This window comes from Streptomyces alboniger, from assembly GCF_008704395.1.
Lineage (GTDB): Bacteria > Actinomycetota > Actinomycetes > Streptomycetales > Streptomycetaceae > Streptomyces > Streptomyces alboniger.
Genome location: NZ_CP023695.1, coordinates 7,079,563 through 7,192,928 on the forward strand (window position 1 = coordinate 7,079,563; position 113,366 = coordinate 7,192,928).

107 protein-coding genes, 2 tRNA genes and 1 pseudogene (2 of these 110 only partly in view) are annotated in these 113,366 nt (G+C 71.7%); 73 read left to right on the forward strand and 37 right to left on the reverse strand.

Going from position 1 to position 113,366, the window contains the following annotated elements:
* A protein-coding gene (locus CP975_RS31095) for an ABC-F family ATP-binding cassette domain-containing protein (protein ID WP_055529343.1) crosses the window boundary here: on the forward strand, positions 1-1,423 show its 3' portion. Its footprint begins 230 nt before the window's first position; 1,423 of the gene's 1,653 nt are visible here — the last part of the coding sequence; its start codon lies beyond the left edge, outside the window; the stop codon is at positions 1,421-1,423.
* A gap of 21 nt (positions 1,424-1,444) precedes the next feature.
* Here the strand turns inward: CP975_RS31095 and CP975_RS31100 are convergent, their stop codons facing one another.
* From CP975_RS31100 to CP975_RS31105, 3 genes and pseudogenes are all read right to left on the reverse strand, one after another.
* Complete coding sequence (locus CP975_RS31100) at positions 1,445-3,856, reverse strand: Tex family protein (protein ID WP_246201690.1); 2,412 nt, start codon at positions 3,854-3,856, stop codon at positions 1,445-1,447.
* Between the two features lie 111 nt (positions 3,857-3,967).
* Positions 3,968-4,099 (reverse strand): annotated as a pseudogene (locus tag CP975_RS35195) (LPFR motif small protein); the annotation flags it as partial.
* 104 nt (positions 4,100-4,203) lie between these two features.
* A complete protein-coding gene (locus CP975_RS31105; RefSeq protein WP_055529315.1) occupies positions 4,204-5,094 on the reverse strand; it encodes an SCO6745 family protein in 891 nt (296 codons plus the stop codon).
* Positions 5,095-5,251: 157 nt separating this feature from the next.
* Between CP975_RS31105 and CP975_RS31110 the strand changes: the two genes are divergently transcribed.
* Entirely contained in the window at positions 5,252-6,259 is a 1,008-nt protein-coding gene (locus CP975_RS31110) for a GlxA family transcriptional regulator (RefSeq protein ID WP_055529313.1), read from the forward strand.
* A 43-nt stretch (positions 6,260-6,302) separates the two neighbouring features.
* A complete protein-coding gene (locus CP975_RS31115; RefSeq protein ID WP_055529311.1) occupies positions 6,303-6,935 on the forward strand; it encodes a DJ-1/PfpI family protein in 633 nt (210 codons plus the stop codon).
* A 47-nt stretch (positions 6,936-6,982) separates the two neighbouring features.
* Here CP975_RS31115 and CP975_RS31120 read toward each other — a convergent pair whose 3' ends face one another.
* Entirely contained in the window at positions 6,983-7,735 is a 753-nt protein-coding gene (locus CP975_RS31120; RefSeq protein ID WP_055529309.1) for an enoyl-CoA hydratase/isomerase family protein, read from the reverse strand.
* A gap of 110 nt (positions 7,736-7,845) precedes the next feature.
* On the opposite strand from CP975_RS31120, the gene CP975_RS31125 reads away from it, so the two are divergent.
* Together CP975_RS31125 and CP975_RS31130 are read left to right on the forward strand one after the other, a co-directional pair.
* Positions 7,846-8,493 (forward strand): HdeD family acid-resistance protein, encoded by a 648-nt coding sequence (locus tag CP975_RS31125; protein WP_055529307.1) that lies wholly within the window; start codon positions 7,846-7,848, stop codon positions 8,491-8,493.
* Between the two features lie 129 nt (positions 8,494-8,622).
* Complete coding sequence (locus CP975_RS31130) at positions 8,623-9,099, forward strand: ATP-binding protein (RefSeq protein ID WP_051819456.1); 477 nt, start codon at positions 8,623-8,625, stop codon at positions 9,097-9,099.
* A 62-nt stretch (positions 9,100-9,161) separates the two neighbouring features.
* Here CP975_RS31130 and CP975_RS31135 read toward each other — a convergent pair whose 3' ends face one another.
* From CP975_RS31135 to galE, 5 genes are all read right to left on the reverse strand, one after another.
* Entirely contained in the window at positions 9,162-9,770 is a 609-nt protein-coding gene (locus CP975_RS31135) for a hypothetical protein (RefSeq protein WP_055529305.1), read from the reverse strand.
* 175 nt (positions 9,771-9,945) lie between these two features.
* Positions 9,946-10,539: an isopentenyl-diphosphate Delta-isomerase gene (gene idi, locus CP975_RS31140; RefSeq protein WP_055529303.1), complete on the reverse strand. Its 594-nt coding sequence runs from the start codon at positions 10,537-10,539 to the stop codon at positions 9,946-9,948.
* Positions 10,540-10,682: 143 nt separating this feature from the next.
* Positions 10,683-11,945: a bifunctional class I SAM-dependent methyltransferase/N-acetyltransferase gene (locus CP975_RS31145; RefSeq protein WP_055529301.1), complete on the reverse strand. Its 1,263-nt coding sequence runs from the start codon at positions 11,943-11,945 to the stop codon at positions 10,683-10,685.
* A gap of 164 nt (positions 11,946-12,109) precedes the next feature.
* On the reverse strand, positions 12,110-13,048 hold the full coding sequence (locus CP975_RS31150; RefSeq protein ID WP_055529299.1) for a cation diffusion facilitator family transporter: 939 nt from the start codon (positions 13,046-13,048) through the stop codon (positions 12,110-12,112).
* A 179-nt stretch (positions 13,049-13,227) separates the two neighbouring features.
* Positions 13,228-14,211, reverse strand: a complete 984-nt coding sequence (galE, locus tag CP975_RS31155) for a UDP-glucose 4-epimerase GalE (RefSeq protein WP_055529297.1) — start codon at positions 14,209-14,211, stop codon at positions 13,228-13,230.
* Positions 14,212-14,510: 299 nt separating this feature from the next.
* Between galE and CP975_RS31160 the strand changes: the two genes are divergently transcribed.
* From CP975_RS31160 to CP975_RS31245, 18 genes are all read left to right on the forward strand, one after another.
* A complete protein-coding gene (locus CP975_RS31160) occupies positions 14,511-16,316 on the forward strand; it encodes a DUF5941 domain-containing protein (RefSeq protein WP_055529295.1) in 1,806 nt (601 codons plus the stop codon).
* Positions 16,313-17,050: a phosphocholine cytidylyltransferase family protein gene (locus CP975_RS31165; RefSeq protein ID WP_055529293.1), complete on the forward strand. Its 738-nt coding sequence runs from the start codon at positions 16,313-16,315 to the stop codon at positions 17,048-17,050. The genes CP975_RS31160 and CP975_RS31165 overlap by 4 nt, the downstream gene beginning before the upstream one ends.
* Positions 17,038-18,102, forward strand: a complete 1,065-nt coding sequence (locus tag CP975_RS31170) for an iron-containing alcohol dehydrogenase family protein (protein ID WP_055529291.1) — start codon at positions 17,038-17,040, stop codon at positions 18,100-18,102. Before CP975_RS31165 ends, CP975_RS31170 begins: the two co-directional genes overlap by 13 nt.
* Entirely contained in the window at positions 18,080-18,859 is a 780-nt protein-coding gene (locus CP975_RS31175) for a CDP-alcohol phosphatidyltransferase family protein (RefSeq protein ID WP_150477597.1), read from the forward strand. Before CP975_RS31170 ends, CP975_RS31175 begins: the two co-directional genes overlap by 23 nt.
* A gap of 26 nt (positions 18,860-18,885) precedes the next feature.
* A complete protein-coding gene (locus CP975_RS31180) occupies positions 18,886-19,758 on the forward strand; it encodes a glycosyltransferase family 2 protein (RefSeq protein WP_055529341.1) in 873 nt (290 codons plus the stop codon).
* A gap of 95 nt (positions 19,759-19,853) precedes the next feature.
* Positions 19,854-20,792 carry an ABC transporter permease gene (locus CP975_RS31185; RefSeq protein WP_055529287.1) on the forward strand — a complete coding sequence of 313 codons (939 nt, stop codon included), beginning with the start codon at positions 19,854-19,856 and terminating at the stop codon, positions 20,790-20,792.
* Positions 20,785-21,597, forward strand: a complete 813-nt coding sequence (locus CP975_RS31190; protein ID WP_425474293.1) for an ABC transporter ATP-binding protein — start codon at positions 20,785-20,787, stop codon at positions 21,595-21,597. The genes CP975_RS31185 and CP975_RS31190 overlap by 8 nt, the downstream gene beginning before the upstream one ends.
* Before the next feature lie 347 nt (positions 21,598-21,944).
* Positions 21,945-22,847 (forward strand): squalene synthase HpnC, encoded by a 903-nt coding sequence (gene hpnC, locus CP975_RS31195; RefSeq protein WP_055529285.1) that lies wholly within the window; start codon positions 21,945-21,947, stop codon positions 22,845-22,847.
* Positions 22,844-23,794, forward strand: a complete 951-nt coding sequence (hpnD, locus tag CP975_RS31200; RefSeq protein ID WP_055529283.1) for a presqualene diphosphate synthase HpnD — start codon at positions 22,844-22,846, stop codon at positions 23,792-23,794. Before hpnC ends, hpnD begins: the two co-directional genes overlap by 4 nt.
* A 124-nt stretch (positions 23,795-23,918) precedes the next feature.
* The gene (gene hpnE, locus CP975_RS31205; RefSeq protein ID WP_055529339.1) at positions 23,919-25,328 is read left to right on the forward strand and encodes a hydroxysqualene dehydroxylase HpnE; all 1,410 of its coding nucleotides are present in this window, start codon (positions 23,919-23,921) and stop codon (positions 25,326-25,328) included.
* Positions 25,325-26,455 (forward strand): polyprenyl synthetase family protein, encoded by a 1,131-nt coding sequence (locus CP975_RS31210; protein ID WP_150477598.1) that lies wholly within the window; start codon positions 25,325-25,327, stop codon positions 26,453-26,455. The genes hpnE and CP975_RS31210 overlap by 4 nt, the downstream gene beginning before the upstream one ends.
* A gap of 101 nt (positions 26,456-26,556) precedes the next feature.
* The gene (shc, locus tag CP975_RS31215; protein ID WP_055529279.1) at positions 26,557-28,560 is read left to right on the forward strand and encodes a squalene--hopene cyclase; all 2,004 of its coding nucleotides are present in this window, start codon (positions 26,557-26,559) and stop codon (positions 28,558-28,560) included.
* Positions 28,560-29,213, forward strand: coding sequence for a phosphorylase family protein (locus CP975_RS31220; protein ID WP_055529277.1), 654 nt, complete (start codon positions 28,560-28,562; stop codon positions 29,211-29,213). Before shc ends, CP975_RS31220 begins: the two co-directional genes overlap by 1 nt.
* A gap of 5 nt (positions 29,214-29,218) precedes the next feature.
* The gene (hpnH, locus tag CP975_RS31225) at positions 29,219-30,241 is read left to right on the forward strand and encodes an adenosyl-hopene transferase HpnH (RefSeq protein ID WP_055529275.1); all 1,023 of its coding nucleotides are present in this window, start codon (positions 29,219-29,221) and stop codon (positions 30,239-30,241) included.
* 26 nt (positions 30,242-30,267) lie between these two features.
* Complete coding sequence (dxs, locus tag CP975_RS31230; protein ID WP_055529273.1) at positions 30,268-32,193, forward strand: 1-deoxy-D-xylulose-5-phosphate synthase; 1,926 nt, start codon at positions 30,268-30,270, stop codon at positions 32,191-32,193.
* Entirely contained in the window at positions 32,190-33,575 is a 1,386-nt protein-coding gene (locus CP975_RS31235; RefSeq protein WP_055529271.1) for an aspartate aminotransferase family protein, read from the forward strand. Before dxs ends, CP975_RS31235 begins: the two co-directional genes overlap by 4 nt.
* A 78-nt stretch (positions 33,576-33,653) precedes the next feature.
* On the forward strand, positions 33,654-34,289 hold the full coding sequence (locus CP975_RS31240) for a helix-turn-helix domain-containing protein (RefSeq protein ID WP_055529269.1): 636 nt from the start codon (positions 33,654-33,656) through the stop codon (positions 34,287-34,289).
* Between the two features lie 53 nt (positions 34,290-34,342).
* Positions 34,343-34,459, forward strand: coding sequence for a DUF6126 family protein (locus CP975_RS31245; RefSeq protein WP_037896943.1), 117 nt, complete (start codon positions 34,343-34,345; stop codon positions 34,457-34,459).
* 30 nt (positions 34,460-34,489) lie between these two features.
* Here the strand turns inward: CP975_RS31245 and CP975_RS31250 are convergent, their stop codons facing one another.
* Complete coding sequence (locus CP975_RS31250; protein ID WP_055529267.1) at positions 34,490-35,287, reverse strand: tyrosine-protein phosphatase; 798 nt, start codon at positions 35,285-35,287, stop codon at positions 34,490-34,492.
* 270 nt (positions 35,288-35,557) lie between these two features.
* On the opposite strand from CP975_RS31250, the gene CP975_RS31255 reads away from it, so the two are divergent.
* Positions 35,558-36,364, forward strand: coding sequence for an SGNH/GDSL hydrolase family protein (locus CP975_RS31255; RefSeq protein ID WP_106976990.1), 807 nt, complete (start codon positions 35,558-35,560; stop codon positions 36,362-36,364).
* A 22-nt stretch (positions 36,365-36,386) separates the two neighbouring features.
* Here CP975_RS31255 and CP975_RS31260 read toward each other — a convergent pair whose 3' ends face one another.
* On the reverse strand, positions 36,387-37,001 hold the full coding sequence (locus CP975_RS31260; protein WP_246201691.1) for a TetR/AcrR family transcriptional regulator: 615 nt from the start codon (positions 36,999-37,001) through the stop codon (positions 36,387-36,389).
* A gap of 102 nt (positions 37,002-37,103) precedes the next feature.
* Here CP975_RS31260 and CP975_RS31265 point away from each other — a divergent pair, with 102 nt between their 5' ends.
* From CP975_RS31265 to CP975_RS31290, 6 genes are all read left to right on the forward strand, one after another.
* Positions 37,104-38,333 carry an MBL fold metallo-hydrolase gene (locus CP975_RS31265; protein ID WP_055529263.1) on the forward strand — a complete coding sequence of 410 codons (1,230 nt, stop codon included), beginning with the start codon at positions 37,104-37,106 and terminating at the stop codon, positions 38,331-38,333.
* A gap of 416 nt (positions 38,334-38,749) precedes the next feature.
* Positions 38,750-40,558 (forward strand): sensor histidine kinase, encoded by a 1,809-nt coding sequence (locus CP975_RS31270; protein WP_055529261.1) that lies wholly within the window; start codon positions 38,750-38,752, stop codon positions 40,556-40,558.
* A 102-nt stretch (positions 40,559-40,660) separates the two neighbouring features.
* The gene (locus tag CP975_RS31275; protein ID WP_055529259.1) at positions 40,661-41,095 is read left to right on the forward strand and encodes a roadblock/LC7 domain-containing protein; all 435 of its coding nucleotides are present in this window, start codon (positions 40,661-40,663) and stop codon (positions 41,093-41,095) included.
* Between the two features lie 2 nt (positions 41,096-41,097).
* Positions 41,098-41,469: a DUF742 domain-containing protein gene (locus CP975_RS31280; protein ID WP_055529257.1), complete on the forward strand. Its 372-nt coding sequence runs from the start codon at positions 41,098-41,100 to the stop codon at positions 41,467-41,469.
* On the forward strand, positions 41,447-42,040 hold the full coding sequence (locus tag CP975_RS31285) for a GTP-binding protein (protein ID WP_055529255.1): 594 nt from the start codon (positions 41,447-41,449) through the stop codon (positions 42,038-42,040). Before CP975_RS31280 ends, CP975_RS31285 begins: the two co-directional genes overlap by 23 nt.
* Positions 42,037-42,564, forward strand: a complete 528-nt coding sequence (locus CP975_RS31290) for a GAF domain-containing protein (protein ID WP_055529254.1) — start codon at positions 42,037-42,039, stop codon at positions 42,562-42,564. Before CP975_RS31285 ends, CP975_RS31290 begins: the two co-directional genes overlap by 4 nt.
* 6 nt (positions 42,565-42,570) lie before the next feature.
* On the opposite strand, the gene CP975_RS31295 is transcribed toward CP975_RS31290, so the two are convergent.
* Together CP975_RS31295 and CP975_RS31300 are read right to left on the reverse strand one after the other, a co-directional pair.
* Positions 42,571-44,454, reverse strand: a complete 1,884-nt coding sequence (locus CP975_RS31295) for a DUF2264 domain-containing protein (protein ID WP_055529252.1) — start codon at positions 44,452-44,454, stop codon at positions 42,571-42,573.
* A gap of 119 nt (positions 44,455-44,573) precedes the next feature.
* Complete coding sequence (locus CP975_RS31300) at positions 44,574-47,096, reverse strand: polysaccharide lyase 8 family protein (protein WP_055529250.1); 2,523 nt, start codon at positions 47,094-47,096, stop codon at positions 44,574-44,576.
* A gap of 323 nt (positions 47,097-47,419) precedes the next feature.
* Between CP975_RS31300 and tdh the strand changes: the two genes are divergently transcribed.
* Both tdh and CP975_RS31310 read left to right on the forward strand, forming a co-directional pair.
* On the forward strand, positions 47,420-48,448 hold the full coding sequence (gene tdh / locus CP975_RS31305; RefSeq protein WP_055529242.1) for an L-threonine 3-dehydrogenase: 1,029 nt from the start codon (positions 47,420-47,422) through the stop codon (positions 48,446-48,448).
* Between the two features lie 88 nt (positions 48,449-48,536).
* Entirely contained in the window at positions 48,537-49,781 is a 1,245-nt protein-coding gene (locus CP975_RS31310; RefSeq protein WP_055529240.1) for a glycine C-acetyltransferase, read from the forward strand.
* 31 nt (positions 49,782-49,812) lie between these two features.
* On the opposite strand, the gene CP975_RS31315 is transcribed toward CP975_RS31310, so the two are convergent.
* Positions 49,813-50,742 (reverse strand): aminoglycoside phosphotransferase family protein, encoded by a 930-nt coding sequence (locus CP975_RS31315; protein WP_055529239.1) that lies wholly within the window; start codon positions 50,740-50,742, stop codon positions 49,813-49,815.
* Positions 50,743-51,000: 258 nt separating this feature from the next.
* On the opposite strand from CP975_RS31315, the gene CP975_RS31320 reads away from it, so the two are divergent.
* The 7 genes from CP975_RS31320 (at position 51,001) to CP975_RS31350 (ending at position 55,896) form a co-directional block, all read left to right on the forward strand.
* Positions 51,001-51,900, forward strand: coding sequence for a LysR family transcriptional regulator (locus CP975_RS31320; protein ID WP_055529238.1), 900 nt, complete (start codon positions 51,001-51,003; stop codon positions 51,898-51,900).
* A gap of 85 nt (positions 51,901-51,985) precedes the next feature.
* Complete coding sequence (locus tag CP975_RS31325; protein ID WP_425474294.1) at positions 51,986-52,549, forward strand: helix-turn-helix domain-containing protein; 564 nt, start codon at positions 51,986-51,988, stop codon at positions 52,547-52,549.
* A 46-nt stretch (positions 52,550-52,595) separates the two neighbouring features.
* Positions 52,596-52,733 carry a GNAT family N-acetyltransferase gene (locus CP975_RS31330; protein ID WP_199782934.1) on the forward strand — a complete coding sequence of 46 codons (138 nt, stop codon included), beginning with the start codon at positions 52,596-52,598 and terminating at the stop codon, positions 52,731-52,733.
* A 115-nt stretch (positions 52,734-52,848) separates the two neighbouring features.
* Entirely contained in the window at positions 52,849-53,826 is a 978-nt protein-coding gene (locus CP975_RS31335; protein WP_055529235.1) for an alpha/beta fold hydrolase, read from the forward strand.
* Positions 53,827-53,900: 74 nt separating this feature from the next.
* Positions 53,901-54,281: an MmcQ/YjbR family DNA-binding protein gene (locus tag CP975_RS31340; protein ID WP_150477599.1), complete on the forward strand. Its 381-nt coding sequence runs from the start codon at positions 53,901-53,903 to the stop codon at positions 54,279-54,281.
* A gap of 108 nt (positions 54,282-54,389) precedes the next feature.
* Positions 54,390-54,463 (forward strand) — tRNA-Pro (locus tag CP975_RS31345).
* A 266-nt stretch (positions 54,464-54,729) separates the two neighbouring features.
* The gene (locus CP975_RS31350) at positions 54,730-55,896 is read left to right on the forward strand and encodes an alkaline phosphatase PhoX (RefSeq protein ID WP_150477600.1); all 1,167 of its coding nucleotides are present in this window, start codon (positions 54,730-54,732) and stop codon (positions 55,894-55,896) included.
* Positions 55,897-55,913: 17 nt separating this feature from the next.
* Here the strand turns inward: CP975_RS31350 and CP975_RS31355 are convergent, their stop codons facing one another.
* On the reverse strand, positions 55,914-56,186 hold the full coding sequence (locus tag CP975_RS31355; protein ID WP_150477601.1) for a DUF3253 domain-containing protein: 273 nt from the start codon (positions 56,184-56,186) through the stop codon (positions 55,914-55,916).
* Positions 56,187-56,242: 56 nt separating this feature from the next.
* On the opposite strand from CP975_RS31355, the gene CP975_RS31360 reads away from it, so the two are divergent.
* The gene (locus tag CP975_RS31360; RefSeq protein ID WP_150477602.1) at positions 56,243-57,133 is read left to right on the forward strand and encodes an NAD-dependent protein deacetylase; all 891 of its coding nucleotides are present in this window, start codon (positions 56,243-56,245) and stop codon (positions 57,131-57,133) included.
* Between the two features lie 19 nt (positions 57,134-57,152).
* Here CP975_RS31360 and gdhA read toward each other — a convergent pair whose 3' ends face one another.
* Together gdhA and CP975_RS31370 are read right to left on the reverse strand one after the other, a co-directional pair.
* Positions 57,153-58,520, reverse strand: coding sequence for an NADP-specific glutamate dehydrogenase (gdhA, locus tag CP975_RS31365; protein WP_167532760.1), 1,368 nt, complete (start codon positions 58,518-58,520; stop codon positions 57,153-57,155).
* A 137-nt stretch (positions 58,521-58,657) separates the two neighbouring features.
* Complete coding sequence (locus CP975_RS31370) at positions 58,658-59,554, reverse strand: dihydrodipicolinate synthase family protein (protein ID WP_150477604.1); 897 nt, start codon at positions 59,552-59,554, stop codon at positions 58,658-58,660.
* 71 nt (positions 59,555-59,625) lie between these two features.
* Here CP975_RS31370 and CP975_RS31375 point away from each other — a divergent pair, with 71 nt between their 5' ends.
* The 3 genes from CP975_RS31375 (at position 59,626) to CP975_RS31380 (ending at position 62,526) form a co-directional block, all read left to right on the forward strand.
* On the forward strand, positions 59,626-60,561 hold the full coding sequence (locus CP975_RS31375) for a LysR family transcriptional regulator (protein WP_150477605.1): 936 nt from the start codon (positions 59,626-59,628) through the stop codon (positions 60,559-60,561).
* 128 nt (positions 60,562-60,689) lie between these two features.
* On the forward strand, positions 60,690-60,827 hold the full coding sequence (locus tag CP975_RS35200) for a hypothetical protein (RefSeq protein WP_167532761.1): 138 nt from the start codon (positions 60,690-60,692) through the stop codon (positions 60,825-60,827).
* Between the two features lie 196 nt (positions 60,828-61,023).
* The gene (locus tag CP975_RS31380; RefSeq protein ID WP_150477606.1) at positions 61,024-62,526 is read left to right on the forward strand and encodes a UDP-N-acetylmuramoyl-L-alanyl-D-glutamate--2,6-diaminopimelate ligase; all 1,503 of its coding nucleotides are present in this window, start codon (positions 61,024-61,026) and stop codon (positions 62,524-62,526) included.
* Between the two features lie 9 nt (positions 62,527-62,535).
* On the opposite strand, the gene CP975_RS35205 is transcribed toward CP975_RS31380, so the two are convergent.
* The 5 genes from CP975_RS35205 to CP975_RS31405 all read right to left on the reverse strand — a co-directional run bounded on the left by CP975_RS35205 (position 62,536) and on the right by CP975_RS31405 (position 67,397).
* A complete protein-coding gene (locus CP975_RS35205; RefSeq protein WP_167532634.1) occupies positions 62,536-63,510 on the reverse strand; it encodes a hypothetical protein in 975 nt (324 codons plus the stop codon).
* A complete protein-coding gene (locus CP975_RS31390) occupies positions 63,507-64,706 on the reverse strand; it encodes a hypothetical protein (RefSeq protein WP_055527698.1) in 1,200 nt (399 codons plus the stop codon). The genes CP975_RS35205 and CP975_RS31390 overlap by 4 nt, the downstream gene beginning before the upstream one ends.
* Before the next feature lie 84 nt (positions 64,707-64,790).
* Positions 64,791-65,261: a hypothetical protein gene (locus CP975_RS31395; RefSeq protein ID WP_055527691.1), complete on the reverse strand. Its 471-nt coding sequence runs from the start codon at positions 65,259-65,261 to the stop codon at positions 64,791-64,793.
* Between the two features lie 57 nt (positions 65,262-65,318).
* On the reverse strand, positions 65,319-66,245 hold the full coding sequence (locus CP975_RS31400; protein WP_055527689.1) for a cation diffusion facilitator family transporter: 927 nt from the start codon (positions 66,243-66,245) through the stop codon (positions 65,319-65,321).
* A gap of 60 nt (positions 66,246-66,305) precedes the next feature.
* Complete coding sequence (locus tag CP975_RS31405) at positions 66,306-67,397, reverse strand: mechanosensitive ion channel family protein (protein WP_055527680.1); 1,092 nt, start codon at positions 67,395-67,397, stop codon at positions 66,306-66,308.
* 374 nt (positions 67,398-67,771) lie between these two features.
* On the opposite strand from CP975_RS31405, the gene CP975_RS31410 reads away from it, so the two are divergent.
* From CP975_RS31410 to CP975_RS31470, 13 genes are all read left to right on the forward strand, one after another.
* Entirely contained in the window at positions 67,772-68,905 is a 1,134-nt protein-coding gene (locus CP975_RS31410; protein WP_055527678.1) for an amidinotransferase, read from the forward strand.
* Positions 68,906-69,045: 140 nt separating this feature from the next.
* Entirely contained in the window at positions 69,046-70,302 is a 1,257-nt protein-coding gene (locus tag CP975_RS31415; RefSeq protein WP_055527676.1) for an ABC transporter substrate-binding protein, read from the forward strand.
* Positions 70,299-71,243, forward strand: a complete 945-nt coding sequence (locus CP975_RS31420) for a carbohydrate ABC transporter permease (protein ID WP_055527674.1) — start codon at positions 70,299-70,301, stop codon at positions 71,241-71,243. Before CP975_RS31415 ends, CP975_RS31420 begins: the two co-directional genes overlap by 4 nt.
* The gene (locus tag CP975_RS31425; RefSeq protein ID WP_055527673.1) at positions 71,236-72,108 is read left to right on the forward strand and encodes a carbohydrate ABC transporter permease; all 873 of its coding nucleotides are present in this window, start codon (positions 71,236-71,238) and stop codon (positions 72,106-72,108) included. Before CP975_RS31420 ends, CP975_RS31425 begins: the two co-directional genes overlap by 8 nt.
* Before the next feature lie 174 nt (positions 72,109-72,282).
* Positions 72,283-73,641, forward strand: a complete 1,359-nt coding sequence (locus tag CP975_RS31430; RefSeq protein ID WP_055527671.1) for a radical SAM protein — start codon at positions 72,283-72,285, stop codon at positions 73,639-73,641.
* 115 nt (positions 73,642-73,756) lie between these two features.
* Positions 73,757-75,220: an FGGY family carbohydrate kinase gene (locus CP975_RS31435; RefSeq protein WP_246201692.1), complete on the forward strand. Its 1,464-nt coding sequence runs from the start codon at positions 73,757-73,759 to the stop codon at positions 75,218-75,220.
* Entirely contained in the window at positions 75,217-76,653 is a 1,437-nt protein-coding gene (locus tag CP975_RS31440) for an FAD-dependent oxidoreductase (RefSeq protein WP_055527669.1), read from the forward strand. Before CP975_RS31435 ends, CP975_RS31440 begins: the two co-directional genes overlap by 4 nt.
* The gene (locus tag CP975_RS31445; protein ID WP_055527668.1) at positions 76,650-77,888 is read left to right on the forward strand and encodes an NAD(P)/FAD-dependent oxidoreductase; all 1,239 of its coding nucleotides are present in this window, start codon (positions 76,650-76,652) and stop codon (positions 77,886-77,888) included. Before CP975_RS31440 ends, CP975_RS31445 begins: the two co-directional genes overlap by 4 nt.
* Positions 77,889-77,990: 102 nt before the next feature.
* Entirely contained in the window at positions 77,991-79,043 is a 1,053-nt protein-coding gene (locus tag CP975_RS31450) for a hypothetical protein (protein ID WP_055527666.1), read from the forward strand.
* Positions 79,044-79,045: 2 nt separating this feature from the next.
* Positions 79,046-80,155, forward strand: a complete 1,110-nt coding sequence (locus CP975_RS31455) for a beta propeller repeat protein (RefSeq protein ID WP_055527665.1) — start codon at positions 79,046-79,048, stop codon at positions 80,153-80,155.
* A gap of 232 nt (positions 80,156-80,387) precedes the next feature.
* Positions 80,388-80,915: a GtrA family protein gene (locus CP975_RS31460; RefSeq protein ID WP_055527663.1), complete on the forward strand. Its 528-nt coding sequence runs from the start codon at positions 80,388-80,390 to the stop codon at positions 80,913-80,915.
* A gap of 227 nt (positions 80,916-81,142) precedes the next feature.
* A complete protein-coding gene (locus tag CP975_RS31465; protein ID WP_055527661.1) occupies positions 81,143-82,330 on the forward strand; it encodes a thiolase family protein in 1,188 nt (395 codons plus the stop codon).
* A 94-nt stretch (positions 82,331-82,424) separates the two neighbouring features.
* Complete coding sequence (locus CP975_RS31470) at positions 82,425-83,957, forward strand: long-chain-fatty-acid--CoA ligase (protein WP_055527660.1); 1,533 nt, start codon at positions 82,425-82,427, stop codon at positions 83,955-83,957.
* 38 nt (positions 83,958-83,995) lie between these two features.
* Here CP975_RS31470 and CP975_RS31475 read toward each other — a convergent pair whose 3' ends face one another.
* Both CP975_RS31475 and CP975_RS31480 read right to left on the reverse strand, forming a co-directional pair.
* Positions 83,996-86,065 (reverse strand): MDR family MFS transporter, encoded by a 2,070-nt coding sequence (locus CP975_RS31475; protein WP_150477608.1) that lies wholly within the window; start codon positions 86,063-86,065, stop codon positions 83,996-83,998.
* A gap of 109 nt (positions 86,066-86,174) precedes the next feature.
* Entirely contained in the window at positions 86,175-86,708 is a 534-nt protein-coding gene (locus CP975_RS31480) for a DUF309 domain-containing protein (protein WP_055527658.1), read from the reverse strand.
* A 107-nt stretch (positions 86,709-86,815) separates the two neighbouring features.
* Between CP975_RS31480 and CP975_RS31485 the strand changes: the two genes are divergently transcribed.
* A tRNA-Pro gene (locus CP975_RS31485) sits at positions 86,816-86,889 on the forward strand.
* Positions 86,890-87,026: 137 nt separating this feature from the next.
* Here the strand turns inward: CP975_RS31485 and CP975_RS31490 are convergent.
* Positions 87,027-88,046, reverse strand: a complete 1,020-nt coding sequence (locus tag CP975_RS31490; protein ID WP_055527657.1) for an endonuclease/exonuclease/phosphatase family protein — start codon at positions 88,044-88,046, stop codon at positions 87,027-87,029.
* A gap of 26 nt (positions 88,047-88,072) precedes the next feature.
* The gene (locus CP975_RS36690) at positions 88,073-88,465 is read right to left on the reverse strand and encodes a D-alanyl-D-alanine carboxypeptidase family protein (protein WP_425474295.1); all 393 of its coding nucleotides are present in this window, start codon (positions 88,463-88,465) and stop codon (positions 88,073-88,075) included.
* Positions 88,466-88,828: 363 nt separating this feature from the next.
* Here CP975_RS36690 and CP975_RS31500 point away from each other — a divergent pair, with 363 nt between their 5' ends.
* A complete protein-coding gene (locus CP975_RS31500) occupies positions 88,829-89,524 on the forward strand; it encodes a response regulator transcription factor (RefSeq protein ID WP_055527654.1) in 696 nt (231 codons plus the stop codon).
* On the forward strand, positions 89,517-90,599 hold the full coding sequence (locus CP975_RS31505) for a sensor histidine kinase (RefSeq protein WP_055527653.1): 1,083 nt from the start codon (positions 89,517-89,519) through the stop codon (positions 90,597-90,599). The genes CP975_RS31500 and CP975_RS31505 overlap by 8 nt, the downstream gene beginning before the upstream one ends.
* Positions 90,600-90,649: 50 nt before the next feature.
* Here the strand turns inward: CP975_RS31505 and CP975_RS31510 are convergent, their stop codons facing one another.
* Positions 90,650-93,895, reverse strand: coding sequence for an nSTAND1 domain-containing NTPase (locus tag CP975_RS31510; protein WP_070321147.1), 3,246 nt, complete (start codon positions 93,893-93,895; stop codon positions 90,650-90,652).
* Between the two features lie 241 nt (positions 93,896-94,136).
* On the opposite strand from CP975_RS31510, the gene CP975_RS31515 reads away from it, so the two are divergent.
* Together CP975_RS31515 and CP975_RS31520 are read left to right on the forward strand one after the other, a co-directional pair.
* Positions 94,137-94,526 carry a hypothetical protein gene (locus tag CP975_RS31515; RefSeq protein ID WP_055527708.1) on the forward strand — a complete coding sequence of 130 codons (390 nt, stop codon included), beginning with the start codon at positions 94,137-94,139 and terminating at the stop codon, positions 94,524-94,526.
* Between the two features lie 179 nt (positions 94,527-94,705).
* Complete coding sequence (locus CP975_RS31520) at positions 94,706-96,322, forward strand: class I adenylate-forming enzyme family protein (RefSeq protein WP_246201693.1); 1,617 nt, start codon at positions 94,706-94,708, stop codon at positions 96,320-96,322.
* A gap of 108 nt (positions 96,323-96,430) precedes the next feature.
* Here CP975_RS31520 and CP975_RS31525 read toward each other — a convergent pair whose 3' ends face one another.
* Positions 96,431-96,628, reverse strand: coding sequence for a hypothetical protein (locus tag CP975_RS31525; protein ID WP_150477609.1), 198 nt, complete (start codon positions 96,626-96,628; stop codon positions 96,431-96,433).
* 170 nt (positions 96,629-96,798) lie between these two features.
* On the opposite strand from CP975_RS31525, the gene CP975_RS31530 reads away from it, so the two are divergent.
* Entirely contained in the window at positions 96,799-97,950 is a 1,152-nt protein-coding gene (locus CP975_RS31530) for a hypothetical protein (RefSeq protein ID WP_055527650.1), read from the forward strand.
* A gap of 140 nt (positions 97,951-98,090) precedes the next feature.
* A complete protein-coding gene (locus CP975_RS31535) occupies positions 98,091-98,498 on the forward strand; it encodes a RidA family protein (protein WP_055527648.1) in 408 nt (135 codons plus the stop codon).
* Positions 98,499-98,596: 98 nt separating this feature from the next.
* Here CP975_RS31535 and CP975_RS31540 read toward each other — a convergent pair whose 3' ends face one another.
* Complete coding sequence (locus tag CP975_RS31540) at positions 98,597-99,733, reverse strand: glutamate--cysteine ligase 2 (protein WP_055527647.1); 1,137 nt, start codon at positions 99,731-99,733, stop codon at positions 98,597-98,599.
* Between the two features lie 142 nt (positions 99,734-99,875).
* Here CP975_RS31540 and CP975_RS31545 point away from each other — a divergent pair, with 142 nt between their 5' ends.
* The 4 genes from CP975_RS31545 to CP975_RS31560 all read left to right on the forward strand — a co-directional run bounded on the left by CP975_RS31545 (position 99,876) and on the right by CP975_RS31560 (position 102,668).
* Positions 99,876-100,841 carry an LLM class F420-dependent oxidoreductase gene (locus tag CP975_RS31545; RefSeq protein ID WP_055527646.1) on the forward strand — a complete coding sequence of 322 codons (966 nt, stop codon included), beginning with the start codon at positions 99,876-99,878 and terminating at the stop codon, positions 100,839-100,841.
* Between the two features lie 74 nt (positions 100,842-100,915).
* The gene (locus CP975_RS31550) at positions 100,916-101,335 is read left to right on the forward strand and encodes a hypothetical protein (RefSeq protein WP_070321145.1); all 420 of its coding nucleotides are present in this window, start codon (positions 100,916-100,918) and stop codon (positions 101,333-101,335) included.
* Between the two features lie 161 nt (positions 101,336-101,496).
* Complete coding sequence (locus CP975_RS31555) at positions 101,497-101,901, forward strand: hypothetical protein (RefSeq protein WP_246201694.1); 405 nt, start codon at positions 101,497-101,499, stop codon at positions 101,899-101,901.
* A gap of 83 nt (positions 101,902-101,984) precedes the next feature.
* Complete coding sequence (locus CP975_RS31560; protein WP_055527645.1) at positions 101,985-102,668, forward strand: DUF6766 family protein; 684 nt, start codon at positions 101,985-101,987, stop codon at positions 102,666-102,668.
* On the opposite strand, the gene CP975_RS31565 is transcribed toward CP975_RS31560, so the two are convergent.
* The 4 genes from CP975_RS31565 to CP975_RS31580 form a co-directional block, all read right to left on the reverse strand.
* Positions 102,641-103,693 carry an iron-containing redox enzyme family protein gene (locus CP975_RS31565; RefSeq protein ID WP_055527643.1) on the reverse strand — a complete coding sequence of 351 codons (1,053 nt, stop codon included), beginning with the start codon at positions 103,691-103,693 and terminating at the stop codon, positions 102,641-102,643. The genes CP975_RS31560 and CP975_RS31565 overlap by 28 nt on opposite strands.
* The gene (locus CP975_RS31570; RefSeq protein WP_055527641.1) at positions 103,690-103,941 is read right to left on the reverse strand and encodes a CDGSH iron-sulfur domain-containing protein; all 252 of its coding nucleotides are present in this window, start codon (positions 103,939-103,941) and stop codon (positions 103,690-103,692) included. Before CP975_RS31570 ends, CP975_RS31565 begins: the two co-directional genes overlap by 4 nt.
* Complete coding sequence (locus CP975_RS31575) at positions 103,925-104,620, reverse strand: HemK2/MTQ2 family protein methyltransferase (RefSeq protein WP_055527640.1); 696 nt, start codon at positions 104,618-104,620, stop codon at positions 103,925-103,927. The genes CP975_RS31570 and CP975_RS31575 overlap by 17 nt, the downstream gene beginning before the upstream one ends.
* A gap of 200 nt (positions 104,621-104,820) precedes the next feature.
* A complete protein-coding gene (locus tag CP975_RS31580) occupies positions 104,821-105,342 on the reverse strand; it encodes a DUF6328 family protein (RefSeq protein ID WP_055527702.1) in 522 nt (173 codons plus the stop codon).
* A 151-nt stretch (positions 105,343-105,493) separates the two neighbouring features.
* On the opposite strand from CP975_RS31580, the gene CP975_RS31585 reads away from it, so the two are divergent.
* Complete coding sequence (locus CP975_RS31585) at positions 105,494-105,721, forward strand: DUF5133 domain-containing protein (protein WP_055527639.1); 228 nt, start codon at positions 105,494-105,496, stop codon at positions 105,719-105,721.
* Positions 105,722-105,763: 42 nt separating this feature from the next.
* On the opposite strand, the gene CP975_RS31590 is transcribed toward CP975_RS31585, so the two are convergent.
* The 3 genes from CP975_RS31590 to CP975_RS31600 form a co-directional block, all read right to left on the reverse strand.
* Entirely contained in the window at positions 105,764-107,161 is a 1,398-nt protein-coding gene (locus CP975_RS31590; protein WP_055527638.1) for an NADP-dependent succinic semialdehyde dehydrogenase, read from the reverse strand.
* A 172-nt stretch (positions 107,162-107,333) separates the two neighbouring features.
* Positions 107,334-107,750 (reverse strand): CBS domain-containing protein, encoded by a 417-nt coding sequence (locus tag CP975_RS31595; RefSeq protein ID WP_055527637.1) that lies wholly within the window; start codon positions 107,748-107,750, stop codon positions 107,334-107,336.
* Between the two features lie 98 nt (positions 107,751-107,848).
* On the reverse strand, positions 107,849-108,322 hold the full coding sequence (locus tag CP975_RS31600; protein WP_055527635.1) for a nuclear transport factor 2 family protein: 474 nt from the start codon (positions 108,320-108,322) through the stop codon (positions 107,849-107,851).
* 171 nt (positions 108,323-108,493) lie between these two features.
* Between CP975_RS31600 and CP975_RS31605 the strand changes: the two genes are divergently transcribed.
* Positions 108,494-109,045: a TetR/AcrR family transcriptional regulator gene (locus CP975_RS31605; protein ID WP_055527634.1), complete on the forward strand. Its 552-nt coding sequence runs from the start codon at positions 108,494-108,496 to the stop codon at positions 109,043-109,045.
* Between the two features lie 29 nt (positions 109,046-109,074).
* A complete protein-coding gene (locus CP975_RS31610; protein ID WP_055527632.1) occupies positions 109,075-109,512 on the forward strand; it encodes a nitroreductase family deazaflavin-dependent oxidoreductase in 438 nt (145 codons plus the stop codon).
* Positions 109,513-109,570: 58 nt separating this feature from the next.
* Here CP975_RS31610 and CP975_RS31615 read toward each other — a convergent pair whose 3' ends face one another.
* A complete protein-coding gene (locus tag CP975_RS31615; RefSeq protein WP_055527630.1) occupies positions 109,571-110,461 on the reverse strand; it encodes a glycoside hydrolase family 19 protein in 891 nt (296 codons plus the stop codon).
* A gap of 222 nt (positions 110,462-110,683) precedes the next feature.
* Here CP975_RS31615 and CP975_RS31620 point away from each other — a divergent pair, with 222 nt between their 5' ends.
* The 3 genes from CP975_RS31620 to CP975_RS31630 form a co-directional block, all read left to right on the forward strand.
* Complete coding sequence (locus tag CP975_RS31620) at positions 110,684-111,424, forward strand: FadR/GntR family transcriptional regulator (protein ID WP_055527629.1); 741 nt, start codon at positions 110,684-110,686, stop codon at positions 111,422-111,424.
* Positions 111,417-112,736 (forward strand): CynX/NimT family MFS transporter, encoded by a 1,320-nt coding sequence (locus tag CP975_RS31625; RefSeq protein WP_055527627.1) that lies wholly within the window; start codon positions 111,417-111,419, stop codon positions 112,734-112,736. Before CP975_RS31620 ends, CP975_RS31625 begins: the two co-directional genes overlap by 8 nt.
* Positions 112,737-112,809: 73 nt before the next feature.
* Positions 112,810-113,366 carry the 5' portion of a GNAT family N-acetyltransferase gene (locus CP975_RS31630; protein ID WP_055527625.1) on the forward strand. Its footprint extends 301 nt past the window's final position, so only the first 557 of its 858 coding nucleotides appear in the window; it begins with the start codon at positions 112,810-112,812; its stop codon lies beyond the right edge, outside the window.

Below are 113,366 nucleotides of genomic sequence, written 5' to 3' on the forward strand. Positions count from 1 at the left end.
GGAGCGCCGCCCCGGCGAGACGATCCGCGCGTTCCTGGCCCGCCGCACCGGCGTCGCGGAGGCCCAGCGGATCATGGACGAGGCCACCCAGGCCCTGGTGGACGGAGCCCCCGGCGCGGACGACGCCTACGCCGACAGTCTGGAGCGCTGGCTGGCACTCGGCGGCGCCGACCTCGACGAGCGCGCCGAGGAGGTCACGGACTCCCTCGGCCTGACCGTCGGCCTGGACCAGACGATGACGTCGCTCTCCGGAGGCCAGGCGGCCCGCGCCGGCCTCGCCTCGCTGCTGCTCTCGCGCTACGACGTGTTCCTCCTGGACGAGCCGACCAACGACCTCGACCTGGCGGGCCTGGAACGCCTGGAGGCCTTCGTCAAGGGCCTGCGCGCAGGCACGGTCGTCGTCAGCCACGACCGCGAGTTCCTCAGTCGCACCGTGACCAAGGTTCTCGAACTCGATCTGGCCCAGCAGCAGATCAACCTCTACGGCGGCGGCTACGACGCGTACCTGGAGGAGCGCGAGGTGGCCCGCCGCCACGCCCGCGACGAGTACGACGAGTACGCCGACAAGAAGTCGGCGCTCCAGAGCCGTGCCCAGATGCAGCGCTCCTGGGCGGACAAGGGCGTCAAGAATGCCCGCCGCAAGGCGAAGTCGGGCGGCGACAACGACAAGATCGGCCGGAACTTCCGCAGTGACGCCACCGAGAAGCAGGCCGCGAAGGCCCGCCAGACGCAACGCATGATCGAGCGCCTGGACGCGGTCGAGGAGCCCCGCAAGGAGTGGGAGCTGCGCATGGAGATCGCGGCGGCGCCCCGTTCCGGCGCGGTCGTGGCGGGCCTGCGCGACGCGGAGGTACGCCGGGGGGAGTTCACCCTCGGCCCCGTCACCGTGCAGATCGACTGGGCGGACCGCGTGGCGATCACCGGCGCGAACGGCTCGGGCAAGTCGACGCTGCTCGGCGCCCTCCTGGAACGCGTCCCTCTGGACGCGGGCCACGGGGCTCTAGGCTCGGGCGTACTCGTCGGCGAGGTCGACCAGGCCCGCGCCCTCTTCCACGGCGAGGAGTCCCTGCTCGACGCGTTCTGCGCGGCCGTGCCGGACACCGAGCCGGCGGAGGTCCGCACGCTTCTCGCCAAGTTCGGCCTGAAGGCGGAGCACGTGCTGCGCTCCGCGGTGACGCTCTCGCCCGGTGAACGCACCCGCGCGGCCCTCGCACTGCTCCAGGGCAGGGGCGTCAACCTCCTCGTCCTCGACGAGCCGACGAACCACCTCGACCTGCCCGCGATCGAGCAGTTGGAGGCGGCCCTGGAGTCCTACGAGGGCACGCTGCTGCTCGTCACGCACGACCGCCGGATGCTGGACGCGGTGAGCGTGACGCGCCGCCTGGAGGTGACGGAGGGCAAAGTGACCGAGCTGTCACTCTGACCTCCGCCCCCCCGGGGGGTGTCAGCGTCGCTTCGGGTCCACCAGGCCGGCCCGCCGCAGCGCCTCGGCCATCGCGTCGTTGGCGGGCGGCGGCCCCTGCCGCTGCGGCTTCTGGGCCCGCTGGTCACCCCGGCGGCCCTGCCCGCCGCGCTGACCCTGGCCACCGCCGTGACCCTGCTCGCGCTGGCGCGGCGGCCGTCCGCCACGCTTCGGCTGCTCCTCACCCGAGGGGCTCGCCTCGTCGTCCAGACGCAGCGTCAGCGAGATCCGCTTGCGCGGAATGTCGACGTCCATGACCTTCACCTTGACGATGTCGCCCGGCTTGACCACGTCCCGCGGGTCCTTGACGAACGTCTTGGACATCGCCGAGACATGCACCAGACCGTCCTGGTGGACGCCCACGTCCACGAACGCCCCGAACGCCGCCACGTTCGTGACGACGCCTTCGAGGACCATCCCCGAGGCCAGGTCGGAGATCTTCTCGACACCGTCCTTGAACGTCGCCGTCTTGAAGGCGGGCCGCGGGTCGCGCCCGGGCTTCTCCAGCTCCTTCAGGATGTCCGTCACCGTGGGGAGCCCGAAGACCTCGTCCACGAAGTCGTCCGCCCGCAGCGAGCGCAGCGCGGCCGTGTTGCCGATCAGCGAGGACACCTCGCCGCCCGCCGACTTCACCATCTTGCGCACCACCGGATAGGCCTCCGGGTGCACGCTGGAGGCGTCCAGCGGGTCGTCGCCGCCGCGGATGCGCAGGAAGCCCGCGCACTGCTCGTACGCCTTCGGGCCGAGCCGGGCCACGTCCTTGAGACCCTTGCGGCTCTTGAACGGGCCGTTAGCGTCGCGGTGCGCCACGATGTTCTCCGCGAGGCCCGCGCCGATGCCCGAGACCCGGGCGAGCAGCGGGGCGGACGCGGTGTTCACATCCACGCCCACGCCGTTCACACAGTCCTCGACGACCGCGTCCAGCGAGCGCGACAGCTTCACTTCGGACAGGTCGTGCTGGTACTGGCCGACGCCGATCGACTTGGGATCGATCTTCACCAGCTCGGCGAGCGGGTCCTGGAGCCGTCGCGCGATGGAGACCGCGCCACGGATCGAGACGTCGAGGTCGGGCAGTTCCTGCGAGGCGAACGCGGACGCGGAGTACACGGAAGCGCCCGCCTCGGAGACCATCACCTTGGTGAGGTTCAACTCCGGGTGCTTGGCGATGAGTTCGGCCGCGAGCTTGTCGGTCTCGCGGGACGCCGTGCCGTTGCCGATCGCGATCAGGTCGACCTGGTGCTCCTTGGCGAGCTTCGCGAGCGTGGCCAGGGACTGGTCCCACTTGTTGGCCGGGACGTGCGGGTGGATCGTGTCGGTCGCGACGACCTTGCCCGTGGCGTCGACGACGGCGACCTTCACGCCCGTACGGAAACCGGGGTCGAGGCCGAGCGTCGCGCGCGTGCCCGCGGGGGCCGCGAGCAGCAGGTCGCGGAGGTTCGACGCGAAGACCCGGACCGCCTCGTCCTCGGCGGCCGTACGCAGCCGCAGCCGCAGGTCGATGCCGAGGTGGACGAGGATGCGGGTCCGCCAGGACCAGCGCACGGTGTCCTGGAGCCACTTGTCGCCCGGGCGGCCCCGGTCGGCGATGCCGAAGCGCTGGGCGACGATCCCCTCGTACGAAGAGGGGGTCCCCGGCGTGGCGGCGGGCTCCTCGGGCTCCAGGGTGAGGTCGAGGACCTCTTCCTTCTCGCCGCGCAGCATGGCGAGGACGCGGTGCGAGGGCAGCTCCTTGAAGGGCTCGGCGAAGTCGAAGTAGTCGGCGAACTTGGCGCCCGCCTCCTCCTTGCCCTCGCGGACCTTCGCGGCGAGACGGCCGCGCACCCACATGCGCTCGCGCAGCTCGCCGATGAGGTCGGCGTCCTCCGAGAACCGCTCGGCGAGGATCGCGCGCGCCCCGTCCAGCGCGGCCTGCGGGTCCGCGACGCCCTTGTCGGCGTCCACGAACGCGGCCGCTGCGGCGTGCGGGTCCACGCCCGGGTCCGACAGCAGCCCGTCGGCCAGCGGTTCGAGGCCCGCCTCACGGGCGATCTGCGCCTTGGTGCGGCGCTTCGGCTTGAACGGGAGGTAGATGTCCTCCAGGCGCGCCTTGGTGTCGGCCTCGCGGATCCGCGCCTCGAGATCGTCGGTGAGCTTGCCCTGCTCACGGACCGAGTCGAGGATCGCGGCGCGCCGCTCCTCCAGTTCGCGCAGATAGCGCAGCCGCTCCTCGAGCGTGCGCAGCTGCGCGTCGTCGAGCATCTCGGTCGCTTCCTTGCGGTAGCGCGCGATGAAGGGCACCGTCGAACCGCCGTCGAGCAGGTCGACGGCGGCCTTCACCTGCCGCTCCCGCACGCCGAGTTCCTCGGCGATCCTGCCTTCGATGGACGAGGGAGTGGACGTCTTCAAAGCTGCCACGTTCCGGTACCGCCTTCTCGCTGGGGTTGCCGGGCAATTGTGGCAGGTGGCACCGACAGCGGAGGATCAGACCCGGCGGGCCCGGCCCGCGCGGCCCGAACGCCGTCCGGTGCTCCGGCCGCCCCGCCCGGCGGAACGGGACGCTCCGCCGAACAGCCGGGCCAGCGCCCGGAACGGCAGGGTGACGACGGTGGCGATGGCGCCGCCTATCTGACGCAGAATGTCCGCGATGGCACGGAACATGGGGATTCCCCTTTCGTCTCCCGGCGCGGCCGGAGTGGCGGCCAGGAGACGGACGGGTACCTCGGCGCGGCGATGCCATGCCGGAACCACCGGCAGAGCCTGGGTCAGCGCTTGCCGACCAGATCCGCCGGGAACGCCCCGGCCCGCGACGCCGCCCCGATGAACGCGGTGCCGAGTTCCGTCAGGCGCTCGACGCCCGCCGCGCCCAGGTGCTCGTAGGGCGCGCGGTCCAGCCGGTCCGTCTCCGCCTCGACGTCCCGGCGCAGCGCCACGCCGTCCTCGGTCAACTCGCCCTCGCTGTCGAGCAGTCCGCGTCCGCGCAGCCGCTCCTCGGCGGCGTCCCACTCCTGCTGGTTCCAGCCGCGGGTGGAGAAGACCCACTTGGGAGCGATGCCCTTGCCGGTGGCGGTGTGCGTGACCAGCGCTTCAAGGCCGTCGAGTCCGGCGTCGAGCAGTACGGTGAGGTGCCCGTCGCCGCGGTGCTCGCGCAGCAGCGTCGCCGCGTGCCAGTACGCGAGGTGCGGCTCCTCGGGGACCGGCAGGTCGGCGTGGGCCGCGTACAGGGGGCGCGCGGTACGGGAGCAGGCCTCGGTGGCGCGCAGGGCGAGCCCCGCGGCTTCCCTCATCTCCGAGGACGTCACGGCCTCCTCGCCGAGGAGCCGGCGCAGCGTGGCGTCGACGGCGCGCAGGCGTGCGCCGAGGATCTCCCTCGGAGCGGCGGTCCTCCACACCTCGGGCACGTGCGCGGCGACGAGTTCGTGCTTGTAGTTGTAGAACGTCGCCGTCACGACACCGGCGCCGACGGGACCCATCGCGGCCGCGCGCACCGCGAAGTTGACGGCACTGCGGTGCGTGATCCCGAGCAGGCCCAGCTCCCGCGTCACGTCCGGCGAGAAGTAGTGCGTCGAGTGCAGCGGGTTGAGCACGTTGTGGCAGCGGCGTGCGGCACGCGGGTGCAGCGCGGCGGCCGGGGACGAGGTCGTCGAAGAGGTCATGGAGGCACGATACCTACTGGTTGGTATGGAGTCTGCGGGACGCCGTGGCCGAAGACAGGAGGGGGCCGTCGCCGAGGGCGGGTGCGCCTCGACCGAGGCAGAAAAGGAGGGGTACTCGTCATTGCAGCCATCGTCGGGGAGGCCAAGAATCGAGGGCATGGAGCAGCGCACAGTTCTGGTCGTCCTCTTCGAAGGCGTCCAGAGCCTCGACGTCACAGGCCCGGTGGAGGTCTTCACGGGCGCGGCACACTGCCTCGGCGACCCCGCCGGGGGGTACGCCGTCCGCACCGCCTCCCTGGACGGCGCGCCCGTACGGACGTCCAGCGGCCTCACCCTGGTCCCGGACCATGCCCTGACCGACGCCCCCACCCCGCACACACTGCTCGTCCCCGGCGGCACCGGCACCCGCCCGCCGGACCCGGAGCTGATCGACTGGCTGCGCGCCCACGGCCCGCGGGCGCGGCGCCTGGTGTCCGTCTGCACCGGCGCACTCCGCCTCGCCGAGGCGGGCCTCCTGGAGGGCCGCCGGGCCACGACGCACTGGGCGTACTGCGCCAAGCTCGCCAAGGACCACCCCGGCGTGGAGGTCGACCCGGACCCGATCTACGTACGCGACGGCCACGTCGCGACGTCCGCCGGGGTCACCGCCGGAATCGACCTCGCCCTGGCGCTCGTGGAGGAGGATCTGGGCCGTGAGGTGGCGCTGACCGTCGCCCGCCACCTGGTCGTCTTTCTGCGCCGCCCGGGAAACCAGGCGCAGTTCAGCGTCCAGCTCGCCGCGCAGACGGCACGGCGGGAGCCGCTGCGCGAGGTCCAGCAGTGGATCACCGAGCACCCGGCCGACGACCTGTCGGTCGACGCGCTCGCCGCCCGCGCGCGCCTCTCGCCCCGCCACTTCGCCCGCGCCTTCCAGGCCGAGACCGGCCTGACACCGGGCAAGTACGTCGAGCGCGTCCGTATCGAACACGCGCGCCGCCTCCTGGAGGACACCTCCGACGGCGTGGAGGAGATCTCACGCGCCTGCGGCTACGGCACACCGGAGGCCATGCGCCGCGCCTTCGTCAAGGCGCTCGGCGCGGCGCCGGCGGAGTACCGCCGCCGCTTCCACCCGGTCCCGGCACCCGCCCCGAGGACCGGCACACCCACCACACCCGCACGTCGGTAACCGACAACAGACAGCCGACAACAGATAACCGATAGGGGACCCCATGCAGATCGCCATCGCCCTGTACGAGCGCTTCACCGTCCTGGACGCGATAGGGCCGTACCAGATGCTGTACAGCCTGCCCGGCGCGGAGACCGTCTTCGTGGCCGAGAAGGCGGGCCCCGTGCGCGACGACGGGAACTCCCTCGCGCTCGTCGCCGAGAAGTCCTTCGACGAGGTGCGGCGCCCCGACATCGTCGTCGTCCCCGGCGGCCCCGACCAGAGCGACCAGATGGAGAACGAGGCGCTCCTCGGCTGGCTCCGCGCCGTCGACCCCACCACGACCTGGACGACCTCCGTGTGCACCGGGTCGCTGGCGCTCGCCGCCGCGGGTCTGCTCAAGGGCCGCCGCGCCACCTCGCACTGGCTCGCCCTGACCGAGCTGGACCGCCTCGGTGCCCGGTCGACGGGGGAGCGGGTCGTCTTCGACGGCAAGTACGTCACCGCGGCCGGCGTCTCCGCGGGGATCGACATGGGGCTCACGCTGGGCGGCAGGATCGCAGGTGATGAGTACGCGCAGTCCGCACAGCTCATGGCGGAGTACGACCCGCAGCCGCCCTATGACGCCGGGTCGCCGGAGAAGGCGCCCGCGCACATCGTGGCGAGATTCCGCGAGCACAGCCCCCTCGGCCGGTAAACGCGGACTGACGCCGGGCTCCGGCGGAAAACGGCCGCCTAACGCGCTCAGTCCGCCCGCGCGCTCCACGTGAAACGCGGCGGCCTGCGCTCCAGGAAGGCGGCGACACCCTCGGCGATGTCGCCGTCGCGCGCCTGCTCGGCCGCCCAGTACGCGTCCCGGTCGGTGCGCCCCGCGGCGAACTCCTTGGCCGCCGCCTGCGTCAGCTGCGAGCGGGAGGCGAGGATGCCGGCGAACTCCGCGACGCGCTTGTCGAGGCCGCCCGCGGGCAGCACCTCGTCCACCAGGCCCGTCCGCAGCGCCCGCTGCGCGTCGATCAACTCACCCGAGAACAGGAGGTACTTGGCGGTGGCGGGCCCCACCAGCGACACCAGGCGCCGGGTGGAGGAGGCCGGATAGACGATGCCGAGCTTCGCGGGCGTGACCCCGAACATGGCGCCCTCCTCCGTGAAGCGCAGATCGCACACGCCGGCCAACTGGCTGCCGCCCCCCACGCAGTAGCCGCGCACCGCGGCGAGCGTCGGCTTGGGGAAGGCCGCTATCGCGTCCTCGGCCCGCACCGCCAGCTCCTGCGCCGCCTCGGGGGCCTCCCGCAGCGAGGAGATGTCCGCGCCCGCGCAGAAGGTCTCGCCCTCTCCGGTGAGCACGACGACGCGTACGGCCGGGTCGGCGGCGAGCCCCGCGAACAGGGGCGGCACCCGGCGCCACATGTCCGCGGTCATGGCGTTGCGCTTGGCCGGATGGTCGATGACGACGGTGGCGACGCCGTCCGTGACGGTGTGCCTCAGCTGCGGTTCCATGCGCCGGATGCTATCCGCACCCCTCGAACGTACGATCAAGAAGGGGGCGGCCCGTACGGTTCGCGCGACCCGAGGGCCCGGACAGCTCGCCGAGTGATACGGAGGCGCTGATGGCCAGATCCAAGGAAGCCAAGTTCCCGGGGCCCGCGAGCGGTACCCCCGGACCTCAGGGCGCCCGCCTCAGCCGCGGCTTCGGCTGGCTCGCGGTGCTGGGCGTGATCCTGGCGGTCGCCGGGATCGTCGGCCTCGTCTACACCGGCGTCGCCACGCTGACCTCGATGCTGCTCTTCGGCTGGCTCCTGCTGGTCGGCGGCATCGTCGGCCTGCTGCACGCCGTCCAGTCGCGGGGCAGCAGCTTCTTCTGGCTGGGCGTGGTGGTCGCCGCGCTGAACCTCGCGGCGGGCGTCGTGATCATCCGCAGGCCCGACGTGGCGGCGGAGGCGCTGACCATGTTCGCGGCGCTGCTCTTCCTCACCGGCGGAGTGTTCCGCCTGGTCGGCAGCCTGGTCGTACGCGGCCCGCAGTTCGCCCTGACGCTCTTGCAGGGCGCCTTCGGCCTGCTCATCGGTGTCCTGGTCCTCGCCGAGTGGCCCAGCAGCAGTCAGTACGTCATCGGTTGCTTCTTCTCCCTGGCGCTGCTCTTCGACGGACTCGGCCTCATCGCCACCGGTATCGGCGGCCGCCGCATCGTGAGCCTCGTACAACCTGAAGAAGCCTCGGAAACAGCACACGGCGGGCAGGACCAGTCGCACATCTGACGCTGTCTTACGCCTACGATCAAATCCCGTCGATAATCGCTGACTTCTGGTCAGTAGCGCGGTCCGGACACGTGTGTTCCCAACACTCGATGTGTGGTGACAATCGAGCGCGAGGGCGGCGACCGGACGATGGCGAACGACGGGAGGGGCTCCGGCCCACTCCCCAGGGGTGACGGACAGGCGCCGTACGAAGGGGTGTGGCGCTTCACCGCCCCCGCCGTCGACGCCTCCGTGCCCCAGGCACGGCACGCGGTGCGCGACCTGCTGGCCCGGCAGGGCGTACCGGCGTCGGACGACCTCATCGAGGGCCTGCTGCTCATCGTCTCCGAGCTGGTGACCAACGCGGTGCGCCATGCCGCCCTGCTCTCGCCGATGCTCGCCGTGGAGGTGGCGGTCGGCGCCGAATGGGTGCGGGTCTCCGTCGAGGACGACCATCCGTACCGACCGACGGCGCTGGTGGCGGACCACGGGCAGACGGGCGGCCGCGGGCTGCTCATCGTCCGCGAGATCACGCAGGAGGCGGGCGGCGCCTGCGACGTCGAGCACACCGCGAGCGGGGGCAAGGTCATCTGGGCGGCCCTGCCCCTGAAGCCCGGCGACGGCTGAGGTCTCGCCGCCACCGGGCCGCGTGCTTCGCTGACTGCTCGTCAGCACTTCACCGGAGATGTTCAGCAGGGGAGAGTGGTCCTGCCGGCCGCACCGGTGGCGCCGGTGGTGCCGTCCGCGAACGCCGTGGCGGCGGTGCCGTTGCCGCCGGGCTTGCCCGGGCACACCGGACTGGCCGCGCCACCCGCGCCACCCGTCCCGCCCGTGTGGCCGCCCGCGACGATGGAGGCGCCGCCGTTGCCGCCCTTGCCGCCGGCGATACCGGCACCGGCGTTGCCGACGCCGCCGACGCCGCCCTTGCCTCCGGTGCCGCCGAGCTTGGCCTCGCCGCCGGCTCCGCCGTTGCCGCCGTCGCCGTTGGCGCCGCCGGCTCCGCCCGTGCCGCCTAGGCCGCCGACGCTCGCGACGCCGGTGGCGTTGCCGCCGTTGCCGCCATTGCCGCCGTTGCCGTTGGCACCCGCGGCGCCGCCGTTGCCGCCGAGGCCGCCGATACCTCCGAGGGTCCCGACGCCGTTGGCGCCGTTGCTGCCCGGGGCCCCGGCAGCGGCCGTGCGGTCGCCGCCCGTACCGGGCTGTGCGGAGGCGAGTGCGGGAGTGAGAGTGAGGCCGGCTACGGCGATCGCGGCGATCAGGAAGGTCCGGGCTGTGCCCGTTGTGCGCATGGTGCGCATGAGGATTTCCTTCGGTTTGCAGGCGGAGAGATTCTCCGCCTGACAACCCCCAACGTAGGGAAGCGCGACGCACGGCGCACTCCGAAGGATGATTAAATGTCTTTAAATAGACGGAACCATCAAACTCTGGCTGCAAATTCCCATTTTGGCGCTACTCGCCCGAAGTGGAAAGGGGCTACCAGCCCGCCGAGGACCCGGTCAGCTCCTTGATCGCGGGGCGTGCCGCGTCGAGCACGGTCATGAACCACGCGGAGAACGGCCCCTTCTCGTGCCGGGCCTTCAGCTCCCCGGCCGTCACGAACGCGGTCTCGCCGACCTCGGAGGGGTCCGGGCGCAGCGGCGACTGGACCATCCCGACGAAGAGGTGGTTGAACTCCTGCTCCACCAGGCCCGACTCCGGGTCCGGGTGGTTGTAGCGCACGGTGCCCGCCTCGGCGAGCAGCGAGGGCGAGACGCCCAGCTCCTCGTACGTACGCCGGGCGGCCGCGGCGAACGGCGCCTCGCCCGGGTAGGGGTGGCCGCAGCAGGTGTTCGACCAGACGCCGGGGGAGTGGTACTTGCCGGCCGCGCGCTGCTGGAGCAGCAGCCGCCCCTGCTCGTCGAAGAGGAAAACGGAGAACGCCCGGTGCAGCTGCCCGGGCGCCTCATGCGCGGAGAGTTTCTCCGCTGTGCCGATCGTCCTGCCGTCCTCGTCGACGAGTTCCAGCAAGATCGCTTCTCCGGTGCCGTTCGACGAGCTGTTCGCCGCGGTGGCAGGTGTGATCGGCATACCCATCCTTCGCTTCGGTTCGAGCCTCAAGTCTGCCGTACGTCCCGGACACTCCAGGCACTCCGGGGACCGCATGTCCCGGCGCGCGGAAGCACTCCGGGACATGCGGGTGGACGCCCGGGCGGAACGCGCCCGGGCGGGTCTCAGACCCCGAAAGCGGCCGGATACTGGATCATGCCCCGGGGCAGCGGCCCGAAATCGTCGGCTTCTTTGAGGACGAGCGCCATCATGGCCTCGTCCGGAACCTCGAACCCTGGCCGAATCCCGTACCCGGACGCGGGCCTGAAACCGAACCTCGGGTAGTACGCCGGATGCCCGAGCACGAGGACGAGCCGCTCCCCACGCGCCCGTGCCGCGTCCAGTACCGCGCGGATGACCGCCGAACCCGCCCCCGCCCGCTGGTACCGCGGCAGAACGGCGACGGGCGCGAGGGCGAGCGCGGGCGCCCCGCCCACCCGGCAGCGGGTGATCAGCGCGTGCGCCGCGACCGAGCCGTCCGGCGCCTCGGCGACGTACGACATCCCGGGAAGCCAGGCCTCCGGATCGGCGCGCAGGGCCTCGACCAGGTCGGCCTCCGCCTCGGTGGCGAACGCGGCGGTGTTCAGCGCGTGCACCGAGGCGATGTCCGCGGCGCTCTCCGGGCGGGTCGGCCAGCAGCCGGAGGCGACGGGGCGCAGGACGTAACCCGTGTAACCGAACTCCGACCCGTGCTCGCGCCGCGTCGCGATCTCCTCGCGCGTGGCGGCGAGGGCCTCGGCCATCCCGGGCGCGTCCGGGTCCGCCGCGTCCGCGCGGGCGGCCAGCGGGCCGTAGTACTCGTCCCAGTCGGTCTCCGGCTGCGGGTGCGCGCCGAGCACGGAGTAGCCGGCTCCGGTAGCGGCCCGGGCGTTCTCCTCACCCGTACGCAGCGCGTAGTGCTGGTCCCAGAAGGCGCGCGCCGCGGTGGACGGCTCGGCGGTCGTCCACTCGCACTCGGTGACGACGAGCACCCCGCTGGGCGCGAGCAGCCGCCGCCAGGCGCGCAGGGCGTTGTCGAAGCCGATGGCGTAGGCCGAACCCTCGGCCCACACGAGGTCGAACGAGCCATCCGGATAGGGGAGTTGGGCCATGTCGGCATGGACGGTGGTGATCGAACCGGTGAGCCCGCGCGCGTCGGCGGCCGCGCGGAGTTCGTCGAGGAACGGTTCGTGCAGATCCACGGCGGTCACCTCGGCGCCCGCCTCCGCGGCGAGCAGGAGCGCGGCCCGGCCGGGTCCGCAGCCCAGGTCGAGGACGCGGGGCCGCCCGGGCAGCTCACCCGCGAGGCGGAGCAGCCGGCGGGTGGTGTCGTCGGAGCCGGGACCCTGCCGCGGGAGGCCGTGGTGCAGGGCGAAGAAGGCGTCGGTGATCGAGGTGTTGTCGGTCAACGTGGGAAACCCTTGGGTGAGGGGCCCGCGGACGTGCGGAGTCAGCCGTCAGGCGCGAGCCCGGGAAGTGGGGATGCACGTGTCGCCGCGCACGGCAGCGTCGGCCGCGACAGTCATCAACCCACCTCCTCGGATCCCAAGAACTCGGGCCCAGGCTAGCACTGTCAGTGACAGAGCTTCGCCTCGTGCTCCGCGTGCCCGCTCGGCTCCAGCTGGAACGTGCAGTGCTCCACGTCGAAGTGATCACCCAGGCAGCCCTGGAGCTCGTGCAGCATCTTCTCGTGGCCGATCGAGTCGAGCGCGTCGGAGCTGACGACGACATGGGCGGAGAGGACGGGCATGCCCGAGGTGATCGTCCAGGCGTGCAGGTCATGGACCTCCTCGACGCCCGGCAGGCCGAGTATGTGGGCCCGCACCTCCGTCATGTCGACGCCCTTGGGTGCCGACTCGAGCAGGACGTTCAGGGTCTCCTTCAGGAGCTTGACCGTACGCGGAACGATCATGAGGCCGATCACGAGCGAGGCGATCGGGTCCGCCGCCTGCCAGCCGGTGAGCATGATGACGGTCGCCGAGACGATGACCGCCACGGAGCCGAGCGTGTCCGCCACGACCTCCAGGAACGCGCCGCGCACATTGAGGCTGTCCTTCTGGCCGCGCATCAGCAGCGACAGCGAGATCATGTTCGCGACCAGCCCGAAGACACCGAAGAAGACGGCCAGGCCGCCCTGGGTCCCGGCGGGCGTGATGAACCGCTCGATCGCCTCGTACAGCACATAGCCGCCCACGCCGAGCAGCAGCAGGCAGTTGGCGAGCGCCGCGAGTATCTCGGCGCGGGCGTAACCGAAGGTGCGGCTCTCGGTGGGCGGTCTGTTCGCGAAGTGGATGGCGAGCAGCGCCATGCCGAGCCCCAGCGCGTCCGTCGCCATGTGCGTCGCGTCCGCGATGAGCGCGAGCGAATCCGCCATGATGCCGCCCACGATCTGGGCGATCATCACGGTGATGGTGATGCCGAGCGCCACCCGCAGCCGCCCCTTGTAGGCGTGAGCCGCCGTCCCTGTGGCCGGTGCCCCGTGCGTGTGTCCGTGATCGTGCCCAGCCCCCATGGAGCCCGCCTCCCGCGTCGGTCGTCGTTCTGCTGTTCGGTCGTCGCGCGACCACAGTGAACTACGGGTGGGGGGTACCTGGCAACGCGGCACTGAACACCGTTGTCATCTGCTCTGACCTGCGAAAATGGCAACGATTGCCGACTGGGGAAGGGGTGCAGGTCAGGGGCTCGCGACGATCACCGACGCCCCGCGTCGGGGTGGTGCAGACACCATCCCGCCCACGCCGACTCGACCATCTCGCGCACCCCGCGCCGAGCCGTCCAGCCCAGCTCCTCGGCGGCCAGCCGCGCGTCGGCCACCGCTCGCGGCGCGTCACCGGCGCGCGCGGACTCGACCAGCGCCGGGCGGCGGTCACCGCTCACCTCGCCGATCAGATCGACCAGTTCGCGCACGGAAACGCCCTCGCCCCTGCCGATGTTCACCGTCAGATCACCCTCGGCGCCGCCCGCGAGCCGCCGGGCCGCCGCCAGGTGTGCCTCCGCCAGGTCGGAGACGTGGATGTAGTCCCGTACGCAGGTGCCGTCCGCCGTGGGGTAGGTGTCGCCGAAGACGCGGGGCGCCTCGTCGCGGGTGAGGCGGTCGAAGACCATCGGGATCACGTTGAAGACACCGGTGTCCGCCAGCTCGGGGGCCGCAGCGCCCGCCACGTTGAAGTAGCGCAGGCACACCGTCGCGATGCCGTGCGCACGCCCGGCCGCCCGCACCAGCCACTCCCCGGCGAGCTTCGTCTCGCCATAGGGGCTGACCGGCGCGCAAGGAGTGTCCTCCGCCACGAGGTCGACGTCCGGCGGATTGCCGTACACCGCCGCCGACGACGAGAACACGAACCGCCGCACCCCCGCCTCGGCCACCGCTTCGAGCAGTGTCGTCAGGCCGCCCACGTTCTCCCGGTAGTAGCGCAACGGCTGCTCCACGGACTCGCCGACCTGCTTGCGCGCCGCGAGGTGCACCACGCCCGTCACGTCGTGCTCGGCGAGGACCCGGCGCAACAGGTCGCCGTCGAGCGCCGAGCCCTTGATGAGAGGTACGTCCGCGGGCAGCCGCCGCGGCACTCCCGACGACATGTCGTCCAGTACGACGACGTCCTCCCCGGCGCCGGCCATGACCCGCGCCACGTGTGCCCCGATGTATCCGGCCCCGCCGGTGATCATCCACGTCATGGGCGCCCACCCTAAGCGAACGCTATGGGGGCAAGCCGGGCACGATACGGGCGCGGTTTGGAGGGGCGGGCCCCCATCCACCATGATGATCGCGAAGGCCGAGGCCCTCGCAGGCCGCCCTGAGATCCTGTGTCATAACCATGACACAGGCTCTATCGAGGCGTGAACGGGTGGTGAACGCCCGCTTCTCATCATCCGATAGCCTCTGCCGACGTGCCGCCCGGCCGCCATGGCCAGGGGCGCCCCCCTTACGCACGTGCCCGGCGCGAGCCGCGCCGGGAATCAAGGAGTGAGTTCGTCTGTCGACCGCCATCCTCACCGGTCAGCCGGTCCCCGGGTCGCCACTCGAAGGCGATCTGCGGTCCCTCGGCTTCGACGTGCGGGTCGCCTCCGACGCGGCGGACGCCGAGACGCTGCTGGCCGCCGTGCCGGGTGACCAGCGGGTCGCCGTCGTCGACGCGCGCTTCGTCGGTCACGTCCACGCCCTGCGCCTCGGTCTCACCGACCCCCGCTTCGCCGCCTCGGCGGTGCCCGGCGCCGTCACGGCCAAGCCGGAGGCCCGCACGGCCCTGACGCGCGCGCTGCGGACGACCGCCGCCGCCCCCGGTGCCGCCACGAGCCCCGACGTGCTCCCGGACGACATCGCCGCGGCCATGGAATCCGACGCGACGGACGTGCACAGCCCCGAGCTCGGCACCCTCGTCGCCACCGTCCCCACCGACCCCCAGACGCGCAACGAAGCGCGGCAGGCCGTCGCCGCCGTCGACGACGAGGCCGTCCGCCTGCGCACCGCGGTCAAGTCCCGGGACGGCTTCTTCACCACGTACGCCATCAGCCCGTACTCGCGCTACATCGCCCGCTGGTGCGCCCGCCGGGGCCTGACCCCGAACCAGGTCACCACTGCCTCGCTGCTCACCGCGCTGATCGCGGCGGGCTGCGCGGCGACCGGCACGCGCGGCGGCTTCGTGGCCGCCGGCCTGCTGCTGATCTTCTCCTTCGTCCTGGACTGCACGGACGGACAGCTCGCCCGCTACTCCCTCCAGTACTCGACGCTCGGCGCCTGGCTGGACGCGACGTTCGACCGCGCAAAGGAGTACGCCTACTACGCGGGCCTCGCGCTCGGCGCAGCCCGGGGTGGTGACGACGTATGGGCCCTCGCGCTCGGCGCGATGGTGCTCCAGACCTGCCGGCACGTCGTGGACTTCTCCTTCAACGAGGCGAATCACGACGCGACCGCCAACACCAGCCCCACCGCCGCCCTCTCCGACAAGCTCGACAGCGTCGGATGGACGGTCTGGGTACGGCGGATGATCGTGCTGCCCATCGGCGAGCGCTGGGCGATGATCGCCGTGCTCACCGCGGTCACCACCCCGCGCATCACCCTCGTCGCCCTGCTCATCGGCTGCGCGCTCGCCGCCTGCTACACCACCGCCGGCCGCGTCCTGCGCTCGCTGACCCGCAAGGCCACCCGCACCGACCGCGCCGCGGCAGCCCTCGCCGACCTCGCCGACAACGGCCCCCTCGCCTCGGCCTTCGCCGCCCTCCGGCCGCGGGTGACCTGGCTGCGCCCCGCCCCGGTGCTCGCCTTCGTCGGCGGCGCCGGGCTGGTCGGCACGGCGCTGGCCAACCCCTACGGCAGCCCCGTGGTCGTGGCCGCCGCCGCGCTGTACATCGCCCTGTCGGGCCTCGCCCTGATCATGCCCCTCAAGGCCCCCCTGGACTGGCTGGTGCCGCCGTTCTTCCGCGCCGCCGAATACGGCACGGTCCTGGTACTGGCGGCCAAAGCCGATGTGAACGGGGCGCTTCCCGCGGCTTTCGGACTGGTGGCCGCGGTCGCCTACCATCACTACGACACGGTGTACCGCATCAAGGGGGGCACTGGCGCGCCGCCGTCCTGGCTGGTGCGCGCGATCGGCGGCCAGGAGGGCAGGACTCTCCTGGTCACCCTGGCCGCGGCCCTGCTGTCACCCACAGATTTCACCGTCGCGCTCACGGCACTCGCCGTGGCCGTGGCACTCGTGGTGCTCGTCGAGAGCATCCGCTTCTGGGTCGCCGCCGAGAAAAAGGGCGCACCCGCCGTACACGATGAAGGAGAACCCGCATGATCGGCCTCGTGCTGGCGGCCGGCGCCGGACGGCGTCTTCGCCCTTACACGGACACCCTGCCCAAGGCCCTGGTGCCCGTCGACGGCGACACCACCATCCTCGACCTGACGCTCGGCAACTTCGCCGAGATCGGTCTCACCGAGGTCGCGATCATCGTCGGCTACAAGAAGGAGGCCGTCTATGAGCGCAAGGCGGCGCTCGAGGCGAAGTACAACCTCAAGCTGACCCTGATCGACAACGACAAGGCCGAGGAGTGGAACAACGCCTACTCCCTGTGGTGCGGCCGTGACGCCATCAAGCACGACGTGATCCTCGCCAACGGCGACACCGTGCACCCGGTCTCCGTCGAGAAGACGCTGCTCGCCGCCCGTGGCAACGGCCAGAAGATCATCCTCGCCCTCGACACGGTGAAGCAGCTCGCCGACGAGGAGATGAAGGTCATCGTCGACGCCGACAAGGGCGTCCAGCGCATCACCAAGCTCATGGACCCGGCCGAGGCCACCGGTGAGTACATCGGCGTCACCCTCATCGAGGGCTCCGCCGCCGACGAGCTGGCCGACGCCCTGAAGACCACCTTCGAGCGCGACCCCGACCTCTACTACGAGGACGGCTACCAGGAGCTGGTCAACCGCGGCTTCAAGGTCGACGTGGCCCCGATCGGCGACATCAAGTGGGTCGAGATCGACAACCACGACGACCTCGCCAAGGGCCGGGAGATCGCGTGCCAGTACTGACGAGGCTCATCCCCTCGCCGGTCGTCGTCGACATCCGGCCGGGGGCGCTCAACGACCTGGCCGGTGTCCTCGCCGACCAGCGGATCTGCTCGTCGACCGGCAAGCTCGCCATCGCCATCAGCGGTGGCTCCGGCGCGGTGCTGCGGGACCGGCTCATGCCGTCGCTGCCCGGCGCCGAGTGGTTCGAGGTGGGCGGCGGCACCCTCGATGACGCCATCAAGCTCGCCGACGCCATGAAGAAGGGCCGCTACGACGCGGTCGTGGGTCTCGGCGGCGGCAAGATCATCGACTGCGCCAAGTTCGCCGCGGCGCGCGTCGGCCTGCCGCTGGTCGCCGTCGCGACGAACCTGTCGCACGACGGCCTGTGCTCGCCCGTCGCGACCCTCGACAACGACGCGGGCCGCGGCTCGTACGGCGTGCCGAACCCCATCGCGGTCGTCATCGACCTCGATGTGATCCGTGAGGCGCCCGCCCGGTTCGTCCGCTCCGGCATCGGCGACGCCCTCTCCAACATCTCCGCCGTGCGGGACTGGGAGCTGGCCGCCCGCGAGCGCGGCGAGGACATAGACGGCCTCGCGGCCGCCATGGCCCGGCAGGCCGGCGAGGCCGTGCTGCGCCACCCCGGAGGCGTCGGCGACGACGGTTTCCTCCAGGTGCTGGCCGAGGGACTGGTCCTCACCGGTATCGCGATGTCCGTGTCGGGCGACTCCCGCCCGGCGTCCGGCGCCTGCCACGAGATCAACCACGCCTTCGACCTCCTCCACCCCAAGCGCGCCGCGAGCCACGGCGAGCAGTGCGGCCTCGGCGCGGCCTTCGCGATGCACCTGCGCGGTGCCCGCGAGGAGTCGGCGTACATGGCCTCGGTGCTGCGCCGCCACGGCCTGCCCGTGCTGCCGGAGGAGATCGGCTTCACCGTGGAGGAGTTCGTGAAGGTCGTGGAGTTCGCTCCGCAGACCCGCCCGGGCCGCTACACGATCCTGGAACACCTCGACCTGTCCACCGACCAGATCAGGGACGCATACGCCGACTATGCAAAAGCCATCGGTAGCTGAGCTGCGCCCGGTCGTTCACCCCCCGGGGGTGAAGGACCGGCGCAGCGGCGAACACTGGGCCGGCCGGCTCTACATGCGCGAGGTCTCCCTGCGCATCGACCGGCACCTGGTGAACACGCGGGTCACGCCCAACCAGCTGACCTACGTGATGACCGTCGCCGGCGCCCTCGCCGCCCCGGCCCTGCTGGTGCCGGGGATCACGGGCGCCGTGCTCGGTGTGCTCGCGGTCCAGCTCTATCTGCTGCTCGACTGCGTCGACGGCGAGATCGCCCGCTGGAAGAAGCAGTACTCGATGGCCGGCGTCTACCTCGACCGGGTCGCCGCCTATCTGTGCGACGCCGCGGTCCTGGTCGGCTTCGGCCTGCGCGCCGCCGACCTGTGGGGCTCGGGGCGCATCGACTGGCTGTGGGCGTTCCTCGGCACCCTGGCCGCCCTCGGCGCGATCCTGATCAAGGCCGAGACCGACCTGGTCGGGGTCGCCCGCCACCAGACGGGCAAGGAGCCGGTCAAGGAGTCGGCCTCCGAGCCGCGCTCCTCCGGGATGGCGCTGGCCCGCAAGGCCGCCGCCGCCCTGAAGTTCCACCGGCTGATCCTCGGCGTCGAGGCGTCCTTGCTGATCCTGGTCCTCGCGATCGTGGACCAGGCCAGGGGCGACCTGTTCTTCTCGCGGCTCGGTGTCGCGGTCCTCGCGGGCATCGCGATGCTCCAGACTGTGCTCCATCTCGTGTCCATCCTCGTATCGAGCAGGTTGAAGTGAGCACCCCGGACACCCCGGCACAGAAGCTGAGCGTCGGCGCCGTCATCATCACGATGGGCAACCGGCCGCAGGAGCTGCGCGCCCTCCTCGACTCGGTCGCCAAGCAGGACGGCGACCCGGTCGAGGTGGTCGTGGTCGGCAACGGCGCCCCCGTGCCGGACGTCCCCGACGGCGTACGCACGATCGAACTGCCCGAGAACCTCGGGATCCCCGGTGGCCGCAACGTCGGCATCGAGGCCTTCGGCCCCGGCGGCACCGACGTCGACATCCTGCTCTTCCTCGACGACGACGGCCTGCTGGCCAACACCGACACGGCCCAGCTGTGCCGCGACGCCTTCGCCGCCGACCCGGAACTCGGCATCATCAGCTTCCGCATCGCCGACCCGGAGACGGGCGAGACCCAGCGGCGCCACGTGCCGCGGCTGCGGGCCTCCGACCCGATGCGCTCCTCGCGCGTGACCACCTTCCTCGGCGGCGCCAACGCCGTCCGTACGAAGGTCATCGCCGAGGTCGGCCCTCTGCCCGGCGAGTTCTTCTACGCCCACGAGGAGACCGACCTCGCCTGGCGCGCGCTGAACGCCGGCTGGATGATCGACTACCGGTCCGACATGGTGCTCCTGCACCCGACGACCGCCCCCTCCCGGCACGCGGTCTACCACCGCATGGTGGCCCGCAACCGCGTCTGGCTCGCCCGCCGCAACCTCCCCGCGCTCCTCGTCCCGGTCTACCTCGGCGTCTGGATGCTCCTCACCCTCGCCCGGCGCCCCTCGGCTCCGGCCCTGAAGGCCTGGTTCGGCGGCTTCAAGGAGGGCTGGACCACGCCGTGCGGACCGCGCACGCCCATGAAGTGGCGTACGGTGTGGCGGCTGACGCGGCTGGGCCGCCCTCCTGTCATCTGACAAGCTCGGATCTGAGAGCATCTGGGCCATACCCCGGTCCCTGGCCCACGCCTACGCCCGACCGGCTGCGCATCTGAAGACGAAAGTTTCCACTCGTGAGTGAGACAACGCATGACGGCGGAGTCGCGGTGACAGCATCCCCGTCGACACCGCCGCCCGATGACGGGCTCTCCCGCGCCGAACTCGCCGCCAAGTACGGTCTGACCGTCAGCGGCGCACGGCCCGGACTTTTCGAGTACGTCCGCCAGCTCTGGGGACGGCGCCACTTCATCCTCGCCTTCTCCCAGGCGAAGCTGACCGCGCAGTACAGCCAGGCGAAGCTCGGCCAGCTGTGGCAGGTCGCGACACCGCTCCTGAACGCGCTCGTCTACTTCCTGATCTTCGGCCTGATCCTGGAGGCCGACCGGGGCTTCGAGCGTGAGGTCTACATTCCGTTCCTGGTCACGGGCGTCTTCGTCTTCACCTTCACGCAGAGTTCGGTGATGGCGGGCGTCCGGTCGATCTCGGGCAACCTCGGCCTGGTGCGCGCGCTGCACTTCCCGCGCGCCTCCCTGCCGGTCTCGTTCTCGCTCCAGCAGCTCCAGCAACTGCTGTTCTCGATGATCGTGCTGTTCGTCATCACGATCGGCTTCGGCAGCTATCCCAGGCTGTCGTGGCTGCTGATCGTCCCGGTGCTGATCCTCCAGTTCCTCTTCAACACCGGCCTCGCGATGATCATGGCAAGGCTGGGCAGCAAGACCCCCGACCTCGCGCAGCTGATGCCGTTCGTGATGCGTACGTGGATGTACGCGTCCGGCGTGATGTTCTCCATCCCGGTCATGCTTGACGACCACCCCGCCTGGATCGCGGACGTCCTCCAGTGGAACCCGGCCGCCATCTACATGGACCTGATGCGTTTCGCGCTCATCGACGGCTACGGCTCCGAGAACCTGCCGCCGCACGTCTGGGCGGTCGCGGGCGGCTGGGCCGTTCTGCTCGCCGTCGGCGGCTTCGTGTACTTCTGGAAGGCTGAGGAGCGGTACGGCCGTGGCTGACGAAACGAGTCTCGACAAGGCCGGCAAGGCCGGTGACGCCTCCAAGGCGCACATCCCCACCGTCATCGCCGACGAGCTGCACATCGTCTACCGCGTCAACGGCGCGAAGACGGGCAAGGGCAGCGCCACCTCCGCGCTGAGCCGCATCCTCCGGCGCGGCGAGGAGCGCGGCGTGCGCAAGGTGCACGCCGTGCGCGGTGTCAGCTTCACCGCCTACCGGGGCGAGGCCATCGGCCTCATCGGTTCGAACGGCTCGGGCAAGTCCACCCTGCTGCGTGCCATCGCGGGCCTGCTCCCCGCCGAGAAGGGCAAGGTCTACACCGACGGCCAGCCCTCGCTGCTCGGCGTCAACGCGGCCCTGATGAACGACCTGACGGGTGAGCGCAACGTCATCCTCGGCGGGCTCGCGATGGGCATGTCCCGAGAGCAGGTCAGGGAGCGCTACCAGGAGATCGTCGACTTCTCCGGCATCAACGAGAAGGGTGACTTCATCACCCTGCCGATGCGCACCTACTCCTCCGGCATGGCGGCCCGCCTGCGGTTCTCCATCGCGGCCGCCAAGGACCACGATGTCCTGATGATCGACGAGGCCCTGGCCACCGGCGACCGCAAGTTCCAAAAGCGCTCCGAGGCCCGCATCCGCGAGCTGCGCAAGGAGGCCGGCACGGTCTTCCTCGTCAGCCACAACAACAAGTCCATCCGCGACACCTGCGACCGCGTGCTGTGGCTGGAGCGCGGCGAGCTGCGCATGGACGGGCCGACCGACGAGGTCATCAAGGAGTACGAGAAGTTCACGGGCAAGTAGTCCGTTTGCGCCATCGCGGACCCGCCCGTTCGACGACAGGGCCCCGCCGGGGATCTTCCCGGTGGGGCCCTGCTGTCCGTCCGGGCCCGCCGCGCCCCACCGGTCTCCCAACTCCCTCGCGCACAGGGAGGGTTGACGCCAATCGGTGTGTTGTTGTGATGTGCCGAACACCCCGACGAGGCGTGAGGGGTTGTACAACGTAAGCTGTACCGGTGCTGATTCGCGGCAAGTGGGGCGATATGGCGCGGTACCCCGGCCGGGCCACGGTCCACCTCGGACAGGGCTGGGCGGCGTGTCCGAAATAGGATGTATTGGGTCAGCAGTGTAGAACGGGAGATGTGACGGCAATGGCTACGGATGATCTCCGGCTCCGCGATGCATCCGCCGTCCTCGACAAGGCCGCGGCCGAGAACTTCCCCGTGGCCCCCTTCTTCCTGCCCCGGGCCTGGCGTGACGACCTCATGGCCGTCTACGGCGTCGTACGGCTCATCGACGACATCGGCGACGGCGACCTCGCACCCGAAGCCGGGCACGCCCGCTATCTCGGCCTCGACCCCGCCGACGCCCCCGCCGACCCGCCGCGGCTGCTCGACGCCGTCGAGGCCGACCTCGGCAAGCTCTTCGACGGCGGCGCCCCCGGTCACCCGCTGGTGCGGGCGCTGCGGCCCACGGCCGACCGCGGGGCCGTGACGATCACCCCCTTCCTCGACCTGATCGCGGCCAACCGCCAGGACCAGCACGTCACGCGCTACGACACCTTCGACGACCTCGTGGCGTACTGCGCGCTCTCGGCCAACCCCATCGGCCGCCTCGTCCTCGCCATCACCGGCACCGCCACCCCCGAACGTCTGCGCCTGTCCGACGCCGTCTGCACCGGCCTCCAGATCGTCGAGCACCTCCAGGACGTCGCCGAGGACCTGCGGCGCGACCGCATCTACCTGCCGATCGAGGACATGTCCCGCTTCCACGTCAGCGAGGCCGACCTGGCCGCGCCCACCGCGGGCGCGTCGGTGCGCGCACTGGTCGCATACGAAACAGAACGCGCCCGCTGCCTCCTGAATGAAGGCACCCCCCTGGTGGGTAGCGTCCACGGCAGGCTGAAGCTGCTGCTCGCCGGGTTCGTGGCGGGGGGAAAGGCGGCGGCCCACGCCATCGTCGCCGCCGGATACGACGTACTGCCCGGTCCACCCAAGCCCACCAAGCCCCGCCTGTTGCGCGAGGCGGGGGCGGTTCTGCGAGGAGAGGGGTGAGCCGGACCGTGGAGTCAGATCCGCAGATGTCCGCGCCGGTGCTCGCCGCGTACAGCTACTGCGAGACCGTCACCGGACAGCAGGCGCGCAACTTCGCGTACGGCATCAGGCTGCTGCCGACGCCGAAGCGGCGCGCCATGTCGGCGCTCTACGCCCTGTCGCGGCGCGTGGACGACATCGGCGACGGCGCGCTCGCGCCGGACGTCAAGGCGGACCGGCTCGACGAGACCCGGCAGCTCCTCGCCCGGATCCGCGAGGGGGAGGTCGCGGAGGACGACACCGACCCGGTGGCGGTCGCCCTCGCGCACGCCGCCGCCCACTTCCCCATCCCCATGGAGGGCCTCGACGAGCTCATCGACGGCGTCCTGATGGACGTACGCGGTGAGACGTACGAGACCTGGGAGGACCTCAAGGGCTACTGCCGCTGTGTCGCCGGGGCCATCGGGCGGCTCTCGCTCGGTGTGTTCGGTACGGAACGGGGGGCGCTCCACGCGGAGCGCGCGCCGGAGTATGCCGACACGCTCGGCCTCGCACTCCAACTGACCAACATTCTGCGGGACGTTCGCGAGGACGCCGTCGGCGGGCGCACCTATCTGCCCGCCGAGGACCTCGCCAAGTTCGGCTGCTCCGCCGGGTTCTCGGGCCCCACACCGCCTGCCGGATCCGACTTCGCGGGCCTCGTCCACTTCGAGGTGCGCCGCGCCCGCGCCCTGTTCGCCGAGGGCTACCGCCTGCTGCCCATGCTGGACCGGCGCAGCGGCGCCTGCGTCGCGGCCATGGCCGGCATCTACCGCCGCCTCCTCGACCGCATCGAGCGGGAGCCGGAGGCCGTCCTGCGCGGGCGCGTCTCGCTGCCGGGCCACGAGAAGGCGTACGTCGCCGTGCGCGGACTGTCCGGGTTCGACGCGCGGACCGTCTCGCGCCAGACCGTCAGGAGGCGCGTGTGATGCGCGTTCGGGGGAACCGGGCGGCGGCCGGCGCGGCACCCGCCAAGCGGTGGGCAACCCTCCGCTCCAAGGTCGCGTCCCAGACTGCGACAGCCGAAAGGGAGGGTGCATGAAGAGCGAGGACATGCGGCCCGAAGGGCTGACCGCGGATGCCGAGGGCCGCCCTGGTGGGGCGGCCGCCGTAGTGATCGGCGGCGGACTCGCCGGCATCACCGCCGCCCTCTCGCTGGCCGACGCGGGACTGCGCGTGACGCTCCTGGAGGGGCGGCCGCGGCTCGGCGGGCTCGCGTTCTCCTTCCGGCGCGGCGAACTGACCGTCGACAACGGCCAGCACGTCTACCTCCGCTGCTGCACCGCCTACCGGTGGTTCCTCGACCGCGTCGAGGGCGCGCACCTCGCCCCCTTGCAGGAACGTCTCGACGTGCCCGTCCTCGACGCCGACCGCAACCGCCTCGGACGGCTGCGGCGCGCCGCGCTGCCCGTGCCGCTCCATCTGGCGGCGAGCCTCGCCACGTATCCGCACCTCTCGCTCGCCGAGCGCGCCAACGTGGGGCGCGCGGCACTCGCCCTCAAGGGGCTCGACCCCGCCGATCCCGTGCTCGACGGCCAGGACTTCGGCAGCTGGCTGGCCAGGCACGGTCAGACGCCGCGCGCCATCGAGGCCCTGTGGGACCTCGTGGGCGTCGCCACGCTCAACGCCGTCGCGGGTGACGCCTCGCTCGGGCTCGCCGCGATGGTGTTCAAGACCGGGCTGCTCTCGGACCCGGGCGCCGCGGACATCGGCTGGTCCCGGGTGCCCCTCGGGGATCTGCACGACACGCTGGCCCGCAAGGCGCTCGACGCCGCGGGGGTCCGTACCGAACTGAGGGCGCGCGTCACCTCCATCTCCCGTACGGACGAAGGAGGTTGGCGGGTCGAGGTGCCCGGCGAGGCCATCGAGGCCGACACCGTGGTGCTCGCCGTGCCGCAGCACGAGGCGCATGACCTGCTCCCCGACGGCGCGCTCGACCAGCCCGACCGGCTCCTGGACATCGACAACGCGCCGATCCTCAACGTCCACGTGGTGTACGACAGGAAGGTGCTGAAGCGGCCGTTCTTCGCCGCCCTCGGCACGCCCGTGCAGTGGGTCTTCGACCGGACCGAGGCGTCCGGCCTCGCCGAGGGGCAGTACCTCGCGCTCTCGCAGTCCGCCGCGCAGGACGAGATCGACGCGCCGGTCGCCGCGCTGCGCGAGCGCTATCTGCCCGAGCTGGAGCGGCTGCTGCCCGCCGCGCACGGCGCGGAGGTACGGGACTTCTTCGTCACCCGCGAGCGCACGGCGACCTTCGCCCCCATCCCCGGCGTCGGCAGGCTCAGGCCCGGCGCCCGCACCAAGGCCCGCGGCCTCTACCTCGCGGGCGCGTGGACCGCCACCGGCTGGCCCGCGACCATGGAGAGCGCCGTGCGCAGCGGCATCAGCGCGGCCGAGGCCGCGCTCTCCGCACTCGACCGACCGCGTGATCACCTCTTCGCATTCGAGGAGGCGGCGGCGTGAAGCTCGACATCCTGGGGTCAGGTCCCCAGAGAACCAGCACCGGAACAAGAGGAGAAACTGTGCCGACTGTGCCCTCGGCCGAAACGGCTGCCGACACGGTGGACGTGACCTCACTGCTCGAGCGCGGAAGGACGCTGGCCACCCCGGTGCTGCGGGCCGCGGTGGACCGCCTCGCGCCGCCCATGGACACCGTCGCCGCCTACCACTTCGGGTGGATCGACGCCGCGGGCAACCCGTCCGACGGCGACGGCGGCAAGGCCGTGCGCCCCGCGCTCGCCCTGCTCTCCGCCGAGGCCGCCGGCGCCGCACCCGAGGTCGGCGTCCCCGGCGCGGTCGCCGTCGAGCTCGTACACAACTTCTCGCTGCTGCACGACGATCTGATGGACGGCGACGAACAGCGCCGCCACCGCGACACCGTGTGGAAGGTGCACGGCCCCGCGCAGGCCATCCTCGTCGGCGACGCCCTCTTCGCGCTCGCCAACGAGATCCTCCTGGAGATCGGCACCGTCGAGGCGGGCCGCGCCACGCGCCGCCTCACCACCGCCACGCGCGCCCTCATCGACGGCCAGGCACAGGACATCTCCTACGAACACCGCGAGCGGGTCACCGTCGAGGAGTGCCTGGAGATGGAGGGCAACAAGACCGGCGCCCTGCTCGCCTGCGCCGTCTCCATCGGCGCCGTCCTCGGCGGCGCCGACGACCGCACCGCCGACATCCTGGAGAAGTACGGCTACCACCTCGGCCTCGCCTTCCAGGCCGTGGACGACCTGCTCGGCATCTGGGGCGACCCGGACGCCACCGGAAAGCAGACGTGGAGCGATCTGCGTCAGCGCAAGAAGTCCCTGCCCGTCGTCGCCGCGCTCGCCGCGGGCGGACCCGCCTCCGAGCGCCTCGGCGACCTGCTCGCCGCCGACGCCAAGAGCAGTGACTTCGACAGCTTCTCCGAGGAGGAGTTCGCCGCGCGCGCCGCCCTGATCGAAGAGGCCGGAGGGCGCGAGTGGACCGCCGAGGAGGCCAGGCGCCAGCACACCATCGCCATCGAGGCGCTGGACACCGTCCAGATGCCGGACCGCGTGCGGGCGCAGCTCGTCGCGCTCGCCGACTTCGTCGTCGTACGAAAGAGATGATCACTATCGGCCAGATATGACTCGCAGTCGCCGGCCGGCGCCCAGCGCGTCGGCCGACGGCGGACCCAGAGCAGAGGAACCGACTGCACGAAGGGGAAGCCATGACAGCGACGACCGACGGAAGCACCGGAGCGGTGACGCCCCGCGCGGCCTCGGCCAGCCAGCCCATCGACACGACCGCCGCGCCGGCGGGCGCACGGGACGCCGCCGCGCGCGCCCTACAGCGCTCGACCGAATTCCTGCTCTCCCGGCAGGACGCCCAGGGTTGGTGGAAGGGCGACCTCGAGACCAATGTGACGATGGACGCCGAGGACCTCCTCCTGCGGCAGTTCCTCGGCATCAGGGACGAGCACACCACACGCGCCGCAGCGCTCTTCATCCGCGGCGAACAGCGCGAGGACGGCACCTGGGCCACCTTCTACGGCGGACCCGGCGAACTCTCCACCACCATCGAGGCGTACGTCGCGCTGCGCCTGGCAGGCGACCGGCCCGAGGACGCGCACATGGCGAGGGCCTCCGCCTGGATCCGGGGCCAGGGCGGTATCGCCGCGAGCCGGGTCTTCACCCGCATCTGGCTCGCCCTGTTCGGCTGGTGGAAGTGGGACGACCTGCCCGAACTCCCACCGGAACTCATCTACTTCCCCTCGTGGGTCCCGCTCAACATCTACGACTTCGGCTGCTGGGCCCGGCAGACCATAGTGCCGCTGACGATCGTCTCGGCCAAGCGGCCCGTGCGCCCCGCGCCCTTCGCGCTGGACGAGCTGCACATCGATGCGAGCGACCCGAGACCGGCCACACCACTGGCATCCGTGGCCAGTTGGGACGGTGTCTTCCAACGGCTCGACAAGGCGCTGCACGTCTACCACAAGGTCGCGCCGCGGCGGCTGCGCGAGGCCGCGATGAACAGCGCCGCCCGCTGGATCATCGAGCGGCAGGAGAACGACGGCTGCTGGGGCGGGATCCAGCCGCCCGCGGTCTACTCGATCATCGCGCTGCACCTGCTCGGCTACGACCTGGAGCACCCCGTCCTCAAGGCCGGGCTCGCCTCGCTCGACCGGTTCGCGGTGTGGCGCGAGGACGGGGCCCGGATGATCGAGGCCTGCCAGTCGCCCGTGTGGGACACGTGCCTCGCGACCATCGCGCTCGCCGACGCCGGACTGCCCGCCGACCACCCGCAGCTGGTCAAGGCCGCGGACTGGATGCTGGGCGAGCAGGTCGTACGGCCCGGCGACTGGTCGGTGCGCAGGCCCGAACTGACCCCGGGCGGCTGGGCGTTCGAGTTCCACAACGACAACTACCCCGACATCGACGACACCGCCGAGGTCGCCCTCGCGCTGCGCCGGGTCGCGCACCCGGACAAGGAGCGGGTGGACAACGCCATCGAGCGCGGGGTGCGCTGGACCCTCGGGATGCAGTCGAAGAACGGCGCCTGGGCCGCCTTCGACGTCGACAACACCAGCCCCTTCCCCAACCGGCTGCCGTTCTGCGACTTCGGCGAGGTCATCGACCCGCCGTCCGCCGACGTCACCGCCCACGTCGTGGAGATGCTCGCCGTCGAGGGCAGGTCCCACGATCCGCGCACCCGGCGCGGCATCGCGTGGCTGCTCGCCGAACAGGAGCCGACCGGCGCCTGGTTCGGACGCTGGGGAGTCAACTACGTATACGGCACAGGGTCGGTGGTGCCCGCGCTGATCACGGCAGGGCTGCCCGCCTCGCATCCCGCGATCCGCCGCGCCGTGAGCTGGCTGGAGTCGGTGCAGAACGACGACGGCGGCTGGGGCGAGGACCTGCGCTCCTACCGTGACCGGGGCTGGGCCGGACGCGGCACCTCGACCGCCTCGCAGACCGCGTGGGCGCTGCTCGCCCTGCTCTCGGCGGGGGAGCGCGATGCCACGTCCGTGGAGCGGGCCGTGACCTGGCTCGCCCGGACGCAGCGCGCGGACGGCTCCTGGGACGAGCCGTACTTCACCGGCACCGGCTTCCCCTGGGACTTCTCCATCAACTACCACCTCTACCGCCAGGTGTTCCCGCTCACCGCGCTCGGCAGGTACGTCAACGGCGAGCCGTTCGCCGACGGCCCCGGCCGCGTGCCCAAGGGGGGCTGATGGACGAGGCCCCGGACCGGCGGCCCGGCGCCGCACCGCTGCTGATCGCCTGCGCGCTCGGCATCGAGCGCCTCGCCCTGCGCACCGGCGATCGCGGCGGAGCCCCGGGACACATGACCGTGCTGCGCACCGGCATGGGCCCCGAGAACGCCGAGCGCGCCATCGGCGGGGCGCTCGGTACCGAGCCGCTGCGGGCCGCGGCCGTCCTCGCCACCGGTTTCTGCGCGGGCCTCGCCCCCGGTATGCACCCCGGCGACCTGGTCGTCGCCGAGGAGACCAGGGACGCGCACGGCAGCACGCCGTGCGACGGGGCGGGGCTGCTGGTCGAGGAGCTGGCGCGGGCCCTGCCCGGCCGCACCGTGCACACCGGCCCGCTCACCGGCTCCGACCACGTCGTCCGGGGCCCCGAGCGCGGCGCCCTGCTCGCCACCGGCGCGATCGCCGTCGACATGGAATCCGCCGCCACCCTGCGAGGCGCGGTACGCGCGGGACGGCGGCCCGTTGCGGCCGTCCGGGTGGTCGTGGACGCCCCGCAGCATGAACTGGTCCGCATCGGCACGGTGCGCGGTGGAATATCAGCGTTCCGCGTCCTTCGTGCCGTGCTCCCCGCATTTTTCGAATGGCACCGTTCTTCTTTGCTCCCCTGGAGGTGAGCCAGATGGCCATGCCGCTGCGCCAGACCGTCAAGGTCGCTACGTATCTCTTTGAACAGAAGCTCCGCAAGCGCGACAAGTTCCCGCTGATCGTCGAGTTGGAACCCCTCTTCGCCTGCAATCTCAAATGCGAGGGGTGCGGGAAGATCCAGCACCCCGCCGGTGTGCTCAAGCAGCGCATGCCGGTGGCCCAGGCCGTGGGCGCCGTCCTGGAGTCCGGGGCGCCGATGGTGTCCATCGCCGGTGGCGAGCCTCTGATGCACCCTCAGATCGACGAGATCGTGCGGCAGTTGGTGGCAAAGAAGAAGTACGTCTTCCTCTGCACCAACGCCATGCTGCTGCGCAAGAAGCTGGAGAAGTTCACCCCCTCGCCGTACTTCGCGTTCGCCGTGCACATCGACGGGATGCGGGAGCGGCACGACGAGTCCGTCGCCAAGGAGGGAGTGTTCGACGAGGCGGTGGCGGCCATCAAGGAGGCCAAGCGGTGCGGGTTCCGTGTCACCACCAATTCGACGTTCTTCAACACCGACACCCCGCAGACCATCATCGAGGTGCTGAACTTCCTCAATGACGAGCTGCACGTCGACGAGATGATGCTCTCGCCCGCCTACGCCTACGAGAAGGCGCCCGACCAGGAGCACTTCCTGGGCGTCGAGCAGACCCGTGAGCTGTTCAAGAAGGCCTTCGCGGGCGGCAACCGGCGGCGCTGGCGGCTGAACCACTCCCCGCTCTTCCTGGACTTCCTGGAGGGCAAGGCGGACTTCCCGTGCACCGCGTGGGCGATCCCGAACTACTCGCTCTTCGGCTGGCAGCGCCCCTGCTACCTCATGAGCGACGGCTACGTCCCGACCTACCGGGAGCTCATCGAGGAGACCGACTGGGACAAGTACGGCCGCGGCAAGGACCCGCGCTGCGCCAACTGCATGGCGCACTGCGGCTACGAGCCGACCGCCGTCCTCGCCACCATGGGCTCCCTCAAGGAGTCCATCCGCGCCGCCCGCGAGACGGCCACGGGAAGCCGCGGCTGACGGCCAATCAGAGAGGGGGCCCGAGCATGACCATTCTCGACACCATCCGGGGGCCGCGCGACCTGACGGCGCTGACCGGCGCCGAGCTCGACGAACTGTCCGAGGAGATCCGGGAGTTCCTGGTGCACGCGGTCGCCAGAACGGGTGGTCACCTCGGGCCCAACCTGGGGGTGGTGGAACTCTCCATCGCCCTCCACCGGGTCTTCGCCTCGCCCGTGGACCGCATCGTGTGGGACACCGGGCACCAGAGCTACGTACACAAGTTGCTGACCGGACGTCAGGACTTCTCCAAGCTGCGCGGCAAGGGCGGCCTCTCGGGCTACCCCTCGCGCGCGGAGTCCGAGCACGACATCGTCGAGAACAGCCACGCCTCGACCGCGCTCGGCTGGGCGGACGGCCTCGCCAAGGCGCGCCAGGTGCTCGGCGGGCGAGGGCATGTGGTCGCCGTCATCGGGGACGGCGCGCTCACCGGTGGCATGGCGTGGGAGGCGCTGAACAACATCGCAGCCGCGAAGGACCGGCCGCTGATCATCGTCGTCAACGACAACGAGCGGTCCTACGCCCCGACCATCGGCGGCCTCGCCGACCACCTCGCCACGCTGCGGACCACCGACAGTTACGAACGGGTGCTCGCCTGGGGCAAGGACATACTCCAGCGCACACCTGTCGTCGGACGGACCCTCTACGAGTCCTTGCACGGCGCCAAGAAGGGGTTCAAGGACGCCTTCGCGCCGCAGGGCATGTTCGAGGACCTGGGGCTCAAGTACGTGGGACCGATCGACGGGCACGATATCGGCGCCGTCGAGTCGGCCCTGCGGCGCGCGAAGCGCTTCCACGGGCCTGTCCTGATCCACTGCCTGACCGAGAAGGGCCGCGGTTACGAGCCCGCGCTCGCGGACGAGGCCGACCGCTTCCACACGGTCGGCGTCATGGACCCGCTCACCTGCGAACCCCTCGCGGTCGCGGGCGGCCCCTCCTGGACCTCGGTGTTCGGCGACGAGATGGTCCGCGTCGGCGCCGAGCGCGAGGACGTCGTCGCCATCACCGCCGCCATGCTGGGGCCGGTCGGGCTGAAGAAGTTCGCCGACGCCTACCCGGACCGCGTGTGGGATGTCGGCATCGCCGAGCAGCACGCCGCGGTCTCGGCCGCAGGGCTCGCCACCGGCGGCCTCCACCCGGTCGTGTCCGTGTACGCCACCTTCCTCAACCGCGCCTTCGACCAGCTCCTGATGGATGTCGCGCTGCACCGCTGCGGGGTGACGTTCGTCCTGGACCGCGCCGGGGTCACCGGTGTGGACGGAGCCTCGCACAACGGCATGTGGGATCTGTCGATCCTCCAGGTGGTGCCCGGCCTGCGGATCGCCGCGCCGCGCGACGCCGACCAGCTGCGGGCGCAGTTGCGGGAGGCGGTCGCCGTGGACGACGCGCCGACGCTCATCCGCTTCCCCAAGGAGTCGGTGGGGCCCGCGATCCCCGCGGTGGGCCGCGTCGGCGGTATGGACGTCCTGCTCCAGGACACCGAGCCCGACGTGCTGCTCGTCGCGGTCGGGGTGATGGCACCGGTCTGTCTCCAGGCCGCCGAGCTGCTCCAGGCGCGCGGTCTGCGCTGCACCGTCGTCGACCCCCGCTGGGTCAAGCCCGTCGACGAGGAGCTGCCCGGTCTCGCGGCCCGGCACCGCCTCGTCGCCGTCGTCGAGGACAACAGCCGCTCCGCCGGGGTCGGTTCCGCCGTCGCGCTCGCCCTCGGGGACGCCGAAGTGGACGTACCGGTACGGCGGTTCGGGATTCCCGAGCAGTTCCTCCCGCACGCCAAGCGCAGTGAAGTCCTCGCCGATCTCGGACTCACGCCGGTCGAGATCGCGGGACGGATCAGCTCCACGCCGGCAGTGCAGGAGAGCGTGGGGGAGCAGGGTGCGGGGGCGCAGGGTCCAGGCAAGGAGTACAGCGCATGACAAAGGAGTTCGACCTCGGCAGGCTGCTCGCCGAGCGGGGCGCCGAGCGGTACGACCTGCACGCCCGGCACCTCAATCACCAGCTGCCGCGCATGCTGCACACCATCGGCTTCGACAAGGTCTACGAGCGTGCCGAGGGCGCGTACTTCTGGGACGCCGAGGGCAACGAATACCTCGACATGCTCGCGGGCTTCGGGGTGATGGGCCTCGGTCGGCACCACCCCGTCGTACGCAAGGCGCTGCACGACGTCCTGGACGCCTCGCTCGCCGACCTCACCCGCTTCGACTGCCAGCCGCTGCCGGGGCTGCTGGCCGAGCAACTGCTCCGCCACAGCCCGCACTTGGACCGCGTCTTCTTCGGTAACAGCGGCACGGAAGCCGTCGAGACCGCGCTGAAATTCGCCCGGTACGCGACGGGCAGGCCGCGCGTGCTGTACTGCGCCCACGCCTTCCACGGGCTGACCACCGGGTCGCTGTCCGTCAACGGCGAGAGCGGCTTCCGGGACGGCTTCGCACCGCTGCTGCCCGACACGGCCGTGCCGCTGGGCGATCTGGACGCGCTGCGCGCGGAGTTGAAGCACGGCGACGTCGCCGCGCTGATCGTCGAGCCCATCCAGGGCAAGGGCGTGCACGCGACACCGCCCGGATACCTGCGTGCCGCCCAGGAGTTGCTGCACCGGCACAAGGCGCTGCTGATCGCCGACGAGGTGCAGACGGGCCTCGGCAGGACCGGTGACTTCTACGCCTATCAGCACGAGGAGGGCGTCGAACCGGACCTGGTCTGTGTCGCGAAGGCGCTGTCGGGCGGCTATGTGCCGGTCGGCGCCACCCTCGGCAAGGACTGGATCTTCAAGAAGGTCTACTCGTCGATGGACCGGGTGCTCGTCCACTCGGCGAGCTTCGGCTCCAACGCGCAGGCCATGGCGGCGGGCCTCGCCGTGCTGTCGGTGATGGAGGACGAGAAGGTCGTCGACAACGCGCGGGTCACGGGCGAGCTGCTCAGGTCCCGGCTCGCCGCCCTCGTCGACCGCTACGAGCTGCTGAGCGAGGTACGCGGCCGGGGCCTCATGGTCGGCATCGAGTTCGGCCGCCCCAAGTCGCTTAAGCTGCGCGGGCGTTGGTCGATGCTCCAGGCCGCCCGCAAGGGCCTCTTCGCGCAGATGGTCGTCGTACCGCTGCTGCAAAAGCACCGCATCCTCACCCAGGTCTCCGGCGACCACCTGGAAGTCATCAAGCTGATCCCGCCGCTCACCGTGGGGGAGCGGGAGGTGGACCGCTTCGTCGAGGCGTTCACCGCCGTCATGGACGAGGCGCACAGCGGTGGCGGGCTGATGTGGGACTTCGGCAGGACGCTGGTGAAGCAGGCGGTCGCGGGCCGCTGAGCCGACGCGTCCAGGTATGGATTTTGCCTCTCGGGCAAGAAAGTTGCCCGAGAGGCAAGGCTCTGGCTGAATCGGCGTATGAGCCCCGCCGAGCCCGCCGAGCCGACCGGGCCGCCCGAGGCGGCCGAAGCGCTGCCCGCCGTCGCGCCGCAGCTGCGTGAGCTGCGCCGCCGCGCGTCCCTCACGCTGGAGGCCGCCGCCCGTACCGCCGGACTCTCGCCCGCCCACCTGTCCCGCCTGGAGACCGGGCAGCGCCAGCCCTCGCTGCCGATGCTGCTCGCGCTCGCACGCGTCTACGGTACGACGGTCTCCGAGCTGCTCGGAGAGACGGTCGCCGGCCGGGACGCGGTCGTCAGGGCCGCGGACATGGAGCCGACCCGGGCCGGTGGCTGGACCTACTGGCAGGCGGGCGCCCCCGGCCGCGGCATGCAGGCCCTGCGCGTACACGTCCCGTACGGCGCGCAGGGCGACATCGTGCGCGTGCATCCCGGCGAGGAGTGGCTGTACGTCCTTGGCGGGCGGCTGCGGCTGCGGCTCGGGGACGCCGCGCATACGCTCTCGCCGGGGGACAGCGCGCACTTCGACTCGCTGACCCCGCACCGGATCGCGGCCGCCGACCGGGGCGGCGCCGATCTCCTCTTCGTCCATACGTTGCTACAGAGCCCCGCCACCGCGCTGTGCCTCGGCGGCCCCACCCAGGGAGAACCGACATGACGGAATCCGACCCGCAGGGACCGGTACGACCGGAGCGGCCCGCCGAGAACACGATGGAGGAGAAGTTCCCGCGCGCTCTCTGGGTCCGGCTGATCATCTATGTGGCGGTCGGCCACCTCTTCGCCGCCTTCATCTACCTGCTGTTCGAACTGGGCGCACAGAACAAGTAGCGGACCCGCCTCATACGGAGGGGAGCCGCCTCAGTCGAGGAGCCGCTCGCGCAGCCGCTCACGGGTCTCGGGCGTCACCTTGAGGCCCTCCGAAAGATAGGTGTCCGGGTCGCCCCAGGTCTGCTCGATCGTCTCGAACGCCGCCGCCAGATACTCGGCGCGGGCGTCGAAGAGGGGGTTGAGCAGCTCCATGACCTCGGGAGACATCGCGTTCGGGGAGTCGCTGGTGCGGTGCACCTTGTAGCGGCGGTGTGCCGCGTTCGACTCGAGGTAGTCCGCCTCGACGGCGTCACGCTCGACGCCGACGGCCAGCAGCGTGACCGCTATCGAAAGACCGGCGCGGTCCTTGCCCGCCGCGCAGTGCATCAGCGCGGGCACGCTGTCCTCGGCGAGGGCGTGCAGCACCCGGCTGTGCTCGGCCGTGCGCTCCTTGATGATCGTGCGGTAAGAGGACGACATCCGGTCCGCGGCCTTGCCGTCGGACAGGATGGCGCGCAGTTGGTCGAGATCGCCGTCGCGGACCATCTTCCAGAACTCGGCGCCGTCGGCCGGGTCGGTCAGCGGCAGGTTCACGTTGCGCACGCCGGGCAGCTCCACGTCCGGGCCTTCGAGGCGCTGGTCGGCGGCGTTGCGGAAGTCGAAGATCGTGTGCAGGCCCAGCGAGGAGAGGAACGCCGTGTCGGCCGCGGTGGCGTGCGCCAGGTGGCCGCTGCGGAAGAGCCTGCCGGGACGGATGCGGCGGCCGTCCACGGTCGGCAGCCCGCCCACGTCACGGAAGTTGCGCACTCCGGCAAGCTCAGGCTCTGTGGACGGGACCTGCTGCGTCACGGGCTCTCCTCGGGGCTCTGCGGGCCGGCGCGGTGCGCCGGTGGATGCGCGTTCGACGATACGACACGGGTTCCCCGGGTGATCGCCCCTTCGCGCACGTGGCGCCGGGGCCGGTACGGTTGCGCGGACTTGCCCCCGGGAGAGCAGGCCGGAGTGCGGGACGGGGCTTATTCCGGGTTTGGGTGAATCTTGACCGGTGGCTTATCTCACGCCCCGTCAACCCCTCCCTACGGTGGCGTAGGTCACTTGAGAGGTGAAGGATGTGGATCCGTGAGCGCAGAGTCGACAACCTTCATCAATCACCCCATCAACAACGGCGTATTCAACTCCTACGCAGCGGTCGGCGACAGCTTCACCGAAGGCGTCGGTGACCCGGGGCCCGGCGGCACGTTCGTCGGATGGGCCGATCGTCTCGCCGTCCTGCTGGACGACCGGGTACCCGAGCACACCTTCCGGTACGCCAACCTCGCCGTGCGCGGCAAGCTCCTCGACCAGATCGTCGCGGACCAGGTGCCGCGCGCCAAGGAGCTGGCCCCCGACCTCGTGACGTTCTGCGCGGGCGGCAACGACATCATCCGTCCGGGCACCGACCCGGACGAGCTGGCCGAGCGCTTCGAGCGGGCCGTCGCCGACCTCTCGTCGGCGGTCGGCACGGTCATGGTGACCACCGGGTTCGACACCCGGGGCGTAGCGGTCCTCAAGCATCTGCGCGGCAAGATCGCCACGTACAACATGCATGTCCGCGCGGTCGCCGACCGCTATGGCTGCCCGGTGCTCGACCTGTGGTCCCTCAAGACCGTCCAGGACCGCCGCGCCTGGGACGGCGACCGGCTGCACCTCTCCGCCGAGGGCCACACCCGGGTGGCGCTGCGTGCCGCCCAGGTCCTCGGCCTGGAGGTGCCCGCCGACCCCGACCAGGCGTGGCCGCCGCTGCCGCCGCGCGGCACGCTGGACCTGCGGCGCGACGACATCCTCTGGGCGCGGGAGTACCTGGTGCCGTGGATCGGCCGGCGCATCCGGGGTGAGAGCTCGGGCGACCATGTGGAGGCCAAGCGGCCGGACTTGCTGCCGCTCTAGCGCTCCGCCGGAGCGGGCGGCGTTACGAGGCGGACAGGTCCTCGCGCCTCAGGCCCAGTTCGCGGGCCAGGGCCTCGTCCACCCAGTCGCGGGCCCGAGCGCGGGGCACGGCACCCTCGTACGCCGTCATCTGGACGGCGAGTCCATCGAGGAGCGCGGTGAGGCGCTGGGCCGCGCCCATGGGGTCCGGGCAGTGGAACTCGCCCGCGGCGCAGCCCTCCGCGACGACCTCGGCGAGCGCGGCCTTCCACTGCTGGTCGAGGTCCTGCGTCACCGCGCGCAGCGTCGGCTCCCGCAGGGAGGCGGACCAGCCCTCTATCCACAGCCGCCAGCCCTTGGCCTGGCCGGTCGGCGCGTACCAGCGCACGGCCGCGCGCAACCGGCGCAGGGCCGAGGTGCGGCGGCCCAGCAGCTTGCGCAGCCGGGTCAGATCGCGCCGGGCGGCGTGTTCGAAGGCCGCGGCGAGCAGCTTCTCCTTGGACGAGAAGTGGTAGAGCACCAGCGCGTTGCTCACTCCGAGGGCCGCCGCGACATCGGCGATCCGTACGGCGGCCACGCCCCGCCTCTCGATCTGTTCGACGGTGGCGGCGAGCATCTCCGCCCGCCGCTCCGCCACGCTCAACCGCACCCCTGTCACGCCGTGCACCCTACCGAGGCCCGCCCGCGCCGCCCGAACCACGTGACGTTCCGGCCTGCGCACTCCGCTTCCTGGAATGTGGCATCGCGGGCGGTGGACATAATGGGAGGCCTATCCACCTTTTCAGGAGGTCCCGTGTCCCGGTCCCTGATCCCCGGGCTCCGCACGCTGCGGTCCCCCGCCTTCGGCGCGGACCCGGCCGGCGCGCGGCTGGCGCGGATCCGCAGGTCGCCGAACTTCTCCGTGGCCGACGGCGCCTTCCAGAACCCCGTAGGGGCGCGGGCCAGGCCCTCGGGGTCCACGCTGGAGTTCGCGAAGATCTACTTCCGCAAGGAGCAGCGCGTACGCCGCGGCCCCGCCGGCACGATCCCGGTGCACGCCACGACCCTCGCGGACCTCGCCAAGCCGCCGGCCGGCGGCCTGCGGATCACCTGGATGGGGCACTCCAGCGTCCTCGCCGAGATCGACGGGCGGCGCGTGCTCTTCGACCCGGTGTGGGGCGAGCGGTGTTCGCCGTACTCCTTCGCGGGGCCCAAGCGGCTGCACCCCGTGCCGGTGCCCCTGAAGGCCCTCGGCCCGGTCGACGCCGTGGTCATCTCGCACGATCACTACGACCATCTGGACATGCCGACGATCAAGGCGCTGGCCGGTACGGGCACCGTGTTCGCGGTGCCGCTCGGCGTCGGCGCCCACCTGGAGCGCTGGGGCGTGCCCGTGGACCGGCTCCGCGAGCTGGACTGGCACGAGTCGGCGCAGGTGGCGGGGCTGACCCTGACGGCGACGCCCGCGCGGCACTTCTGCGGCCGCGGCCTGCGCAACCCGCAGCACACGTTGTGGGCCTCCTGGGTGGTCGCGGGGCCCGAGCACCGCGTCTACCACAGCGGGGACACGGGGTACTTCCCGGGATTCCGGGACATCGGCGCCGAGCACGGCCCGTTCGACGTCACGATGGTCCAGATCGGCGCCTACTCCGAGTTCTGGCCGGACATCCACATGACGCCCGAGGAGGGCATGCGGGCCCACCTGGACCTCCAGGGCGGCCGACCGCAGGGGCTGATGCTGCCGATCCACTGGGGTACGTTCAACCTCGCCCCGCACCCGTGGTCGGAGCCCGGCGAGGGCACGCTCGCCGCGGCGCGCGGCGCGGGCGCCGACATCGCGCTGCCCTGCCCCGGCGAGCCCTTCGAACCGGGGGCGCGGAACGTACCGGCCGCCCCCTGGTGGCGCGGCGTCGCGGTCGTGCCGGACGGCGGCTGGCCCGCGGAGGCCGTGGACGAGCCGCGGGCCACGGCCGCGGACAGCGGGGACCCGGAGACGGCGCCCGTCGCCTAGCCCGCGTCCGGCACCAGCCTCACCGAGCAGCACCAGCGCCCCGGCCGTCTCCGGCCGGGGCGCCCACCTGTGCGTTGCGAACCCGCGTGCGTACCCACGTACGAGTTGCCTTGCGAACCTGCGTACGAGTGATCCCACGAACCCGCGTGCGAGCAGAATCGGACCCCCGTGCGAGGTGTCATACCAGAGCGGGACGCACCCCCGCAGACTTTGTCAACTGCCCACCGCACATGATGCGTTGCCGACTACCGTGAGTGTTCGTCGGGCGACGCAGGGATCACGGCGCGGGCATGCCCTCGCGACCTGCCGGCCGGCGCGGCGATGCCGGAACTCCGTCGGAACCACGCCGGAACGACGTCGCAGAAGAGGAGTCGGGCCGCCCGCTGGAGCCCCGTCGCAACGTACCGAGGACGCAGATGTCTCACCTACGCGCACCGGCCGCCCGTGCAGACCGCCGTGAGGGCGGACGGCACGGCAGGCCCGGCAGCCGGTCCGCCACGGCCCTGCCCGAGACCCCCATACGGCCGCAGCTCCTGCGCATCGCCGTGCTGCCCGCCGTCGCCGTCGGTCTGAGCGCCTGCGCGGCCGTGCTGTTCACGCTGCGGTCGACCGGCGCGCGCCCCGGGCCCGCCCTCCTCGCCGTACTCGCCGCCGCGGCGCTGGTCGCCCTCGCGGGCATCGTGATCGCCGCCGTCGCGGCCGACCGCGCCGCCAGGGCCGTACGCGACCGGGTCGGCACCCTGCGCCGCGCCACCGCGCGCGGCCAGGCCGAACTGCGGGAGGCCGTCGAGCAGTTGCGCCGCGGCGACCAGCCGCCCGCGCGCGGCGCGCCGCCCCGGGCCCGGCCGGGCGGCGACGAGTTCGACCAGCTCGCCGACGAGATGACCCGCGCCCAGGACGCCGCCGTCGCCGCCGTCGTACAGGCCGCCCAGCTCTCCAGCCAGGCGGGCAGCGAACAGAAGGTCGAGGTCTTCGTCAACCTCGCCCGGCGCCTTCAGTCGCTGGTACACCGCGAGATCTCCCTGCTCGACGAGTTGGAGAACGACGTCGAGGACCCCGAACTGCTCAAGGGCCTCTTCCACGTCGACCACCTGGCGACCCGAATCCGCAGACACGCCGAGAACCTCGCCGTGCTCGGCGGCGCCGTCTCGCGCCGCCAGTGGAGCAACCCCGTCTCGATGACCGAGGTGATGCGCTCGGCCATCGCCGAGGTCGAGCAGTACTCCCGCGTCAAACTGGTGCCGCCCATCGAGGGCACCCTGCGCGGCCACGCCGTGGCCGACGTCATCCACCTGCTCGCCGAACTGGTGGAGAACGCCACGGTCTTCTCCGCACCGCACACGCAGGTCCTGCTGCGCGCCGACCTCGTGACCGCGGGGCTCGCCGTCGAGGTCGAGGACCGGGGCCTCGGCATGCCGCTCACCGAGCAGAACAGGATGAACCGCCTGCTCGCCGACCCCGACCAGGTGAACGTCGCGAGCCTCCTCCAGGACGGGCGGATCGGCCTCTTCGTGGTCTCCGCCCTCGCCCGCAGGCACGGCGTCGCGGTCCGGTTGCAGACCAACATCTACGGCGGCGTACAGGCCGTACTGATCCTGCCGCAGGAGCTGTTGGGCGCCGAGCGGCAGGAGGAGCCCGCGACACGGCTGCGCCCGGCGGCCGAGGTGGCATCGCGGGGCGCCTCCGATCACGTACAAGAGGGCGGCCGCCAGGAAGCTCCCGGGCCCCCGCAGGCCGCCGCCCCTCAGCCGGAAGCCCGCCGGGAACCGGTGCCCGTGCCGTTCCAGCCGCGGTCCGACGAGGCGACCCGCCCGGACGGCACCGCGCCCGCCCGCGCCGCGAACGGCACCGCGCCCGCCCCCCTGCCGGTGCGCGGCACCCGCCAGGACCGGCCCACGCCCGCCGACGCCGTCCCCGGCATCCGCCCGGAGGACCGGCAGGCCGCGGCCGAGCACGCCGCCGCGCCGCTGACGCCCCTGGCGGGCACCGTACGCGGCCGGGTCGAAAGGCCCCGCCTCCCCAAACGGCGCGCACAGGAACACATCGCACCCCAGCTGCGGGACTCCCCGGCACCGCGCCCCGACAACGAGAACCCCGTCGGGCACGACCCGGGCCTCATGGCCGCGTTCCAGCGCGGCATCGGCCTGGCCCAGGCGCAGGACGCGCGCGACCCCACCCCTCAGGACGGCGGCCTCCCCCGGGGCGGGAGCGAACAAGGCGGCTGACCAGCACCATGACGCCCGACCACGCACCGTCCCCTCCGCACCCGCACCCGCACCCGCACCCGCAGACCTTCGTACCGTCGTACCTCAAGGAGTCGATCCACCATGGCGAGCGATGCGCCGACCGGCCATGTATCCGATCTCGACTGGCTGATGAGCGGCCTCGTGCAGCGCGTGCCGCACACCCGCAGTGCCGTCCTGCTCTCCTCCGACGGCCTCGTGAAGTCGGTGCACGGCCTCGACCCGGACAGCGCCGACCACATGGCGGCCCTCGCCTCGGGGCTCTACTCCCTCGGGCGCAGCGCGGGCATCCGCTTCGGGGACGGCGGGGACGTCCGGCAGGTCGTCGTGGAACTGGACTCGACCCTCCTGTTCGTCTCCACCGCGGGCTCCGGAACCTGCCTCGCCGTCCTCGCGGGCCGCGAGGCGGACGCGGCCGTCCTCGGATACGAGATGGCGATGCTGGTCAAGAGCGTCCGCCCGTACCTGATCACCGCGCCCCGGCAGCACGCCGGGGAACCCGCGTCGATGAGGCGCTGAGCGTGGCGGCCCCGCATGACGGGCCCTGGCTCGACGACGCCGCGGGACGGCTCGTGCGTCCCTACACGGTCAGCAACGGCCGGACCAGACCGACCACACAACTCGACCTGCTCTCCCAGGTGATGGCCACCGGATCGACCCCGTTCGGCTATCTCGGGCCGGAGCACTCCGCGGCCCTCGGCCTGTGCGGTGCCCCGACCTCCGTCGCCGAGGTCGCGGCGCAGCTGAAGCTGCCCGCGGTCGTGGCCAAAGTGATCCTCTGCGATCTCCTCGACTCCGGGGCCCTCACCACGAAGGCCCCGGACTTCTCTCACAACCCCACTGACCGGTCCCTGTTGGAGGCAGTGCTCGATGGATTACGACGACAGCTCTGACCCCTTCCCCACCGCACTGAAGATCCTCGTCGCCGGTGGTTTCGGGGTCGGCAAGACGACCTTCGTGGGCGCGGTCAGCGAGATCGCGCCGCTGAGCACCGAGGAACTGCTCACCACGGTCAGCGAGGCCACCGACGACCTCTCGGGCGTGGAGAACAAGACCACGACGACCGTCGCCATGGACTTCGGACGCATCACGCTCGACCCCGAACACGTGCTCTATCTCTTCGGCACCCCCGGCCAGGAACGGTTCTGGTTCATGTGGGACGAGCTGTCCGAAGGCGCCCTCGGCGCCGTGGTGCTCGCCGACACCCGCCGACTGGAGGACTGCTTCGCCGCCGTGGACTTCTTCGAACAGCGCGGCATGGGCTTCATCGTCGCGATCAACGAATTCGACGGTGCCCACCGCTACGAACCCGAAGAGGTGCGTGCCGCCATCGACCTCGACCCCCAAGTGCCCGTCGTACGCTGCGACGCGCGGATCTCCAGCTCGGGCATCCAGACGCTCCTCATCCTCGTCAAACACCTCCTCAACCACGCACCGGAGCCGAGCTACGGAGCCCACACGTGAGGTACGACCCGACCGGGCACCTGCTGCTCACCCCTGTCGACAAAGAAGCCCCCGCGCGCGTGCGGCGGCTGCGCGGCCTGGGCATCGGGGACCGCGTCGACCCGGAGTTCGACCTCTTCGCGGGCCGGCTCGCGAAGCTGACCGGCGCGCCCTACGCCATGGTCAACTTCATCGACGAGAACCGGCAGTTCTTCGCCGGCCTGCACACTCCGGACAGCTCCATGGAGCGCTACATGGCCCGTGACCACGGGTACTGCCCGCATGTGGTGGTGCGGCGCAAGGCCCTCGTCCTGGAGGACGTCTGCGACTATCCGCGGTTCGCGGGCAATCCCGTCGTCGACGAGATCGGCATCCGCTCCTATCTGGGCGCGCCCCTCATCGACCGTACGGGCATCGTCCTCGGCACGGTCTGCGTCGTCGACGTCGAGCCCCGGCGCTGGGGGAGGGCGGGGCTCGACACGATCAAGACGATGGCCGCGGAGCTGGTCGAGCAGATCCACCGGCGGGAGGACGGCGGGATCTGACCCCGCTCACAGCTCCAGCTCCGTCCCGTCGGGGAAGCGGACGTGCACGCCCCGGTCGTCCACGGCGCAGGTGACGGACGCGCGCAGCGCCCGCGGGTCGACGGTGTCCCGCGAGAGGGCGACCAGCGTGACATGGACGCTGTGCCCGCCCGGATGCCCCGGGAAGGTCAGGAAGGGCGTCGCGGAGTGCGGTCCGCAGGCGTTGGCCGCGACCTCGCGGGCTACGCCCGCCTCCTCGTCCCAGCCGTGCAGGGCGACCACCGCGCTGGTGAGCCCCGCAGCCGTACGGGTGAGGGCCCAGCCGGGGCCGCGTTCGGCGTGCGGGAGCGCCCCGTCGGCCACCGCGTACCCGCCCTCGCGGACCGTCGTGCCCTCGGGGGCCCGCAGCCGGTGTACGCGGATCTCCCACCGGCCGTGCAGTGCGCTCGTCGTCACGATGGGGAACGTGTCATCGTGGCCCGGCAGCCGGGCGTCGTGGCGGGACGAGGCGTGGCGCCCCGCGCACCGCAGGGGATGGATGCGCACGCGTCGGGACGGCGTGCCGTCCGGGGCGAGCAGCGCCAGATGGCCGTCGACGGCACGTTCCCACGCGCGTGGGGCGGTCTCGGGGGCCGTCGCCGTCGAGTAACCGAACTTCGCGTAGTGCGGATCGTCCTGGGCGGCGCCTTCGAGCGGGTTGTGGTCGCTGCCGTGGTTGACCAGGCGGACGATGCCGTCGTGCCGGGTGCCGTGCAGGAGCCAGCCCGGCCGGGGGAGCGCGGTGTACTGGTCGGACTCCTCGACGGGGAGCGGCAGTTCGCGCTCCGTCCACACCGGGTGGCCGGCGGGCAGCAGCAGGCCGAGGAAGGCCTTGCTCGCCCAGTACGGCGACGCCGGTCCCGAGTAGGCCTGCGTGGTGGGCAGGAACGTCCCGTACCAGCCGAGCGGCAGCAGGCCCCGCTCGTCGGGGACGCCGCGCTGCACGAAGTGCCGGACCGCGCCGGAGGCCAGCCGCCGGGTCAGGCCGGGGGCCAGCGGCGTGCAGTCCGCGAGGGCGCCCATCCACACGGGGGCGACGGTGGCGAAGCGGTAGGTCAGCGAGCGGCCCTGGTGGACCGGGGCGCCGTCGCCACCGAAGAAGTGCGGGTAGGTGGTGAGGAACAGCCCGAGGCGCTCGCGGTAGACCTCGCCGCGCCCGCCGTCGCCGTCGGGGCCCGCCATCCGTGCCCACAGCAGCGGGTACAGGTGCATCGCCCAGCCGTTGTAGTAGTCGAAGTTGCGTCCGTCGCCGTCGCTGTACCAGCCGTCGCCGCGGTACCAGTCCTCGATGCGGTCGAGGCCGCCGTCGATGTCCGACTGGCTGTACGAGGCGCCGACCGAGGCGAGGAACTGCTCGGACACCACCTGGAAGAGGCGCCAGTTGTTGTCCCAGGTCCTGCCGCCGACGAACCCGGAGAACCAGTCGACGACCCGCTCCTGGACCCGGGTGTCGAGGGTGTCCCAGATCCAGGGGCGGGTCTCGTGCAGGCCGATCGCGACCGAGGCGGCCTCCACCATCTGCTGCGAGCGGTCGGTGAGTTCGGGCCAGGCCTCGCCACTGCCGCGGTCGGTGCCCGTTGTCAGACCCCGCGCGTAGCGTTCGATGAGTCGGGGGTCCACCTCGCCGCCCGCCCCGGCGATCCGGAAGGAGGCCAGCAGGAATGACCTTGCGTACCCCTCAAGGCCGTCCGACACCACCCCCGACCAGCTCTGGCGCCCCGGGATGCGGTACTGCGCGAAGCCCGGCGTCGCGTAGGGGACCAGTGCGTCCAGTTGCCGGTCGGCGAGCGCCTCCCAGTGCGCCCTGGTCCAGCCGGTCAGCGGGGAGAGGACGCGGTCGGTGGGAGGCAGGGGCAGATGCGGAGCGGGCATGGGGTTCGACACTCCTCGTCGAGGGCCGGCCGGGGAAGTGCCCCGCGGGGGCGCGGGGTACTGCGCGGAAAGCCATGACGCGCCGGCGCGTGACCGTCCACGGGATCGCGGCGGAACACTCAGACGACCTCCGCCGTATGCGTCCGGCCCCGGGAGCCCCCGACCTGGACGGTCAGCACGGGGCGCCGCCCGAGGGTGACGGCCACCGTGTCGTCCGCGCGCCGTACCTCCCGTACGGGGAAGGGCAGTTCGACGCGCAAGGTCGCCCCGGTGCGGCCCGGGTCGGCGACCGCCACCGAGGCGCCCCGGTGGTCCCGCCGCACCAGGACCGTGCCGGGTCCCGACGCCGTGAGGCCCGCGGCGGTGCCGGGACGCCAGAAGTGCGCGGCGAGGAGGCCCGCGCGGCGTGCCTCGGCGGCCTGGACGGTCGCGTCGTTGGCCACGATCCGCACGGGCCGGGCCTGTGCCCAGGCGGCGGTCGCGGACGCGCTCGCGCCGGGCAGCAGGACATAGGCGTACGCGGCCGCGCTCGGGGAGGTGCCGTGGTCCAGCCACAGCGTCAGATAGCGGCGGGTGAGGGGCGTGGTGCCACCCCCTGTGTCCGCACCCGTGTTGATGTCCCGCCAGCTGCCGGTGCGCTCCTCGCGCAGGGCGCGCAGGCCGAGGCCGCTGTCCGCCCCGGCGGGTCCACCGGGAGAGGTCGGAGAGTTTGGTGAGGCCGGAGAGGTTGGGGAGGCCGGGGAGCCGGGGTAGGCGGGGAAGACGTACCCACCGGTGCCTTCCAGGTGTGCCCATCGCGCGTGGTCGAACCGCGCGGACCAGCCCTGGTGGCCCGGCTGCTGGCGGCCGTCCACGGTCAGCGTCCGGGTGGGCCCGGCCGCGTGCAGGTCGCGGTTCTCGACGACCGTCTCGATCGTGCGGCCGTCGCTCGCGCTGATGCCCGCGCCGAGCGCGACGACCACGTTGTCGAGGCAGAACCACGCTTTGTGGGCCCGCAGGGTGCTGCCATCAGCGAGGAGTTCCATGGCGGCGGCGCCGTAGCGGCCGTCCAGGGCCGCGCCGCCCGCCACCGCGTTCTTCGGTCGGTACGTACCGGTGCCGGCGCCGGTGCCGACGTCGGCCCGCGCGCGGGTGTCCACGGTCGTGCCCGGCAGGCGGTACGGATCCACGGTCGCCCAGAAGCCGTCGCCGAACTGCCCGAGGTCGTCGCCGTCGTACAGATAGGTCATGCCGTCGCCGGTGTACCAGCCGTGCAGGTTCTCGCCGTTGCCCGCCTCGTACGCGGCGATCCGCTTCGAGGAGAGCGAGAGCGTCAGGGCCCAGCCGGGCCGGCGGTGCACCACCCGGTCCATGCCGGCGAAGACGAAGTGCCCGGTGAGCCGGTCGGTGGCCGGGATCGAGGGGTCGTCGAGGACGGCCTTGGCACGGGCCAGCGCGGGGATGCCGACCAGGCCCAGGTAGGGGGTGTGGTCGTTGCGGCGGATCCAGCCCTTGACGAGCGCCCGCCAGCGGCGCGCGTAGGAGTCCGGTGCGCCGGAGGCGAGTTGGAGGATGTGGGAGAGGGCCGCCGCGCCGTCGTGGTGGTCCCGCGCCTTCTCCCGGGATATCGCCCGGCCGCGCAGGGCGTCCATCATCAGCCCGTCGAAAATCACCGGCGCGAACGTCCGGTCGACCGCGTCGTACAGCACGGACGTCTTCGGGTCGGAGACCGCCCACGGGGAGTCCGCGAGCAGTGCGATCACCTGGCCGGCACCACCGAGCAGGACACTGCCGTACGTGCCCGTGTACGCGACGGATCCGTGCTGCACGAACGAGCCGTCCTCGTAGAAGCCGTCGCCCGAAGTGACGTACTTGAAAAGGCTGTTCCTGCCGCTGTCCCTGACGTCGGACAGGCCGTCGCGCGCCAGTGCCACCGTCGCCGCGTCCCGGGTGAGCAGGCCGCGCAGGGCCACGATCACGGCCTTGTCGGCGCGGTTGGCGCCGGTCTCCGAGAGCGAGGGGATGTTCGTGCGGCGGTCCGGGTCCGGGCAGAACTTCGCGACTGTCGCCGTGTACGCGGCCAGGTCCTCGGCGGACATCCGCGCGCGCAGCAGGACGCAGGTGTCCATCAGCGCGCGCGGCGCCCCGATCTCCCAGAACCACCAGTTGCCCGTCTCCGTGCGGCCCGGGTGGTAGCCGGTGGAGTGCAGGAAGCGCAGCGCGTCGAGCAGGGCCTCGATGACCTCCGCGCTGTCGACGAGGGAGGTGCCCGGCGTGGCCCAGGCCGTGGCGAGGGTGCGCAGGCGGGTATAGCTCTGGCCGAAGTTGCCGGAGTCCGAGGCGGGGGAGAGGTCGGCCCACAGCGCGGCCCTGCCCGCCGAGCGGTCCAACCGCCGCCACCAGGTCGTCGCCTGGGTTTCCAGGGTCTTGAGCGCGGCGGCGAAGTCGGGGTCCGTGGCGTCGAAGGGGCCACCGGTCAGCTGGGTCGCGGCGCGGGCGAGGAGGGTGTCGTAGGCGGTGTTGTGGGTGTCGTGGGTGTTCTCGCGGTCGGCGGCCGACGCCGCTCCGCCTGCCGCCGCTGCCGACACGGCGGCGGACGCCGCCCCGGCCGCGAGCAGCGTGCGACGGCTGGGCCCGGTGGATCCGGAATGAGGCAGGGGCATGCGAACTCCCAGAGGTGTCGGGGCAGTCGGGGACACATGAGGCAATTGCGCGACAGCATGTAAGCGGTTGCTATGCGACGCAAGAGGGCCGGAAATCTTTCTGGGTTCTTTCTGCTCGGACACTGGGGTCAGGTGGGTTCTGCCGGGGGTTAACCGCTTTCAGCCGAGCGTGGAGCGGCGCGGCCCGGCGGACTCGGCGACCGGCGCGGTCTGAAGGAAACCTGCGGCGGCGCTTAAGAAATCCTCGATGGACCAGAACGCCTCCTTAAGGAAGATTCCTGTGCCGTCGGGGGAAGAAGCGACGTACGACAGGAGCCGCTGCGTTGAAGGCGCTGGTCAAGGAGAAAGCGGAGCCGGGCCTCCGGCTGATGGACGTGCCGGAGCCGGTCATCGGCCACGGCGACGTCCTGATCAAGGTGCTCCGCACCGGGATCTGCGGCACCGATCTGCACATCAGGGACTGGGACGGCTGGGCGCAGCAGTCGGTCACCGCGCCGCTCGTGGTCGGACACGAGTTCGTCGGCGAAGTCGTGGACACCGGCCGCGACGTCGCGGAGATCAAGGTCGGCGACCGGGTCAGCGGCGAGGGCCACCTGGTGTGCGGCAAGTGCCGCAACTGCCTGGCCGGGAGGCGCCACCTGTGCCGCGCCACGGTCGGCCTCGGCGTCGGGCGCAACGGCGCCTTCGCGGAGTACGTCGCGCTGCCCGCGGGCAACGTGTGGGTGCACCGTGTCCCGGTGGACCTCGACGTGGCCGCGATCTTCGATCCGTTCGGCAACGCCGTGCACACCGCCCTGTCCTTCCCGCTGGTCGGCGAGGACGTGCTGATCACCGGGGCCGGACCGATCGGCCTGATGGCGGCCGCTGTCGCCCGGCACGCCGGTGCACGCAACGTCGTGATCACCGACGTCAGCGAGGAGCGCCTCGAACTGGCCCGCAAGGTCGGTGTCAGCCTCGCGCTCAACGTGGCCGACGCCCCGATCGCCGAGGGCCAGCGCGCGCTCGGTCTGCGTGAGGGCTTCGACATCGGCCTGGAGATGTCCGGCAACCCGCGCGCGATGCGCGACATGGTCGCCAACATGACCCACGGCGGCAAGATCGCCATGCTCGGCCTGCCTGCCGAGGAGTTCGCCGTCGACTGGTCGCGGATCGTCACCTCGATGATCACGATCAAGGGCATCTACGGCCGTGAGATGTTCGAGACCTGGTACGCGATGTCCGTGCTGCTCGAAGGCGGCCTCGACCTGGCGCCCGTCATCACGGGCCGCTACGGCCACCGTGACTTCGAGGCGGCCTTCGACGACGCGGCGAGCGGCCGCGGCGGCAAGGTCATCCTCGACTGGACCTCCTGACGCGCCCCTCGTCCCTGACGCGCCCCTCTTCCCCAGACTCGTACCGATCCGTCCGGCTCTCCACGGTTCGTATCTCGAAGGATTACGTATGTTCGACTCCGTCCGCGAAGACCTCCAGGCCACCCTCGACGAGATCCGCGCCGCCGGGCTGCACAAGCCCGAGCGCGTGATCGGCACCCCGCAGTCCGCCACGGTGGCCGTCACCGCGATGGGGTCTCCCCTGATCGAGCGAAGCCGAGAGATTGGGGAAGGCCGCCCCGGCGAGGTCCTGAACTTCTGTGCGAACAACTACCTCGGCCTCGCCGACCACCCCGAGGTCGTCGCCGCCGCGCACGAGGCGCTCGACCGCTGGGGCTACGGCATGGCGTCCGTCCGCTTCATCTGCGGCACGCAGGAGGTCCACAAGGAACTGGAGGCCCGGCTCTCCGCCTTCCTCGGCCAGGAGGACACGATCCTCTACTCCTCCTGCTTCGACGCCAACGGCGGTGTCTTCGAGACCCTGCTCGGCGCCGAGGACGCGGTCATCTCCGACGCGCTCAACCACGCCTCGATCATCGACGGCATCCGGCTGTCGAAGGCGCGCCGCTTCCGCTACGCCAACCGCGATCTCGCGGACCTGGAGCAGCAGTTGAAGGAGGCTTCCGGGGCCCGGCGGAGGCTGATCGTCACCGACGGCGTCTTCTCCATGGACGGCTACGTCGCCCCGCTCGCGGAGATCTGTGACCTCGCCGACCGGTACGACGCCATGGTCATGGTCGACGACTCGCACGCCGTCGGCTTCGTCGGTCCCGGCGGCCGCGGCACCCCCGAGCTGCACGGCGTCATGGACCGCGTCGACATCATCACCGGTACGTTGGGCAAGGCGCTCGGCGGTGCCTCCGGCGGCTACGTCGCGGCCCGCGCCGAGATCGTCGCGCTGCTGCGCCAGCGTTCGCGACCGTACCTCTTCTCGAACACCCTTGCCCCGGTGATCGCGGCGGCCTCCCTCAAGGTCCTCGACCTCCTGGAGTCGGCGGGCGACCTGCGTGAGCGCCTCGCCGCCAACACGGCCCTCTTCCGCTCGCGGATGACCGAGGAGGGCTTCGACGTCCTGCCCGGCGACCACGCCATCGCCCCGGTCATGATCGGCGACGCGGCCGTGGCGGGCCGCATGGCCGAACTGCTGCTGGAGCGGGGCGTGTACGTGATCGGCTTCTCGTACCCGGTGGTGCCGCAGGGCGCCGCCCGTATCCGCGTCCAGCTGTCCGCGGCGCACTCCACGCAGGACGTGAACCGCGCGGTGGACGCGTTCGTGGCGGCGCGCGCGGAGCTGGGGGAGCCGGGCGGGGCGTGACGGGATCCAGGGGCCTGCCCCGCTGCCTTCGCTAGCCGGCCAGCGCCGCCGTGATCTGGCGGGAGGTCTGCGCGGCGACCCGGGGGTTCACGGCGGCGTAGGTGGTGTACGCGTTCAGGCCCGTGGCCAACGCCCAGCCGCGGCCCCGGGTCCACGTGGCGTCGTCGACGCCGAGCGCGGCGCGGAACACGGACCTGCTTTCGGGCGTCATCAGGGTGAAGGCGATGGTCAGGTCGCACGCCGGGTCGCCGATGCCGAGTTCGCCGAAGTCGACGACCGCGCTGAGGCGGCCGTCGACGGTCAGCAGGTTGCCGGTGTGGAAGTCGCCGTGGAACCAGACCGGAGGCCGGTCCCACGCGGGGGCGCTCAGGGCCGCGTCCCAGAGCGCGGTCATGGCCTCGGCGTCGAACACGCCGCCGACATCCGCGATGGCGGCGCGCGTCTCCCGGTCCCGGTCGGCGAGCGTCCCGGCGCCGTACTCCTCGCGGGCCGCCTCGGCCCGGGCGCCGTCGGCGGGGAGGCCCCCGACCAGAAAGTCACCGGGCGGGCAGCTCTGCAACGCGGTGAGGAACTCCGCCAGGCGCGCAGCGGCCCGGGGCGAGTCACCCAGCGCCTCGGGGGTCGCCACCTCGCCGTCCAGCCAGCGCGTGACGGCCCACGGCCAGGGATAGCCGAGGCCCGGCGCACCCACCCCCACCGGCTCGGGGACCGCCAGCGGCAGGTGGGGGGCGAGCCGGGGCAGCCACACGGACTCCTTTTCGGCCTGCCCGACGGCGTCCGCGTGGCGGGGCAGCCGGACGGACAGCTCCTCGCCCAGGCGGTAGATCACGTGGTCCGACCCGGCCGGATCGAGCAGCCTCAGCGGCAGCTCGGCCCACTGCGGGAACCGCGCGTCGACCAGCCGCCTGACGAGGGCCGCGTCGATGGCCGGGCGCCGGGCCGGGGTGTTCTGCGTCGTCAAGGACAGCTCCTGCGGTAGGCCGACGGACGACCGCTCTGCGCGGCGAGCGGTGGGAGTGCTCACAGTGCGGTGCTGGGCCTCGCCTGTCGACCGATTTTGGAGGGACGGGAGGGCGCCTCCCCGGGGTTTCTTCGGGCGCGCGGAAGGGTGCCACGGGCGCGCCGCGCGCGGACGCCAGCCACGGCGCCCCGCCGTGCCGCCCGCCTCGGATGCGACGGGTGGTGCGGCCGCGGTCCCCGGTTTGGGAGAATCGGGCGCATGATCGAAGCACGGCGGCTGCACATCCTCCGGGCGGTGGCCGACCACCGCACGGTGACGGCCGCCGCCGCCGCGCTGTACCTCACCCCTTCCGCGGTCTCCCAGCAGCTCACCGCCCTGGAGCAGGAGACGGGCCACCGTCTCGTCGACCGGTCGGCACGCGGCGTGCGTCTGACGGCCGCGGGAGAGATCCTGCTGACCCACACCAACGCGGTCCTCGCCCAGCTGGAACGTGCCGAGGCCGAACTCGCCGCGTACAGCTCCGGCGAGGCCGGCACGGTCACCGTCGCCTCCTTCGCCACCGGCATCGGCCTGGTCGTCGGCCCGGCCCTGGCCCGCCTCGCAGCCTCCGCCCCCGGCATCCGGGTGCGCGTCCAGGACGCGGAGGGCGACGCCAGCCTCCCGATGGTGCTCGACCGGCAGGTGGACGTCGCGGTCGCCGTCGAGTACCGCGGGGCACCCGGCGCGGACGACCCCCGCCTGACGCGCGTACCCCTCTACGCGGAGCCGTTCGACGCGGTGCTCCCCCTCGGTCACCGGCTCGCCGCCGCCGACCGGGTGCCGCTGGCCGAGCTGGCCAAGGACGCCTGGATCGGCCCCTTCGCCGGAAACCCGTGCCACGACGTCGTCGTCCTCGCCTGCGAGCAGGCCGGGTTCCAGCCCCTCCTGGAGCACTGGTCGGACGACTTCCGCGCGGTGGTGGCGCTCGCCTCGGCCGGCGCGGGCGTCGCCCTGGTGCCGCGCTCGGCGCTGCGCGGCATGGACGTGTCGGGCGCCGTGGTGCGCCCGGTGGAGGGCGCGGCCCCCACGCGCAGGGTGTTCGCGGCGGTGCGGTGCGGTGCGGAGGGACACCCGCTGATCCGTCCCGTCCTCGCGGCCCTCGGGGAGGCGGCGGGCTGACACCTGGACGCCGCGCGGCCGCTGTCACCTTTCAGCCACGAACAGCACCTTGTCGACATCCCGTATGCGGGATAGCGTGCCGAATATGGAACACGAAGGAGTCGACGCGCGCCTCGCCGCCCGACTGGCCGAGTTGCGTGCCGAACGCGGCTGGTCCCTGGGTGAGCTGGCCGAGCTGAGCGGGATCAGCCGCTCCACCCTGTCCCGGGCCGAGCGCGCGGAGATCAGCCCCACCGCGGCCCTCCTGAACCGCCTCTGCGCCGTCTACGAACGGACCATGTCGCAGCTCCTGAGCGAGGTCGAGGCGGAGCCCGCACAGCTGGTGCGCGCCGTCGACCAGGCGGTCTGGGCGGACGACGACGCCGGCTTCATGCGCTGGTCGGTCTCGCCGCCGCACCTCGGAATGCGCGGAGAGCTGGTCGAGGGCCGCCTCCAGCCGGGCGCCGACATCGACTACGACCGGCCTCCCGTGCCCGGCCTCGAACAGCACATCTGGGTGCTCGAAGGAGCCCTGGAGGTCACGGTGCTCGGGGAGTCGCACTCCCTGCGGACCGGCGACTGTCTGCGCTACCGGCTGTGGGGCGCCTCGCGCTTCCGCTGCCTGGGGGAGCAGGCCGTGCGCTACGCCCTCGTGGTCGTGAAGCCGTGACGGTCCCCGGGGTGCCGGCGCGCCTCGACGCGGGCCGGCTCCGGGAGTGCGCGGACGATTTGGCCGCTCACCTGGCCGCCACCGCGCGGAGATCGCCAAGCTGACGGTCCACCCGTCCGCGCGCGGGCAGGGCCCGGCCCGCGTGTTCCTGTCCGCCGCCGAGGAAGCGGCGGCGCGCGCGTGACCCTCCTCTCGGCAAGTGGCCCGCATGAGGCCCCGCCCGTGGGGGAGGCTGAGGCGAAGGCCCGCACCGTAACCACCCCCCGCCCGCAGGAAACGACGCCCAGGGAGCCCGCGCGATGCCCGACCGAGCCGCCGACACCCCTTCTGCCGCCACCTACACCGCCGGACTGCTCAACGCCGCGGACGGCGTGCCCGTCGCCACGTACACCTGGCTGCCGGCCGACGGCAGGCCGCGCGCCTACGTCCAGATCGCGCACGGAGCCATGGAACACGCCCTGCGCTACGACCGGTTCGCCCGCCACCTGACCGCTCACGGCTACGGCGTGGTCGCCTCCGACCACCGCGGACACGGCGCCACCGCGCAGGCCACGGGCGGCTATGGGGTGACCTCCGGGGCGGACGGCTCCGACGAGGGCGACAGTTGGCGGGCGATCGTCGACGACCTCAAGGCCATCGGCGACCAAGTGCGCACCCTGCACCCCGGTCTCCCGTTCTTCCTCCTGGGGCACAGCCTCGGCTCGATGCTCGCGCGCGACTACGCCCAGGAGTACGCGGACGGCCTCGCGGGAGTGATCCTCTCCGGTACGTTCCGCTCACTGCCCGGCGCCGATCCGCAAGGGGCGGTCGCCCGCCTGGAGCGCGAGACCGCCGAGCGCGGCCGCGCCGCGATCTCCTCGTACGTCACCGACCTCTTCGCCTCCTTCAACGATCCGTACCCCCACCGCACCGGCTTCGAGTGGCTGTCGCGGGACGAGGCGGAGGTCGACGCGTACGCGGCCGACGAGCGCTGCGGATTCGCCTTCTCCGCCGGGCTCTCCCTGGACTGGGTGCGAGGCATCCGCAAGATCAACGATCCGCGCAACCTCGCGCGCGTGCCCGCCGATCTGCCGATCCACATCGCCGTCGGCGAGCAGGACCCGTGCAACCAGCGGATGACCCTGGTCCACGAACTCCTGGAGGACCTCAGGTATGTGGGAGTGGAGGACCTCACATGGAAGGGCTATCCGGACGCGCGCCACGAGATCCTGAACGAGACCAACCGGGAAGAGGTCCACGAGGACCTGACCGCGTGGCTGGACAAGCGGGTGCTGTGAGGGGAGCCCGCCCCGGGGCGGGCCGGTCACTGCTCGGCGGCTGACTGTCAGTGGCGTTGGCTACGGTTCATGCCATGTCGAAGTCCAGATCCCGGGCCCGCGTCACCTCCGACGACGTGCGCCGCATCGCCCTCGCCCTGCCGGACACGGTGGAGAAGGTCGCGTGGAGCATGCCCACCTTCCGCGTGTCCGGAAAGATGTTCGTGACTGTTCCCGACGACGAGACGTCCATCGCGGTGCGCTGCCCGAAGGTCGAGCGGGACGAGCTGGTTCTGGCCGAGCCGGACAAGTTCTGGGTCGCCGCGCACGAGGCGGGTTCGGCGTGGGTGCGGGTACGCCTCGCGGCGCTGGACAAGGAGGAGCTGACGGACATCCTGTCGGACTCCTGGCGCCAGGCGGCGCCGCCCCGGCTCCTTGAGGAACACCCGGAGTTGGGAGTTCCGGCCCCGGAATGACGCACGGGCCCCGTGGCCGGCCAAGGAAAGGGTGAGCGATCACCGGTCAGAGTGCGGTATTGTTTCCGTGCACGTTCGGCCGGGGGAAACCCCAGGTCACACGGGCAACGGGACGTGGCGCAGCTTGGTAGCGCACTTGACTGGGGGTCAAGGGGTCGCAGGTTCAAATCCTGTCGTCCCGACTCGAAAGAGTCGTAGATCAAGGGGCCGTTTCAGAGCAATCTGAAACGGCCCCTTGATCGTTTTTGGGGAGCAGTCGGCCACAGGCATTCCCGCACAGTTCATTTGGTGCCGGAACGGCAACCTCCACCCCCCGCTCGTGCACCTGTTCGTCGAACAAAGTTGGCTCGCTCGCCCCTGCCCCTGTCCGGTCGGGGCCCCTACGGTCCCTGTGACCAGTCGGCGACGCCCGTCAACTCATCGTTCGTCTCCCGGTGTAGGAGTATCTGTGGACCGTCGCAATTTCCTGCGTGGTGCGGTGTTCGGCACCTCTGCCGCCGTCTTCGGAGGCACCCTCATGCACGGCGCCGCCTACGCGGCCCCCGCTCAGAACGGCACCGGCCCCTACGGTGGTCTGCTGGCCGCCGACACCAACGGCATCATGCTGCCGTCCGGCTTCACCAGCCGCGTCATAGCCCGCTCGGGCCGGACGGTGTCCGGCACCTCGTACACGTGGCACGGCGCTCCTGACGGCGGCGCCTGTTTCGCCGACGGCGCGGGCTGGATATACGTATCCAACTCCGAACTGGCCACCGGTGGCGGGGCGAGCGCCGTCAAGTTCAACTCCTCCGGATCCGTCACGGGTGCCTACCGGGTCCTGTCCAACACCCGCAACAACTGCGCGGGCGGAGCCACCCCGTGGAACACCTGGCTGTCGTGCGAGGAGGTCAGCCGCGGCTACGTCTACGAGACGGACCCGTGGGGCACGAAGGCCGCCGTCCGCCGCGCCGCGATGGGCCAGTTCAAGCACGAGGCGGCCGCCGCCGACCCGGTGCGCAAGGCGATCTACCTGACCGAGGACGAGTCGGACGGCTGCTTCTACCGGTTCCTCCCCACCAGCTGGGGCGACCTGTCCTCCGGCACCCTCCAGGTACTGGTCGCGGGGTCCGGCACCACCGGCTCCTTCACCTGGACGAACGTGCCCGACCCCGACGGCTCGCCCACCTACACCCGCGACCAGGTCTCCGGGGCCAAGATCTTCAACGGCGGCGAGGGCTGCCACTACGCCGCCGACACCGTCTGGTTCACCACCAAGGGCGACAACCGCGTCTGGCGGCTCAACCTGCGCGACAGCACCTACGAACTCGCCTACGACGACAGCCTCGTCACCAACGGCGCCGCGCCCCTGACTGGTGTCGACAACGTCACCGGCAGCTCCTCGGGTGACCTGTTCGTCGCCGAGGACGGCGGCAACATGGAGATCTGCGTCATCACCCCCGCCGAAGTCGTGGCCCCCTTCCTGCGCATCACCGGCCAGTCGGGCTCGGAGATCACCGGCCCGGCCTTCTCCCCCGACGGCAGGCGGCTGTACTTCTCCAGCCAGCGCGGTACGTCCGGCAGCTCATCAGGCGGCATCACCTATGAGGTCACCGGCCCCTTCCGCACCACCGCCTGAGCGGCCCGGGCCGGGCCTCAGCGGACGCGGCGGATACGGATCGGCCCGCGGGCGTCCGCCGGGCTCACGGGGCGGCCTCCCTGGGTGATCTCCACCTCGCCGGCCGTCTCCAGTCGGCGGGCGGCGCGGCGGGCCGGTTCCATGAGGGCGCGCCAGCCGTCGTCGTCCCCTTCGTACACCGCCCGCGCGGCGTCGGAGGGGCAGATCGTCGCGGACGGGCTGCGCCGCTCCAGCAGTTCCAGGATGGCCCGTTCCAGGCGCCGGTCCGTCTGCCGTTCTCTGTCCGTCACATCCGCCAGTGTCGCACCGCCGGTCCCGCGCCGCCGGTGTTCCGTACCCTGGCGGCATGCGTATGCGCCCCACTCTGAGCTGGACTCCTGCCGGGGACCTGCCGCCGGGTACGACGGATCCGGGGCCGGTCGTCGAGATGCTGGGCGCCGGCGATGTGCTGGTGCTCAGCGGGGCGGGCATCTCCACGGAATCAGGAATTCCCGACTATCGGGGCGAGGGCGGAAGCCTGAGCCGGCACACCCCGATGACCTACCAGGAGTTCACCGCCCACCATGAGGCCCGGCGCCGGTACTGGGCGCGCAGCCACCTCGGGTGGCGCACCTTCGGCCGGGCCCGGCCCAACGCCGGGCACCGGGCCGTGGCCGCGTTCGAGCGGCACGGGCTGCTCACCGGTGTGATCACTCAGAACGTCGACGGCCTGCACCAGGCCGCGGGCAGCGGGCGGACCGTGGAACTCCACGGAAGCCTGGACCGGGTCGTCTGCCTGTCCTGCGGCACCTTCAGCCCGCGCGGTGAGCTGGCCCGGCGGCTGGAGGAGGCCAACCCGGGCTTCGCGCCGGTCGCCGCCGGCCTCAACCCGGACGGCGACGCCGACCTCACCGACGAACAGGTCGGGGACTTCCGCGTGCTGCCCTGCACGGTCTGCGGCGGCGTCCTCAAGCCGGACGTGGTGTTCTTCGGCGAGACGGTCCCACCCGAGCGGGTCGAGCGCTGCCGCGCGGCGGTCCGTGAGGCGGCGTCCCTGCTGGTTCTCGGGTCCTCGCTGACGGTGATGTCCGGGCTGCGGTTCGTCCGCCAGGCGGCCGAGGCCGGCAAGCCGGTGGTGATCGTCAACCGGGACGCCACCCGGGGCGACCGTCACGCCGTCACCCGGGTCGCGCTGCCGCTCGGACCGGCACTCACCTCCGTGGCCGAACGGCTGGGCATCTCGGCAGGGGTCAGCTGACGCCCTGGCTCCGCCGCGGTCAGATGACCCCCTGGGCGGACATCGCGTCCGCCACCCGCTCGAAGCCGGCGATGTTCGCGCCCGTCACGTAGTCCCCGGGGGCGCCATAGCGCTCGGCGGTCTCGTGGCACGTCCGGTGGATGTCGTTCATGATGCGCGTCAGTTCCTCCTCGACGCGCTCCGCCGGCCACGACGTACGGGCGTGGTTCTGGGCCATCTCCAAGGCGCTGACCGCGACGCCGCCCGCGTTGGCCGCCTTGCCGGGCCCGAACGAGACGCCCGCCTGCTGGAAGAGGCGCACGGCCTCGGGGGTCGTCGGCATGTTGGCGCCCTCCGAGACCACCTTCACACCGCCTCGGATCAGCGTGGCGGCGTCGTCGGCGTCCAGCTCGTTCTGCGTGGCCGAGGGCAGTGCGATGTCGGCCGGTACCTCCCAGACCCGCCTGCCCGGTACGAAGCGGGCCGAGGCACCGCGGCGCTCGGCGTAGGTGTCCACCCGGGCCCGTTCGACCTCCTTGACCTGCTTCAGGAGGTCGAGGTCGATGCCCTTCTCGTCGACCACGTAACCGGAGGAGTCCGAACAGGTCACGGCGTTGGCGCCCAGCGCGGTCAGCTTCTGGATGGTGTGGATGGCGACGTTTCCGGAGCCGGACACGACCGCCGTCCGGCCCTCAAGGGTCTCGCCGCGCTCGCGCAGCATCGCCGCCGTGAAGAGGACGTTGCCGTAACCGGTCGCCTCCGGACGGATCAGGGAGCCGCCCCAGTTGGGGCCCTTGCCGGTGAGGACGCCCGCCTCCCAGCGGTTGGTGATGCGCCGGTACTGGCCGAACAGGTAGCCGATCTCCCGGCCGCCGACGCCGATGTCACCCGCGGGCACGTCCGTGTGCTCGCCGATGTGCCGGTACAGCTCCGTCATGAACGACTGGCAGAAACGCATGACCTCCGCGTCGCTGCGCCCGCGCGGGTCGAAGTCGCTGCCGCCCTTGCCGCCGCCGATGCCGAGGCCCGTCAGCGCGTTCTTGAAGATCTGTTCGAAGCCGAGGAACTTGATGACACCGAGGTCCACCGACGGGTGGAAGCGCAGGCCGCCCTTGTACGGGCCGAGCGCGCTGTTGAACTCCACCCGGAAGCCGCGGTTGACCCGCACGCGACCGCGGTCGTCCTGCCACGGCACCCGGAAGACGATCTGCCGCTCCGGTTCGCACAGCCGCTCGATCAAGCCGGCTTCCGCGTACTCGGGGCGGGCCGCGACGACCGGCGCCAAGCTCTCGAGCACCTCGCGGGCGGCCTGGTGGAACTCCGGCTGGGCGGGGTTGCGGTGCTCGATCTCGGTGAGCAGCTGCGAGAGCGCCGGCAGCGCTGTCTTCGTATCGGGTCGCATGGTCAAAGAGGCCCTTTCTGGACGCTCAAGGCGCAGGTATCACGCGCATGTAAACACAGTGACCAGGCCTCAGGTCCAGCGAATAACCACATTGCGAGACCCGCCCCTCGGGTGTCACCGGCCGGCCCGCGGACCCCGAGGGATCAATCGCGGCCCGCTGCCAGGAGTGCCGCGCGGCGGACCGCATCGGTGGAGGCGGCCAGCAGCGGCATGCGAACGGCCGGGCTGGGGATGCGGTTCTGGGCGTTCAGGACACCCTTGATCACCGTCGGGTTCGGCTCGGTGAAGAGAGCCGCGGACAGCCGGGCCAGCTCGGCTCCGAGGCTGCGGGCGGGTGCGGCGGAGCCGCTTCGCCACAGCGTGATCATCTCGGCGAAGTCGGCGGTGCGCACGTTGGCCGACGCGACGATGCCGCCGTGGGCGCCCGCCGCGACGAGCGGCGAGAGGACGACGTCGTCACCGCCGAGCACGGCGAAACCGGGCAGGGGAGTGCCGAGCAACTCCATGGTGGTCGGGTCGATCGCGCCGGTCGCGTGCTTGATGCCGACGACCCCCGGCAGGCGGCCGAGCGCGGTGATCGTGTCCGCGCCGAGAGTCTGCCCGGTGCGGTAGGGAATGTCGTACACGACCAGGGGGAGGCCGCCGTGCTCGGACAGCGCGGTGAAATGCGCCAGGGTCCCCGCCTCCCCGGGGCGGGTGTACGGCGGCGCGGGAACCAGCGCGGCGGCGATGTCCCCCTGGGCGGCCAGCTCTCGCAGTGCCGTGATGGTGGCGGCCGTGTCGTTGGTGCCCGCCCCGACGATGAGCGGCGCCCCGTGCGCCCGGCAGGCGGCCGAGCAGACGCGGATCACCGTCTCTCTCTCCTCGGCGGTCAGCGTGGCGGTCTCGGCGGTCGTGCCGAGGGCGACGAGCCCGGAGGCCCCGGCCGACAGCGCGTCGTCGGCGAGTCGGGCCAGCGCGTCGGGAGCCAGACGCAGATCGTCGGTGAACGGGGTGATCAGGGGGACGTACAGGCCTTGGAAGATCGGTTCGGGCTTCATGCCCCCACCCTCGCCCACGCCCACCCGGTAGATCCATTTCTGATTTCTGCCCTCACACCTAAGCTGAACTTATGCTCGATGTCCGTCGTCTTCATCTGCTCCGCGAACTGCACCGGCGGGGCACCATCGCCGCCGTGGCCGAAGCACTGACCTTCACCGCGTCCGCCGTCTCCCAGCAGCTGGGGGTGCTGGAAAGGGAGGCAGGCGTCCCCCTGCTGGAACGCAGCGGCAGGCGCGTGGTCCTCACGCCCGCGGGCCGCTCCCTCGTCGCGCACGCCGACGCGGTGCTGAACCGCCTCGAACAGGCGGTCGCCGAGCTGGCCGGGGCGCGGGACGGCATCGGCGGGCCGCTGCGGATCGGGACGTTCCCCTCCGGTGGCCACACCATCGTTCCGGCCGCGCTGGCCGAACTGGCGCGCCGGCACCCTGCGTTGGAGCCGATGGTGCGGGAGATCGACTCCGCGCGCGTCTCCGACGGTCTGCGGGCCGGTGAACTGGACGTGGCCCTCGTCCATGACTACGACTTCGTCCCCGCGACCCCGGATACGACCGTGGACGAGGTGCCGCTGCTCGAAGAGCCGATGTACCTCGTCACCTGTGCCGGGAGCGACGCCACGACCACGGGCACGACAGCGGACGCCGCCCGCGGGGACACGCTGGCAGCGCTGCTCGGGCCCCGCGCCGAGGTTCCGTGGATCACCGCGCGGGACGGCACGACGGGTCACGCGATGGCCGTACGCGCCTGCCAGGCCGCCGGGTTCCAGCCCAGGATCCGCCACCAGGTCAACGACTTCCGCACCGTGCTGGCGCTGGTCGCCGCCGGACAAGGGGCCGGGTTCGTGCCGGAGATGGCCGCCCTGCCGAGCCCCGCGGGCGTGGAGTTGACGGAATTGCCGCTGTTCCGTCGCTCGAAGGTCGCCTTCCGCGCGGGCGGCGGCGCCCATCCGGCGATCGCCGCTTTCGTGGCCGCGGCGACGACGGCGGTCGGCCGCATGGCGGGTTCATGAGGGCACGGCATTTCCGGCCGGACTCCTGAGGGAGACGGCCGGCGTCGGTCGGCCCCGGGCAATCCGCTACGGCCCCACAGCCGTTGGCCTGGACGCCCGGTCGGCGGAACGGCCGTACACTCGGGCTCATGGGTCACATGGGTTCCACGAGGCAGCGCCGGCAGCGGGCCGCCTCGGACCCGCGCCCGCGCGTCGTCGCTCCGGCGGGCGCCGCCCGCGCCGGAACACCCCGGGCCCGGCGCATCGCCCTGCACGAGCACGGCTAGCGATCCGCGCACAGGCCGAGCCGCGTGCGTCTCCACGCCGCGCGCCCGCCCCCCCCGGCCGAGAGCCGTCCCACACAGCCACGCCGGGCGGTCCCCGCTCCCGCTCCACCTCACCACAGCAGCCCTCCGGCCCCCGCCGGTGCTGCCGCCTGGCTGTGACCGCACCACCGGGTCGCGCCACCTCGAAGGGATCTTTGTGAAGCTGAGCGACTTGCTGGACGGACAGAATTGTCATGTACTCCACGGTGACCTGAGCGGGACGGTGATCACTGCGGGCGTGACCTTCGATGTCGACCGGGTCATGCCCGGTTCCGTCTTCGTCGCGGTGCCCGGACACCGGGAGGGCGGCCCCGGAGCCGTGACGGCCGCGTTCGCCCGCGGAGCCGCCGCCGTACTCGTCGAGGGGACGGATCCGGCGCTCGCCGCGACGCCGTGGCCCGCGGGCAGGTGCGCCGTGCGGGTGCCGGACACCCGACGGACGGCCGCGGTCGTGGCCGCCCGCTACTACGGCGACCCGGGTCGGGGCATGGACATGGTGGCGATCACCGGCACCAACGGCAAGACGTCGGTGTCGTACATGGTCGAATCCGTCCTGCGGATCTCCGCGGGGGCGAGAACGGGAGTCATCGGGACGGCCGGCAGCCGGATCGGCGACGAGCTGATCCCGATGCCGCACTCGGTGCTCACCACCCCGGAGTCGCCCGACTTGCAGTACCTGCTGGGCTTTATGCGCGACCGCGCGACCACCAGCGTGGTCCTGGAGGCCACCTCGATGGCGTTGCTGAACCACCGCGTGGACCGGACGTTCATCGACGTCGGGGTGTTCACCAATCTGACGCAGGACCACCTGGACGACCACGGCACGATGGCCAACTACCGGGACGCCAAGCTCCGGTTGTTCCAGGGCCTGTGCCGGCGCGCGGTCGTGAACGCCGACGACCCCATAGGCGCAGGGATCGAAGCGCTGATGCCGGGCGCGGTGACCACGTACGCCCTCGACACGCCCGCCGACTACCGGGCGACCGACCTCGTCGCGAGCGCCTCGGGTACGCGGTTCACCCTGCACCACGGCGGGCGCGCCCACCCGGCGTCGATACCGTTCCCCGGGCGGTACTCCGTGGCCAACGCCCTCGCGACGCTGGCCGCCTGCCACGTCCTCGGGCACGAGTTGGACGCCCTTATCGCCGCACTCGGTCAAATGCCGCCAGTGCCCGGCCGGTTCGAACGCTTCGAGACCCGGCAGGGCACCTCCGTGGTCGTGGACTACGCCCATTCCCCGGACTCCCTCGACAAGGTCCTGTCCGCCATCCGCGGCTACACGCGCGGCCGGGTGATCACCGTCTTCGGCTGCGGCGGCGACCGGGACACCACCAAGCGGGCCGACATGGGCAGGATCGCCGGGGCCCACTCCGACCTGTGCGTCGTGACCTCGGACAACCCCCGCAACGAGGACCCGGAGGCCATCCTGGACCAGATCGTCCCCGGTCTCGCCGCGACAGGAACGCCGTTCGAGCGCCTCGTCGACCGTCGCGAGGCCATTGCCTTCGCACTGTCGGCGGCGGGCCCCGAGGACACCGTCCTCGTCGCGGGCAAGGGCAGTGAACCGCACCAGACCGTCCGCGAGGAACTGCTTCCGTTCAGCGACATGGCCGTCGTACGCGAACTCGCCCTGGGCGCGGGCCAGTTGTCGAGGCGGTAGCCCGGCGGGCTACGCACGGCACTCCCGCTCCCGATGACCGGGACCGCTGAGCAGGTCGACCCGCCGGCCCTCGCTCTCCCTGAGGACGTACAGGGTGCCGTGTCCGGGCGTCCAGTCGCGCGGGACGAGGAAGACGCGGTCTCCGGAGACGTGGAACAGGCGCAGCCCGGCGTACTCGTACGCGTACTGGCTGCCCTTCTCCGTGACGCGGCGGAAGCAGCTGCCGCCGCCGCGGATCATCAGGTCCTTCTCGCTGAGGACGGCGACGACGGGAAAGTCACTGCGGACGGTCCGCTCGGTCAGCTCCGCCCGGCCCCGGCCCGCGATCTGCGCGTACGCCGACACGGCCCAGAACAGGGACAGCACGCAGACGAACAGGGTGAGCCCCCACAGCCGCAGGTCGCGGCGTTCGCGGGTGCGGGCATAGGCGTTGAGCGCGAGGCCGCCGATCGCGGTGAGCGGCAGCAGCAGGTCGAACAGCCACGGGTCGAGCGGATACAGCGGTACGAGGACGAGTGGCACCGTCCAGGCGAACCGCAGTACGCGGACGGCACGGGCGATCCGTTCCGGTTCGCTCACCGCCCAGCGGTGCAGCCCGAGCGCGCCGAGGGCGGCGCCCGCGGTGAGCCAAGCGGGCATGTAGAGGGCGCCGACGCTCCGTAGCAGATAGTCGCTGGTGGAGAGGTGGAAGACGGTGTCGCGCAACCCGAGCGCCTTGGTCTCGGCGTCGGTGCTCGCCCAGCCGAAGTAGAAGAGGACGGCCGTGAGGAGCGTGACGAGGGACCCCGCGGCTCCGACGATCTCGACCCAGCCGACGGCCGGGGCCGGGCTGCCGGGGGCCGGCCGGACGGGGAGGGGCGGGGGAGGGGGCTCCGTGTCCGGTTCGGGGGCTCCGGGCTCGGGGTCCCGTGGGGTGGGGTCGGAGCCGGGTTCAGGGCCGGGCTCCGGGGCGGGGTGCGGTGATGGTCTCGGGGGACCGCTCATGGGGTCGCGTCCGGCGGGGCGGGTGGAGAGCCGGGTGACGACATGCGGGCGGATACCGACGGGCTCGGCCCCGAGGGGTTGGGCGGCGAGCCGACCCCGGACCAGTCGATGACGACCGCCGCGTTCTTGACGAGCCTGGTCCCGTCGCGCGTCACGAGGGTCACGTCGACCGATGTCGGACGGCGTCCTTCGAAGCCGTCCGCGCCCGGCAGGTCGACGATGAGCAATGCGTCCTTGCAGCACTTGGCACCATCGTCCGCATCGCCGAAGGGCTTCAGGACGATCGGTTTCGCCAGTTCATCGGCGCGCAGTTCGACGCTGCTCGGCCAGTCGGGCCACGTGCCGCTGAGGTGGATCGTTCCGCCGGGTCCGACGCTGTCCTCCGAGACGGAGAGCCGGTTCTCGCAGGCCCTGGTGGCCGAGGGGGCGGGACGCAGCACCACTCGTTCGCCGGGATGCTGCCGGTAGTAGGCGACGAAGCGTCGCAGGACCCCGAAGGCGTCCTCGTCCTTGCACAGCTCACTGACGCCGCTGGGCCGGTAGCCGGAGGCCCGCAGCCGGGCCTCCGCCTTCGTCGCGATACTCAGCCCGTCCCGCTCGCCCCGCGCCGCCTTGCAGATTCCCGCCAGCCCCTCGATCACCCGCCAGGCCTCGGGGCTCGCCCTGTTGCCCGTCTGCTGGGCGGGGTCGGTGGCGATTTCGTACGGCTTCCGGCACTCGCCGCGCTGGAGGTCGTCGTACACGCTGTCGGGTTCTGGAGTGATGTCCGTGTTGGGTGACTTCGGGCCCCAGGGGAGCCAGCCGGGTGGGTTTCCGCCGCCTTTTCCGTCGCCTTTCCCGCTGCCTGTTCCGGCGCTGTCGCCCTTGCCGTTCCTGCTTCCGCTGCCGTTGCTCTTCCCGTGCTTGCCGCCGTCGCCCTCCCCGTCGGATCCGCCCGTCTGCCACGCCTCGCCCGTCGTGCCGCTTCCGCCCGAGCCGCTCCCTCCGCCCGCTCCGCTCCCGCCCGTGGCACCCGTAGCACCGCCGTCGGCGCCCGAGCCGCCGCTCACGCCGTCGCCGCCGCCTCCCCGCGCCCCGTCCTCGGGTGAGGCCAGCCCTCGCACCCCGAAGAACAGCCCCACGACCAGGACGAACCCCACGACGGCGAAGGCCCATGCCGGCACCCGAACGGTGCCCGAGCCGAAGCGAACAGCCATGACGACACCCCCGTCTCGCCTGCCCACATCATGGGCCTGGGCGGCGGGGCCGGGAATACCTCGCGTACGACGGGCTGCGGTACGTCAGGCGCGTTCCTCCCGGGCCTCGACCGTGACGTAGACGACCGGAGAGACGGCACCGCCGCCGGTGACGCGCAGGGCGTTGCGTCCCTCGATGCCGAGTACGACCCGCATGGAGTACGTCCCCTGGGGCGTCGTGCGCACCGAGGCGGGCAGGTCCACCCAGCGCGTGCCCTGCTGCTGTTGCAGGGAGACGGGGGTGCCGGGCGGCAGATGCCGGCTCGCGCCGAAGACGCGGAACTCCTGCGCGGCCCGCACACTGCTCACGGACGTCTGCGCGGTGAGCGTCGGCAGCGGGGCCTCGTCCGCGGCCCTCGGCGCCTCCACGGCCTGCGCCGCGACCGCGGCCGGTCGTGGTGTCGCGGCCGTCCGTGGTGTCGCGGAGGTCATGTCCGCCGCCGGTCCGAGAAGCACGGCGAGGGCCGCGAATCCGGAGAGCGAGGCGGTGTGCTTGGCGCGGTTCGTGATGTTCAATGTGCCGTTCCTGTCCGGTCGGGGAGTCGGTCGTATCGGTCGTACGGCTGGTGCGGGCTAGAGATGCAGCGCTCCGCCCTCCTCCGCGTGTCCCTCGGGCTCCAGCTGGAGCGTCGAGTGGGCCACGTCGAAGTGGCCGGCGACGCATCGCTGGAGCCGCGCGAGGAGGGCTCCGTAACCGCTCGCGAGGGCGGCGTCCGTGACCACCACATGCGCGGTGAGCACCGGCATCCCCGAGGTGACCGTCCATCCGTGCAGGTCGTGCACGGCGACGACGCCCGGCTCCGCGAGGAGGTGGCGCCGTACCTCCCCGAGGTCGACGTCCTGCGGGGTCGCCTCCAGGAGCACGTGGACGGAGTCCCGCAGCAGCCCGTACGCGCGCGGCACGATCAGCACCCCGATGACGATCGAGGCGATCGGGTCGGCGGCCTGCCACCCCGTGAACAGGATGATCAGGCCGCCCACGATGACGGCGACCGAGCCGAGCGCGTCCCCGAGGACCTCCAGGTAGGCGCCCCGCAGATTGAGGCTCTTCTCCTTGGCGTCCCGCAGCAGCCACAGGCCCGCCAGATTGGCGAGGAGCCCACCGACCGCGACCGCGAACATCAGGCCGCCCTTGACCTCCACGGGCTCGCTGAACCGGCCGATCGCCGACCACAGGACCCAGACGAAGATGGCGACGAGGAGCAGCGCGTTGAGGACCGCCGAGAAGATCTCCACCCGGTAGAACCCGAACGTGCGCCGCGGCGTCGGCGCGCGCTGGGCGAGGGTGATGGCGCCGAGGGCGAGGGAGACGCCGACCGCGTCGGTCAGGCTGTGCGCGGCGTCGGCGAGGAGCGCGAGGCTGCCGGACAGGAGCGCGCCGATCACCTGGATGACGGTGATCGAGGTGCTGATGCCGATGGTCCACAGCAGTCGGTTGCGATACGTCCCGCTGAGCGTGCCGCCCGTCGTCGCGGCGGACGGGCCGTGGTCGTGCCCCATGCCCGCGAGTGGATCATGCAGGCCCGCGGGCCGCCACTCGGTGCGCCCTCGGTGTCCGGCTCAGCGCACCCGTGGCGGTGTCGAGACGTCCCGCTGGTGGGGGATGCCGAGCGGGGGCGGCAGCTCGCCCTGGTGAACGGTGACCGTGCGGGCCGGTGCGGGGACCCGGATGCCCTCGGCGCGGTAGCGCTGGTGCAGGCGCTTGATGAACTCGTGCTTGATCCGGTACTGGTCGCTGAACTCGCCGACGCCCAGGATCACCGTGAAGCTGATCCGCGAGTCGCCGAACGTGTGGAAGCGGACGGCCGCCTCGTGGTCGGGGACCGCGCCCGTGATGTCCTTCATCACCTCGTCCACGACCTCGGTCGTGACCCGCTCGACCTGCTCCAGGTCACTGTCGTAGCTGACCCCGGCCTGCACCATGATCGACAGCTCCTGCTCGGGGCGGCTGTAGTTGGTCATGTTGGTGCTCGCCAGCTTGGCGTTGGGGATGATCACGAGGTTGTTGGAGAGCTGGCGCACCGTGGTGTTGCGCCAGTTGATGTCCACCACATAGCCCTCCTCGCCGCTGCTCAGCTGGATGTAGTCGCCGGGCTGCACCGTCTTCGCCGCGAGGATGTGGACGCCCGCGAAGAGGTTGGCGAGGGTGTCCTGGAGCGCGAGGGCGACGGCGAGACCGCCCACGCCGAGCGCGGTGAGCAGCGGGGCGATGGAGATGCCGAGGGTTTGCAGGACGACGAGGAACCCCATCGCGAGAACGACGACCCGCGTGATGTTCACGAAGATGGTGGCCGACCCCGCCACTCCGGAGCGTGACTGCGCCAGGGCCCTGACGAGGCCGGTGACGATCCGCGCCGTCGTCAGCGTCGCCGCGAGGATGAGCAGCGCCGTCAGCGTCATGGTGACGTTGCGTCCGGTCCGCGGGGTGAGCGGCAGCGCGCCCGCCGCGGCGGCGAGCCCGGCGGTGATGGCCGCGCAGGGCACGAGGGTGCGCAGCGCGTCGACGATGACGTCGTCACCGTTCCACCGCGTCCGGCTCGCCCGCTCGCCCAGCCAGCGCAGCAGGGTCCGCAGCAGCAGCCCGGCCCCGACGCCGGCGACCACCGCGATCCCGGCCACGATCCAGTCGTGCAGTGTGAGCGCACGGGTCATCAGTTCACCCCCGCCGTACGGAAAACGGGCGCCTGCACGCTGCGTATGTGATGTGTCGTCACCTTGTGATACCTGCTCGATTCCGGGGGTTCGGTCACGCCGGAGCCGGGGAGCGGCCCGGCGCGGACGTCATCCTGCCCCATCCGTGTCCAGCAGGCGCGCATACCCCCACCTGGATCTTCACAGACCGGTCACCTCTGTCAACCGGTCGGCCGTGACGCGGTGTCAGAGGTGGCGATGGCATGAATATCGCGGATGCTGGTACTCGACGCGTTTGCGGGAACTCTTCCCGTAGGGCGTCGAGTCCGGTGAGTCGTTCCGTTGGGCGTCGAGTCCGGTGAATCGTCGATTTCTGCGAGCGGAAGCGGTTGAGCATGACGGTAGTGCGCAGACCCGGAATTCCGGCAAGGGAGACAGGCCACGAGGATCTCGTCTCGCCGGTCAATTCACACAATGAGTGGGACCCGCTGGAGGAAGTCGTCGTCGGGCGCCTCGACGGCTCGACGATCCCCTCCAGCCATCCGGTGGTGGCCTGCAACATCCCGCCCTGGGCGGCGCGGTTGCAGGGGCTCGCCGCCGGTTTCGAGTACCCGCGCAGGCTGATCGAGCCGGCCCAGCAGGAACTCGACCAGTTCATCACCCTGCTGAGGTCCCTTGGCATCACGGTCACGCGCCCGGACGCGGTCGACCACAAGCAGCGCTTCAGCACCCCCGACTGGTCGTCCCGCGGATTCTGCAACTCCTGCCCGCGGGACGCCATGCTCGTCGTCGGGGACGAGATCATCGAGACCCCGATGGCGTGGCCGTCCCGGTATTTCGAAACCCACTCCTATCGCGAGCTGCTCAAGGACTACTTCCGGCGTGGCGCGCGCTGGACTTCGGCGCCCAAGCCGCAGCTCACCGACGCGCTGTACGAGAAGGATTTCCGCCCTCCCGAGGGTGACGAGCCGATGCGCTACATCCTTACGGAATTCGAGCCGGTATTCGACGCGGCGGACTTCGTGCGCGCGGGCCGCGATCTGTTCGTCACGCGGAGCAACGTGACCAACCAGATGGGCATCGAATGGCTGCGCCGCCATCTCGGGCCCGGCTACCGCATCCACGAGATCGAGAGCCGCTGCCGCACGCCCATGCACATCGACACCACGTTCGTCCTGCTCGCGCCCGGCAAGGTCCTGGTCAACCCCGAGTACATCGACGTCGACCGGCTGCCCGACGTCCTGAGGTCGTGGGACGTCCTGGTCGCACCCGAGCCCGATCCGATCGACGAGCGCCTGCTCAAAATGACCTCGATGTGCGGCAAGTGGCTCAGCATGAACGTGCTGATGCTCGACGAGAAGCGGGTCATCGCCGAGCGGCACCACACCGGCATGCTGCGCGCGCTCGAGGAGTGGGGCTTCGAACCGATCCCGTGCGACCTGCTGCACTACGCGCCGTTCGGCGGCTCGTTCCACTGCGCGACACTCGACGTCCGCCGGCGCGGCACGCTGGAGTCGTACTTCGACTGATCGCCCCGCCCACGGGTAGGAAAGTGTCCTGACCGCATTCGGCGGGCCGCCGCGCGGGGCGGCCCGCCGACCGGGCTGCCCGGCGGGGGTCCGGGGTGAAGCACTGTGCGGAACTCGACTCTCCGGGAGGCGAGGCGCGTATGCGCAGAAGGACACTGCTCGGCGGGGCGCTGGCCGCCCCCCTGCTCACCGCCTGCACCGGCAAAGGCGGCGGCTCGGACGGTGGGGGCAGGACCACGCTCTCGTACGGGATGTGGGACCCGGCGCAGGTGCCGGGCATGGAGAAGATCATCGCCGCGTTCGAGAGACAGCATCCGCGGATCTCCGTACGCATCGAGCTGACGCCCTGGGCGAGTTACTGGACCACCCTCAAGACGTCGATGCGGGGCGGCACGGCACCCGACGTCTTCTGGATGAACGCCGTCAACTTCCAGCTGTACGCGGCGGGTGGCGTCCTGGAACCGCTCACCGGGCACATCGAGGCCGACGCCACGCCCGTGGACCGTCACCCGGACGCCCTGGTGAGGCTCTACGCCCACCGCGGTACGCAGTACGGCCTGCCCAAGGACTTCGACACCGTCGGCCTCTGGTACAACAAGGCGCTCTTCGACAAGGCGGGCATCAAGTACCCGGACGCGACCTGGACTTGGGACGACCTGCGGGACGCGGCCGCCGAACTCACCGACCCCGGTCGCCGCGTGCACGGCTTCGCCGCCGAGATGGAACGGCAGATGAAGATCTACCCGGCCGTCTGCGGCGCCGGCGGTTACATCCTGGAGGACGGCCGCTCCGGCTTCGGGGACGAGCGCTCCATCGAGGGGCTGCGCTTCCTGACCGACATGGTCGACCGGGGCTGGTCGCCGCCGCAGAGCGCGATGGTGGAGTCCATCGGGCGGGTGCGCTACTGGTCCGAGAAGGTCGCCATGAACTACGACCTGTCCGCGATGGCCGGGCAGATGTACGCGGTGCCCGCGCTCAAGGACCACGGCGGCATCGCGGTGCTGCCCCGGGGCCGGCGCAGGGCCACCATCATCCACGGCCTGGCGAACGTCATCTCCGCCAAGAGCCGCAAGAAGGAAGCCGCCTGGAAACTCGTGCACTTCATGGCGGGGCGCGAGGCCGCGGAGATCCAGGCGACAGCGGGCGCGACCATCTCCTCGTACGAAGGAACGCAGGACGCCTGGCTCAAGTCGATGCCCGAATTCGAGCTGAAGCACTTCATCGAGATGCAGGAGTACGCCGTTCCCTATCCGAGCTCCGAGAACACCGCGGTCTGGGAGAACCTCCAGTATCCGCTCCTCGGCGCCGCGTTCAGCGGCAAGGGCGGCATCGAGGGTGCCGCCCGCACGCTGGGCGAGCAGATGGACCGGGCCCTGAAGGAGGAACGCGCCTCATGAGTGTCTTTCCCGCGACGGCGGCATCGAGGGCGGCGGGGCGCGGGGCCGCCGCGGCCGGCGGGCGTGCCGGGCCCCGCGGCCGGCGCGCCGCCTATCTCTTCATAGCGCCGCTCGGCCTCGGCTTCGCCGTCTTCTACTTCTGGCCCCTGCTCCAGACCTTCTACTTCAGCTTCACCGAATTCGGGGCCTTCGGCGGTCATACGTTCATCGGGACCGACAACTACATACGTGTCGTGAAGGACGTCACGGTCTGGCAGGCGCTCGGCAACACGATCGTCTACAGCCTCATCGGGCTCACCGCGCTGCCGATCGCGATCGTCGTCGCGGCCCTCCTCAACCGGCGCGGCCTGCGCGGAGTCGCCCTCTACCGCGCCCTGTACTTCGTGCCGTTCGTGACGCTCCCCGTCGCGGTCGGTCTGGTCTGGAACTGGCTCTACAACGGCGACTTCGGGCTCCTCAACGACATCCTGAGCCGGTTCGGCGCCGACCGGCACTACTGGGTCTCCGACCCCTCCACGGCCGTCTACGCGATCGGCACGGTGATGGTCTGGTCGACCACCGGCTACTACCTGATCATCTTCATGGCGGGCATCAAGGGAATTCCGCGGGACTACTACGAGGCCGCGGAGATCGACGGGGCCGGGGCGCTGCGCCGGTTCTTCACCATCACCCTCCCCCTCCTGAGCCCCACCATCTTCTTCGCCTCGGTCATCTGCATGATCAATTCACTCCAGACCTTCGATCTGATCTACATCATGATGGCCGAGAAGAACCCCGCGATCGGCGATACGCAGTCCGTCGTGGGCCTCTTCTACAAATGGGCGTTCATCGAGAACGCGCAAGGAGCCGCGGCCGCGCTCGCCTTCCTGCTCATGCTCCTCATCGCCGCCTTGACGTATCTGCAATTCCGGCTCCAGAAGAGGTGGGTGCACTATGAGTGAGACCCGAAAGGGGCGTGAGGTCCGAAAGGGGAGTGAGGCCCGAAAGCGCGGGCGCGCAGGGTCCGTCGCCACCCACGCCGTGCTGTCGCTGGGCGCGCTCGTGATGGTCTTCCCGTTTCTGTGGCAGCTGCTGACCGCGCTGAAAACCCTCGCGGAGACCTCACGCGTCCCGCCCACGTTCCTGCCCGACACCTGGAACGGGGCGAGCTTCGAGGAGGTCTTCACCGCGCTGCCGTTCCGCGAAATGCTCACCAACAGTGTGCTCAACACGGTCGGGCGGACCCTCGGCCAGCTCGTGTTCTGCTCGCTCGCCGCCTACGCCTTCGCCCGCATGCGGTTCAGGGGGCGCAACGTCCTGTTCGCGCTGTTCCTGTCCGTCCTCATGGTGCCGAGTTCCCTGCTCGTCCTGCCGCAGTACGACATCATCCAGGGGCTCGGCCTGCTGAACTCCGCTCCCGCGCTGTTCCTGCCCGGCATGTTCAGCGCGTTCGGCACGTTCATGCTGCGCCAGTTCTTCCTCACGCTCCCCCGGGAGCTGGAGGAGGCCGCCCGCATCGACGGCGCGGGCTCCTTCCGCATCTTCTGGTCCATCATGCTGCCGCTGATCAGGCCCGCGCTCGCCGCGCTCGCCGTCATCACCGCGATGTGGTCCTGGAACGACCTGCTGTGGCCCTTGATCGTCAACACCGACCCGGCGAAGATGCCGATCAGCGCCGGACTGACCTCCCTGGAGGGGCAGTACGAGACCAACTACCCCGTGATGATGGCCGGCTCCCTCATCGCGAGCCTGCCCATGCTGCTGGTCTACGTCTTCCTCCAGCGGCACTTCGTCCAGAGCGTCGCCCTGTCCGGCTCCAAGAGCTGAGCCCGCGAGCCGCCCCCCCCGCCCCAGGAACCGCGGTCCCGGTCGCGGGCACGCCGTCCACAGCCTAGACCCGAGGCGGACGCGGCCCGCGACCGGAGCCGGTTCCGCAACGGACCGGGAGCGTATTAGCGTGGACGGGACAGATCGCCCGACAGGATACGAGGTGCCCGGCCCATGCCAAGCCGCAGCGAGAACCGTACCCAGCTCATCGAGTCACTCATGGAGCGGTTCCCGCACGTGCCGCGGGAAGCAGTGATCAAGGAGGATCTGCTGCGCGGCGGGATCGCCTTCGACGAGTCGGCCCTGAGCGACAACGAGGGTGGCGAGGTCAAGCCGAAGTCGTACTTCATCTTCTCCTTCGACCACGGCACCCTCCCCGAGCTGGGCGCCGCCGCGCTGCGCCGCCCGCCGGAGGAGATCGTCCTCACCGGCGGCCCCTACGAGCTGCGCCGCACCGTCGTCTCGGTCCGCGTGAACCCGTCCTCGCCCTACCGTGTCGCCGCCGACGACCACGGCGTGCTCGGCCTCTACCTCGACGGCGCGCGCATCTCCGACGTGGGCCTCCCGCCGATGCCGGACTACTACCGGCACACGCTGGAGAACGGCAAGTCCGTCATGGAGGTCGCGCCCACCATCCAGTGGGGCTACCTCATCTATCTGACGGTGTTCCGGGTCTGCCAGTACTTCGGCGCCAAGGAGGAGTGCCAGTACTGCGACATCAACCACAACTGGCGCCAGCACAAGGCGGCCGGGCGGCCCTACACGGGAGTGAAGCCGGTGGAGGAGGTCCTTGAGGCCCTCGCCATCATCGACAAGTACGACACCAGCAAGTCCTCCACCGCGTACACGCTCACCGGCGGCGCCATCACCTCGCAGATCGGCGGCAAGGACGAGGCCGACTTCTACGGGCAGTACGCGAAGGCCATCGAGGAGCGCTTCCCCGGCCGCTGGATCGGCAAGGTCGTCGCCCAGGCGCTGCCCAAGGCGGACGTACAGCGCTTCCACGACTACGGAGTGCGGATCTACCACCCCAACTACGAGGTGTGGGACCCGTACCTCTTCGAGCGGTACTGCCCCGGCAAGGAGCGTTACGTCGGCCGTGACGAGTGGCACCGCCGCATCCTGGACTCCGCGGAGGTGTTCGGCCCGCGCAACGTCATCCCCAACTTCGTGGCGGGCGTGGAGATGGCGGAGCCGTTCGGTTTCAAGACGGTGGACGAGGCGATCGATTCCACGGTCGAGGGGCTTCAGTACTTCATGTCGCGCGGCATCACGCCCCGCTTCACCACGTGGTGCCCGGAGCCCACGACGCCGCTGGGCAAGGCGAACCCCCAGGGCGCCCCGCTGGAGTACCACGTCCGTCTCCTGGAGGCCTACCGCGCGACGCTGGAGGCCAACGGCCTGACGTCGCCGCCCGGCTACGGCCCCGCCGGCCCCGGCAACGCGGTCTTCTCCGTCAGCTCCTTCATGGACAGCCTGCCCGCGGAGTCGGCGGCCCCGGAGGACGCGGACGCCCCCACGCAGCCGCGGTAGCCCTTACAGGGGGTCCAAAGGCAGCGGGAGGACATCGCCGCGGGCCGGGGCGACGTCCCGCCGGGGTCGTGCCGATCCCTTGACGCCCTCTGTCCGGCTGTAGCACGCTTCCGCGGTGATCACCGATGAGCGGCCTTCGGCGCAGCGGCCCGTGCTCGCCGTCGATCAGGGCACCTCCGGGACGAAGGCCCTCGTCGTCTGCCCGGAGCGCGGGGTGATCGGCGCGGGTGCCGTCGAGGTGCGTCCCCGGTTCCTGCCCGGCGGCCTGGTGGAGGTCGACCCCGCCGAGCTGCTGTCCTCCGTCGTCGACGCCGGGCGCAGGGCGCTGGCCGACGCAGGCGAGCCGGTCGCCGCCGTCGGCCTCGCCAACCAGGGCGAGACGGTCCTGGCCTGGGACCCGGACTCCGGTGAACCGCTCACCGACGCCCTCGTCTGGCAGGACCGCAGAGCCGCCTCGATCTGCGACGAACTCGCGCGCCACGCCGAGGAGTTGAGGTCCCTCACCGGCCTGCCGCTCGACCCCTATTTCGCCGCGCCCAAGATGGCGTGGATACGCCGCCACCTCACCCGGCGCGGCGTGGTCACCACCAGCGACGCCTGGCTCGTCCACCGGCTCACCGGCGCCTACGTCACCGACGCCGCCACGGCCGGCCGCACCCAGCTCCTCGACCTCGACGACGTCGCCTGGTCGCCGCGCGCCCTGGAGATCTACGGACTCACCGAGGAAGGCCTGCCCCGTGTCGTCGACGCCGCCGGACCCGTCGGCACCACCACCGCGTTCGGCCCCGAGCTGCCGCTCACCGGACTCCTCGTCGACCAGCAGGCCGCGCTGCTCGCCCAGCACGTGACGGAACCCGGCAGCGCCAAGTGCACCTATGGAACAGGGGCGTTCCTGCTCGCCCAGACCGGCGCGCGGCCCCGCCGCGGCGGCTCGGGCCTGGTCAGCTGTGTCGCCTGGCGGCTCGACGGCAAGAGCAGTTACTGCCTCGACGGGCAGGTCTACACCGCGGCCTCCGCCGTCCGCTGGCTCACCGGCCTCGGCGTGATCGGCGGCGCCGAGGACATCGACCCCGTGGGCGGTGCCGTCCCGGATACGGGAGGCGTCACCTTCGTACCCGCCCTCGCGGGACTGGCAGCGCCCTGGTGGCGCGGCGACCTGCGGGGCTCGCTGACCGGGCTCGGCCTCGACACCGCCCCCGGGCACCTGGTCCGCGCCCTGTGCGAGGGCATCGCCGCGCAGGTCGCCTCGCTGGCCGACGCGGTGGCCGCCGATCTCGGCGAACCCCTGACGAGCCTGCGCGTCGACGGCGGCCTCACCCGCTCGGCGCTGCTCATGCAGACCCAGGCGGACCTGCTCCAACTGCCCGTCGAGGTCTCGGCGTTGCCCGATGTCACCGCGCTCGGAGCCGCCGCCGTCGCCCGGATCGGCCTGGACCCCACGCTCGCGATCGCCGACGCGGCCCCGGCCTGGGTGCCCGCCGCGGTCTACGAACCCCGGATCGACGCGGACCGGGCGGCCGAACGCCTCGCGGACTTCCGTTCCGCCGTGACGGCACTCCTGGAACGCACCCCCTCATGACCGCCGCCGAGAGCGCAGGACGGGTGCTGAGGAGCGGCCCGCCGCCCGGCACGACGTACGACGTGACCGTGATCGGCGCGGGCGTCGTGGGCGCGGCCGTCGCCCGCGAACTGGCCCGCCACCGCGGGCTGCGCATCGCCCTGATCGACGCGGCGAACGACGTCGGCGAGGGCACCTCCAAGGCGAACACGGCGATCCTGCACACCGGCTTCGACGCCGTGCCCGGCTCCCTGGAGTCCCGCCTCGTCCGCGAGGGACAGCGACTCCTCGCCGCGTACGCCGCCGAGTCCGGCATCCCCGTCGAGCCGGTCGGCGCACTGCTCGTCGCCTGGGACGAGGAGCAACTGGCCGCTCTGCCCACTCTGTTGGACAAGGCCGTACGCAACGGCTACCGCGAAGCGCGGATCATCAGTCCCGACCGGCTCAGGGCCCGCGAGCCACACCTCGGCCCCGGTGCACTCGGCGCGCTCGACGTGCCCGGCGAGAGCATCATCTGCCCCTGGACGACCACACTCGCGTACGCCACCCAGGCCGTACGCGGCGGCGTCGACCTGCACCTCGACTGCCGTGTGCTGCGCGTCGATCCGAGCGGAGGCCGACACGAGCTGACCACGAGCCGCGGCGCCCTGCGCACCCGTTACCTCGTCAACGCGGCGGGGCTGCACGCGGACACCGTCGACCGGCTCCTCGGCCACGACGACTTCACCGTGACCCCGCGCCGCGGCCAGCTCATCGTCTTCGACAAGTTCGCCCGCGGCCTCGTGAACCACATCCTGCTGCCCGTCCCCACCGCCCTCGGCAAGGGCGTCCTGGTCGCCCCGACCGTGTACGGCAACGTCCTTCTCGGGCCCACCGCGGAGGAGTTGGACGACAAGACAGCTACCGCCTCGACCGCCGAGGGCATCGCCCTCTTGCGTGAGAAGGGCCGCCGGATCCTGCCCGAACTGCTCGACGAGGAGGTCACCGCGGTCTACGCCGGACTGCGCGCCGCCACCGAGCACGACGACTACCGCGTCAGCGCCCACAAGGAGCAGCGCTACGTCACGGTCGGCGGCATCCGTTCGACCGGACTCACCGCCTCCCTGGCCATCGCCGCCCACGTCACCGAACTCCTCACCGCCACGGGCCTCGACCTCCCCGCGGCCCGGGAACTGCCGCCCGTCCGCATGCCGAACCTCGGCGAGGCATCCCCCCGCCCCTACCGGCGGGCCGACCTCATCGCCGCCGACCCCGCCTACGGCACCATCGTCTGCCACTGCGAGCGGGTGACGCGCGGCGAGATCCGCGACGCCCTCGCGGCCACGATCCCGCCCGGCTCGCCGGACGGGCTACGGCGCCGCACGCGGGCGCGCGGCGGGCGCTGCCAGGGCTTCCACTGCGGGGCCCAGGTGCGTGAACTCTACGAAGAGGGCGGAGAGTCGGTGTCCGGATGAGACGTGAACGCATCGTCGACGTACTGATCGTGGGCGCCGGGCCGGCCGGCCTCGCCACCGCCACCGGTCTCGCCGCGGCGGGCGCGGGCGAGGTCGAGGTGGTCGACCGGGAGCAGGAGGCGGGCGGAGCCGCGCGGCACTGCGCGCACGGCGGATTCGGCCGCCTCGCTCTGACCGGGCCGCAGTACGCGGAGCGCTGGGTGGCCGCGGCCGTCGGTGTCGGCGCGGTGCTGCGGACCGGCGTCACCGTCACCGACTGGCCGGGATCGCTCACCGTGGACGCCACCAGCACGCGCGGCCTGGAACGGATCACCGCCCGAGCCGTCGTCATCGCCACCGGCGCGCACGAACGGCCCCGCGGCGCACGCCTGGTGCCGGGCACGCGGCCCGCGGGGGTCTACACCACGGGGGAGTTGCAGCGGGCCGTCCACGTCCACGGGCAGCGGATCGGCACGCGGGCCGTCGTCGTCGGCGCGGAACCGGTGAGCTTCACCGCCCTGGACACGCTGCGGCGTGCCGGGGTCGAGGTCGCCGCGCTCGTCACGGAGCACCCGCGCCACCAGGCGTCGCGGAGCCGCGCCGCCGAGGCCCGGCTGCGGCAGGGCATCCCCCTGCTCACCGACGCCACCGTCGCCGAACTCCTCGGGCGGGGGCGGCTGTCGGGGGTGCGGCTGCGCCACCGTGACGGGCGGACGGCGTACCTCCCCTGCGACACAGTGGTCTTCACCGGAGACTTCGTGCCCGACCACGAACTGGCGCGGCGCGCCGGTCTGCCGCTCGACCCCGGCACGCGCGGCCCGGCGGTCGACGGCGCCTTCCGCACCGCCGAACGCGGCGTCTTCGCGGTCGGCAACGTCCTGCACGCCGCCGAACCGGCGCGGGTGGTGGCCCGCGAGGGCGTGGCCGCCGCCGTCGCGGTGCGGCGCTACCTCTGCGACGGCGACTGGCCCTCCGCCTCGGTCCCGCTGCGGGTCACCGCCCCGCTCGGCTGGGTGGCCCCCAACCGTCTGACCCCGGACGAGCCGGGCGACGGATTCACCTTGCGGACAACGGAGTTCGTCCCCCACCCCACGCTGGCGATCACACAGGACGGCAGGAGCCTCTACCGCGCACGCCACCGACGTCCGGCGGTCCCGAACCGCCCGTTCCACGTCCCCAGCGGCTGGGTCGACCGGGTGGACGCGCGAGGAGGCGCCGTACGCATCGCCCTGGCCGGCCGAGCGGACCCCCGCTGAGGACCCACCCCGCTGAGGACCCACCGCGATCGGCCGAATGCCGCCTGTTCGTGCGTGTGTGAACGCCCGTAGGCTGTGCGACCTTCGCGGTCTGGGGGACTTGTGAACAGTCTTCGTACGGTCGTCATCTGCCTCGTGATCGTGTGTGCCACGTGGGTGTCGCCGGCCGCGGCCGTGGCGCCGGGCTGGTCGGCGCTGCCGGTGCCGCCGGCGACGGCACCGACCGTGACCGTGAAGGACCTCGCCGCCCGCGGGCCGAGCGAGGCATGGGCGAGCGGTTACGAACACACCCCCGACGGGCTGCGGCCGATGCTGTACCGGTGGGACGGCACGGCATGGAGCCGGGACACGACCTTCCCCGGCGCCGGTGAACCGGGCTGGCTCGGCAAGGTGCAGTTCGTCGGCGAGGAGGTGTGGATCTTCCACAACCGTGCGGGGGAGGGGGAGATCCTGCGCCGGTCGGCGGACGGGTGGAGCGCCGTCCCGCTGCCGCGGACCCTGCGGGTCTACCAGGACTTCACCGCGGTACCGGGTGCCGCGTGGGTCGTCGGCGAGGACGACACCGGCCTCAAGGTGCTGCGCTACGACGGTTCCGGCTGGACCACCCAGTCCACCCCGGACGACGTGCACTACGTGATGGGCGTCACCGCGCGTACCGCCGACGACGCCTGGGCCTGGGCGGACACCGGCACCGGGCCCGCCGTCCTGCGCTGGGACGGCACGGCGTGGCGGGACGCGAAGGTCTCGCTGCCGCCGAACAGCAACGTGCACACGATCCTGCTCGAACCGTCCGGCAGGGCCACGATCGGTGGTGGCCAGTACTCCGATGCGCCGCCCCGCACCTACCTGATGACCTGGAACGGGCACGCCTGGCGCACCACGCACCCGCCGCTCGGGGACACCCACACCGAGGCCTTGGTGCGTGGACCGGACGGCGCACTGTGGCTGCCGGTGCGCAGCGACCGCGCGTACCAGTCGAAGTACGCACGGCTGGACGGCCCCCGCACCACCTTCTCCTACGGCCCGGAGCGCACGAACGCGATCGACGTCAAGCCGCGCGCACTGGCCAGGGCCGGGTCCTCACTGCTGTCCTTCGGGACCGTCGAGATCTACGGCTCGAAACCGACCCTGATGAGCGAGCGGCGGGGAGGCTGACCATGGCACGCAGGCTTCTCGTCGCGGCCCTCGCCGTCACGATGACCGTCCTGGCCGTCGTGGCCTCGGCCGCGGTGGAACCCCGGTCCTGGCAACACGTCCCGGTCCCGGCACAGGTACGCCCGCAGGCCGCGCTGAACGAAGCCGTGGCGTTCGGCCCCGACCGGGCGTGGGCGGTGGGCGCCGACGCCGTCGGCCGCGAGGCGCCGGGCTTCCCGCTGCTGCTGCGCTGGGACGGGACCGCGTGGCAGCGCCAGAGTCTGCCCAAGATCCGCTGGCAGGGAGAACTGCTGTCCGTGGCCGCGACCTCACCGGCCGAGGCCTGGGCGGTCGGCCGCGACTCGGCGGGCGGTGCCCGTCTGCTCCGGTTCGACGGCGCCGCCTGGACCGAGAGCCGGCCGCCGCGCGGTGTCGTGCTGACCAAGGTCGTCGCCGGTGGCGGCGAGACCTGGCTGATCGGTTCACGGGACGGCGCACAGGTACTGCTGCGCCGGGACGACGGTGGCTGGCGCGACCTGCCGGTGCCGCCGGGAGCCGTGCACGGCCTGCACATCAAGGCGGCCGACGACGTCTGGGCCGCGGGCGAGACCGATACGACCGCGGCCGTGTCGCACTGGAACGGGCAGGAGTGGAAGCAGACGGTCGTGGACGGGTTCCCGCGCTCGGCCGTGGGCACCGTCCTCGCGGTCTCGCCGACCGAAGTGTGGGCGGGCGGCACGTCAGGATTCGTCGGCGGCCCGGTCGGCAAGCCGATCCCGCCCTTGCTGGTCCGCTTCGACGGGCAGGCGTGGAGCCGGGTGCCGATGCCCACCGACTTCGGCTCGGTCAGCTCGCTCGCGCCCACCACGTCCGGCGCGCTGGGCTGGGTCGCCGTGGCCCGCTCGCAGAAGTTCGGCCCGCCGGGGAGCTATCCGCCGATCGTCTCCGGGCCGGACTTCCTTGCCTGGAACGGACAGTCCTTCACCGCGCACAGCGAACCGACGGTGGCCGGGGAGGGCGACTCCTCGACGCTGCGGCTGGCGCCTGTGCCGGGCACGGAGACGGTGTGGTCGGTCGGCAGGGCCGCCGGTCCCGAGAACACCTTCGCGCCGCGCATCCTGCGGTTCGGCTGATACGCGCCTCCTCGCGCGTCGTCGCCACCCCCGCCTCCCACCTGCCGCGTCAGCGCGGTGCCACCCCACGCACACCAGTGTGGCGCCGTAGCGAGCCATGTCTGGCGCCACTAATACCTCCCAGTGGTGCCATAGATGTGTCATAGTGGTGCCACGAACGGCGCGCACTCCTCGGTCACCTCGTCCAAGGGGTGCGCGTTTCCGCGGAGTGAGCCGTCGAAGGGGCCGAATCATGGAGACAGCACGGAGCCGGCAGCAGGCGGCCTCGGGTGCCTTCGCGGCCTTCGCCCGGTTCGCGCTCTGCGGCGGCGGCGTCGGCCTCGCCTCCAGCTTCGCCGTGGCGGCTCTCGCCTCCTCGGTTCCCTGGGCCCTGGCCAACGCCCTGGTCACCGTGGTCTCCACGCTCCTCGCCACCGAGCTGCACGCCCGCTTCACCTTCGGTGCGGGCGGGCGCGCGACCTGGCGCCAGCACGTGCAGTCGGCCGGGTCCGCGGCCGCCGCGTACGCGGTGACCTGCGCGGCGATGGTCGTCCTGCACCAGCTCGTGGCGGCGCCCGGCGCAGTGGTCGAACAGGTCGTCTACCTGTCCGCCTCCGCGCTCGCCGGTGTCGCCCGGTTCGTGGTGCTGCGCCTCGTCGTCTTCGCGCGGCACCGTTCGCAGACCGCGGGCGCCGCGGTCGCCGCCCGCCCCGTCCGTCCGGCGACCGCGGCCCACGCCTCCGCCTCGGCCGAGGTCGCGGCGCTCTGCCGGGCCGCGTGAGCGTGCCGAGCGGCGGTGCTGCCCGCCCCCGCCCCTCGCGGAGCCGGGGGCACGTCCAGTCATAGGGGGTGGGGGCCCTTCCCACGGCCCCCGCCTCCCGCATAGACTCCAAAACTAGCAGCGCTAATTTACGCAGCGAGGTCGGCGAGCGCGGCGAGACCCGCGTACCTCGCGGCGAAACCCGCAGACCACGCAGCGAGACCCGCACAACGATCCGGAGCCGTATCGTGCGCACAGTCCACTTCGCCGCCGCCCGCCGCACCCCCATCGGCAAACTCCGCGGCGCACTCTCCTCCGTCCGCCCCGACGACCTCGCCGCGGACGTCGTACGGGGACTCGTCGACGGCATCCCGCGGCTGGACCCCGCCCGGATCGACGACATCTACTGGGGCGCCGCCAACCAGGCGGGCGAGGACAACCGCAACGTGGCCCGCATGGCCGCCCTCCTCGCCGGCCTCCCGGAGTCCGTGCCCGGAGCGACCGTCAACCGGCTCTGCGCGTCGGGTCTCGAAGCCGTCATCGTCGCCGCGCGCACCATCGCCGCGGGTGAGGCGGACATCGTCCTCGCGGGCGGCTCCGAGTCCATGAGCCGCGCCCCCTTCGTCCTGCCCCGCCCGGACGAGGTGCTGCCTCACCGCATGGAGGCCGCCGACACCCGCCTCGGCTGGCGCCTGACCAACCCGAGGATGAAGGAACTGCACGGCGTCCTCGCGATGGGGGAGACCGCCGAGGAGGTCGCCGAACGCCACGGCGTCTCGCGCGAGCGTCAGGACACCTTCGCGCTCCGCAGCCACCAGCGCGCCGCCGCCGCCCGCGAGGACGGCCACTTCGACGACGAACTGCTCCCCGTCACCCGGCCCGACGGCGTGGTGGTCGACCGGGACGAATGCGTGCGCGAGGACACCTCGTACGAGAAGCTCGCCGGCCTGAAGCCCGTCTTCCGCAAGGGTGGCACGGTCACCGCGGGCAACGCCTCACCGATGAACGACGGCGCCGCGGGTCTGCTGCTCGTCAGCGAGGAGGCGCTGAACGACCTCGGTCTTGAGTCCCTCGGGCGGTATGCGGCCGGGGCCTCGGCGGGCGTGCACCCGGACACCATGGGCATCGGCCCCGTCCCCGCCACGCGCAAGGTGCTCGACCGGGTCGGCTGGAGCGTCGGCGACATCCAGGAGGCGGAGTTCAACGAGGCGTTCGCCGCCCAGGCCCTCGCCTGCGTCGACGCCCTCGGCTTCGACCCGGAGCTGGTCAACCCCTCCGGCGGCGCCATCGCGCTCGGCCACCCCCTCGGCTGCTCGGGCGCCCGCATCCTCACCACGCTGCTGCACCGCATGCGCCGCACCGGGGCCTCGCGCGGCCTCGCCACGATGTGCGTGGGCGTCGGCCAGGGCACCGCACTCCTCGTCGAGCGCGACTGAGCAGCCGGGCGCACCGCCGCCGACCGGCGCGCCCGGCGCGCCGCGCAGCAGTCCGAACCACCGCAAGGCCGCACGGAAACGGAGCATCACCCTCATGGCAACGCTGTCCCTCGCCGCCGTCCTCGCCGAACCCGCCCGCCGCCACCCGGACCGCACCGCGCTCGTCGAGGGTGAACTGCGGCTCACCTTCAAGGAGTTGTGGCGCGAGGCCCGCGCCCAGGGCGCCGCCCTCGCGGAGCAGGGCGTACGCCCGGGGGACCGCGTGGCCCTGATGGCGCCCAACGTCACCGAGTTCCCGAAGGCCTACTACGCCATCCTCGCCGCGGGAGCCGTGGTCGTCCCCGTCCACCTGCTGCTCTCGGCGGAGGAGGTCGAACACGTCCTGCGCGACAGCGGCGCGAGCCTGCTCCTGTGCCACCCCGCCCAGGCCCCGACGGGCGGGGCGGCAGCCGGGGCCACCGGCGTACGCATGCTGGAACTGGGCGCCGAGGGCGAGTTGGAGACGCTGGCCCGCACCACCGAGCCCCTCGCCTCGTACGTCACACGCGCGGCCGACGACCCGGCGGTCATCTTCTACACCAGCGGCACCACCGGCGTCCCCAAGGGCGCCGTGCTCAGCCACTTCAACCTCGTGATGAACGCGACGGTCAACGCCTTCGACGCCCACGACGTCCGCCCCGACGACATCGCGCTGGGCGCCCTTCCCCTCTTCCACGCCTTCGGCCAGACCGTCTCCATGAACTCCATCTGGCGGGCGGGCGCGACCCTCGTCCTGCTGCCCCGCTTCGACGCCGCGCGCGCCATCGAGCTGATGGTGGCGGAAGGGGCGAACACCTTCCACGGCGTGCCCACCATGTACGTGGGCCTCGCGGCCGCCGCCGCTGCCGCGTCCGAACTGCCCAAGCTGCGCCTGTGCGTCTCCGGAGGCGCCTCGCTGCCCGTCGCAGTCCTCGAACGCTTCGAAGAGGCCTTCGGCGCCCCCGTCTACGAGGGCTACGGCCTCTCCGAGACCTCCCCGGCCGCCTCCGTCAACCAGCCCGGCCTCGGCACCAGGGCGGGCACCGTCGGCCACCCCGTGTGGGGCGTCGACGTCGAGATCGCCCGCGCCGACATCGACGACCGCGTCGAACTCCTGCCCGTCGGCGAACTCGGCGAGGTCGTGGTCCGCGGCCACAACGTCTTCTCCGGCTATCTGGGCCGCCCCGAGGCCACCGCGGAGGCGCTGGTCGACGGCTGGTTCCGCACCGGCGACCTCGGCACCAAGGACGCCGAAGGCTTCACGACGATCGTCGACCGCAAGAAGGACGTCATCATCCGCGGCGGCTTCAACGTCTATCCGCGCGAGGTCGAGGAGGTCCTGATGCGCCACCCCGACGTCGCGCAGGCCGCCGTGATCGGCCTGGCCCACCCCGTCCACGGCGAGGAGATCTGCGCCGTCGTCGTCCCGGCGCCCGACGCCGGCGAGGACGCGGACGCGATCATCGCCTGGTCGAAGGAGCACCTGGGACGGCACAAGTACCCGCGCCGCCTGGAGTTCACCGACAGGCTCCCGCTCGGCCCCAGCATGAAGGTGCTCAAGCGCGAGCTGCGCGCGCACTACGCCGACGGCTCTTCGAACGGCGCGTAGCGGTTCGTGGCGGGTCGTGGCAACGCGCAAGCGGAGATTCAGCGCCGCGCGAGCGAGGCGCCCGCCGTCTCCGGGGTGAGGCCCTGTTCCAGGTCCTCCGCGAGCAGCCGCTTGGCGATCGTGTCCACCGCGGCGGTCAGTTCCGCGTCCGGCGGGCGCCCGATGTCCTTCTCGATCTCCTCGGCCAGCCAGGACGACCAGGCCGCGGAGATGACCTCCGCCTCGCGCTCCCCGGCAGGCGTCAGCGAGAAGTACGTACCGGTATGGGCCATATACCCCTCCTCGGTCATACGGTCGAAGACCGGCACCAGAACCTCCGCCGGAATCCTGCGCCGCGCCGCGACCAGTCCGAGACTGGCGTACCCCACCATCCGGGTGAAGAGCGAGACCTGCATGACCGCCCAGGCTCCCGCGATGTCCAGGCGCGTGTCGGAGTCCTTGATGATGCCGCGCACGGTGTTCATGCCGACATTGCGGACGATACCGGCGACACTCCGCTCCAGGACGTGCCCCGAGTCGCCGCTGCTCGGCTGCGCGAAGCCCTCGCCCATGTCGGGCGCGCCCATCCGCGCGCTGTCGCGCAGCTCCACCTGCTTGAGGAAGAGCGCCACCAGGAACCCGAGGAACGCCACGGGAACGGTCCACAGGAAGACGGTGTGCAGCGTGTCCGCGTACGCCCCGACGACCGGCCCCGCGGCGGCGCCCGGCAGCTCGTGCACCCCCTGTGGGCTCTGTGCGGCCTTCGCGATCACCGCCGCATCCGCGGCGCCGGTCCCCGCGGCCTCGGCGACCCCGTCCCTGAGGTTGGGTTCAAGGGTGTTGGCGTAGATCGTGCCGAACACCGCCGTGCCGAAGGAACTGCCCAGCGTACGGAAGAAGGTCACCCCCGATGTGGCGGTGCCCAGGTCCGCGTACGGGACGGTGTTCTGCACGGCGATCGTCAGGACCTGCATGCACAGGCCGATGCCGACGCCGAGCACGAACATGTACAGCGACTCGAGCCACGCGCTCGTGGTGCTCCCCATGAGCGAGAGCAGATAGAGCCCGAGCGCCATCACCAGCGCGCCGACGATCGGGAAGACGCGGTACGTCCCCGTCTTGCTGACCACGTTGCCGCTGAAGATGGAGGCGATGAGCAGCCCGATCACCATGGGCAGCGTCCGCACGCCCGAGACCGTGGCCGAGTCCCCGTCGACGTACTGGAGGTAGGTCGGCAAGAACGTCATCGCGCCGAGCATCGCGAAGCCCACGATGAAGCTGAGGATCGAGCAGACCGTGAAGACGGGATTGGCGAAGAGCCGCATCGGCAGCATCGGTTCGGCGGCGCGCGTTTCCACGACACAGAACAGTGCCAGCGCGATCAGCCCGCCGACGAACAGGCCGATGATGGTGGGCGATCCCCACGCGTACTCGTTGCCGCCCCAACTCGTCGCCAGGATCAGCGCGCTCGCCCCTACCGCCACCAGCGCGATGCCCAGGTAGTCGACGACCGGCCGCGCCGCGGACTTCACCACGGGAATCGTGCGGGCGGCCGCGATGACCACGACGACCGCGATGGGCACATTGACGTAGAACGCCCAGCGCCAGCTCAGATGGTCCGTGAACAGTCCGCCGAGCAGCGGCCCGATCACCGTGGACACCCCGAAGACGGCGCCGATCGCCCCCTGGTACTTGCCGCGCTCGCGCAGCGGGATGACATCGGCGATCAACGCCATGGACGTGACCATCAGGCCACCCGCGCCGATGCCCTGCATCGCCCGCCAGGCGATGAGCAGGGTCATGTTCGTCGACAGACCGCACAGGAACGAGCCGGTGATGAAGATGACCGCCGAGACCTGGAAGACGACCTTCCGCCCGAACAGGTCACCGAACTTGCCGACGAGCACCGTGGCGACGGTCTCCGCCAGGAGATACGACGTCACCACCCACGACATGTGCTCCGCCCCGCCCAGGTCCGACACGATCGTCGGCAGCGCCGTACCGACGATGGTCTGGTCGAGGGCGGCGAGCAGCATCCCCAGCATGATCGTCACGAAGACGACATTGCGGCGGCGCCGGTCGAGGACGGCAGGCGCCTGTGCCGCGACTCCGGTCGGCTGGTCGGTCATGGTCACACGGCCACCCTCACACCGGGCCGGAGGCCGTGCATGCGGGGTGAGGCCGGTCCGGTGACGGTGGCGGTGACGGGCCGCTGACGGGCCGCGCCGGACGATCCCTCTACCCGGCAGTGCCCCCGCGCAGCCTCGGCGCGTGTGCCGCCGCGTCCACCGGGGCCGCCTCCCGCTCCACCAGTTCCGCCAGCTCCTCGGCCCAGCGGACCACTTCCGCGACCTCGATCCCGTACGGCCGAGCCTGCCCGCCCGGTGCGGCACGCCAGGCCGCGACCGCGCCCGCGCCCCGCCGCAGTAGTCGGGCCCCGCCCGTGGGGTTGCCGCGGGCCGCGTGGGTCAGCCCGACGGCCAGCTGGGCCAGGCCCTTCCACAGGCCCCGCTCCGCCTCCGGTCCCGACTTCCACGCGTCCTCGAAGACCTCGTGCGCATGGAAGGGCCGCCCCGCGTCCAGCAGGGCCTGCGCCTCGGCGACGGACTCCCCGGGCGCGCGCACGACGCCCTCGGGCTGCCGGGCCACGCCGTCCGCCCCATAGGGCAGCGGCCGCCCGAGCCCGTCGCGCGGCCGCTGGTTACGGGCCCGGCCCTCCTCGTCGCGATCACGGTCACGGCCACTGTCGTACGGTCCGGATGCAGTGCTCATACGTGGATTGTCGCGCGTACCTGACGGCGGTCACCGGGGAACGGAGCACCCTTTCGCGTGGGGTAGAGTTCTACCTGTGATCACGCGGGACACCGCACCGAACACACCGGGACGTGGCGCAGCTTGGTAGCGCACTTGACTGGGGGTCAAGGGGTCGCAGGTTCAAATCCTGTCGTCCCGACTCGAAAGAGTCGCAGATCAAGGGGCCGTTTCAGAGCAATCTGAAACGGCCCCTTGATCGTTTTCGGGGGGCCTCGCGGGCCCGCCCGCCGGCCCTGAGCCCCGAGCTGCAGATGAGCCGGTACCCGCCCGCGGCGTTCACCAACTGATCCCGGCCGCCACCGGACGGTGATCGCTGCCGGTGGCCGGCAGCACCCACGAGCTCTCCGGCTCCACGCCCCGTACCAGGATGTGATCGATCCGCGTCACCGGGAACCTCGCCGGCCAGCTGAAACCGAAGCCGTCCCCGGCCGAGTCCTGGACCGGGCGCAGGCGTGAGGTGATGCCGGCGAACGCGCGGTCGTCCGTGGTGCCGTTCAGATCACCGAGCAACACCACCCTCTCGTGATCCTCGGCGGCGATGGCCCTGGCGAGCGCCTGCGCGCCGCGGTCCCGGCTGCCCGTCACGAAGCCGTCCCTGGGAAACACCCGAACGGACCCCAGGTGGGCCACGTACACCACCAGCGGGCCCTGGTCCGTGGCCACTGTGGTGCGCAGCGCCCGGTCGTAGGCCATCGTGACGTCGGCCGGCCTGGTGTCCGCGAGCGGCCCGTAGTCCATGTCGATGTCGACCGGCTCGGTGTCGGACAGCGGCAGCTTGCTCCACAGCCCGACCGTGCCCCGCACCGTGTGGTGGGGGTACGCCTTCGCGAGTGCCTTCTCGTACAGCGGTTTCGCCTGCGCGGTGATCTCCTCCAAGGCCAGCACGTCCGCGCCGGAGTCGGCCAGGTCGAGGGCGGTGCCCGCCGGATCGGGATTGTCGGCGCCGACATTGTGGCTGACCAGGGTGAGATCGCCGCCCGAATGGGACCTGTCGCCGAGCAGCCCGCCGAAAAGGTTCAGCCACACCACGGCCGGCAACAGCAGCGCGATCACCGCGGAGGCGGAGCGACGCCACAGCGCCCCGGCCAGCAGCACCGGGATGAACAGGCCGAACCACGGCAGGAACGTCTCCACCAGACTGCCGAGGCCCCAGCGGTCCGTGATCCGCGCGTGCAGCAGCATGACCAGGCCCAGCAGCAGCCCCGACACCGCGAGTACGAGCCCGCGCTTCCATGGCCCCGACCGTGAGCCGACCGCGCTCTCCTGTCCGGTCCACTCCACCACCTCGACCTGCATTGTCGTCTCTCCACGCTCAGTGCCGGTCACCGCCGCATCCTCGGATCCCGGGTGGGGTCGGCGTACATGCGCGGGCAGCCGTGATCGATCGCCTCGGGGCGCAGTTCGTAGTGCCATGGCTCGTTCCGGTAGATCTGGCACAGCCCGTACGCGGCACCGTGTTCGGAGAGCCACGCCGTCGCGTCGGAGCGCCCGATGTCGACCGCCTCCCCCGACACGTGAGGGGATGTCTCCGCGGTGGCCACCCACCGGGCGGCCTCGGCTTCGGAGCCGTACGTGGCGACCGCCCCGCGAAGAAGCAGGCGCTGGTATTCCGCGGACCGCCAGCCACTGTTGACGTAGAGGGTGATCCCGTGGCCCCGGGCGTTCCTCGCGGCCCGGCGGAGAGCCGTGAGCACATCCCGGTCGAGGTTGGCCACAGCCGGAATGTCGTCGTCGAAGACTGTCGTGTCCTCCGGGACGGCCCCGTCGGCCTTGTCCGACGCACCTCGGCGCTCACTGTGAGGAGCCTTCGAGGGTGGTGCGGCAGGGGAGAAGGACGACGGGGACGACGGGGACGACGAGTCCGACGGGGTATTCCGGGCCTGACAGCCGAGGGCCGCGGTGATCGCCGCGATGGCGGTTGTCAGGCCGACGACAAGACACCGGTGAACCCGGTGGGCCGGTGTTCGCGCTGGTGGCTGGGTGTGGTTCATACCGCCAGTCAAGGCAGCGTGGTGTTGTCGGCCCGTATGTGCTTTTGGATACGCCGACGATATGTGCCGGCTCGTAGCATCGAGAGCATGCGTGTGCTGATCGTCGAGGACGAACCCTTCCTGGCCGAGGCCATCCGCGACGGCCTGCGCCTGGAAGCGATCGCGGCCGACATCGCAGGTGACGGTGACACCGCCCTGGAACTGCTGAGCGTCAACGCCTATGACATCGCCGTCCTCGACCGCGACGTCCCCGGCCCGTCCGGTGACGAGATCGCCCGGCACATCGTCGCCTCCGGAAGCGGCATGCCGATCCTCATGCTCACCGCCGCCGACCGTCTCGACGACAAGGCGTCCGGGTTCGAACTCGGCGCTGATGACTACCTCACGAAACCCTTCGAACTCCAAGAGCTCGCGCTCAGGCTCCGAGCACTCGACCGCAGACGCGCCCACAACAGGCCACCCGTGCGAGAGATCTCGGGTCTGCGGCTCGACCCGTTCCGCCGCGAGGTCTATCGGGACGGCCGCTACGTCGCGCTGACCCGGAAGCAGTTCGCCGTGCTCGACGTTCTCGTCGCCGCCGAAGGCGGTGTCGTCAGCGCCGAAGAACTCCTGGAAAGCGCGTGGGACGCGAACGCCGACCCGTTCACCAACGCCGTACGCATCACGGTCTCGGCCCTGCGCAAACGGCTCGGCGAACCATGGATCATCGCCACTGTGCCGGGCGCCGGGTACCGGATCGACACGGCTTCCGGCACCGGGCAGGAGGGAGGCGAACGTGCGTAGGGCGCCCGGTCTGAGCGTTCGCGGCAAACTCACCCTCAGCTACGCCGGGTTCCTCATGGTCGCCGGTGTCCTGCTGCTCGCGGCGGTGTGGGTGTTCGTGCTGCGCCACTTGCCCGCCTATACGAGCGTCTCCGGAGGGGTGCTGGTCCGCTCCTACCTCCTGCGCGACTTCGCGTCGGCCGCGGGCGCGGTGCTGGTCTTCCTGCTGGCCTTCGGTCTCCTGGGAGGGTGGATCCTCGCCGGCCGCATGCTCGCCCCGCTGGCTCGGATCACGGACGCCACCCGCATGGCCACGGACGGCTCGCTCGCCCACCGGATCCGGCTGCCGGGCCGCACTGACGAGTTCCGCGAACTCGCCGACGCCTTCGACACGATGCTCGCGCGGCTCCAAGCACACGTCACCGAACAGCAGAGATTCGCAGCCAACGCCTCTCACGAACTGCGCACCCCGCTGGCGATCTCGAAGGCACTGCTCGACGTGGCTCGCACCGATCCGGACCACGACACCGGCGAACTCGTCGAGCGGCTCCACGCCGTCAACATCCGGGCCATCGACCTCACCGAGGCACTGCTCCTGCTCAGCCGCGCCAGCCGACGGTCCTTCACCCGAGAACGCGTCGACCTGTCCCTCCTGGCGGAAGAAGCCACCGAAACACTCCTGCCCCTCGCGGAGAGGCGAGGCGTCACCATGGAGACCTCCGGCGACATCGCCCCCGTGGCCGGATCACCGCCGCTACTGCTCCAGCTGACCATGAACCTCGTACAGAACGCGATCGTCCACAACCTGCCCGAACAGGGCACGGTGTGGGTCAACACCACCGTCCACCCCCACACTGTGGTGCTCACTGTCGAAAACAGCGGCGAGCGGCTCACCCCACAGTTGGCCTCGACCCTCACCGAACCGTTCCAGCGCGGTACCGAACGCGTCCACAGCGACCATGCGGGTGTCGGCCTCGGCCTGGCGATTGTCGAGACCATCACCCAGGCCCACGACGGAACACTGACCCTCACCCCGCGCCCCGTCGGCGGGCTCCGCGTCACCGTGGAACTGCCCGCGACGGAATTCCGCGTCTGAGGCGGGGCGCTCGGCCTCCTCCGGACGGGCGAGGTCCGCCCGCCGCGCCTTCAGCACGTCTTCCTGTACGGGACCTCCGGTATGTGCTTCTTCCAGTCGGCGGCCGGCACACCCCCGCCCGAGCGCTCGCACACGGCCTCGGCGACGAGGCCCGGGTCGACGGGATAGGTGTGCGGCGGGGTGTGGGCGCCGCGCACGGTCAGGGTTCTTCCGTCGCCGCTGAAAGCGAGCGACCGTGCGGTGTCTCCCGCGGTGAGCAGGCCCTTTCCGAGCGGTCGGGCCGACGCGGTGTCCCAGAGCTGCACGGTGCCGCCGCCCCCGACGGCCAGGAGGCGGCCGTCGGGGGAGTAGGCCAGGGCGGAGACGGGCCGGGGCCTCTCGCCTCCCGCGTCGGCGGCGTCGGCGGCGGTTCCGGCGAACATGCTGAGGCGTCGCTCCACTGCCCGGTCCCAGAGGGTGACCCAGCCCGTCTCGTCCCCGGTCGCCACCTGGTCGACGCTGTCCGGGCCGACCGCGACGGAGGTCAGCCGGCTGCCGTACAGCTTGCTCCGGCCGGGGTCGGGCGCGGGGTCGTCGGGGCCGTCCTCCCGCCAGCCGGGGCCGAGGACGTCCCCGACGTGGAGGGTGCGTGCCACGGAGGCCGAGGCGGCCTGCCGCTCGATGTACCGGATCACCTCGCGTTCCGGATCCAGACGCACGTCGGCGATGCTTCGGCCCTTGACGGGATACCGGTAGACGGGGTTGGCGAGGTCGCTGATCCGCCGTACGAGGATGTTCCGGTCGTCGACGGTGACGAGGAACTGCCCGCCCGAGGCGACGTGGTACGACCTGCGGGTGCCGGTCCTCGGGACGGACGGCAGCTCCTTGCCCGTGGCCAGGTTCCAGGTCCGTATCCGGGCATCGGTGACGATCATCAGGGTGTCCCTCGCCGGGTGGAGAGGCAGCACGAGGGGAGGCAGCCCGTCGGCGTCGGTGCTACGCGGTCCGCAGGCCAGGCGTACGACGGAGGCCCACCGCCCGGTGGAGCGCAGCCGGCGGCCGCCGCTGCCCTCCAGGAGTTCCAGCTGACCGGAGTCCGTACACACCGCGCTGAGCCAGTCGTTCGGACGATCGGCGGAGCGCATGGCTCGTGCGGCTTCCGCCCGGGAGAGTCTGCGGTCCCGCCGCAGGTCCCAGAGCCCGGTCCGCCCCTCCTCGGACCACAAGGAGAGAGTGTGGGCGTTCGGTCCGAAACCCACCCTCGCGTCGGAGAGCGCGTCCGGGAGCCGCGTCGACGTGCCCGACGCCAGGTCCCGCAGCTTCCACCCCGTCCGCGAGAACAGAAGCAGTCGCCGTCTGTCGGGGGAGATGTCCGACACGTCCTCGTGCTTCCCGATCCGTACCGCACCGGTCTGTTCATGGCTGTCCAGATCCCATATGCGTACGCGGCCCGAGCTGAAGGTGATCATCGTGCGGCCGTCCGAGCTGAGCTGGGCCTCATCGGCGGTGCGTGCTCCGGGTGCGGTGAAGAGGTCCTGCTCAGGCTGGGTCATCGCGCCCATGAGCGCCGCTCGTGCCTGGAGCGTGGGGCTGATACGCCAGGCGGCGACGCTGAGCCGCATGGCGGTCAACGGGTCGGCGTAGCGCATGCTCTCCGCGGCCGACGCGACGTGGCGGGACGTGGCCTCGGCGAGTCGCTGCTCGCCGTCCTTGTTCCGCTGCCACGCCACCACCCCCGCGATCAGAGCGAGCACGGCCGCCACGGAAAGGGCGGCACGCAGTCGGCGCAGCCTCCTGGCCGCGCGCCCTGCCAGGTGCCGCTCCTGGTCGCGGTGGGCGGTGCCGGCGGCGAGGAACGCGCGCTCCACGGGCGTCAGTTCACGCGTGGCGAGCTGTTCCTCAGCCGTGGTCAGTCGGCTGCCGCGGTACAACGCGCCCGGCTCCCGGCCCAGTTCGTCCCATGCCTCGGCCGCCTCGGTCAACCGCCGGTGGACGCGCAGGCGTTCCCGGTCCCGCTCGATCCAGCCGCGCAGCCGGGGCCAGCCGGTGATCAGCGCCTCGTGGGCCAGGTCGACGGTGTCCTCGTGGAGTGTGATCAGACGGGCGCACGCCAGCCGGTCCAGGACGAGTGCGGCCTCGCCCTGTTCGCCGGCCAGGTCGATTTCGGCCCGGGCGGCGGGGCGACGGGTGTCCGGGTTGCCCTCGCCCGGCGTGATCAGCCGGAGCAGGATTCCCCGGGCGCAGTCGGCCTGGCGGGCGGAGAGCCGGGTGTAGAGGTCTTCCGCGGTCCGGGCGATGGCGCCTTCGATGCCGCCGGTCGCCTGGTAGGCGGCCAGGGTCAGCGCGCGGCCCTTGCGGCGGCGCCAGGTTTCCAGCAAAGCGTGGGACATCACCGGCAGGCCGCCTGGTTTGTCCTTGACGTCCTCGATGATCCTCGCGGTCAGTTCGCGCTCGACGATCAGGCCCGTGGCGGTCGCCGGTCCGACGATGGCCCGGCGGAGTTCGGCCGGGCTCATGGGCCCGACGAGCAGGGTGTCGTCACGCAGCGCCGCGGCCAGCGTGTGGTGCTCGGCGCAGCGGCCGAAGAAGTCGGCCCGCACGGCGATGAGCACCCTAAGGCGACGCCCGGGATCCGCGGCGCTCACCAGCAGGTCGAGAAAGGCCGCGCGCTCGGCGGGGTCGGCGCACAGGGTGAACAGCTCCTCCAGCTGATCGACCACGACGACGGTGTCCCCGGGGCCCCGGCCGGCCGTGAGCAACTCGCCGTGAGTGGAGAGGGGGTGAGGCCCTGGAGTGAGGATCCTGATGGTCGACGGGCGGCGGTCCGGGGAGGTCTCCTTCCGCAGGGCAGGGATCAGGCCCGCGCGCAGGAGGGAGGATTTGCCGCTGCCCGATGCCCCGACGACCGCGACGAGCCGGTGGTCACGCACCCGCTCGCCCAGCTGGGCCGCCAACTGCTCCCGGCCGAAGAACAGTCCTTCGTCACCCGGTTCGAACCGGGCCAGGCCCCGGTACGGCGCCCGCGCGTCGTCACCGTGCTCCGGTTCGGCGGCCCTCTCCCCGTCCACCTCGTGCCAGCGCTGCTCCCACGCACCGGCATCCCCACCGCAGGCCTGTGCATAAGCCAACGTGACCGGCAGGGACGGTAATCGCTCGCCGGCGGCGGCCCTCGACAGCGTGGCGACCGAGTAACCGGTGTGCCGCGCCATGACCCGGTACGTCGGACTCCCGGCCTCCTGACGCAGTTTGCGCAACTCGAACGCGAAACGCTGGACCGGGCCCGCGGCCGGGTCCAGCGCGCCTTCGCGACGTCCCATCGACATCCCCCGTGGACAACTCGCGTAAGAAGACAAAAGGCCACCCTCGCACCCGTCAGAGGCCTCTGCAACGCGCCTGAGCAGCGCGTTTCAGCCTTTTGTCGTCCGCGATCAGCGACTCGGGCGTTTTGTTGCGCGCGGCGCGACAGGGCTGCGCAACAACGAGCCGGCCGAGAAACCTGGTGCGTGCCGCCCCGGGTGTCCCTCCGGGGCGTAAACCGGACGAAGGAGAACCATGCGCATGCGTACCCGTACAAAGATCACTACGGCCCTTGCCGCGGGCACTCTGGCCGCAGGCCTGCTCGCCGGCAGCGCCGGTACGGCCTCGGCGGACGTCACTCCGAGGTCCTGCTACGGCAGCGCGAAGAACTTCAGCACCACGAACAAGGTGTGGCCGGCCTACCCCAACTGGGCCACCACCACGCCCAATTGCGCCGACGTGAACGTCAAGGCGACGATCGGCGCGAACGTGACGGCCTGCTTCGACCAGGGTCCCGGGCGGCCGCACAAGTGCTACCCCCAGCGCTGGCTCTCGCAGGGCGTGTGGGACACGGCCGTGACCGATGTGTCCAACGGCAAGAAGTTCTACCTGAAGTTCGACCGCAACACGAGCGGCAAGATCGCCTACTGACGCCCGGAGCCCCAGTGACGCACGGGGTGTTGCGCGGTCCTCAGGTGACCGCGCAACACCCCGGTAGGGGCAGAGGACGGACATGGGACGCGGCGCCGGCGAATCATACTGCGTCGGCCGATGGCCGAAGCTGCCCCCTGTCGGGTCACCGCTCCTGAGCGGCATGTTTGCATGTGCCCATGATCGTTAATGCACAGCAAACCTCCCCGGCCCGGACGTACGTGGACCGCGTCCTGGAACACTGGCACGAGGACGAGGACGCCGAGGCGCTCGTCCAAGGTGCGCAGCGGCTGACCCGGGGAGAGGCTCGGCGGCGACTCTTCCGGCTGGGGCACGCACTGCGCCGGCAGGGGCTCGCGCCCGGTGACGGTGTGGGCCTGTTCCTGGCCAACCGCGTGGACTCCGTCCTGGTACAGCTCGCCGTCCATCTCATCGGCTGCCGCGTCGTGTTCCTGCCGCCCGAGCCCGGCCCGAGTGAGCTGGCCGCGCTGGTCGAGCAGTCCCGGGCACGCGCCGTGGTCACCGACCCGCTCTTCGCGCGGCGGGCAGCCGACGCGGCAGGCCGCAGCAGCCACGCCCCCATGCTGCTCGGCCTCGGGCCCTGTGAGCAGCGGTGCGCGGACCTGCTGGCCCTCGCGGCCGAGTGCCCCGCGGAGCGCCCCGACGGCGTACCCGCCCCGGGAGCGGACGAAGCCGTCACGGTCCTCTACACCGGCGGCACCCTGGGCCGCCCCAAGCTCGCCGCGCACAGCCACCGGCTGTACGCCACGCTCGTGGACCTGGCGGAGGACGACCCGCAGGAGTCCGGCCCCACGGTCTTCCCGGCCATGGACCCGGAGACGGACCGGGTGCTCGCCGCCACCCTGCTCACCCACGGCAGCGGCCACCTCACGTCGATCCAGGCGCTGGTGACGGGGGCCACCCTTGTCGTGCTGCCCGAGTTCGACGCGGGCGCGGCGCTCGCGGTGCTGCGCGAGGAGCGGATCACCGCCACCATGTTCGTACCGCCGATGCTGTACGCGCTCCTCGATCACCCGGAGTGCGAGCCGGGCGCTCTGCCCGCGCTGCGGCGGATCGTCGTCGGCGGCGCGGCCTCCTCACCGAGCCGGCTCCAGCAGGCCGTCGAGGTCTTCGGGCCGGTGCTCAGCCAGGGCTACGGACAGTCGGAGGCGCTCGGCATCACCGCGTTCGGCGCGGAGGACCTCGCCGCGAAGGGAGCCGAGCGGCCCGAGCTCTGGCGCAGCTGCGGTCGCGCGATATCCGACGTCGAGATCGAGATCCGGGGCGAGGACAGCACGGAGGCGTTGCCCGCCAGGCAGGTCGGCGAGGTGTGCGTCCGGGGCGAGACGGTGATGCTCGGCTACTACGAGGACCCGTCGCGCACCGCGGAGGCGCTGCGCGACGGCTGGCTGCGCACGGGGGACATGGGCTACCTCGACGCCGAGGGCTACCTCTACCTCGTCGACCGGGCCAAGGACATCATCGTCACCGGCAGCACCAGCGACAACGTCTACTCCCGGGTCCTGGAGGACTTCCTGCTCACGCTGCCCGGGGTGCGCAACGCGGCGGCGCTCGGCGTGCCGGACGAGGAGTACGGGGAGGCCGTGCAGATCTTCCTGGCCACCGCCGAGGACACCGACGTCGATCCGGACACGGTCGGTGCGGCGGTGACCGCCGAGCTGGGAGAGCTGTACACGCCCCGCAGGACGGTCCTGCTCGACCGGCTACCGACGACCAAGGTCGGCAAGGTGGACAAGAAGGCGCTGCGCGCGGCGTGGACGAGCGCGGAGCGTTGAGCCTCTGAGCCGGTGATTTCGCCTGGGGGTTCGCGCCGAGACCTGAGCCCCGGCTGTCGGACGCGAGCAGGGCTTCGAGTCGCCGCGCGATCCGCGGGTGCGGCCGAGTTACAGGTGCGCCGCGGTGATCCGCAGGGCGGCGGCGATGCCCTGTTCCGTCACAGCGCGGCCCGGAGCCTCAAGGCGGTACGTCTCCGCCGGCCTCCCGGGTGCCCGCCGGCCGCGCGGTGCGTCGTGGTGCCCGTGGGCCAGGGCGAGCAGCGCTTCCGGGTGCACTGCCGCCGGTAATTCCTCGTGATCACTCATCGGCCCATCACGCGTGCGCGTCCTCGGCCGGTCCCGGGTGCGGCACGAACAGTCGGCCGTCCTCACGGGGCCCGCGGGCGGGCGGAGTGAAGCCGTGCACCTCATACGGCTTCCATCGACGGCTCGACGCACCATACTGGTCACGTCCTGATCGCCCACAGAACGACTCCATGGCCAAGAACAGCACCTCCTCGACCACCGTCCCCGACACCGCGTGGCTGGGGCGCGGGCGCCACCTCGGGCCCGAGCCCGAGCAGGATGTCCGGCGCAACCTGATCGCCCTCAAGGCGGCCGGGGTGCTCGACGACTTCCTGGACCTCGACCCCGTCGAGGCGGCCCGCTCCACCGTCCTGCACCCGCGGGACGAGACCGCGGACCCGGGCCCCTCGGCCCGCCGTCTCTTCGAGGCCCGCTGGCGCGTGGCCGACGACGTCACGGTCCGCGCGCAGCTGACCACGTACGACCCGGAGACCCGCCGCAAGGAGGGCGAGGGCGTCACCTGGGTCCTCGCCGCCGAGGCGGAGCGGGCGTGGGACGCGCGCTGGCCCTCGCCCGTCACCATGTTCTGGCCCGACAGCGACCGGGTCCCCTGGGACCACGACACCGTCGCGGACCTGCGCCTGCGGTCGACGAACCACCTGCCGAAGGACGACGACGAACTGCGCCACTTGCTGCGGGACTGCACCCGGCTCAGCTGGTTCATCCATGTCGTCGTGCACGAGGCGATGACGCCGGACGCGGCGGGGCAGCAGCCGGTCTCCACGTTCCTGCCGCCGAGCCTGCGGCACCGCGTGGTCGAGCACCGGGGCACGCCGGAGCAGGCGCAGATCGCCGACTTCGCGATGAAGCGGGAGCTGAGCGTGCGGATGCCGCGCGGCGGCGCCGTCATCCTGCCCGTGGCGCCGCAGGGCCAGGAGTACGACGCCGAGCGTTTCACGGTCCGCAGCGTCTTTCTCGACGGCTCGGAACCGACCGAACTCCTCGAAAGGATCAAGGAGTTCGCCGCGCTGCCGCGCCCGCTGCCGGCCGACGCCGAGCGGGCCCTGACGCGGCTGCGCCAGGGCTGGCACCTCCTCACGCCGGACGAGGAGCTGGTGCACGCCCAGGCCATGGTCGCCAAGTACGCCGAGGCGCTCGACGCCATGACGAAATCCCGTGACCTGTACCAGGAGGCGGCCGAGGCGGCGATGGCAGCGCTGAAGGAAGCGGGCGGCGGCGACGCCGGGTCCCGGCCGCCCGCGCCCGGGCCCGCCAAGCCGGAGGCCTCACCGCTGAGCGCCCTCACCAAGGCGTTCCATCGCTTCCGGGACCCGAACAAGTAGAGCGCCGGTCCCGGAAGCCACGGTCACCTTGAGGTTCCCCAGTCACTGAAAAGTGCGTTCTTCCATGTCAGCGGCCACTCTCCTACGGTTCCCGAGTAACCAATGGAGAGCACGGACGACACGACGAGGAGGCCGGGACCATGGCCATCACCCTGATGAACCCGAGCGGGCTGCCGGAGATCGACACCTACCGGCAGGTATCGACAGCGACCGGCTCGAAGCTCGTCTTCGTCGCCGGGCAGGTCGCCTGGGACGCCGAAGGGGCCACGGTCGGCGCGGGCGACCTCGCCGCGCAGGTCGAGCGGTGCTACCTCAACGTCGCCACCGCCCTCGCGGAGGCCGGCGCCACCTTCGACGACGTGGCGAAAGTGACCGTCTACGTCGTCGACTGGACGCCCGACAAGATGCCGCTGTTCCTGGAAGGCGTCGCACGGGCGGCCGCGAAGCTCGGGGTCACGCCCGTGCCACCGGGCACGCTGGTGGGCGTGGCGGCGCTGGCCTCCTCCGAGCACCTGGTCGAGGTCGAGGCCACCGCGGTCATCGACTGATCCCGCCCGCGCCGCTCACGCCTTTACGTCCCTGCCGCCAGCGCCTTCCTTACGCCCTTACGCGCTTACGTCCTTACGTCCTTACGTCCGCGCCGCCCTCACGTCGCCTGAGTGCGGCGCGCGCACTCCGCGACCATGGCGCTCAGGCTGCCCGTCCTATCCAGGAGCTCCCGCTGGACGCGGGCTCCGGTGCCGTGCTCCAGCAGGGTGGCGGTCCTCTTCCGGACCATGTCCAGGTCGCCGGCCTCCTCCAGGGCGTCCCGCACGTGATCCAGGAGCCCCGCCATCACCTCCCCGCAGGGCGCGGGCCGCATGGTCACGGGGTCCAGCAGGGAGTCCTCGAGGCCGGACCGAGCGGCCCGCCAGGCGGCGAGGCGCAGCAGGCTGACGTCGTGCGCGGGCGGCGGACTCCCCGCACGCCACTCCCGGGCGGCCGTCTCGACCAGCGCCCGCGCGAGGGCCGCGATCAGCACGGTGGTGGACGCCTCCAGGCACACGTCCGCGACCCTGATCTCGACGGTGGGGTAGCGGTGGGACAGTCGGGCGTCGAAGTAGATCATGCCGCGGTCGCGCAGCACGCCGGTGGCCACCATGTCCGTGACCTGCTCCTCGTACCGCGCGGCGGAACCGAAGATCTGCGTCGGGCCCGCCATCGGCCAGCGCCCCCACACCCGGCTGCGGTAGCTGCTGTACCGGCTGTCGTTGCCCTGCCAGTAGGGCGAGTTGGCGCTCAGCGCCACCAGGGTCGAGAGCCACGGGCGGATCCGGTCGAGCACGGCCACGCCCTCGTCGTCCGACTCGACGGAGACATGGACGTGGCAGCCGCAGGTCAGCTGTTCCTGGGTGGTGAGCCCGAACTGCTCCTCCATCCACTGATAGCGGCTGCCCACGTTGACCGAGGGGCTGACGGGCAGGGGAGAGGTGGCGAGCGCGGCGACCGTCGCCCCCAGGTCGCCCGCGTGCCGTGCCGCCTCCGAGCGCCAGCGGACGATCTCCTCCATGAGGCTGTCCATGCCCGTCCGCGGCTGCGTGGCGAACTCCAGCTGCTGCCCCTGCAACTCCTTCTCGAACGTCTCCTCCTCGGGGTCGCGGTAGTCGTCCGCGTGCCGCTCGGCGCCGGCGGGACCTGCGGCGTCCTTGGCGGCCCGGGCCAGGACCGCCGAGGACAGGGCCCGGGGTTCGCCGCTCTCACGGTCGATGAGGAGAAGCTCCTCCTCCACTCCTACAGTGCGCAACCGACATCGCCTCTCTCAGTGCCATCTATGGGCGGCGGATGCCACCGTGGTCCAAGTACCCGGATGCCGGGCTCGCAGCGCTTTCGGTGGCCCGGGACCTGCCGGAGGTTTCAGCTGGAGCATTTCGGCAAACCGATGTTTTATGGTGCAAATCGGCTACACAATGATGACTGAGCAGGCCGGGCCCCGCGCCCTGGTCGAGGATCTGGTCGCCGCGGAGCGCGCGGGCTTCGACTTCTCCGTGACCTCGGACCACTACTTCCCCTGGCTCGATTCCCAGGGACACTCCCCTTATGCGTGGAGTGTGCTCGGCGCCGCCGCGCAGGCGACCTCGCGGATCCCGCTGATGACGTACGTGACCTGCCCGACGGTCCGCTACCACCCCGCCGTGGTGGCGCAGAAGGCGGCCACGATGCAGCTCCTGTCCGAAGGCCGCTTCCGGCTCGGCCTCGGCTCGGGCGAGAATCTCAACGAACACGTGGTCGGCGCGGGCTGGCCCTCCCCGCAGACCCGCCTCGACATGCTCGAAGAGGCGATCGAGATCATCCGCGCGCTCTTCGCCGGTGGGAACGTGAACCACCAGGGCACCCACTTCGACGTGTCGAACGCCCGTCTGTGGGACCTGCCCGACGAGCTGCCGCCCATCGGTGTCGCGGTCTCCGGCGGCCGGTCCTGCGCCCTGGCCGGACGCCTCGCCGACCTGGTCATCGCGACCGAACCCAAGGCCGAGCTGCTCGACTCCTTCGACCGGCACGGCGGTGGCGGCAAGCCCCGCGTCGGCCAACTGCCCGTCTGCTTCGACACCGACAAGGACGCGGCGATCGCCCGCGCCCACGACCAGTTCCGCTGGTCCGTCGGCGGCTGGCCGGTCAACTCCGAGCTGCCGGGGCCCTCGGGCTTCGCGGGCGCCACCCAGTTCGTGACCCCGCAGGACATCGCGGAGCAGATCCCCTGCGGCGACAACGTCGACGACTTCGTCGAGGCCGTACGCCCCTTCGCCGAGGCGGGCTTCACGGAGGTCGCCCTCGTCCAGGTGGGCGGCGACCACCAGCGCCCCTTCATCGACTGGGCCGAGAAGAACCTGCTGCCCGCGTTGCGCGACCTCTGACGCACCGGATACCCGCGGCCCCCTCGGGTACCCGGGACCCCGTAAGGCACCAGCAACCACCGGAGAGAGTCAGCGTGAACGACACACCCAACCCGGCCTCCCCCGCTTCCCGGCCCGACTCCCCAGACGTGGTGCAAGTCGTGCTCGGCGAGTGCTCGGCGGCCGACGCGGACACCGTATTCACCGTGCTGCGCGACCACTTCCCGTCCGACCGCGGAGACGACGCGCCGAGCCAGACGGGCAGCTCCGACCCCGCCGTCTGGACCGGCGCCTTCCGTGCCTCCCGCACCCCCGAACCCGGTGCGGGCGTCCTGCTCGCGGGCTCCGTCACCGCCGATCTGCAAGGCGGCCCGGTAGCGGTGGAGCGGCTGCGCGCGGCACTCGATTCCGCGTTCGCCGTGACCGCCAAGGGCACAGTCTCCGGCGACCAGGAGATCCAGGTGCAGTTGCGCCTGACCGGCGCCGAGCACGGCGAGGCCCGCGAGCGAGCCTGAGCGGCCGCGGCCCGATCGGACGCACCCCCGCGTGTCGGACGCGGGGGTGCCGCTCGTCGCGGCGGCGTGCGGGCATCGTGGCGGAAGACGCTCGCACCCGCGCGGACTCGCGCCCGGTGCGTCAGTCCGTGAACCGGCGGCCGCGAAGGAGAGCAGAACGGGTGCGTGTGATCAGGTCGGGTCCGGTCGCGGTGGTGGTGCTCGCCGCACTGACCGCCTGCGGCGGCGTCGACGCACGGGAGACCGGCGCGGCCGGGGCAGCGTCCCGCTTCGTGGCGAGCCTGCGGGCGGCGGACACCACGCGCGGCTGCGCGGCGCTCGCCCCCGGAACCCGCGACGAACTGGAACAGTCCGCCGAACTGCCCTGCGTGCGAGCCCTGCCCGAGGTGGGCCTGCAACCGGGGCAGAAGGTGCGTACCGTCAATGTGTACGGGCACCAGGCACGCGTCGTGACCGACCGGGACACGCTCTTCCTGTCGGCGTTCCCCGGCGGCTGGAAGATCACGGCCGCGGGCTGCACCGCGCGTCCCGAGAAGCCGTACCAGTGTCTGATCAAGGGCGGTTGACGGATGCGGACCTTGTTCACGGTGTACCTCGTGATGGTGGCCGGAGGGCTCGCCTACTGCATGGCGCTGGGGCTGATGCAGCGGTGACCCGGGACCGGAGCTTTCTGCGCGACAACGGCCTGACGCTGGTGTTCGGCGCGGGCTTCCTCCTCTCCCTGGCCGGACAGGCGATCGCCGGGCACGCGGACTTCAACAACCAGCTGATCGCCGAGGACCTACAGCCGCTGAGCTTCGGCGGCTACCTGCTCAGCTCCGACTTCGCCGTGGACGTGACGGAGAACTGGCAGTCCGAGTACCTCCAGTTCTTCCTCTACATCTTCGGCACGGTCTGGCTGCTCCAGCGCGGTTCCCCCGAGTCCAAGCAACTCCACAAGGCGGGACCGGAGTCGGACGCGGAACAGAAGACCGGAAAGTACGCGAAGCCGGATTCGCCGCGCTGGGCGTCCGCCGGAGGGTCGCGTCAGGTCTGGTACTCCCGCTCGCTCGGCACCCTCATGTGCACCCTGTTCCTGCTCTCCTGGCTGGCGCAGTCCGTGACCGGCGTAGCCGCGTACAACGAACAGCACCTGCGTGAACTCCAGGCGCCCATCAGCTGGTTCGAGTACCTGGGCGCCGCCGACTTCTGGGCCCGCACCCTCCAGAACTGGCAGTCCGAGCTGCTCGCCGTCGGGTCGATGGCCATCTTCTCCGTCTATCTGCGCCAGCGCGGCTCACCCGAGTCGAAGCCGGTGGGCTCCTCTCACGAGGCGACCGGCGTCGAGGGCTGAGTCGATGGCTGAGGGGCCAAGGGCTCGCGCAGCGCACTGCGGCCCTGCCGCCAGGCGGCCAGCAGCCGTGTTCCGAGGCGGTCCTCCAGGAACCCGGTGGCCTCGACGCCGAAGGCCACATCGGCGTCGAGCGCCGGCTCGGCGGCCAGGAGCCCGCCGACGACATCCCGGCGCACCACCTGCTCGTGCACGGCGTCCGCCTCCACGTGTTCGTCGTAGAACCGCTGGGCGGCGGGTCCCGCGCCGGTACGGCGCAGCGCCGCAGCGAGCCGGCGCGAGCCGGGCGACGAGGTCACCTCCACGGACGCGAAGTGGCCGACCAGCGCGCCGCGGAGCGCGCGGTGCAGACCGAACAGCGACATGAGGTTGACGGGGGCGAGGGCCTCGGCGGGGGCCGCGTCGGCGTAGTGGCCGTAGGCCGTCTCAAGACCCAGGTCCGCCATGAGGTCGGCGAAAAGGCGGGCGTGGATCTCCTCGGCCCGTCCGGCACCGAACTCGTCGAACTCGATGGCCACCATCGCCGCCTTGGCCCGGCCGTGCAGCCGCGGGATGACCCACGCGTGCGGGTCGGCCTCCTTGAGGTGGTAGAGGGAGCGCAGTGCCGCGTACTCCCTGAGCTGCCACAGCTCCCCGTCGCGCTGGAGGTGGTGGCTGACGCTCGTATCGTCGTGCCCGACGGGCTCCACCAGCAGCGCGGCCAGTGCCTGTTCGGCGCTCGCGCCCGAAGGCACGTCGGCCCGCAGGGCGCTCAGGAACCGCTGCTCCAAGGCGTGCCGCAGGCCCAGCAGTTCCGGGTCCCACTCCCGTTCGTCGGCCACACCTCGAAAGCCCTGGTAGTGGAGTTCGTACAGGACGTAGAGAGCGAGCTGGAGGTCTTCGCCGTACGGGTCCGCGCTCGCCACCCCCTGCGCGAGAGCCGCGATGGGCTCGTCGCGCAGCAGCGCGGCGACCACGCCGCAGGACAGCTCACCGCGGCATGCGGGGAGTTCGGGGCTGTGCAGGCGTGATTCGACGGGGGCCGTCATGAGGTGGGGTCCGTTTCGCGGGAGTCCGTGGTGCGCGTACGCCCGCCGTCGGGCCTGACCCGGCGGCGGTGGCTGGTGTCGCACCACGGATACGTACGGCTGCGGCGGCAGGTGCAGATCGCGACCGTGAAGCGCCGCGAAGCGAAGACGGTGCCGTCGTCGCCGACCACCTCGACCGGGCCTTCCACCAGCAGGGGCCCGTCGGGGTCGACCGTGACGCGGCGGGGACGGTCAGCGGAGTACGGCACGGATGACCACCAGTTCCTCGTGGGTGTCGTCGTCGCCGAGGAGGTTGCGCCGGCGCAGCCATGCCCGGCGGGAGCGCAGGACGGGCCCGAACGGGATGAACCGCCTGTCGGTGACCTTGGCGTCGAGACCCAGCCAGGTGAGCCGGCCGAGTGTGGCGTCCACACCGCACAGCGCAGAGTGCACCATCAGCAGGACACCGCCCGGACGCAGGGCCTGGGGGGCCGCGTCACAGACACGGTCCACGACCGCCCGCCCGGCCGGACCGCCGTCCCACGCCCGCGCCGCGCCGCGCCGGGGGAGCAGGGGGGAAGGAGAGGGCACATACGGCGGATTGCTGACCACCAGGTCGTAGGGGCCCTTCGGGGCCGCCGCGGCCAGATCGCCGTGGCGCACGGTCACCGACTGCCCGGCCAGGCGTGCGTTGAGGCGGGCGGTCAGCACGGCCCGCCAGGAGATGTCCACGGCCGCCACCCGGGCCCCGCGCCGCGCCGCCGCGACGGCCAGCGCTCCCGTGCCGGTCCCGAGGTCCAGGACCGACGTGCCGGGGCCGATGGCCTCGCGGTGCAGGGCGCGGGTCAGGAGTTCGGTGTCGTGCTGCGGGGCGTAGACGCCCGGCAGGGCGAGCAGATGGGCCGGGCGGACCGGCGGCGGTGTCGACGTCCGCGTCTGCGTGGTCATGCGGCATCTCCCGTCTGTGGGAACTCCACGAGGGGCGCTCCTCCTTCCACGGTCCGCCGGTTCGCCACCGGTCACCACTTGAGGCGTCACGGGTGGTGACTTGTCACGAACTGTGCGGATAGTTTCCTGCGTTTCTCCTGACACTGGGTGCCCGGGCGGCACTGATCCACACCTGGCGCGGTCGGATGTGCGGACGACGCTCAGTCCGCCGACGTGTGGCGGTGCCTCGCCCAGGCGGGCAGCGCGAACCAGAACAGCACGTACCAGGCGACGACACCGGAGACCAGCCAGGGCACCACGGAGTTGTCGGTGGCGACCCGCAGCACCAGGGTCAGCGCGGACGTCAGGGTGGCGAGGAGCAGGATCAGGCCGATGAAGGTCAGACGGGACGCCCACACCACTGCCTGCGGCTTGATCCGGCGCCCGGAGACGATGCGGTGGAAGGAGACGGGGCCGATGAGGGCGCCCGTGGTGGTCGAGCCGAGGATCACCGTCACGATGTAGATCATCCGGTCGGTGTCGCCCAGCTCCTGGAAGTGTGGTGTGAACACCACGGTGAGGAGGAAGCCGAACAGGATCTGTACGCCGGTCTGTGCCACCCGTACTTCCTGGATCAGCTCGGTCCACTGGCGGTCGGCGCGCTCGCTCTCCGTCTCGCGGCGACCGTCGTCTCCGTGCCCGGCCCCGGGCTCCTCATCACACTCACTGTTCGACGCGTTCACGACACCGAGTCTGCCCAGCATTCACACAAACAACAATCCGAGTGATCACCCGCGCCGCGCAGATGATCGTGGTGCGGGTGATTCGACCGGATGATGCCGGGCAGACGGGTCGCTGAAAGAACGTTGTACCCCACACATGAGGGAGGGCCCCGTGCTGCTGGCACACCCCGCCGTGCTGGAAGACCTGGTCGAGCGCTACAAGGCCTTGGCGGTGCTGCGCGCCGACCAGGGAAGCGCCGCAGCCCGCCAGGAGTTCGAGGACATCGCGTACAGCCTGTGCGTGGCCACCGGCACCAGCGATGTCGACGCGGCGCTGGTGGCCGCCAGCCATCGGCTGCCGGGGGCCAGGGTCACGGACGACTCGCTGCTGTCCGCCTGAGCCGCTCCGTCCGCCGGCGTCCTTCTCTCCGTACGGCCCGGTCTACTCGGCCGGGCCGTACCAGACGGTCGTGGCGTTGCAGAACTCGCGGATGCCGTGTCCCGACAGCTCCCGTCCATAGCCGGAGCGCTTGATGCCGCCGAAGGGCAGGCCGGGGTGGGAGGCCGTCATGCCGTTGAAGAAGACGCCGCCCGCCTGGAGGTCCCGTACGCAGCGCGCGATGTCGGCGTCGTCGCGGGTCCACACGTTCGAACTGAGGCCGAACGGCGTGTCGTTGGCGAGTGCCACCGCCTCGTCCAGGTCCGCCACGCGGTAGAGCGTGGCCACCGGGCCGAACGTCTCCTCGCGGTGGATCCGCATCCGCGGGGTGATGTCCGCGAGGACGGTGGGGGAGTAGTACCAGCCCCGTTCCTGCTCCTTGGGGCGCTGCCCGCCGCACAGCGCGGTCGCGCCGAGGCCCAGCGCGTCGTCGACGAGTTCCTCCAGATCGTCCCGCCCCTGCTCGCTGGAGAGCGGGCCGACGTCGGTCTCCTCGTTCAGTGGGTCGCCGACGGTCAACTCCCGCATCCCGGCGACGAATCGCTCCCGGAAGGCGTCGTAGACGTCGGTGTGCACGATGAAGCGCTTGGCGGCGATGCAGGACTGTCCGTTGTTCTGCACGCGGGCGGTCACCGCGGTCCGGGCGGCGCGCTCCACGTCGGCGCTCGGCAGCACCACGTACGGGTCGCTGCCGCCGAGTTCCAGGACGGTCTTCTTGATCTCGTCGCCCGCGACGGACGCCACCGAGCGGCCGGCGGGCTCGCTGCCGGTCAGCGTCGCGGCGGCCACCCGGTCGTCGCGCAGGATGGTCTCGACGGCGTCCGAGCCGACGAGCAGCGTCTGGAAGCAGCCCTCGGGGAATCCGGCCCGGCGGAAGAGGTCTTCCAGGTACAGGGCCGTCCTCGGCACGTTCGAGGCGTGCTTGAGCAGGCCGACGTTGCCCGCCATCAGAGCGGGTGCGGCGAAGCGCACGACCTGCCAGAGCGGGAAATTCCACGGCATCACGGCGAGCACCACGCCGAGCGGGCGGTAGTGGACGACGGCCCGGGACGCGCCGGAGTCCTCCACGTCGGCCTGCGCGGGGTGTTCGTCCGCGAGCAGTTCCTCCGCGTGCTCGGCGTACCACCGCATGGCCTTGACGCACTTGGCCGCCTCGGCCCTGGCCGCCTTGACGGGCTTGCCCATCTCCGTGGTCATGGTGCGGGCGACGTTTTCTGAGTCCTCCTCCAGGAGGTCGGCCGCGCGGCCGAGGAGCCGGGCGCGTTCCCCGAAGCCGGTGGTGCGGTAGCGGCCGTACGCGGCGTGGGCTGCCGCGATCCGGCGCTCGATCTCCGCGGGCGCGATCGGCTCGAAGGTCTCGAGCGTCTCACCGGTGGCGGGATTGACCGTGGCGATGGGCATGCCGTTCCTCCTCGGGACGCCTGGCGCGGCCGGGGTCGTGTGGTGGAGCGGGGTGGCCGGCCTGCCGCCGTTCCACCCTAGGTCGGCGCATGCCCGGGGGCATGCGGAGAGGCGGAGCGCGCCGCCCGCGGGGGGACGGCGCGGGCGGCGCGCTCCGGCCGACGGTGGGCCGTCAGTCGGTGGACAGGGCCTCCAGGAGCTGTCCGGCCTTGGGGTCGGAGAGCGCGCGGGCCGCGTCGGCGAGCGCCACCATGCCCACCAGGGAGTGCCCGTCGATCACGGGCAGGCGGCGGACCTTGTGGCTCGTCAGGGTCGCGAAGATCTCGTCGACGCCGTCGTCCGCGCCGATCGTCACGGCCTCGCTCTGCGCCAGCTCACCCACGAGCACCTTGGACGGGTCCTTGCCCTTGCCGAGGACCTTCACCACGATGTCGCGGTCGGTGATCACGCCCTTGAGGCGGTTGTCGGTGCCGCAGATGGGCAGCGCCCCGACGTCGAGTTCCGTGAGCTTGGCGGCCGCCTGCATGACGGTCTCCTCGGCTCCGGCACATTCGGCGCCCGGAGTCATGATGTCGCGTGCGGTGGTCACGTGAACCTCCTTGGCGGTCGATGGACGGTCCGGCCCGGTCGCCCCGGGCCGTCTCCACGCTCGGGTGCCCCGCACACAGGGACAAAACACCCGGCGGCTCACAGACCGAGGTCGGTGAGCCCGGGGTGGCCGTCGGGGCGGCGGCCGAGGGGCCAGTGGTACAGGCGGGCCGACTCCTGGATGGGCAGGTCGTTGATGCAGGCGTGGCGTGCGCGCATCAGGCCGTCGGCGTCGAACTCCCAGTTCTCGTTGCCGTACGAGCGGTACCACTGGCCGGAGTCGTCGTGCCACTCGTACGCGAAGCGCACCGCGATGCGGTGGTCGGTGTGCGCCCAGAGTTCCTTGACGAGCCGGTAGTCCAGCTCGCGGGCCCACTTGCGGGACAGGAACGCAACGATGGCCTCGCGCCCGGCGACGAACTCCGCGCGGTTGCGCCAGCGGGAGTCCGCGCTGTAGGCGAGGGCCACCTTCCCGGGGTCACGGGTGTTCCAGCCGTCCTCGGCGAGGCGGACCTTCTCCATGGCCGACTCCCGGGTGAACGGCGGTACGGGGGGCCGGGTGGGCGTGGTCATGGGTTCCTCCAGGGGGTGAGGCGCGGGACGTCCGGGGGAGAACGTGCGTTCTCCGTCGAGTCTGGCCACCCTAGGAGAATGGACGTTCTCCCGCAACGCTGCCGCGGCGACCGGGTCCGTAGTAGGATCGGAGAACGTACGTTCTCGTTTGCTCACCTGCACGGAGACTCGATGGATCTCGCGGAAGCCGAAGCCAGGCTCCTCGACGCGGCGGAGGGGCTGTTCTACGAACGCGGCGTCCAGGTCGCCGGCATGGACCAGGTCCGTGCCGCGTCCGGTGTCTCGCTCAAGCGGCTCTATCAGGTCTTCCCGTCGAAATCGGAGCTGGTCAGGGCTTGCCTCGACCGGCGCGACCGCCGCTGGCGGGGCCGCCTCGCCGCCTACGTGGAAGGGCGGCCGCGGGGCGAGGAGCGTGTCCTCGCGGTGTACGACTGGCTGTACGAGTGGTTCACCGAACCGGACTTCCGGGGCTGTGCCTTCATCAACGCCTACGGAGAGCTGGGGGCGGTCGACCCCGCGGTCGCCGACGCCGTCAGGGCGCACAAGAGCGCCTTCCGTGACTACCTCGCCGGCCTGGCGGCCTCCGCAGGGGTCTCCGAGCGGACCGTCGGCCCGCTGGTCCTGCTCGCGGAAGGCGCCATGACGGCCGCCGCGATCTCCGGGTCGCCCGAACCGGCACGTCAAGCCCGGTGCGGTGCGCAGCAGTTGCTGGCCGCGTCGTAAGCTCCGACCTCTCGACATGAGGAGGGGCGATGGCGAAGACGTATCGCATGAATGCCGGTACGCGCGTGATCAACCGCGTGTTCCACACGATGACCCGGCTCGGGATCGGCAAGGGGTACCGGTACAACCTGACGGTCCGCGGCAGGAAGAGCGGCCGTTCGTACTCCACGCCGGTCGATGTGATGTCGGCCGGTGAGGAGCGCTGGCTCGTGGCGGCCTACGGGGTGAGCGACTGGGTGCGCAACGCGCGCGCCGCGGGAGAGGTGGGGCTCAGCAGGGGCGGCAGATCGCGGACGCTCGGGGTGGTCGAGCTGGGGCCCGAGGAGAGTGTGCCGGTGCTGCGCCAGTACTGGCGTGAAGTGCCCGTCACCCGCGCCTACTTCGACGTGACCGCCGAGTCGTCGGACGAGGAGTTCGCCGCTGAGGTGGCGCGCCATCCGGTGTTCCGGCTGGTGCCGCGGGAGTGAGACTCGGGCGGGCCTGACTGTGCGTCAGGCCCGCCCGCCCGTCGGATGAGCCGGCTCGTCAGCAGCTCAGGTTCGAGCCCGGCGTGGTGCCCAGGATCTGGGTGAACGCCTTGTAGCGGTCGATGCGGCTCTGCACCTGGGCGGGGTTGCCGCCGTTGCACTCCAGAGTGCCGTTGATCGCGCGGATGGTCTCACCGAAACCGGCGCCGCTGACCATGGCGTGGTGCGGGGTCATGGTGCCCGGGCCGCTCTGGGTGTTCCAGTACCAAAGGCCCGTCTGCCAGGCGACGGAAGGGTTCTGCTCCACCAGGTACGGGTTGTTGAGGAGGTCGATGCCGAGGGCGTCGCCCGCCGCCTTGTAGTTGAAGTTCCAGCTGAGCTGGATCGGGCCGCGGCCGTAGTAGGCGGCCTGCCCGGCGGGGCAGCCGTAGGGCCGGGTCTTGTCGCAGTAGTGCGGGTAGTTGCTCTGGTTCTGCTCGACGACGTGGACCAGGCCGCCCGTCTCGTGGCTGACGTTGGCGAGGAACGCCGCGGCCTCCCGGCGCTCGACGGTGTCGCCGCCGGTGTTGGCGAAGCCCGGATACGCCTTGAGTGCGTCGGTCAGGCCCTTGTACGTGTAGAACGAGTTCCGGTTCGGGAACATCTTGTTGAACTGCGCCTCGCTGACCACGAATCCGGCCGGATCGGGGTCGCCCGGGTCCGTGCCGCCACCGCAGGTGCCCTGGTCCGCCCAGACGTCGGAGCGGCCCGGGGTCTCGTTCTGGGTCCACCACTTGGCCGTCCAGTTGTGTCCGTTGTGCGAGGCCGACTTGCCGCCGGTGTAGACGGTTGAGGCGGTCCACGGCGAGGCGCACTCGGCGGCGGACGCCGGGCCGGCGGCCGGACCCAGGACGATCATCGTGCCGACCGCGGCCAGCGCGGCCACGAGGCCGGTGATGCGTTTGATCATGCGACGTCTCCTTACGGGCGGGACGGGGGGATGGGCCCCGTGCCGTCATGGGGGTGCCGGAGACTCAAGCGAACGTGGTCTGTACCTGTCAAGGTCTAGACCAAATCGCGCAGGTAAAACCTGGCGTACCGCCCGGGCGGTACGGTTTTGACAGGCGAAACATGGGATGTTCCCATGTTTGACGGAACGGGGGGAGCGGACGCAAGAAGGAAGGTGCCGACGATGCCGTTGCGCAGCGCCGCGAGGACCAACCTCGTCGACCTGGTCATCGCCCAGATGGAGAGCCTGATCTCCGACGGCGAGTGGAAGGTCGGCGAGAAGATCCCCGCCGAGCCGCTCCTCGTGGAGCAGCTCGCCGTGGGCCGCAACACCGTGCGCGAGGCGGTCCGCGCGCTCGTGCACACGGGCATGCTGGAGCCGCGCCAGGGTGACGGCACCTATGTGCGGGCGAACAGCGACTTCGGCGCGGCCGTCCAGCGCAGACTGCGCAGGGCGGGGGTCCTCGAAGCGTACGAGGTCCGTGCCTGCCTGGAGCGGGACGCCGCCCGCCATGCCGCGCAGCGCCGTACGCAGGAGGACCTCGCGTCACTGCGGGCGGCCCTCGCCGAGCGCGGGCAGGCCTGGGAGAGCGGCGACACGGCGGCGTTCATCGACGCGGACATGGCCTTCCACCGCACCGTCGCCGACGCGGCGCACAACAGCGTCCTCGCCGAGCTGTACGGGCACCTCAGCGACGCCCTGCGCGAGACGCTCCAGTCGGTCGTCGGCGCCCCCGTGGCGGACTCGGTCCGGCACCAGTTCGACGCGCACGAGGCGATCGTCGACGCCATCGAGGCGCGTGACCCCCAGGCCGCCGAGGCCGCGGTGCTCGCACACCTCGGCGAGGGCGTGGCCGCGCTGCGCGAGCAGCCGCTGGACGAGGCCGAAACCGAAACGAACAACTCCGGAGCGGTACATGAGTGAGACGGCACGGCCCACCGCCGGGGCCACCCAGAACGGCGCGACCGCACCGGCGGACCAGGGCCAGGACCCGGACCCGGCCCCGCCCGCGGTCGCCGGGCGCCGCGCCCTCTACCTCGCCCTCGGCGTCGTCCTCCTCGCGCTCAACCTCCGCCCCGCCCTCGTCGCCGTCTCGCCGCTCGCCGACACCATCCGCGACGACAGCGGCATGTCGGCAGCCGCCACCAGTCTGCTCACCGCGCTGCCGCTGCTCTGCTTCGGTCTTCTCGCGCCGGTCGCGCCCCGGCTCGGCCGCCGCTTCGGCATGGAGCGCGCACTGTTCGGCACCATGGCGCTGATCTGCGCGGGCACGGCGCTGCGCATGCTGGACTCGGTCGTCGCGCTCTTCGCGGGCACCCTCGTCATTGGCGCGGGCATCGCCGTCGCCAACGTCCTGCTGCCCGGCCTGATCAAGCGTGACTTCCCCGCGAAGGCCGGCCTCATGACCGGGCTGTACTCGATGTCACTGTTCGGCGGCGCCGCCCTCGCGGCCGGTGTCACGCTGCCCGTGCAGCAGGCCGCCGACATGAACTGGCGCACCACACTGGCCTGTTGGGGCGCGCTCGCGCTCATCGCGCTGCTCGTGTGGCTGCCGCGGATCCGGTCGCGTACGCGCGTCGGCGCGGCGCCGGCCCGGCAGGCGGCGCATCCCGTACGCGGCCTGTGGCGCTCCCCGCTGGCGTGGCAGGTCACCGCGTACATGGGTCTCCAGTCCCTCAACTACTACGCGGCGGCCGCGTGGTTGCCGACCGTGTTCCAGGACGCCGGCATGGCGCCGGGCGACGCGGGCTGGATGCTCTCCTTCTCCTCGCTGCTCGGCATCGCGGGCTCCTTCCTCGCCCCGGTGACCGTCGGGCGGCGGCTGCGCTCCGGCGCCCTCGCCACACTCGGCGCCGCGCTGTGCGCGCTCGGCTTCGGGGGCCTGCTCGCCGCGCCGGTCGGCGGCGCCTACCTCTGGATGACGCTGCTCGGCCTCGGCCAGGGCGCGGCGATCAGCCTGGCGCTGCTGTTCATCGTGCAGCGCGCGCCCGACGCCCGGCACGCCGCCCAGCTCTCCAGCATGTCCCAGTGCTTCGGCTACATCCTCGCCGCGACCGGGCCGACCGTCCTCGGCGCCGTCCACGACGCGTCGCACAGCTGGACCGTGCCGCTCGTCCTCCTGCTCGCCCTGCTCGTGCCGCAGGTCGCGGTGGGCCTCGGGGCGGCCAGGGACAAGCACGTGGCGGGCGTCGGCCGAGCCGGGCGAGCGCCGGGGCCGGGACCTGGCATCGCCTGAGGCGGGCTCGGGCAGGATGCCCCCGGTGCGGTTTCCTCACGGCGCACCACGGCGGATCGAGAAGGGTGCGGCAATGACGGATTCGGCCTCCGGGCGGCTCGTGGTCTCAACGGCGACGCTCGACGACTGGCGTGTGGTGACGGGGTGGGCGGCGGACGAGGGCTGGAACCCCGGCCTCGGCGACGCCCCCTCGTTCTTCGCGCAGGACCCCGAGGGGTTCTTCATCGGGCGCGTCGACGGCGAGCCCGTCTCCGCGGTCTCGGTGGTCAACTACGGGGAGAGCTACGCCTTCCTCGGCTTCTACCTCGTCCGGCCCGACCGGCGCGGCCGCGGTTTCGGCCTCGCCACCTGGCGTGCGGGCCTCACGCACGCCGGGGGCCGGACCGTGGGCCTGGACGGCGTGCCCGACCAGCAGGACAACTACCGCCGCTCCGGCTTCGCCCGGGAGTACGGCACGCTGCGCTACATCGGCCCGCTCGCCGCCGCCGACGCGCCGGACCGGCATGTGCGTCCCGTCGAGGCCGCGGGACTGAAAGCGCTTCTGGCGTACGACGGTTCATGCCTGCCCGCGGACCGGCCGCGGTTCCTGGAGAGCTGGCTCGCCGCCCCCGGCCATCGCGCCCTCGCCCG

Coding starts and splice junctions, on each gene's coding strand:
- CP975_RS31115 (WP_055529311.1), top strand. CDS start 6,303: ATGCAGATCGCCATCGCCCTGTACGAGCGCTTCACCGTCCTGGACGCG.
- hpnC (WP_055529285.1), top strand. CDS start 21,945: ATGGCTACGGATGATCTCCGGCTCCGCGATGCATCCGCCGTCCTCGAC.
- CP975_RS31375 (WP_150477605.1), top strand. CDS start 59,626: ATGCTCGATGTCCGTCGTCTTCATCTGCTCCGCGAACTGCACCGGCGG.
- CP975_RS31310 (WP_055529240.1), top strand. CDS start 48,537: ATGTTCGACTCCGTCCGCGAAGACCTCCAGGCCACCCTCGACGAGATC.
- CP975_RS31520 (WP_246201693.1), top strand. CDS start 94,706: ATGATCGTTAATGCACAGCAAACCTCCCCGGCCCGGACGTACGTGGAC.
- CP975_RS31500 (WP_055527654.1), top strand. CDS start 88,829: ATGCGTGTGCTGATCGTCGAGGACGAACCCTTCCTGGCCGAGGCCATC.
- CP975_RS31455 (WP_055527665.1), top strand. CDS start 79,046: ATGGCACGCAGGCTTCTCGTCGCGGCCCTCGCCGTCACGATGACCGTC.
- CP975_RS31120 (WP_055529309.1), bottom strand. CDS start 7,735: ATGGAACCGCAGCTGAGGCACACCGTCACGGACGGCGTCGCCACCGTC.
- CP975_RS35205 (WP_167532634.1), bottom strand. CDS start 63,510: ATGAGCGGTCCCCCGAGACCATCACCGCACCCCGCCCCGGAGCCCGGC.
- dxs (WP_055529273.1), top strand. CDS start 30,268: ATGACCATTCTCGACACCATCCGGGGGCCGCGCGACCTGACGGCGCTG.
- CP975_RS31620 (WP_055527629.1), top strand. CDS start 110,684: ATGCCGTTGCGCAGCGCCGCGAGGACCAACCTCGTCGACCTGGTCATC.
- CP975_RS31590 (WP_055527638.1), bottom strand. CDS start 107,161: ATGCCCATCGCCACGGTCAATCCCGCCACCGGTGAGACGCTCGAGACC.
- CP975_RS31320 (WP_055529238.1), top strand. CDS start 51,001: ATGATCGAAGCACGGCGGCTGCACATCCTCCGGGCGGTGGCCGACCAC.
- CP975_RS31165 (WP_055529293.1), top strand. CDS start 16,313: ATGATCGGCCTCGTGCTGGCGGCCGGCGCCGGACGGCGTCTTCGCCCT.
- CP975_RS31275 (WP_055529259.1), top strand. CDS start 40,661: ATGGCGAGCGATGCGCCGACCGGCCATGTATCCGATCTCGACTGGCTG.
- CP975_RS31110 (WP_055529313.1), top strand. CDS start 5,252: ATGGAGCAGCGCACAGTTCTGGTCGTCCTCTTCGAAGGCGTCCAGAGC.
- CP975_RS31525 (WP_150477609.1), bottom strand. CDS start 96,628: ATGAGTGATCACGAGGAATTACCGGCGGCAGTGCACCCGGAAGCGCTG.
- CP975_RS31265 (WP_055529263.1), top strand. CDS start 37,104: ATGGGAGGCCTATCCACCTTTTCAGGAGGTCCCGTGTCCCGGTCCCTG.
- CP975_RS31150 (WP_055529299.1), bottom strand. CDS start 13,048: ATGGGGGCTGGGCACGATCACGGACACACGCACGGGGCACCGGCCACA.
- CP975_RS31515 (WP_055527708.1), top strand. CDS start 94,137: ATGCGTACCCGTACAAAGATCACTACGGCCCTTGCCGCGGGCACTCTG.
- CP975_RS31105 (WP_055529315.1), bottom strand. CDS start 5,094: ATGACCTCTTCGACGACCTCGTCCCCGGCCGCCGCGCTGCACCCGCGT.
- CP975_RS31360 (WP_150477602.1), top strand. CDS start 56,243: ATGCGTATGCGCCCCACTCTGAGCTGGACTCCTGCCGGGGACCTGCCG.
- CP975_RS31420 (WP_055527674.1), top strand. CDS start 70,299: ATGAGTGTCTTTCCCGCGACGGCGGCATCGAGGGCGGCGGGGCGCGGG.
- CP975_RS31430 (WP_055527671.1), top strand. CDS start 72,283: ATGCCAAGCCGCAGCGAGAACCGTACCCAGCTCATCGAGTCACTCATG.
- CP975_RS31325 (WP_425474294.1), top strand. CDS start 51,986: ATGGAACACGAAGGAGTCGACGCGCGCCTCGCCGCCCGACTGGCCGAG.
- CP975_RS31245 (WP_037896943.1), top strand. CDS start 34,343: ATGGAGGAGAAGTTCCCGCGCGCTCTCTGGGTCCGGCTGATCATCTAT.
- CP975_RS31480 (WP_055527658.1), bottom strand. CDS start 86,708: ATGAGCACTGCATCCGGACCGTACGACAGTGGCCGTGACCGTGATCGC.
- hpnH (WP_055529275.1), top strand. CDS start 29,219: ATGGCCATGCCGCTGCGCCAGACCGTCAAGGTCGCTACGTATCTCTTT.
- CP975_RS31405 (WP_055527680.1), bottom strand. CDS start 67,397: ATGACCCGTGCGCTCACACTGCACGACTGGATCGTGGCCGGGATCGCG.
- CP975_RS31470 (WP_055527660.1), top strand. CDS start 82,425: ATGGCAACGCTGTCCCTCGCCGCCGTCCTCGCCGAACCCGCCCGCCGC.
- CP975_RS31575 (WP_055527640.1), bottom strand. CDS start 104,620: ATGACCACGCAGACGCGGACGTCGACACCGCCGCCGGTCCGCCCGGCC.
- CP975_RS31600 (WP_055527635.1), bottom strand. CDS start 108,322: ATGACCACGCCCACCCGGCCCCCCGTACCGCCGTTCACCCGGGAGTCG.
- CP975_RS31445 (WP_055527668.1), top strand. CDS start 76,650: ATGAGACGTGAACGCATCGTCGACGTACTGATCGTGGGCGCCGGGCCG.
- CP975_RS31415 (WP_055527676.1), top strand. CDS start 69,046: ATGCGCAGAAGGACACTGCTCGGCGGGGCGCTGGCCGCCCCCCTGCTC.
- CP975_RS31270 (WP_055529261.1), top strand. CDS start 38,750: ATGTCTCACCTACGCGCACCGGCCGCCCGTGCAGACCGCCGTGAGGGC.
- CP975_RS31390 (WP_055527698.1), bottom strand. CDS start 64,706: ATGGCTGTTCGCTTCGGCTCGGGCACCGTTCGGGTGCCGGCATGGGCC.
- CP975_RS31625 (WP_055527627.1), top strand. CDS start 111,417: ATGAGTGAGACGGCACGGCCCACCGCCGGGGCCACCCAGAACGGCGCG.
- shc (WP_055529279.1), top strand. CDS start 26,557: ATGACAGCGACGACCGACGGAAGCACCGGAGCGGTGACGCCCCGCGCG.
- idi (WP_055529303.1), bottom strand. CDS start 10,539: ATGCCGATCACACCTGCCACCGCGGCGAACAGCTCGTCGAACGGCACC.
- CP975_RS31285 (WP_055529255.1), top strand. CDS start 41,447: ATGGATTACGACGACAGCTCTGACCCCTTCCCCACCGCACTGAAGATC.
- CP975_RS31460 (WP_055527663.1), top strand. CDS start 80,388: ATGGAGACAGCACGGAGCCGGCAGCAGGCGGCCTCGGGTGCCTTCGCG.
- hpnE (WP_055529339.1), top strand. CDS start 23,919: ATGCGGCCCGAAGGGCTGACCGCGGATGCCGAGGGCCGCCCTGGTGGG.
- CP975_RS31135 (WP_055529305.1), bottom strand. CDS start 9,770: ATGCGCACCATGCGCACAACGGGCACAGCCCGGACCTTCCTGATCGCC.
- CP975_RS31605 (WP_055527634.1), top strand. CDS start 108,494: ATGGATCTCGCGGAAGCCGAAGCCAGGCTCCTCGACGCGGCGGAGGGG.
- galE (WP_055529297.1), bottom strand. CDS start 14,211: ATGACGTGGATGATCACCGGCGGGGCCGGATACATCGGGGCACACGTG.
- CP975_RS31175 (WP_150477597.1), top strand. CDS start 18,080: ATGCAAAAGCCATCGGTAGCTGAGCTGCGCCCGGTCGTTCACCCCCCG.
- CP975_RS31410 (WP_055527678.1), top strand. CDS start 67,772: ATGACGGTAGTGCGCAGACCCGGAATTCCGGCAAGGGAGACAGGCCAC.
- CP975_RS31125 (WP_055529307.1), top strand. CDS start 7,846: ATGGCCAGATCCAAGGAAGCCAAGTTCCCGGGGCCCGCGAGCGGTACC.
- CP975_RS31220 (WP_055529277.1), top strand. CDS start 28,560: ATGGACGAGGCCCCGGACCGGCGGCCCGGCGCCGCACCGCTGCTGATC.
- CP975_RS31475 (WP_150477608.1), bottom strand. CDS start 86,065: ATGACCGACCAGCCGACCGGAGTCGCGGCACAGGCGCCTGCCGTCCTC.
- CP975_RS31130 (WP_051819456.1), top strand. CDS start 8,623: ATGGCGAACGACGGGAGGGGCTCCGGCCCACTCCCCAGGGGTGACGGA.
- CP975_RS31545 (WP_055527646.1), top strand. CDS start 99,876: ATGGTGCAAATCGGCTACACAATGATGACTGAGCAGGCCGGGCCCCGC.
- CP975_RS31530 (WP_055527650.1), top strand. CDS start 96,799: ATGGCCAAGAACAGCACCTCCTCGACCACCGTCCCCGACACCGCGTGG.
- CP975_RS31400 (WP_055527689.1), bottom strand. CDS start 66,245: ATGGGGCACGACCACGGCCCGTCCGCCGCGACGACGGGCGGCACGCTC.
- CP975_RS31565 (WP_055527643.1), bottom strand. CDS start 103,693: ATGACGGCCCCCGTCGAATCACGCCTGCACAGCCCCGAACTCCCCGCA.
- CP975_RS31610 (WP_055527632.1), top strand. CDS start 109,075: ATGGCGAAGACGTATCGCATGAATGCCGGTACGCGCGTGATCAACCGC.
- CP975_RS31295 (WP_055529252.1), bottom strand. CDS start 44,454: ATGCCCGCTCCGCATCTGCCCCTGCCTCCCACCGACCGCGTCCTCTCC.
- CP975_RS31440 (WP_055527669.1), top strand. CDS start 75,217: ATGACCGCCGCCGAGAGCGCAGGACGGGTGCTGAGGAGCGGCCCGCCG.
- CP975_RS31240 (WP_055529269.1), top strand. CDS start 33,654: ATGAGCCCCGCCGAGCCCGCCGAGCCGACCGGGCCGCCCGAGGCGGCC.
- CP975_RS31535 (WP_055527648.1), top strand. CDS start 98,091: ATGGCCATCACCCTGATGAACCCGAGCGGGCTGCCGGAGATCGACACC.
- CP975_RS31340 (WP_150477599.1), top strand. CDS start 53,901: ATGTCGAAGTCCAGATCCCGGGCCCGCGTCACCTCCGACGACGTGCGC.
- CP975_RS31490 (WP_055527657.1), bottom strand. CDS start 88,046: ATGCAGGTCGAGGTGGTGGAGTGGACCGGACAGGAGAGCGCGGTCGGC.
- CP975_RS31425 (WP_055527673.1), top strand. CDS start 71,236: ATGAGTGAGACCCGAAAGGGGCGTGAGGTCCGAAAGGGGAGTGAGGCC.
- CP975_RS31335 (WP_055529235.1), top strand. CDS start 52,849: ATGCCCGACCGAGCCGCCGACACCCCTTCTGCCGCCACCTACACCGCC.
- CP975_RS31370 (WP_150477604.1), bottom strand. CDS start 59,554: ATGAAGCCCGAACCGATCTTCCAAGGCCTGTACGTCCCCCTGATCACC.
- CP975_RS31510 (WP_070321147.1), bottom strand. CDS start 93,895: ATGGGACGTCGCGAAGGCGCGCTGGACCCGGCCGCGGGCCCGGTCCAG.
- CP975_RS31300 (WP_055529250.1), bottom strand. CDS start 47,096: ATGCCCCTGCCTCATTCCGGATCCACCGGGCCCAGCCGTCGCACGCTG.
- CP975_RS35200 (WP_167532761.1), top strand. CDS start 60,690: ATGGGTCACATGGGTTCCACGAGGCAGCGCCGGCAGCGGGCCGCCTCG.
- CP975_RS31235 (WP_055529271.1), top strand. CDS start 32,190: ATGACAAAGGAGTTCGACCTCGGCAGGCTGCTCGCCGAGCGGGGCGCC.
- CP975_RS31615 (WP_055527630.1), bottom strand. CDS start 110,461: ATGATCAAACGCATCACCGGCCTCGTGGCCGCGCTGGCCGCGGTCGGC.